The 113,507-nt window shown below is 71.6% G+C and carries 101 protein-coding genes and 2 pseudogenes (2 of these 103 only partly in view); 40 read left to right on the top strand and 63 right to left on the bottom strand.

The window, feature by feature from the left end; genetic code table 11:
- On the bottom strand, positions 1-404 hold the beginning of the coding sequence (locus C1N81_RS26935) for a polyprenyl synthetase family protein (RefSeq protein WP_394433315.1). The gene continues 607 nt to the left of window position 1, outside the view; only the first 404 of its 1,011 coding nucleotides appear in the window; it begins with the start codon at positions 402-404; the stop codon falls past the left edge of the window.
- Between the two features lie 236 nt (positions 405-640).
- Here C1N81_RS26935 and C1N81_RS26930 point away from each other — a divergent pair, with 236 nt between their 5' ends.
- Together C1N81_RS26930 and C1N81_RS26925 are read left to right on the top strand one after the other, a co-directional pair.
- Positions 641-2,155 carry a peptide MFS transporter gene (locus C1N81_RS26930; RefSeq protein WP_394433314.1) on the top strand — a complete coding sequence of 505 codons (1,515 nt, stop codon included), beginning with the start codon at positions 641-643 and terminating at the stop codon, positions 2,153-2,155.
- Between the two features lie 27 nt (positions 2,156-2,182).
- On the top strand, positions 2,183-4,189 hold the full coding sequence (locus C1N81_RS26925; RefSeq protein ID WP_394433312.1) for a CocE/NonD family hydrolase: 2,007 nt from the start codon (positions 2,183-2,185) through the stop codon (positions 4,187-4,189).
- A gap of 18 nt (positions 4,190-4,207) precedes the next feature.
- Here C1N81_RS26925 and C1N81_RS26920 read toward each other — a convergent pair whose 3' ends face one another.
- The 3 genes from C1N81_RS26920 to C1N81_RS26910 form a co-directional block, all read right to left on the bottom strand.
- A complete protein-coding gene (locus C1N81_RS26920; RefSeq protein WP_394433310.1) occupies positions 4,208-5,011 on the bottom strand; it encodes an HAD family hydrolase in 804 nt (267 codons plus the stop codon).
- Between the two features lie 122 nt (positions 5,012-5,133).
- A complete protein-coding gene (locus C1N81_RS26915) occupies positions 5,134-6,330 on the bottom strand; it encodes an FAD-dependent oxidoreductase (RefSeq protein ID WP_394433308.1) in 1,197 nt (398 codons plus the stop codon).
- Positions 6,327-7,592: a carboxylate--amine ligase gene (locus C1N81_RS26910; RefSeq protein WP_394433306.1), complete on the bottom strand. Its 1,266-nt coding sequence runs from the start codon at positions 7,590-7,592 to the stop codon at positions 6,327-6,329. The genes C1N81_RS26915 and C1N81_RS26910 overlap by 4 nt, the downstream gene beginning before the upstream one ends.
- Before the next feature lie 135 nt (positions 7,593-7,727).
- Here C1N81_RS26910 and fahA point away from each other — a divergent pair, with 135 nt between their 5' ends.
- The 7 genes from fahA (at position 7,728) to C1N81_RS26875 (ending at position 16,015) form a co-directional block, all read left to right on the top strand.
- A complete protein-coding gene (gene fahA, locus C1N81_RS26905) occupies positions 7,728-8,978 on the top strand; it encodes a fumarylacetoacetase (RefSeq protein WP_394433304.1) in 1,251 nt (416 codons plus the stop codon).
- Positions 8,979-9,188: 210 nt separating this feature from the next.
- The gene (locus tag C1N81_RS26900) at positions 9,189-9,974 is read left to right on the top strand and encodes a GntR family transcriptional regulator (RefSeq protein WP_394433302.1); all 786 of its coding nucleotides are present in this window, start codon (positions 9,189-9,191) and stop codon (positions 9,972-9,974) included.
- A 45-nt stretch (positions 9,975-10,019) separates the two neighbouring features.
- On the top strand, positions 10,020-10,247 hold the full coding sequence (locus tag C1N81_RS26895) for a 4Fe-4S dicluster domain-containing protein (RefSeq protein WP_394433300.1): 228 nt from the start codon (positions 10,020-10,022) through the stop codon (positions 10,245-10,247).
- 15 nt (positions 10,248-10,262) lie between these two features.
- On the top strand, positions 10,263-11,654 hold the full coding sequence (locus C1N81_RS26890) for an ABC transporter substrate-binding protein (RefSeq protein WP_394433298.1): 1,392 nt from the start codon (positions 10,263-10,265) through the stop codon (positions 11,652-11,654).
- Positions 11,651-12,484, top strand: a complete 834-nt coding sequence (locus C1N81_RS26885) for an ABC transporter permease (RefSeq protein WP_394433296.1) — start codon at positions 11,651-11,653, stop codon at positions 12,482-12,484. The genes C1N81_RS26890 and C1N81_RS26885 overlap by 4 nt, the downstream gene beginning before the upstream one ends.
- A complete protein-coding gene (locus tag C1N81_RS26880) occupies positions 12,465-13,286 on the top strand; it encodes an ABC transporter ATP-binding protein (RefSeq protein WP_394433294.1) in 822 nt (273 codons plus the stop codon). The genes C1N81_RS26885 and C1N81_RS26880 overlap by 20 nt, the downstream gene beginning before the upstream one ends.
- 23 nt (positions 13,287-13,309) lie before the next feature.
- Entirely contained in the window at positions 13,310-16,015 is a 2,706-nt protein-coding gene (locus tag C1N81_RS26875) for a fumarate reductase/succinate dehydrogenase flavoprotein subunit (protein ID WP_394438255.1), read from the top strand.
- Positions 16,016-16,273: 258 nt separating this feature from the next.
- On the opposite strand, the gene recQ is transcribed toward C1N81_RS26875, so the two are convergent.
- The 15 genes from recQ to C1N81_RS26800 all read right to left on the bottom strand — a co-directional run bounded on the left by recQ (position 16,274) and on the right by C1N81_RS26800 (position 34,480).
- Entirely contained in the window at positions 16,274-18,235 is a 1,962-nt protein-coding gene (gene recQ, locus C1N81_RS26870) for a DNA helicase RecQ (protein WP_394433292.1), read from the bottom strand.
- A gap of 146 nt (positions 18,236-18,381) precedes the next feature.
- A complete protein-coding gene (nuoN, locus tag C1N81_RS26865) occupies positions 18,382-20,031 on the bottom strand; it encodes an NADH-quinone oxidoreductase subunit NuoN (RefSeq protein WP_394433290.1) in 1,650 nt (549 codons plus the stop codon).
- A complete protein-coding gene (locus C1N81_RS26860) occupies positions 20,028-21,623 on the bottom strand; it encodes an NADH-quinone oxidoreductase subunit M (protein WP_394433288.1) in 1,596 nt (531 codons plus the stop codon). Before C1N81_RS26860 ends, nuoN begins: the two co-directional genes overlap by 4 nt.
- 5 nt (positions 21,624-21,628) lie before the next feature.
- Positions 21,629-23,581 (bottom strand): NADH-quinone oxidoreductase subunit L, encoded by a 1,953-nt coding sequence (gene nuoL / locus C1N81_RS26855; protein WP_394433286.1) that lies wholly within the window; start codon positions 23,579-23,581, stop codon positions 21,629-21,631.
- Between the two features lie 15 nt (positions 23,582-23,596).
- Complete coding sequence (gene nuoK / locus C1N81_RS26850) at positions 23,597-23,896, bottom strand: NADH-quinone oxidoreductase subunit NuoK (protein WP_111663767.1); 300 nt, start codon at positions 23,894-23,896, stop codon at positions 23,597-23,599.
- Positions 23,893-24,702, bottom strand: coding sequence for an NADH-quinone oxidoreductase subunit J (locus C1N81_RS26845; RefSeq protein WP_394433284.1), 810 nt, complete (start codon positions 24,700-24,702; stop codon positions 23,893-23,895). Before C1N81_RS26845 ends, nuoK begins: the two co-directional genes overlap by 4 nt.
- On the bottom strand, positions 24,702-25,355 hold the full coding sequence (gene nuoI, locus C1N81_RS26840; protein WP_394433282.1) for an NADH-quinone oxidoreductase subunit NuoI: 654 nt from the start codon (positions 25,353-25,355) through the stop codon (positions 24,702-24,704). The genes C1N81_RS26845 and nuoI overlap by 1 nt, the downstream gene beginning before the upstream one ends.
- The gene (nuoH, locus tag C1N81_RS26835; protein ID WP_394438253.1) at positions 25,348-26,757 is read right to left on the bottom strand and encodes an NADH-quinone oxidoreductase subunit NuoH; all 1,410 of its coding nucleotides are present in this window, start codon (positions 26,755-26,757) and stop codon (positions 25,348-25,350) included. The genes nuoI and nuoH overlap by 8 nt, the downstream gene beginning before the upstream one ends.
- 5 nt (positions 26,758-26,762) lie before the next feature.
- Positions 26,763-29,264, bottom strand: coding sequence for an NADH-quinone oxidoreductase subunit G (locus C1N81_RS26830; protein ID WP_394433280.1), 2,502 nt, complete (start codon positions 29,262-29,264; stop codon positions 26,763-26,765).
- A complete protein-coding gene (gene nuoF, locus C1N81_RS26825) occupies positions 29,261-30,619 on the bottom strand; it encodes an NADH-quinone oxidoreductase subunit NuoF (protein WP_394433278.1) in 1,359 nt (452 codons plus the stop codon). The genes C1N81_RS26830 and nuoF overlap by 4 nt, the downstream gene beginning before the upstream one ends.
- Positions 30,619-31,479, bottom strand: coding sequence for an NADH-quinone oxidoreductase subunit NuoE (gene nuoE, locus C1N81_RS26820; RefSeq protein WP_394433276.1), 861 nt, complete (start codon positions 31,477-31,479; stop codon positions 30,619-30,621). The genes nuoF and nuoE overlap by 1 nt, the downstream gene beginning before the upstream one ends.
- A complete protein-coding gene (locus C1N81_RS26815; RefSeq protein ID WP_394433274.1) occupies positions 31,476-32,798 on the bottom strand; it encodes an NADH-quinone oxidoreductase subunit D in 1,323 nt (440 codons plus the stop codon). Before C1N81_RS26815 ends, nuoE begins: the two co-directional genes overlap by 4 nt.
- Entirely contained in the window at positions 32,795-33,535 is a 741-nt protein-coding gene (locus tag C1N81_RS26810) for an NADH-quinone oxidoreductase subunit C (RefSeq protein WP_394433272.1), read from the bottom strand. Before C1N81_RS26810 ends, C1N81_RS26815 begins: the two co-directional genes overlap by 4 nt.
- Entirely contained in the window at positions 33,532-34,086 is a 555-nt protein-coding gene (locus C1N81_RS26805) for a NuoB/complex I 20 kDa subunit family protein (protein WP_006133126.1), read from the bottom strand. Before C1N81_RS26805 ends, C1N81_RS26810 begins: the two co-directional genes overlap by 4 nt.
- A gap of 34 nt (positions 34,087-34,120) precedes the next feature.
- Entirely contained in the window at positions 34,121-34,480 is a 360-nt protein-coding gene (locus tag C1N81_RS26800) for an NADH-quinone oxidoreductase subunit A (protein ID WP_007383963.1), read from the bottom strand.
- Between the two features lie 684 nt (positions 34,481-35,164).
- On the opposite strand from C1N81_RS26800, the gene C1N81_RS26795 reads away from it, so the two are divergent.
- Positions 35,165-36,010: a C40 family peptidase gene (locus tag C1N81_RS26795; RefSeq protein ID WP_394433269.1), complete on the top strand. Its 846-nt coding sequence runs from the start codon at positions 35,165-35,167 to the stop codon at positions 36,008-36,010.
- Positions 36,011-36,083: 73 nt separating this feature from the next.
- On the opposite strand, the pseudogene C1N81_RS26790 reads toward C1N81_RS26795, so the two are convergent.
- Positions 36,084-36,409 (bottom strand): annotated as a pseudogene (locus C1N81_RS26790) (putative quinol monooxygenase).
- A gap of 50 nt (positions 36,410-36,459) precedes the next feature.
- A complete protein-coding gene (locus C1N81_RS26785; protein ID WP_394433267.1) occupies positions 36,460-37,764 on the bottom strand; it encodes a geranylgeranyl reductase family protein in 1,305 nt (434 codons plus the stop codon).
- 95 nt (positions 37,765-37,859) lie between these two features.
- Between C1N81_RS26785 and C1N81_RS26780 the strand changes: the two genes are divergently transcribed.
- On the top strand, positions 37,860-38,363 hold the full coding sequence (locus C1N81_RS26780) for a GNAT family N-acetyltransferase (protein ID WP_394433265.1): 504 nt from the start codon (positions 37,860-37,862) through the stop codon (positions 38,361-38,363).
- 162 nt (positions 38,364-38,525) lie between these two features.
- Positions 38,526-38,846, top strand: a complete 321-nt coding sequence (locus tag C1N81_RS26775; RefSeq protein WP_394438251.1) for a PASTA domain-containing protein — start codon at positions 38,526-38,528, stop codon at positions 38,844-38,846.
- On the opposite strand, the gene C1N81_RS26770 is transcribed toward C1N81_RS26775, so the two are convergent.
- The 7 genes from C1N81_RS26770 to C1N81_RS26740 all read right to left on the bottom strand — a co-directional run bounded on the left by C1N81_RS26770 (position 38,830) and on the right by C1N81_RS26740 (position 48,035).
- Positions 38,830-41,283, bottom strand: coding sequence for a zinc-ribbon domain-containing protein (locus C1N81_RS26770; protein WP_394438249.1), 2,454 nt, complete (start codon positions 41,281-41,283; stop codon positions 38,830-38,832). The two genes, C1N81_RS26775 and C1N81_RS26770, sit on opposite strands and share 17 nt — an antisense overlap.
- A gap of 160 nt (positions 41,284-41,443) precedes the next feature.
- Positions 41,444-42,133 carry a demethylmenaquinone methyltransferase gene (locus C1N81_RS26765; RefSeq protein ID WP_394433263.1) on the bottom strand — a complete coding sequence of 230 codons (690 nt, stop codon included), beginning with the start codon at positions 42,131-42,133 and terminating at the stop codon, positions 41,444-41,446.
- Between the two features lie 482 nt (positions 42,134-42,615).
- Positions 42,616-43,212 (bottom strand): imidazolonepropionase-like domain-containing protein, encoded by a 597-nt coding sequence (locus C1N81_RS26760; RefSeq protein WP_394433262.1) that lies wholly within the window; start codon positions 43,210-43,212, stop codon positions 42,616-42,618.
- Positions 43,213-43,228: 16 nt separating this feature from the next.
- Positions 43,229-44,428, bottom strand: a complete 1,200-nt coding sequence (mqnC, locus tag C1N81_RS26755; RefSeq protein WP_394433260.1) for a cyclic dehypoxanthinyl futalosine synthase — start codon at positions 44,426-44,428, stop codon at positions 43,229-43,231.
- A 68-nt stretch (positions 44,429-44,496) separates the two neighbouring features.
- On the bottom strand, positions 44,497-45,201 hold the full coding sequence (locus tag C1N81_RS26750; protein WP_394433258.1) for a prepilin peptidase: 705 nt from the start codon (positions 45,199-45,201) through the stop codon (positions 44,497-44,499).
- A 5-nt stretch (positions 45,202-45,206) separates the two neighbouring features.
- Positions 45,207-46,913: a serine/threonine-protein kinase gene (locus tag C1N81_RS26745; RefSeq protein ID WP_394433256.1), complete on the bottom strand. Its 1,707-nt coding sequence runs from the start codon at positions 46,911-46,913 to the stop codon at positions 45,207-45,209.
- A gap of 249 nt (positions 46,914-47,162) precedes the next feature.
- Positions 47,163-48,035, bottom strand: a complete 873-nt coding sequence (locus C1N81_RS26740; protein ID WP_394433254.1) for a menaquinone biosynthetic enzyme MqnA/MqnD family protein — start codon at positions 48,033-48,035, stop codon at positions 47,163-47,165.
- 399 nt (positions 48,036-48,434) lie between these two features.
- Between C1N81_RS26740 and C1N81_RS26735 the strand changes: the two genes are divergently transcribed.
- Positions 48,435-48,638, top strand: a complete 204-nt coding sequence (locus C1N81_RS26735) for a cold-shock protein (RefSeq protein ID WP_003948780.1) — start codon at positions 48,435-48,437, stop codon at positions 48,636-48,638.
- A gap of 158 nt (positions 48,639-48,796) precedes the next feature.
- Here the strand turns inward: C1N81_RS26735 and C1N81_RS26730 are convergent, their stop codons facing one another.
- Positions 48,797-49,261: a DUF2000 family protein gene (locus tag C1N81_RS26730; RefSeq protein ID WP_394433252.1), complete on the bottom strand. Its 465-nt coding sequence runs from the start codon at positions 49,259-49,261 to the stop codon at positions 48,797-48,799.
- Positions 49,262-49,310: 49 nt separating this feature from the next.
- On the opposite strand from C1N81_RS26730, the gene C1N81_RS26725 reads away from it, so the two are divergent.
- Both C1N81_RS26725 and C1N81_RS26720 read left to right on the top strand, forming a co-directional pair.
- Positions 49,311-50,153, top strand: a complete 843-nt coding sequence (locus C1N81_RS26725; protein WP_394433250.1) for a helix-turn-helix domain-containing protein — start codon at positions 49,311-49,313, stop codon at positions 50,151-50,153.
- Between the two features lie 282 nt (positions 50,154-50,435).
- Positions 50,436-50,675 (top strand): MmyB family transcriptional regulator, encoded by a 240-nt coding sequence (locus C1N81_RS26720; protein WP_394433248.1) that lies wholly within the window; start codon positions 50,436-50,438, stop codon positions 50,673-50,675.
- A gap of 6 nt (positions 50,676-50,681) precedes the next feature.
- On the opposite strand, the gene C1N81_RS26715 is transcribed toward C1N81_RS26720, so the two are convergent.
- Entirely contained in the window at positions 50,682-51,977 is a 1,296-nt protein-coding gene (locus C1N81_RS26715) for an acetyl-CoA C-acetyltransferase (protein WP_394433246.1), read from the bottom strand.
- 69 nt (positions 51,978-52,046) lie between these two features.
- Between C1N81_RS26715 and C1N81_RS26710 the strand changes: the two genes are divergently transcribed.
- Positions 52,047-53,393 carry a 3-oxoacyl-ACP reductase gene (locus C1N81_RS26710; RefSeq protein WP_394433244.1) on the top strand — a complete coding sequence of 449 codons (1,347 nt, stop codon included), beginning with the start codon at positions 52,047-52,049 and terminating at the stop codon, positions 53,391-53,393.
- Positions 53,394-53,464: 71 nt separating this feature from the next.
- On the top strand, positions 53,465-54,349 hold the full coding sequence (locus C1N81_RS26705) for a MaoC family dehydratase (protein WP_394433243.1): 885 nt from the start codon (positions 53,465-53,467) through the stop codon (positions 54,347-54,349).
- Here C1N81_RS26705 and C1N81_RS26700 read toward each other — a convergent pair.
- The 3 genes from C1N81_RS26700 to C1N81_RS26690 all read right to left on the bottom strand — a co-directional run bounded on the left by C1N81_RS26700 (position 54,335) and on the right by C1N81_RS26690 (position 57,134).
- A complete protein-coding gene (locus C1N81_RS26700) occupies positions 54,335-54,952 on the bottom strand; it encodes a TetR/AcrR family transcriptional regulator (RefSeq protein WP_394438247.1) in 618 nt (205 codons plus the stop codon). The two genes, C1N81_RS26705 and C1N81_RS26700, sit on opposite strands and share 15 nt — an antisense overlap.
- A gap of 157 nt (positions 54,953-55,109) precedes the next feature.
- Complete coding sequence (locus C1N81_RS26695; protein ID WP_394433241.1) at positions 55,110-56,459, bottom strand: dicarboxylate/amino acid:cation symporter; 1,350 nt, start codon at positions 56,457-56,459, stop codon at positions 55,110-55,112.
- 381 nt (positions 56,460-56,840) lie between these two features.
- On the bottom strand, positions 56,841-57,134 hold the full coding sequence (locus tag C1N81_RS26690; protein ID WP_394433239.1) for a DUF4229 domain-containing protein: 294 nt from the start codon (positions 57,132-57,134) through the stop codon (positions 56,841-56,843).
- Positions 57,135-57,242: 108 nt separating this feature from the next.
- Between C1N81_RS26690 and C1N81_RS26685 the strand changes: the two genes are divergently transcribed.
- On the top strand, positions 57,243-57,767 hold the full coding sequence (locus C1N81_RS26685; RefSeq protein ID WP_394433237.1) for a GNAT family N-acetyltransferase: 525 nt from the start codon (positions 57,243-57,245) through the stop codon (positions 57,765-57,767).
- A 12-nt stretch (positions 57,768-57,779) separates the two neighbouring features.
- Here the strand turns inward: C1N81_RS26685 and mqnE are convergent, their stop codons facing one another.
- The 3 genes from mqnE to C1N81_RS26670 all read right to left on the bottom strand — a co-directional run bounded on the left by mqnE (position 57,780) and on the right by C1N81_RS26670 (position 60,281).
- Positions 57,780-58,943, bottom strand: coding sequence for an aminofutalosine synthase MqnE (mqnE, locus tag C1N81_RS26680; protein WP_394433235.1), 1,164 nt, complete (start codon positions 58,941-58,943; stop codon positions 57,780-57,782).
- A 97-nt stretch (positions 58,944-59,040) separates the two neighbouring features.
- On the bottom strand, positions 59,041-59,496 hold the full coding sequence (locus C1N81_RS26675; protein ID WP_361073621.1) for an Lrp/AsnC family transcriptional regulator: 456 nt from the start codon (positions 59,494-59,496) through the stop codon (positions 59,041-59,043).
- A gap of 104 nt (positions 59,497-59,600) precedes the next feature.
- The gene (locus C1N81_RS26670; RefSeq protein WP_394433233.1) at positions 59,601-60,281 is read right to left on the bottom strand and encodes a UbiX family flavin prenyltransferase; all 681 of its coding nucleotides are present in this window, start codon (positions 60,279-60,281) and stop codon (positions 59,601-59,603) included.
- A gap of 80 nt (positions 60,282-60,361) precedes the next feature.
- Here C1N81_RS26670 and C1N81_RS26665 point away from each other — a divergent pair, with 80 nt between their 5' ends.
- The gene (locus tag C1N81_RS26665) at positions 60,362-60,979 is read left to right on the top strand and encodes a rhomboid family intramembrane serine protease (protein WP_394433231.1); all 618 of its coding nucleotides are present in this window, start codon (positions 60,362-60,364) and stop codon (positions 60,977-60,979) included.
- Here C1N81_RS26665 and C1N81_RS26660 read toward each other — a convergent pair.
- From C1N81_RS26660 to C1N81_RS26645, 4 genes are all read right to left on the bottom strand, one after another.
- Complete coding sequence (locus C1N81_RS26660; protein ID WP_394433229.1) at positions 60,964-61,557, bottom strand: Uma2 family endonuclease; 594 nt, start codon at positions 61,555-61,557, stop codon at positions 60,964-60,966. The two genes, C1N81_RS26665 and C1N81_RS26660, sit on opposite strands and share 16 nt — an antisense overlap.
- A 119-nt stretch (positions 61,558-61,676) precedes the next feature.
- The gene (gene mqnP / locus C1N81_RS26655; RefSeq protein ID WP_394433227.1) at positions 61,677-62,582 is read right to left on the bottom strand and encodes a menaquinone biosynthesis prenyltransferase MqnP; all 906 of its coding nucleotides are present in this window, start codon (positions 62,580-62,582) and stop codon (positions 61,677-61,679) included.
- Complete coding sequence (locus C1N81_RS26650) at positions 62,582-64,033, bottom strand: menaquinone biosynthesis decarboxylase (RefSeq protein WP_394433225.1); 1,452 nt, start codon at positions 64,031-64,033, stop codon at positions 62,582-62,584. Before C1N81_RS26650 ends, mqnP begins: the two co-directional genes overlap by 1 nt.
- Before the next feature lie 67 nt (positions 64,034-64,100).
- On the bottom strand, positions 64,101-64,502 hold the full coding sequence (locus C1N81_RS26645) for a hypothetical protein (protein WP_394433223.1): 402 nt from the start codon (positions 64,500-64,502) through the stop codon (positions 64,101-64,103).
- A gap of 125 nt (positions 64,503-64,627) precedes the next feature.
- Here C1N81_RS26645 and C1N81_RS26640 point away from each other — a divergent pair, with 125 nt between their 5' ends.
- The gene (locus tag C1N81_RS26640) at positions 64,628-65,023 is read left to right on the top strand and encodes a PLD nuclease N-terminal domain-containing protein (protein ID WP_394433221.1); all 396 of its coding nucleotides are present in this window, start codon (positions 64,628-64,630) and stop codon (positions 65,021-65,023) included.
- 36 nt (positions 65,024-65,059) lie between these two features.
- On the opposite strand, the gene C1N81_RS26635 is transcribed toward C1N81_RS26640, so the two are convergent.
- Positions 65,060-66,928 carry a serine/threonine-protein kinase gene (locus C1N81_RS26635; protein WP_394433219.1) on the bottom strand — a complete coding sequence of 623 codons (1,869 nt, stop codon included), beginning with the start codon at positions 66,926-66,928 and terminating at the stop codon, positions 65,060-65,062.
- A 101-nt stretch (positions 66,929-67,029) separates the two neighbouring features.
- On the opposite strand from C1N81_RS26635, the gene C1N81_RS26630 reads away from it, so the two are divergent.
- On the top strand, positions 67,030-67,623 hold the full coding sequence (locus C1N81_RS26630) for a TetR/AcrR family transcriptional regulator (protein WP_394433217.1): 594 nt from the start codon (positions 67,030-67,032) through the stop codon (positions 67,621-67,623).
- Between the two features lie 18 nt (positions 67,624-67,641).
- Here the strand turns inward: C1N81_RS26630 and C1N81_RS26625 are convergent, their stop codons facing one another.
- The 8 genes from C1N81_RS26625 to hemL form a co-directional block, all read right to left on the bottom strand.
- Positions 67,642-68,160 (bottom strand): SRPBCC family protein, encoded by a 519-nt coding sequence (locus C1N81_RS26625; RefSeq protein ID WP_394433215.1) that lies wholly within the window; start codon positions 68,158-68,160, stop codon positions 67,642-67,644.
- Positions 68,161-68,185: 25 nt separating this feature from the next.
- On the bottom strand, positions 68,186-69,283 hold the full coding sequence (gene ccsB, locus C1N81_RS26620; RefSeq protein WP_394433213.1) for a c-type cytochrome biogenesis protein CcsB: 1,098 nt from the start codon (positions 69,281-69,283) through the stop codon (positions 68,186-68,188).
- Entirely contained in the window at positions 69,280-71,013 is a 1,734-nt protein-coding gene (locus tag C1N81_RS26615; protein WP_394433211.1) for a cytochrome c biogenesis protein ResB, read from the bottom strand. Before C1N81_RS26615 ends, ccsB begins: the two co-directional genes overlap by 4 nt.
- A gap of 3 nt (positions 71,014-71,016) precedes the next feature.
- On the bottom strand, positions 71,017-71,793 hold the full coding sequence (locus C1N81_RS26610; RefSeq protein ID WP_394433209.1) for a cytochrome c biogenesis CcdA family protein: 777 nt from the start codon (positions 71,791-71,793) through the stop codon (positions 71,017-71,019).
- Positions 71,794-71,799: 6 nt separating this feature from the next.
- Positions 71,800-72,420, bottom strand: a complete 621-nt coding sequence (locus C1N81_RS26605; protein ID WP_394433207.1) for a TlpA family protein disulfide reductase — start codon at positions 72,418-72,420, stop codon at positions 71,800-71,802.
- 66 nt (positions 72,421-72,486) lie between these two features.
- Positions 72,487-73,773, bottom strand: coding sequence for a polysaccharide deacetylase family protein (locus tag C1N81_RS26600; protein ID WP_394433206.1), 1,287 nt, complete (start codon positions 73,771-73,773; stop codon positions 72,487-72,489).
- Between the two features lie 230 nt (positions 73,774-74,003).
- Positions 74,004-74,726, bottom strand: coding sequence for a histidine phosphatase family protein (locus C1N81_RS26595; RefSeq protein WP_394433204.1), 723 nt, complete (start codon positions 74,724-74,726; stop codon positions 74,004-74,006).
- Complete coding sequence (gene hemL, locus C1N81_RS26590) at positions 74,723-76,048, bottom strand: glutamate-1-semialdehyde 2,1-aminomutase (protein WP_394433202.1); 1,326 nt, start codon at positions 76,046-76,048, stop codon at positions 74,723-74,725. Before hemL ends, C1N81_RS26595 begins: the two co-directional genes overlap by 4 nt.
- A 250-nt stretch (positions 76,049-76,298) precedes the next feature.
- Between hemL and C1N81_RS26585 the strand changes: the two genes are divergently transcribed.
- From C1N81_RS26585 to C1N81_RS26575, 3 genes are all read left to right on the top strand, one after another.
- A complete protein-coding gene (locus tag C1N81_RS26585) occupies positions 76,299-76,889 on the top strand; it encodes a hypothetical protein (protein WP_394433200.1) in 591 nt (196 codons plus the stop codon).
- 408 nt (positions 76,890-77,297) lie between these two features.
- The gene (locus tag C1N81_RS26580) at positions 77,298-78,605 is read left to right on the top strand and encodes a glycosyltransferase family 4 protein (protein ID WP_394433198.1); all 1,308 of its coding nucleotides are present in this window, start codon (positions 77,298-77,300) and stop codon (positions 78,603-78,605) included.
- The gene (locus C1N81_RS26575) at positions 78,553-80,187 is read left to right on the top strand and encodes a hypothetical protein (RefSeq protein WP_394433196.1); all 1,635 of its coding nucleotides are present in this window, start codon (positions 78,553-78,555) and stop codon (positions 80,185-80,187) included. The genes C1N81_RS26580 and C1N81_RS26575 overlap by 53 nt, the downstream gene beginning before the upstream one ends.
- 11 nt (positions 80,188-80,198) lie before the next feature.
- On the opposite strand, the gene C1N81_RS26570 is transcribed toward C1N81_RS26575, so the two are convergent.
- Both C1N81_RS26570 and C1N81_RS26565 read right to left on the bottom strand, forming a co-directional pair.
- A complete protein-coding gene (locus C1N81_RS26570; RefSeq protein WP_394433194.1) occupies positions 80,199-80,861 on the bottom strand; it encodes an FMN reductase in 663 nt (220 codons plus the stop codon).
- Positions 80,858-81,961 carry an LLM class flavin-dependent oxidoreductase gene (locus C1N81_RS26565; protein ID WP_394433192.1) on the bottom strand — a complete coding sequence of 368 codons (1,104 nt, stop codon included), beginning with the start codon at positions 81,959-81,961 and terminating at the stop codon, positions 80,858-80,860. The genes C1N81_RS26570 and C1N81_RS26565 overlap by 4 nt, the downstream gene beginning before the upstream one ends.
- A gap of 392 nt (positions 81,962-82,353) precedes the next feature.
- On the opposite strand from C1N81_RS26565, the pseudogene C1N81_RS26560 reads away from it, so the two are divergent.
- Positions 82,354-82,479 (top strand): annotated as a pseudogene (locus tag C1N81_RS26560) (AraC family transcriptional regulator); the annotation flags it as partial.
- 9 nt (positions 82,480-82,488) lie between these two features.
- Here the strand turns inward: C1N81_RS26560 and C1N81_RS26555 are convergent.
- Complete coding sequence (locus C1N81_RS26555) at positions 82,489-83,256, bottom strand: SDR family NAD(P)-dependent oxidoreductase (protein ID WP_394433190.1); 768 nt, start codon at positions 83,254-83,256, stop codon at positions 82,489-82,491.
- Positions 83,257-83,321: 65 nt separating this feature from the next.
- Positions 83,322-83,657, bottom strand: a complete 336-nt coding sequence (locus C1N81_RS26550) for a YnfA family protein (protein ID WP_394433188.1) — start codon at positions 83,655-83,657, stop codon at positions 83,322-83,324.
- 212 nt (positions 83,658-83,869) lie between these two features.
- On the opposite strand from C1N81_RS26550, the gene C1N81_RS26545 reads away from it, so the two are divergent.
- Positions 83,870-84,751 carry a hypothetical protein gene (locus C1N81_RS26545; RefSeq protein ID WP_394438245.1) on the top strand — a complete coding sequence of 294 codons (882 nt, stop codon included), beginning with the start codon at positions 83,870-83,872 and terminating at the stop codon, positions 84,749-84,751.
- Positions 84,752-84,794: 43 nt separating this feature from the next.
- Here the strand turns inward: C1N81_RS26545 and C1N81_RS26540 are convergent, their stop codons facing one another.
- On the bottom strand, positions 84,795-85,988 hold the full coding sequence (locus C1N81_RS26540) for an RtcB family protein (RefSeq protein WP_394433186.1): 1,194 nt from the start codon (positions 85,986-85,988) through the stop codon (positions 84,795-84,797).
- Between the two features lie 213 nt (positions 85,989-86,201).
- Here C1N81_RS26540 and C1N81_RS26535 point away from each other — a divergent pair, with 213 nt between their 5' ends.
- The 3 genes from C1N81_RS26535 to C1N81_RS26525 all read left to right on the top strand — a co-directional run bounded on the left by C1N81_RS26535 (position 86,202) and on the right by C1N81_RS26525 (position 89,512).
- Positions 86,202-87,068 carry a DUF3558 domain-containing protein gene (locus C1N81_RS26535; protein ID WP_394433184.1) on the top strand — a complete coding sequence of 289 codons (867 nt, stop codon included), beginning with the start codon at positions 86,202-86,204 and terminating at the stop codon, positions 87,066-87,068.
- 159 nt (positions 87,069-87,227) lie between these two features.
- Positions 87,228-88,085 (top strand): DUF3558 domain-containing protein, encoded by an 858-nt coding sequence (locus C1N81_RS26530; protein ID WP_394433182.1) that lies wholly within the window; start codon positions 87,228-87,230, stop codon positions 88,083-88,085.
- 131 nt (positions 88,086-88,216) lie between these two features.
- Positions 88,217-89,512 carry a DUF2637 domain-containing protein gene (locus C1N81_RS26525; RefSeq protein WP_394433180.1) on the top strand — a complete coding sequence of 432 codons (1,296 nt, stop codon included), beginning with the start codon at positions 88,217-88,219 and terminating at the stop codon, positions 89,510-89,512.
- A 71-nt stretch (positions 89,513-89,583) separates the two neighbouring features.
- Here the strand turns inward: C1N81_RS26525 and lysS are convergent, their stop codons facing one another.
- On the bottom strand, positions 89,584-91,335 hold the full coding sequence (lysS, locus tag C1N81_RS26520) for a lysine--tRNA ligase (RefSeq protein WP_394433178.1): 1,752 nt from the start codon (positions 91,333-91,335) through the stop codon (positions 89,584-89,586).
- Between the two features lie 131 nt (positions 91,336-91,466).
- Between lysS and C1N81_RS26515 the strand changes: the two genes are divergently transcribed.
- Positions 91,467-93,776: a hypothetical protein gene (locus tag C1N81_RS26515; protein ID WP_394433176.1), complete on the top strand. Its 2,310-nt coding sequence runs from the start codon at positions 91,467-91,469 to the stop codon at positions 93,774-93,776.
- A 140-nt stretch (positions 93,777-93,916) separates the two neighbouring features.
- Positions 93,917-95,686, top strand: coding sequence for an arginine--tRNA ligase (gene argS, locus C1N81_RS26510; RefSeq protein ID WP_394433174.1), 1,770 nt, complete (start codon positions 93,917-93,919; stop codon positions 95,684-95,686).
- Between the two features lie 21 nt (positions 95,687-95,707).
- On the opposite strand, the gene C1N81_RS26505 is transcribed toward argS, so the two are convergent.
- Together C1N81_RS26505 and C1N81_RS26500 are read right to left on the bottom strand one after the other, a co-directional pair.
- Entirely contained in the window at positions 95,708-96,910 is a 1,203-nt protein-coding gene (locus C1N81_RS26505) for an aminotransferase-like domain-containing protein (protein ID WP_394433172.1), read from the bottom strand.
- Between the two features lie 119 nt (positions 96,911-97,029).
- Positions 97,030-98,370: a helix-turn-helix domain-containing protein gene (locus C1N81_RS26500; protein WP_394433170.1), complete on the bottom strand. Its 1,341-nt coding sequence runs from the start codon at positions 98,368-98,370 to the stop codon at positions 97,030-97,032.
- Positions 98,371-98,557: 187 nt separating this feature from the next.
- Here C1N81_RS26500 and C1N81_RS26495 point away from each other — a divergent pair, with 187 nt between their 5' ends.
- Together C1N81_RS26495 and C1N81_RS26490 are read left to right on the top strand one after the other, a co-directional pair.
- Positions 98,558-99,331: a DUF4232 domain-containing protein gene (locus tag C1N81_RS26495; RefSeq protein ID WP_394433168.1), complete on the top strand. Its 774-nt coding sequence runs from the start codon at positions 98,558-98,560 to the stop codon at positions 99,329-99,331.
- A 35-nt stretch (positions 99,332-99,366) separates the two neighbouring features.
- Entirely contained in the window at positions 99,367-100,011 is a 645-nt protein-coding gene (locus tag C1N81_RS26490) for a nucleoside/nucleotide kinase family protein (protein ID WP_394433166.1), read from the top strand.
- Positions 100,012-100,023: 12 nt separating this feature from the next.
- Here C1N81_RS26490 and C1N81_RS26485 read toward each other — a convergent pair whose 3' ends face one another.
- On the bottom strand, positions 100,024-101,595 hold the full coding sequence (locus C1N81_RS26485) for a FadD3 family acyl-CoA ligase (RefSeq protein WP_394433164.1): 1,572 nt from the start codon (positions 101,593-101,595) through the stop codon (positions 100,024-100,026).
- 116 nt (positions 101,596-101,711) lie between these two features.
- On the opposite strand from C1N81_RS26485, the gene C1N81_RS26480 reads away from it, so the two are divergent.
- The 3 genes from C1N81_RS26480 to C1N81_RS26470 are packed head-to-tail and all read left to right on the top strand — an operon-like array spanning position 101,712 to position 104,183.
- Entirely contained in the window at positions 101,712-102,899 is a 1,188-nt protein-coding gene (locus C1N81_RS26480) for a lipid-transfer protein (RefSeq protein ID WP_394433162.1), read from the top strand.
- Between the two features lie 58 nt (positions 102,900-102,957).
- Positions 102,958-103,413, top strand: a complete 456-nt coding sequence (locus C1N81_RS26475) for a Zn-ribbon domain-containing OB-fold protein (RefSeq protein WP_394433160.1) — start codon at positions 102,958-102,960, stop codon at positions 103,411-103,413.
- The gene (locus C1N81_RS26470; RefSeq protein WP_394433158.1) at positions 103,410-104,183 is read left to right on the top strand and encodes an enoyl-CoA hydratase/isomerase family protein; all 774 of its coding nucleotides are present in this window, start codon (positions 103,410-103,412) and stop codon (positions 104,181-104,183) included. Before C1N81_RS26475 ends, C1N81_RS26470 begins: the two co-directional genes overlap by 4 nt.
- Positions 104,184-104,197: 14 nt before the next feature.
- Here C1N81_RS26470 and C1N81_RS26465 read toward each other — a convergent pair whose 3' ends face one another.
- Positions 104,198-104,791 (bottom strand): hypothetical protein, encoded by a 594-nt coding sequence (locus C1N81_RS26465; RefSeq protein WP_394433156.1) that lies wholly within the window; start codon positions 104,789-104,791, stop codon positions 104,198-104,200.
- A 100-nt stretch (positions 104,792-104,891) separates the two neighbouring features.
- Between C1N81_RS26465 and C1N81_RS26460 the strand changes: the two genes are divergently transcribed.
- Positions 104,892-105,647: a hypothetical protein gene (locus C1N81_RS26460; RefSeq protein ID WP_394433155.1), complete on the top strand. Its 756-nt coding sequence runs from the start codon at positions 104,892-104,894 to the stop codon at positions 105,645-105,647.
- Positions 105,648-105,654: 7 nt separating this feature from the next.
- Here the strand turns inward: C1N81_RS26460 and C1N81_RS26455 are convergent, their stop codons facing one another.
- The gene (locus C1N81_RS26455; protein WP_394433153.1) at positions 105,655-108,015 is read right to left on the bottom strand and encodes an outer membrane protein assembly factor BamB family protein; all 2,361 of its coding nucleotides are present in this window, start codon (positions 108,013-108,015) and stop codon (positions 105,655-105,657) included.
- Between the two features lie 182 nt (positions 108,016-108,197).
- Positions 108,198-108,944: a VOC family protein gene (locus tag C1N81_RS26450; RefSeq protein WP_394433151.1), complete on the bottom strand. Its 747-nt coding sequence runs from the start codon at positions 108,942-108,944 to the stop codon at positions 108,198-108,200.
- A 138-nt stretch (positions 108,945-109,082) separates the two neighbouring features.
- Here C1N81_RS26450 and C1N81_RS26445 point away from each other — a divergent pair, with 138 nt between their 5' ends.
- Entirely contained in the window at positions 109,083-109,730 is a 648-nt protein-coding gene (locus tag C1N81_RS26445) for a TetR family transcriptional regulator (protein ID WP_394433149.1), read from the top strand.
- Between the two features lie 105 nt (positions 109,731-109,835).
- Here C1N81_RS26445 and C1N81_RS26440 read toward each other — a convergent pair whose 3' ends face one another.
- Positions 109,836-110,345 carry a nitroreductase family deazaflavin-dependent oxidoreductase gene (locus tag C1N81_RS26440; RefSeq protein WP_394433147.1) on the bottom strand — a complete coding sequence of 170 codons (510 nt, stop codon included), beginning with the start codon at positions 110,343-110,345 and terminating at the stop codon, positions 109,836-109,838.
- The gene (locus C1N81_RS26435) at positions 110,342-111,535 is read right to left on the bottom strand and encodes an acyl-CoA dehydrogenase family protein (RefSeq protein ID WP_394433145.1); all 1,194 of its coding nucleotides are present in this window, start codon (positions 111,533-111,535) and stop codon (positions 110,342-110,344) included. Before C1N81_RS26435 ends, C1N81_RS26440 begins: the two co-directional genes overlap by 4 nt.
- A 114-nt stretch (positions 111,536-111,649) precedes the next feature.
- On the opposite strand from C1N81_RS26435, the gene C1N81_RS26430 reads away from it, so the two are divergent.
- Together C1N81_RS26430 and C1N81_RS26425 are read left to right on the top strand one after the other, a co-directional pair.
- Positions 111,650-112,819 (top strand): thiolase C-terminal domain-containing protein, encoded by a 1,170-nt coding sequence (locus tag C1N81_RS26430; protein ID WP_394433143.1) that lies wholly within the window; start codon positions 111,650-111,652, stop codon positions 112,817-112,819.
- Between the two features lie 133 nt (positions 112,820-112,952).
- A protein-coding gene (locus tag C1N81_RS26425) for a pyridoxine/pyridoxamine 5'-phosphate oxidase (RefSeq protein WP_394433141.1) crosses the window boundary here: on the top strand, positions 112,953-113,507 show its 5' portion. 120 nt of this gene lie beyond the right edge of the window; 555 of the gene's 675 nt are visible here — the first part of the coding sequence; the start codon lies at positions 112,953-112,955; its stop codon lies beyond the right edge, outside the window.

Raw genomic sequence — 113,507 nt, 5'->3', positions numbered from 1 at the left:
TCGGCGAGGATGTGCGAGGCGCGGGCGAAGAGGAAGTCACCGGTCAGGACGGCGACGGAGTTGCCCCAGCGCTGGTTGGCGCTCTCCACGCCGCGGCGCACGTCCGCCTCGTCCATCACGTCGTCGTGGTAGAGCGTCGCGAGGTGGGTCAGCTCGACGACGACGGCGGAGGGCACGATGCCCGGCGCGTACGGGTCGCCGAACTGGGCGGCGAGCGTCACGAGCAGCGGCCTGAATCGTTTGCCGCCGGCCCGCACCAGATGCTGGGCGGCCTCGGTGATGAAGGGGACCTCGCTCTTGGTCGCCTCGAGCAGCCCCTCCTCGACAGCCGTCAATCCAGCCTGGACATCGGCTTCGAGAGCCTGGTCCCGCACGCTAAGACCGAAAGTCCCGACGACGGTCACGAGAGGTTCTCCTGTCTGCTGACGATCACGACGCTCACATGGCGAACTCGGTCGATCACTCGCTCGATCATTCGGTCGATCACACGGTTTGTCGATGTGTCGCTGCCATCACTCAAGTCAGCGTATCCGGTCGCGTTTCGATCACAGGGGGCGCCCGCCCGGACAGCCCGGACCAGGCGGCTCCAGGACACCCCCGGTATGTTCTTGATCAGCCCATACGACCGGGAGTACGTATTTTGTCCCGCACCACCGACACCACAGGCCCCGGCTCCGCACCCGGGGCCCAGCCGCCGCCCGCCGACGACACCGCCTTCTTCGGGCAGCCGCGCGGCCTGCTCACGCTGTCCGGCCTGGAGGTCTGGGAGCGGTTCTCGTTCCTCGGCATGCAGGCCATCCTCGTGCTGTTCTTCGCCGACACCGTCGCACACGGCGGCATGGGCATGGACGCCGGAACGGCCGCGTCGGTCTCCGCCGCGTACGGCACCCTCGTCTACCTGGTCTCCGTCGGGGGCGGCTGGCTCGCCGACCGGATCCTCGGCTCGTACCGCGCCGTGCTGTGGGGCGGCATCCTCATCGCCTGCGGCCACTACGCGATGGCGGTGCCGACCGCGGCCATGACCTGGGTCGGCCTCGGCCTGATCAGCGCCGGTACCGGGCTGCTCAAGCCGAACGTGGCCTCCATGGTCGGCAAGCTCTACCGCACCGACGACCAGCGCCGCGACGCCGGCTTCGCGCTGTACTACATGGGGATCAACATCGGCGCCTTCGCCGGACCGCTGGTCACCGGCTGGCTCGGCGACCACAAGGGCTGGCACTGGGGCTTCTCCGCCGCCGCCGTCGGCATGACCCTCGGCCTGATCCAGTACGTGGCCGGACGGCGTCACCTGGCCGGACGCAAGCACACCGCCGAGTACGCGCTCGCGCCCGAGGGGATGCGGCGCGCGGTGCGGATGATCGTCGTCGGCGCGGTCGTGGTGGCCGCGCTCGCCGTGCTGCTCGCCTCCGCCGGCTGGCTGACCATGGACCGGTTCGTGGACTGCCTCACGGTCATCTCCGTAATCGCGCCCGTCGTGTACTTCACGGTGATGTTCCGCAGCCCGCGCGTCACGGCCGAGGAGCGCGGGCGGCTCCGGCCCTACCTGGTGCTCTTCATCGCGTCCGTGGCCTTCAATTTCATCCTCTTCCAGGCCTACTCGACCATGATCCTGCTGGCCTCGACCAACGCCGAGACGTCCCTCCTCGGCTTCCACTTCCCGGCCGGCTGGTACGCCTCCGCGCTCGGCGCCTTCGAGGTCGCCCTCGCGCCCGTGGTCGCCGGGGTGTGGGCGCGGATGGGGCGCCGCCAGCCGCACGCCTCCAACAAGATCGCGTTCGGGGTGATCCTCGGCGGCCTGTCGTTCCTGCTGATGGTCCTGCCGACCGCCGGGCACGGCGGCGACACGTACAAGATGGCCGTCTGGTGGATCGTCGGCTCCTACCTGCTGCTCGGGCTCGGCGACATCCTCGTGGAGACCTCCGGCATGTCGGCCACGACGAAGCTCGCCCCGCAGGCCTTCGCCAGCCAGACCATGTCGCTCTGGTTCCTCTCGCTCGCCCTCGCCAACGGCATCCAGGCCCAGACCGTGAAGCTCTACGGCGAGGTGTCCGACCCCGCCTACTTCGGCGTCAACGGCGCGGTCGCCGTGGCCGTCGGGGTCGCCGTCATCGCCCTGGCGCCGTGGCTGCGCCGCACCATGCACCCCGTTCACTGAGCCCCCCGACGCCAGCGAGGTTCCGTCATGAGTACTCCGAAGATCCAGACGACATTCCCGTTCGGGACGGTGCGTGAGGACATCCGCGTACCCCTGTCGGACGGGACGACGCTTTTCGCGCGCGTCTGGCGGCCGGTCACCGACGAACCCGTGCCGGTCCTGCTCGAATACCTGCCCTACCGGCTCTCCGACTGGACGGCGCCCCGCGACTGGCAGCGCCACCCCTGGTACGCGGGGCACGGCTACGCCTCCGTCCGCGTCGACGTGCGCGGGCACGGCAACTCCGAGGGCCTGCCGGGCGACGAGTACGACGCGCAGGAGCTCAGCGACGGCGTCGAGGTCGTGAACTGGCTGGCCGGGCAGGAATGGTCGTCGGGCAAGGTCGGCATGTTCGGCATCTCCTGGGGCGGGTTCAACTCCCTGCAGATCGCGGCCCTCGCGCCCGAGCCGCTCAAGGCGATCGTCACCGTGTGCAGTACGGACGACCGCTATGACAACGACGTGCACTACATGGGAGGTTCCGTCCTCGCCGTGGACATGCACGCCTGGGCGGCGACCATGCTCGCGTTCGTCTCCCGCCCGCCCGACCCGCAGTTCGTCGGCGACCACTGGCGCCAGATGTGGACCGACCGCCTGGAGGCCGTCGAACCGTTCATCCACACCTGGCTGACCCACCAGACCCGCGACGGCTACTGGCGCCACGGCAGCGTCTGCGAGGACTACTCCGCGATCAAGGCGGGCGTCCTCGCGGTCGGCGGCTGGCACGACCCGTACCGCGACACGGTGCTCCGGCTCGTCGAAGCCCTCCCCGACGATCAAGTGCGCGGGATCATCGGCCCCTGGTCGCACCAGTACCCGGACCGGGGTCTGCCGCCCGGCCCCGCCATCGGCTTCCTCCAGGAGACTTTGCGCTGGTGGGACCACTGGCTCAAGGGCTCGGACACGACCGGCGTCATGTCCGAGCCCAAGCTCCGCTCCTGGATCAGCGACTCCCATCCGCCCGCCACGGTCTACGAGGAGTTGCCCGGCCACTGGGTCGGCGACCCCGCCTGGCCGTCCCCGAACGTCTCCCCCGTCACCTACGCCCTCCAGGGCAACCCCGTCATCGTGCGCTCCCCGCAGCAGACGGGCCTCGACGCGGGCCGCTTCTTCCCCTTCGGCAACGACGCGGACCTGCCGCCCGACCAGCGCGACGAGGACGCGAAGTCGGCCTGCTTCGAGTTCGAGGTGGAGGAGGACGTACGGGTCCTGGGCCGGCCGCGCGTCACCGCCCGGATCACCAGCCAGGTGCCCCGCGGCCAGGTGATCGCCCGCCTCTGCGACGTCGCCCCCGACGGCTCCTCCACCCTGGTCACCCGGGGCGTCCTCAACCTGGGCTCACGCCACGGCCGCGCCGCGTCGGTCCCCTGGCTGCCGGGCACGACGGAGGACGTCACCTTCGACCTCAACGGCATCGGCCACACCTTCCCCGCCGGACACCGCATCCGCCTCGCCGTCTCCTCCGTCTACTGGCCCTGGATCTGGCCCCAGCCCGGCTCGGCCCACGGCTTCACCCTCGACCCGGCGGGCAGCGCCCTCGAACTCCCGGTGCGCGGCCCCGCGCTGGGCGGCGTCATCTCCTTCGGCGACCCCGAACAGTCCGAACCGCTCGGCGTCGTCCACCCGGCCTCCCTGGACGAGCCGCGCCCCGAACGCCTCGCCCTCCGGGACGTCGCCAAGGGCGAATGGCGCCTGGAGGTCGACCCCCGCTACGGCGGCACCCGCGTCTACCCCGACGGCCTCGAATTCACCGAGGACGCCCTGGAGACGTACACCATCCAGGAGGACGACCCGCTCTCCGCCCACACCCGCTCCGACTGGTCGATCCGCCTCCACCGTCCGGAACTCGCCTGGGACGCGACCGTCCAGACCCGCTCCGAAATCGCTTGCACGGAAGACGAGTTCGTCACGACGAGTGAGGTCGTGTGCCGGGACGGGGGTGAGGTGGTGTTCCACCGGACGTGGGAGAAGAGGATTCCGCGCACGGCGGGGTGAGTTCCTCGCGGAGTCCCCTCAGGAGTACAGCCGCTCCAGGACCACGGCAACGCCGTCCTCCTCGTTCGACGCCGTCACCTCGTCGGCCACGGCCTTGAGTTCGGGATGCGCGTTGGCCATGGCCACGCCGCGCGCCGCCCAGCCGAACATCGGGACGTCGTTCGGCATGTCGCCGAAGGCGAGCGTGTCGTCGGGGCCCGCGGCCAGGCTCCGGGCCGCGAGGTTCAGTCCCGTCGCCTTGGTCACGCCTTGCGGCTGGAGCTCGACCGTGCCGGGGCCCGACATAGTGACCGAGGCCAGCGGGCCGACCGCGGCGCGGGCCACGGCCGCCAACTCGTCGTCCCCCAGGTCGGGATGGCGCAGCAGGACCTTGCTGATCGGCTCCGTCCACAGGTCGGTGCGGCGGTCGATCCGGACGGCCGGGAGCGTGGGGTGCGGCATCAGGTACTGCGGCTCGATGAGGGTGAGCCCGTCGACGCCGTCCTGGTCGACCGCCGCGTAGACCTGGCCGACCTCCGCCTCGATCTTCCCGAGCGCCTGCTCGGCCAGCTCCCGGTCGAGCGTCAGCGACCACAACAGCCGCCCGCTCGCCGCGTCGTAGAGCTGGGCGCCCTGCGCGCAGACGGCGAGCCCGGCCCCGCCGAGGTCCTCCAGGAGCGGCCGGACGCGGGGCGCGGGCCGCCCCGTCACCACGATGTGCCGGGCCCCGGCCCGGCCGGCCGCCGCGAGCGCGGCCCGGGTGCGGTCGGAGACCGTGTCGTCGCCGCGCAGCAGCGTTCCGTCCAGGTCAGTGGCGATGAGGGCATATGCGGGAGCGGCCATGATCCGAAGAATACGGACCGGTTGACCCGGCGGGCCGTCGAGTACCGGCCCTGGGGGGTGGGTGTGGTAATGGAGGCCGAAGACGTTCAGTCATCGCCCGGACACGTGCTGTGCGCCTGGCCTCACCCGTGCCCGGCCGCCAGGTGCCGGGCGAGCCGCGGCGACGCGAACGCCGTGCCGCACACGAACCGCATCAGCGGCCCGTACGAGGACCCGGCCAGCATGCCCGTGAAGTAGAGCCCGGGGACGGACGAGACGTACCCGGCGCCGAGGCGCGGCGTCCCCCGGCTGACGGCGATCCGGGCGCGCAGGTCATCGCCGAGGAACGGCAGCGCGGTCAGATCCACCCGGTAGCCCGTCGCCGCGATGACGTGGTCTGCCGTGAGGGTCCGGCGGCGGCCGTCGTGGGTGCGGACGGTCAGGACGGGGGCGCCGCCGGACACCGATGCCTTCTCGACGGCCGTCACGTCCCGCACCGCCACCTTCCCCTCGAAGCGCTCGCGCAGCCACCAGGCGCCGAGGGGGCCGAGGACGCGGCGGGTCAGGAAGTGGCGGAGAGGCGCCGGTAGTTGACGGTACCGATGCGGGTAGTACGTGAGCGCGTACAGGGACCAGGCCCGCCCGAACGGCGTCCACGGCCGGAACCTCGGCTGCTCCCACGGCGGCGAGCCGAACCGCACGGGGTTCCGGCCGCGCGCCACCACCCGCACGTGCGCTCCGGCCTCGGCCGCGAGCGCCGCCGTCTCCAGGGCGGACTGGCCCGCCCCGATCACGAGCAGTTCCTTGCCCGCGAAGGGGGAGAGGTCGTGGTGGTCGGCGCTGTGCGAGAGCTGCCCCGTACGGGCGGGAGCGGCGGCTGTCAGCTCGCGCGGCACGTGCGCGAGGCCGGACAGGCCGGTGGCGACGACCACGGCCCGGGCCGTGAACCGCTCCCCCGAGTCGAGCGTCAGCTCGAACCCCGTGCGGGCGGTGTGCCGGTCCACGGACAGGACCCGTACACGTTCCAGGTCCGGCACCAGTGTGCGCCGGAACCAGTCCCCGTACGCGGCGAACACCTCGGCCGGGATCAGGTCCTCGTCCGTGACCAGGCGCGCGATGCCCACCGCGGCGCAGAAGTCGCCGAGGGTGTGGCCGCGTCGCGGCGCGTCGATGTCCGATGCCGCCGGGACGGACTTGAGGATCGTGCCCTCGGGCATGTGCGCGCGCCAGCTCTCCATCGGCTCGCCGAAGACGCGGACGGGCAGGCCGCGGGCCCGCAGGTGGGCGGCGGTGGAGAGGCCGTAGGGGCCCGCGCCGATGACGGCCACAGGGGGGATCATCGGGCCCCTCCCGGACGGACGAAGCGGTGAGTTCGCCAAAGGTCGCGGAGGTGGCTCGCCCCCGGGCCCGCCGAACGGGCCAGCATCGTCAGGAACGGGCGCGGATCGTCGGCCGCCCACCAGGCCGGCTCCACACCGTTCGCGCGGACAAGGGCCTTGTCACCGCCCCGCCGCCGGTACGCGACCCGGGCCGCCAGGTCGATGTTCTCCACGACGTACCGCCGCCCGAACCTCGGCTCACCCGCGGGGACCTCGCGGCCCGTCATCGACAGATGCAGGGCGCGGACGACATCGATCCCCGCGTCGTCCTCGAACAGCCGGAACTGGGCCCCCGCCCGCGGGTTGAAGTCGAGCAGCTTGTACCGCCCGTCGCGCCGGTCGAGGCGCAGGTCGAGGTCGATGACGCCGGTGTAGCCGAGCTGCTTGACGAAGCGCGTGACAAGGTCCGCGAGCTCCGGGTTCCCGGCCACGTACGCGTACGCCGTCATTCCCGCGTACGGCGGCCACGAGCGGACCTTGACCCCGGTGAACAGGGCGCGGGGCGTGGCGTCCGCGCCGACGTAGGCGTGGACGATCCAGTCCTCGGCGTACTCGCGCGGCACGTACTCCTGGAGGACCACGGCGGGTGTTTCGCCCCAGCCGCGAGCGAGTCTTCGCAGTCCGGCGGGGGTGGGGACCACGGTCGTACCGTTCACCGCCGGGTCGCTGCGGCGCGTGAACGCCTCCCGGTTCTTCACGACGACCGGGAAGCGCGCGGGGTGCCCGGCGAACTCCTCGACCTCCGCGCGGCCGCGCGGGAACACCGCCCCGGGCGTCGGCATCCCGTGCTCCGCACACAGCTCGTACAGCCCTTGCTTGCTGGCGAGTCGGCGCGGCAACGTCCGTTCCACGCGCGGGAGGAGGTACCCCGCGTCGGCGAGCGGCTCCTGATGCTCGGCGACGAGGACGGCCGCCTCCTCGTCCGTGGGGATCAGTACGGTCGGCCGCCCGATGCGGCGCGCGATACGCACCAGGCCGTCCACCAGACACCGGGGCTCCTCCGTCCCGCTCGTCCGCCAGGGGAACGCGCGGCGCAGATGGCGGGAGGCGGCGGCGGGCGTCCACCGGTCCTCGGTGATCGCGTACATGGGCACCCCGAGACGGCCCAGGCTGCGGATGGCGCCCACGCCTCCGTGATGCAGCGGGTAGGCGCCGAACTTGACGATCAGGCCCGGCACATCCCGGTCCAGGTCCGGGGCCGGTGGGGCGGGCTTCGCCGTCATGGGCGTGACGCTAGGCCGGAACCGAACGCTCCGACAACGGGCGATCTGGACATGGCGAACTCTTCGGGCCCTGCCCGAAACCCACGTCTCCCCCGTAACGTGAGCCGCACGCGATGGAAAGTGAGGAAAGCAGGCATGACCGGCATGGCTGGCACGTCCGAGCACACCCCGCTCGACCTCCCCGAGGGCGACCCCTTCGGCCCGCACAACCTCCCCTACGGAGTCTTCTCCGCCGGCCCGGACGGGGCTGCCGGTGGGCGCCGCGTCGGCGTCCGCGTCGGCGACCACGTCCTGGACGCGGGCGCGGCGGCCGCGGCGTTCGGCTTCCCGCACGCCGCGCTCCTGGCGGCGCCGACGCTCAACCCGCTCCTGGCGGCGGGCCGCGCCGTCTGGTCCGAGGTGCGCGCCGCGCTGATCTCCTGGGTGACGGAGCCCGCGCACCGCGCCACCGTCCTGCCCTTCCTGCGCCCCCTCTCCGAGGTCGATCTGCACCTGCCGTTCGAGGTCGCGGACTACGTCGACTTCTACGCCTCCGAGCACCACGCCTCGAACCTCGGCCGCCTCTTCCGCCCCGACGAGGAGCCGCTGAAGCCCAACTGGAAGCATCTGCCGGTGGGTTATCACGGCCGCGCCGGCACGGTCGTCGTCTCGGGGACGGATGTCGTACGCCCGTCCGGCCAGCGCAAGGGCCCGGCCGATCCGGCCCCGGTCTTCGGCCCGTCGGTCCGCCTCGACATCGAGACGGAGGTCGGCTACGTGGTCGGGGTCCCCTCCGCGCGGGGCACCGCCGTGCCGCTGTCCGCCTACCGCGACCACGTCTTCGGCATCTGCCTGCTCAACGACTGGTCGGCGCGTGACATCCAGTCCTGGGAGACGGTGCCGCTCGGCCCGCACCTGGGCAAGTCCTTCGCGACGTCGATCTCCGCGTGGATCACTCCGCTCGACGCGCTGGACGAGGCGCGGGTGCCCGCGCCGCCGCGCACGGTCCCGCTCCTGCCCTACCTGGACGACGCCGGCCCGTCCCTCGCCCCCGCCGGTTACGACCTGCGCATCACGGTCTCCCTGAACGGCCACACCATCTCCGAGCCCCCGTTCTCCGGCATGTACTGGACGGGCGCCCAGATGCTCGCCCACATGACGGTCAACGGGGCTTCGCTGCGCACCGGCGACCTCTACGGCTCCGGCACCATCAGCGGCCCCGGCGAACGGGAGCGCGGCTCCCTCATCGAGATGACCTGGAACGGTCAGCGGCCCCTCGAACTCCCCGACGGCAAACGGGGCTTCCTGGAGGACGGCGACGAGGTGACCCTGACGGCCTGGGCCCCGGGCCCGAACGGCACGAAGGTGGCCCTCGGCGAAGTAACAGGCAGGGTCGTGGCCCCCTAGGGACGCGGGGAACCGCGCGAGCGACCACCACGAACGAGCAACCCGCAAACGCACCGCACCCCCAACGGCGCACAGCGGCGCGGGCGCGGGTGGCACAACAACCCCACCCGCGCCCGAACCCCGCAGCTCACAGCCCCTCCGCCGGGGGCAATTGGTGGCGCAACACAACAGCAACACCACCCGGCCCCGACCACGGCTATCGTCCCTGCCATGCCCGCCGCAGACCGCGTACGAGACTCCACCGGGGCCGGGGCGACCACCGTCGCCGCCCGCCGCCGGCGGCTGCGCGCCGACCAGGCCCGGCAACTCGCCGACCTGCTCCGGCAGCAGATCCTCGCGGGCCGCTTCCCCGACGGCGTCCTGCCGCACGAGGAGAGCATCGGCGCCGACTACCGCGCCTCGCGCAACACCGTCCGGCAGGCGTTCGCGCTGCTGTGCGCGGAGGGGCTCGTGGCACGGCAGCCCGGCGTCGGCACGACCGTCTGCGCCCAGAAGAAGTACCCGCACGGCCTCGACCGGCTGATGGGCCTCGCGGAGACCCTGCACGAACACGGCCGGGTCACCAACGAGGTGCGCAGCGCCAGTACGGTCACCGCACCCGCCCCGGTCGCCGAACGCCTCGGCCTGGCGCCCGGCTCCGAGGTCCTCTACGTGGAGCGGCTGCGCCGCCTCGGCGGCCTGCCGCTCTCCCTCGACCTCACCTACGTGCCGCTCGACATCGGCGTCGAGCTGCTCGCCGCCGACCTGGAGAACACGGACGTCTTCCGGCTCCTGGAGACCATCACCGGGCAGCCGCTCGGCCACGCCGACATCACACTTGAGGCCGTCACCGCCGACGCGCACTCCGCCGGCGTCCTGCAGGCACCGCGCGGCGCCGCCGTGCTGATGCTGGAGCGCCTGACCCATCTGGCCGACGGGCGCCCCGTCGACCTGGAGTTCATCCGCTTCCGCGGCGACCGCATCACGATGAGCGGCCAGCTGCGCCGCGCCCGGTAGCCCTCTCCCGCTCGTACCCCCGCTCGTACCTTCCTGGAGACAGCCATGCCCTTGGCGCCCCAGCGGGCCGACGTGCCCGTGACCATCGACGAGTCGAAGTGCATCGACGGCTGCACGCTCTGCGTCGACATGTGCCCCCTCGACTCCCTCGCCATCCACGAGGACAGCGGCAAGGCCTACATGCACGTCGACGAGTGCTGGTACTGCGGCCCGTGCGCGGCCCGCTGTCCCACCGGAGCCGTCACGGTCAACATGCCCTATCTGCTCCGGTGAGAGGCCCGAACCCCCATGACCCGAACCCGCACGAAACGTCCCGTAGTTGAACGGCGCGCGGTCGTCGCCGCGGCCGCGCTCGCGCTGCTCTCCCCGCTGACCGCCTGCGGCGGCTCCGCGTCGGCGGGCGACGGCAGGACGGTCACCGTGACCGTCGGCTACCAGTCGAAAACCATCAACACGGTCACGGCGGGCACGCTGCTCCGCTCCCTCGGCTCGTTCGAACGCGAGCTGAGGACGCTCGGCGCCAAGGACGGCCGCACCTACAAGGTGAAGTGGGAGGACTACGCGACGGGCGCCCCGATCACCGCCCAGATGACCGCCGGAAAGATCGACATCGGCTCGATGGGGGACTTCCCGCTGCTGCTCAACGCGGCCCGCGGCAAGCAGCTCGGCCGCCCGACCAAGCTCGTCTCGGTCACCGGGTACAACCTGCGCGGCGGCCTCAACACCGTCGTCACCGCGCCGGACTCGCCTCTGGAGGACCTGGCCGACCTGCGCGGCAAGAAGGTCTCCACCAGCATCGGTTCGGCCGCGGACGGCACCCTCGTACGGGCTTTGCGGCGTGCGGGGCTCGATCCCGACAAGGACATCCGCAAGCTCAACCAGCAGCCCGCCGTGGGTGCCTCGGCGCTGTCGGCGGGCAGCGCCGACGCGCTGTCGCAGTTCGTGGCGTGGCCCGGTCTGCTCGCCCACCAGGGCAAGGCGAAGGCGCTGTACGACGGCGCCGAGCTGAACCTGCCCACCTTCCACGGCGTCACCGCCCGCGAGGACTTCGCCGAGGAGCGGCCCGCCGTCCTGGAGGCGTTCCTGCGGGCGCAGAAGAACGCGACGGACTACCTGAACGAGCATCCGGTGCCCGCGGCCGAGAAGGTCGCGCGGGCGACGGGGCTCCCGGCCGAGGTCGTCCTGCTCTACAACGGCGCCCAGGGCATCGCCACCTTCGACCCGTCCCTCAAGCCGCGCCTCGTCGCCGCCCTGAAGAAGGACGTGCCGATCCTGAAGGCGGCGAAACTCGTCGGCGACGTGGACGTGGACTCGTTCGTCGACGACCGCTACGCGCGCCGCGCCCTGGGCTCCGCCCCGTACACCGAGCTGCTCTCCGCCACGGCGCCCCGACCGCGCCCCGAGGTGTGGGAGAAGGGCGCGACCGAGACGCGGACCTTCGGCTCGCCGACGGAGCTGCTGCGCCACGTGTCCACGCACGCGAAGTCCGTACGCGCCGCCTACGTGCCCGACACCCGCACCGGCACCCTCTGGTTCGCCGACCGGGCGGTGTGGGTCGCCGACGGCTCCGCCCTGCTGCCGTTCGTCACGGGCGCGGGGGCGCGGACGTACCTGGCCGCTCATCCCGGTGCCGCCCTGCTCGACTCGTACGCGGACGCCCTGCGGCGGGCCGCGTCATGAGGCGGTACGGACGACCGGCCCGGTACGCGCTGCGCCTCGCCTCCCTGGCCGCCGCGCTCGCCGTATGGCAGCTGCTGACCGCGCGGGACGTCGATCTGTGGCTGCGCTTCTCGCAGTTCCCGACCGTCACCGACGTGGCGCGGGCCTTCGGGGACCGGCTCGGCACCGGCGCCTACTGGCAGGACGTGACGGACAGCCTACGGCGGATCGCGACGGGCTTCGTGCTCGCCGCCCTCGCCGGGGTCGCCGCCGGCACGGCCGTGGCCCGCTCGCGCCTTGCCGAGGATCTGCTCGGGCCGCTGCTCGAAGTGGTCCGGCCGGTCCCGGCGATCGCGCTCGTGCCCGTCGCGATCCTGCTGTTCCCCAGCAATGAGCAGGGCATCGTGTTCATCACCGGCGTCGCCGCCTTCTTCCCCGTCCTCGTCGCCACGCGGCACGCCGTACGGGCGTCGAACCCCGTCTGGGAGGAGGCCGTGCGCACCATGGGCGCGAGCCGCCTGCGGGTCCTGCGCTCCGTGGTCCTGCCGGGCGCGCTGCCCGGCATCCTCGGGGGCCTGTCCGTCGGGGTCGGCGTCTCCTGGATCTGTGTCATCTCGGCGGAGATGATCTCCGGCGAGTACGGCGTCGGCTACCGGACCTGGCAGGACTACACGGTCGTCGACTACCCCGGTGTCTTCGTCGGCATGGCCACCATCGGCGCCCTCGGCTGGGCCACCTCCACCGCCGTCGAACTGGCCGGCCGCCGCCTGACGCACTGGCTGCCCGGCCGCACCTCCAGCGCCTCCGCCCGCGGAAAGGACCCGGTGAGCCATGCGCCGCAGACCGTCTGACCCGGGGGCCGCGCCCGTGGGTACCCCCGCCCCGCCGGAGGCCACCGGCACCCACATCGTCCTGCGGGACGTCTCCCTCGGGCGGCCCGGCGCCGCCGTGCTCGACGGGGTCTCGGTGGAGGTGCCGCCCGGACAGGTGCTGACCGTCGTCGGTCCCTCGGGCTGCGGCAAGTCGACCCTGCTGCGCACCCTCGCCGGGCTCCTCCCGCCCCTCTCGGGGGAGATCACCGTGGACGGCGCCCCGGTGCGCGGGCCCGGTGCCGAACGCGCCCTCGTCTTCCAGGAGGACGCCACCCTCCCCTGGCGCACCCTGCGCGCCAACGTCGAACTCCCCCTCGCCGTCGCGGGAACGGGCCGCGCCGAACGCCGCGCCCGCGCCGCCCACTGGCTGACCCGCGTCGGACTCGACGGCCTCGGACGCCGCCTCCCGCACCAGGTCTCCGGCGGGCAGCGCCAGCGCGTCCAGCTCGCCAGGGCCCTCGCGGGCGCGCCCCGTGCCGTCCTCATGGACGAGCCGTTCGGTGCGCTCGACGCCCGCACCAGGGCCGGGATGCAGGACCTCCTCGTCGACGTGTGGCGGGACACCGGCGCGAGCGTCGTCTTCGTCACCCACGACATCGACGAGGCCCTCTTCCTCGGCGACCGCGTCGCCCTGCTCGACGCGAGCCGCCTCACCGCCGTCCACGACGTGCCGCATCCGCGCGTGCGTGCCGCCGCCGACAGCCCGGCGACGACGGAGCTGCGGGCCGCCGTGCTGGCCGCGCTCGGCGCGCACCCCCTCCAAGAAGCCCCGCTTTCGTGAAAGGCCCCGCCGTGCAGACCACCATGGAGATCCCCGCACTCGCCGACGCCGAGGAGCTGTCCTGCGACGTCCTCGTCATCGGCGGCGGCACCGCGGGCACCATGGCCGCGCTGACCGCCGCCGAGCAGGGCGCGCGGGTGCTGCTCCTGGAGAAGGCGCACGTCCGGCACTCGGGCGCGCTTGCGATGGGCATGGACGGCGTCAACAACGCGGTCATCCCCGGCCGCGCCGAACCCGACGACTACGTCGCGGAGATCACCCGCGCCAACGACGGCATCGTCGACCAGTCCACCGTCCGCCAGACGGCGACCCGCGGCTTCGACATGGTGCGCCGCCTGGAGTCGTACGGCGTGAAGTTCGACAAGGACGAGCACGGCGAGTACGCGGTCCGCCAGGTGCACCGCTCCGGCTCCTACGTGCTGCCCATGCCGGAGGGCAAGGACGTCAAGAAGGTCCTGTACCGGCAGCTGCGGCGGCGCGAGATGCGCGAACGGATCCGCATCGAGAACCGGGTCATGCCGGTCCGCGTCCTCACCGCCGCCGACGGCCGTGCGGTGGGCGCGGCCGGATTCAACACCCGCACCGGCCGGTTCGTCGCCGTCCGCGCGGGCGCCGTCATCCTCGCCACGGGCGCGTGCGGCCGCCTCGGCCTGCCCGCCAGCGGCTACCTCTACGGCACCTACGAGAACCCCACCAACGCCGGTGACGGCTACGCCATGGCCTACCACGCGGGCGCCGCCCTCACCGGCATCGAGTGCTTCCAGATCAACCCGCTGATCAAGGACTACAACGGCCCGGCCTGCGCCTACGTCGCCAACCCCTTCGGCGGCTACCAGGTCAACCGGCACGGCGAACGCTTCGTCGACTCCGACTACTGGTCCGGCCAGATGATGACGGAGTTCGCCGCCGAGGTGGACTCCGACCGCGGCCCCGTCTACCTCAAACTGAGCCACCTCCCCGAGGAGTCCGTCACCGCCCTCGAATCCATCCTGCACACCACCGAACGCCCCACCCGCGCCACCTTCCACGCCGGCCGCGGCCACGACTACCGCACCCACGACATCGAGATGCACATCTCCGAGATCGGCCTGTGCGGCGGCCACTCCGCCTCCGGCGTCCGCGTCGACGCCCACGCCCGGACCACCGTGCCCCGCCTCTACGCCGCCGGTGACCTGGCCTGCGTCCCGCACAACTACATGATCGGCGCCTTCGTCTTCGGCGACCTCGCGGGCCTCGACGCCGCCCAGTACCCCTGCTACGAGGGCGAACTGCCGCCGGACCAGCTGCGCGCGGCGCACGAGCTGATCTACCGCCCGCTGCGCCATCCGGACGGCCCGCCGCAGCCCCAGGTCGAGTACAAGCTGCGCCGCTTCGTGAACGACTACGTGGCGCCGCCCAAGACCGGCGCGCGGCTCTCCCTCGCCGTCGAGCACTTCGACCGTATGCGGGCCGACATCGCCGCCATGGGCGCCCGCACCCCGCACGAGTTGATGCGGTGCGCCGAGGTCTCCTTCATCCGCGACTGCGCCGAGATGGCCGCCCGCTCCTCCCTCGCCCGCACCGAGTCGCGCTGGGGCCTCTACCACGAGCGCACCGACCATCCGGCGCGCGACGACGCCCAGTGGTTCCACCACCTCGACCTCCACAAGTCCCCCGTCGGCGCCATGGAGTTCACGGCGCGCCCCGTCGATCCCTACGTCGTCCCCGTCGACGGCCTCACACCGCCCGGTGGCACCTCCCGCCACCTGGGCGAGGTCCATCCGCTCCCGGTCGCCACGGCGGGCGCCCGCGAGGTGGCCCCGATCGGCTCCGCCGCCCTCACGCGCCCCACGGACCGCACGCCCGGCACCACCACCCCCGTCTCCCACTCGCCCCGCATCCTCGAACTCAACGCCCTCGCCGAACGCGACCCCGAACTCGCCGACCTCACCCCCTACTTGGCAGATCCCGACCCCGCCGTACGGAGGGCGGCGATCGCCACGCTCACCGAGACCGCCCCGGCCGGGACCGGCCCCGCCCTCGCCGCTGCCCTCGGCGACGGGACGCCCGGGGTACGGGCCGCCGCCTGCGCCTCCCTGCGCGAACTCGTCGAAGTCCTGCCCCCGTCCCCCGAGTTGAGTGCCGCCCTCCTCGGCTGCCTCACCCACGACGACCCCCTGGTGCGGGCCACCGCCCTCGACACGCTGCGCGCCCTGCGCCTGGGCAGCGCCGCCGACCATCGCCCCCTCCTGCGCGACCCGGACATCGAGGTCCGCATCGCCGCCGTACGCGCCCTCGTCTCCGTCGACGCCCTGGATGTGCTGGCCTCGGCCGTGGACGACCCGGCGCGCGAGGTACGCATGGCCGTCGCCCGCGGCCTGGCCTCCCCCGGCGCCCTGGCACCCCTCCTCGCCGACCCGGACGCCCTGGTCCGCGCGGCGGCCTTCACCACGCTGGGCCGCGTCGGCTGCCGGCCCCCGTACGAGGCGGCGGCCGTCGCGGGCCTTTCCGACCCGGCCTGGCAGGTGCGCGCGGGCTCGGCCACGGCGCTCGGCGCCGCCACCGGCTCCGCCCCCGCGATCGAGGCACTGGCCGATGCCCTGGCGGACGCCAACGCCGACGTCCGCAAGGCCGCCGTCCTCGCCCTGCGCCGTCACGCCCCCACCGCACCGTCCGCCCGGACGGCCCTGGCGACGGCCGCGAAGGACTCGGACGCGGACGTCAGGGCGTACGCGACCCGCAGCGTCTGAGACGTACGCGGGACGCGGCCCCGAGTCTGAGCTGTACGTGGGACGCGGCCCCGAGTCTGAGCTGTACGTGGGACGCGGCACCGCGTCCGAGCTGTACGTGGGACGCGGCACCGCGTCCGAGCTGTACGTGGGACGCGGCACCGCGTCCGAGCTGTACGTGGGACGCGGCATCGCAGGCCCGGGTCCGGGCCCGGGGCCGGGGCCGGGGCCGGACCTGGTTCCGGCCCCGCACCACGACCATGTCCTCGCGGCCCCCGGTCACCAGTCGACCTCCTCGGGCTCCGGCTCGGGCCCGAAGTCCGGCTCGGGCCCGAAGTCCGCGTCGGGGTCCGGCCCCGCAGCCCCCGCGGCCGGGCCGGGTGCCGGGCCGTCGCCGGCGCCGTCGAGCCCTGCCAGGACCGCGAGGACCCCCTCGCCCCACGTCGCCAGCTTCTTCTCGCCGACCCCGCCGATCGTGCCCAACTGGGCCAGGGACGTGGGCCGTTGCTGCGCGATCTCCTTGAGCGTCGCGTCGTGGAAGATGACGTACGCCGGGACCCCGTTCTCCTTCGCCTGCGTGCCGCGCCACGCGCGCAGCGCCTCGAAGACCGGCATCAGCTCCTGCGGCAGGTCGGCCGCGGGCGACTTGGCCTTGCGCTCGCGCGAGGACGTCCGGGCCGCCGCGGGCCTCGGCGCCTCCTTGCGCAGCCGCACCTCCCGCTGCCGTCCAAGGACGCTCGCGCTCTCCTCGGTGAGCACCAGCGTCCCGTACTCGCCCTCGACCGCGATGAGTCCCTGTGCGAGGAGCTGGCGCACCACGCCCCGCCACTCGGCCTCGCTCAGGTCCGCGCCGATGCCGAAGACGGAGAGCTGGTCGTGGTCGAACTGGATGACCTTCGCGGTGCGCCGGCCGAGCAGGATGTCGATGATCTGACCCGCGCCGAACTTCTGCCTCCGCTCCCGGTCGAGCCGGACCACCGTGGAGAGGATCTTCTGCGCGGCGACCGTGCCGTCCCAGGTCTCGGGCGGGCTGAGGCAGGTGTCGCAGTTCCCGCAGTCCGCCGCCTGCGGGTCCTGGCCGAAGTACTGGAGCAGCTGTGACCTGCGGCACTGGGCCGTCTCGCAGAGCGCCAGCATCGCGTCGAGGTGGGAGGAGGCCCGGCGGCGGAACGCCTCGTCCCCCTCCCCCATGTTGATCAGTTTCCGCTGCTGGACGACGTCCTGGAGCCCGTACGCCATCCATGCCGTGGACGGCAGCCCGTCGCGCCCGGCGCGGCCGGTCTCCTGGTAGTAGCCCTCGACGGACTTCGGCAGGTCGAGGTGGGCGACGAAGCGGACGTCCGGCTTGTCGATGCCCATGCCGAACGCGATGGTCGCGCAGACGACCAGGCCCTCCTCGCGCAGGAACCGGGACTGGTGCGCCTGGCGCGTGCCCGCGTCGAGGCCCGCGTGGTACGGCACGGCCTCGATGCCGTTCTTGCTGAGGAACTCGGCGGTCGCCTCGACCGACTTGCGCGACAGGCAGTAGACGATGCCCGCGTCGCCCTCGTGCTCCTGCTTGAGGAAGGTCAGGAGCTGCTTCTTCGGTTCGGCCTTGCCGACGATCCGGTACTGGATGTTGGGCCGGTCGAAGCTGGCGACGAAGTGCTTGGCGTCGGGCATCCCCAGGCGCTGGGTGATCTCCTGGTGCGTCGCGTGCGTCGCCGTCGCGGTCAGCGCGATGCGCGGCACGTCGGGCCAGCGCTGTCCGAGGACGGAGAGCGCCAGGTAGTCGGGGCGGAAGTCGTGCCCCCACTGGGCCACGCAGTGCGCCTCGTCGATGGCGAAGACGGAGATCTTGCCGCGCGAGAGCAGGTCGAGGGTGGAGTCGAGCCGCAGCCGCTCGGGCGCCAGATAGATGACGTCCAGCTCACCCGCGAGGAACTCGGCCTCGACGGTGCGCCGCTCGTCGAAGTCCTGCGTCGAGTTCATGAACCCGGCGCGCACACCGAGCGCCCGCAGCGCGTCCACCTGGTCCTGCATGAGCGCGATCAGCGGCGAGACGACGACGCCCGTACCTGGTCTGACCAGGGCCGGGATCTGGTAGCAGAGGGATTTGCCGCCGCCGGTCGGCATGAGGACGACGGCGTCCCCGCCACCGACCACGTGCTCGATGACCGCTTCCTGCTCGCCGCGGAACGCGTCGTACCCGAAGACGCGGTGCAGCGTGGCCAGCGCCTCGCTCTCGGTCATCTCGCTCATACCCTCAGTCCCGTCCATCGTGTCGACCACCTCAGCAACCATAGGGGTCCGGGCCGACAGCCCACGAAGTTATCCACAGGCTCGGGACGGCGAAGCGCCCGGCACCCCTCGTGAGGGACGCCGGGCGCTTCGAGAAGCGGCTGTCGCTACCGCACGAAGACCCCCGCCTGGCTCGCCAGGTCCAGGAAGTACTGCGGCGCGAGGCCGAGCACGACGGTGACCGCGACGCCCACCGCGATCGTCGTCATGGTCAGCGGCGACGGCACGGCCACGGTCGGCCCGTCCGCCTTCGGCTCGCTGAAGAACATGACGACGATCACCCGGATGTAGAAGAACGCGGCGATCGCCGACGACACCACACCGACCACGACGAGCGCGCCCGCGCCGCCCTCCGCCGCCGCCTTGAACACGGCGAACTTCCCCGCGAACCCGGAGGTCAGCGGGATGCCTGCGAAGGCGAGCAGGAAGACCGCGAAGACGGCCGCGACCAGCGGGGAGCGGCGGCCGAGCCCCGCCCACTTGGACAGGTGCGTCGCCTCGCCGCCCGCGTCGCGCACCAGCGTCACCACGGCGAAGGCACCGATCGTGACGAAGGAGTACGCGCCCAGGTAGAAGAGGACCGACGAGACGCCGTCCGGGGTGGTCGCGATGACACCCGCGAGGATGAACCCGGCGTGCGCGATCGACGAGTACGCCAGAAGCCGCTTGATGTCGGTCTGCGTGATCGCGACGATCGCGCCGGCCAGCATCGTGACGATGGCGACGGCCCACATGACCGGCCGCCAGTCCCAGCGCAGTCCGGGCAGGACCACGTAGAGCAGGCGCAGGAGCGCGCCGAACGCGGCGACCTTGGTGGCCGCCGCCATGAACCCGGTGACCGGGGTCGGGGCGCCCTGGTAGACGTCCGGCGTCCACATGTGGAAGGGCACGGCGCCGACCTTGAAGAGCAGGCCCATGACGACGAGCGCCATGCCGATGAGCAGCAGCGCGTCATTGCCCATGGTGTCGGCGAGCGCCGGGTCGATGTCGGTCACCGAGCCGTCGGCGACGCTCGCGATGGTGGCGTACGAGACGGAGCCCGCGTAGCCGTACAGGAGCGCGATGCCGAACAGGGTGAAGGCCGAGGCGAAGGCGCCGAGCAGGAAGTACTTGACGGCGGCCTCCTGCGACATGAGCCGCTTGCGGCGGGCCACGGCGCACAGCAGGTACAGCGGGAGGGAGAAGACCTCCAGGGCGATGAAGAGCGTCAGGAGGTCGTTGGCCGCCGGGAAGACCAGCATGCCGCCGATCGCGAAGAGCACCAGCGGGAAGACCTCGGTGGTCGTGAAGCCCGCCTTGACCGCGGCTTTCTCGCTGTCGCTGCCCGGCACGGAGGCGGCCTGCGCGGCGAAGGAGTCGACGCGGTTGCCGTGCGCCTCCGGGTCGAGCCGCCGCTCGGCGAAGGTGAAGACCGCGACGATGCCCGCGAGCAGGATGGTGCCCTGCAGGAAGAGGGCCGGGCCGTCGACGGCGATCGCGCCCATGGCCGCGATGTGCGCCTTGGTGGTGCCGTACCCGCCGGCCGCGAGCGCCACGACGGCCGCGAAGGCGGCGGCGAGCGCGACGACCGACAGGAACACCTGCACGTAGTAACGGGACTTGCGGGGCACGAACGCCTCGACCAGGACCCCCAGGACGGCGGCACCGATGACGATCAAGGTCGGGGACAATTGCCCGTACTCGATCTTCGGTGCGTCGATCTTGGAGATTGGATCGGCGGCAGTTGTCCACAGGCTGTGGACGGCAGATGCGCTCACTTGTGGGCCGCCTCCACTTCCGGCTTCGGGTCCTTCTTCTGGACGTCGGACATGGTGTGCTTGACCGCCGGGTTCACCAGCTCGGTGAGCGGCTTCGGATAGACACCGAGGAAGATCAGTACGGCGATCAGCGGGACGACCACCGCCAGCTCACGCACGCGCAGGTCCGCGATGCCCTCGGTCGACGGCTTCACCGGCCCGGTCATCGTGCGCTGGTAGAGCACCAGCGTGTAGAGCGCGGCCAGGACGATGCCGACGGTGGCGATGATGCCGATGACCGGGTAGCGCGAGAACGTGCCGACCAGGACGAGGAACTCGCTCACGAACGGGGCGAGCCCCGGCAGCGAGAGCGTCGCGAGGCCGCCGATCAGGAACGTGCCCGCGAGGACCGGGGCGACCTTCTGCACGCCGCCGTAGTCCGCGATGAGCCGCGAGCCGCGCCGCGAGATCAGGAACCCGGCGACGAGCATCAGCGCCGCCGTCGAGATGCCGTGGTTGACCATGTAGAGCGTCGCGCCGGACTGGCCCTGGCTGGTCATCGCGAAGATGCCCATGATGATGAAGCCGAAGTGCGAGATCGACGCGTACGCGACCAGGCGCTTGATGTCGCGCTGGCCGACCGCGAGCAGGGCCCCGTAGACGATGCTGATCAGGGCGAGCACCAGGATGACCGGCGTCGCCCACTTGCTCGCCTCCGGGAAGAGCTGGAGGCAGAAGCGGAGCATCGCGAACGTGCCGACCTTGTCGACCACCGCCGTGATCAGCACGGCGACCGGGGCCGTGGCCTCGCCCATCGCGTTCGGCAGCCAGGTGTGCAGCGGCCACAGCGGGGCCTTCACCGCGAAGGCGAAGAAGAAGCCGAGGAAGAGCCAGCGTTCGGTGGTGGTCGCCATGTCGAGCGAACCGTTCGCCCGCGCCTCGGCGATCTCCTGGAGCGAGAAGTTCCCCGCGACCACGTAGAGGCCGATGACGGCCGCCAGCATGATCAGGCCGCCGACCAGGTTGTAGAGGAGGAACTTGACCGCCGCGTACGAGCGCTGGGTCGCCGCCTCCTTCTCGCCGTGCGGGCCCGCGCGGTCGCCGAAGCCGCCGATGAGGAAGTACATCGGGATGAGCATGGCTTCGAAGAAGATGTAGAAGAGAAAGACGTCCGTGGCCTCGAAGGAGATGATCACCATCGCCTCGACCAGGAGGATCAGGGCGAAGAAGCCCTGCGTCGGACGCCACCGGCCCGCGGCGACGCTGCGGGACTCGGCCCCCGTCTCCTGCGGGTCCGCGTCGTGCCACCCGGCGAGGATCACGAACGGGATGAGCAGCGCGGTCAGGGCGACCAGCGCCACCCCGATGCCGTCCACGCCCAGTTCGTAGCGGACGCCGATGTCGGCGATCCACGCGTGCGATTCGGTCAGTTGGTAGCGGCCGCCGTCCGGGTCGAACCGGACCGCGACGAACGCCGCGAGGACGAGCGTCCCGAGGGAGACGAGCAGGGCGAGCCACTTGGCCGCGGTGCGCTGTTTCGCCGGCACGGCGGCCGTGGCGATCGCGCCCACGGCCGGGAGCACCGCCGTCGCTGTCAGCAGAGGAAAGGACATCGGTATCAGACCGCCCTCATCAGCAGGGTCACGGCGGTGATGACCGCCGCACCGCCGAACATCGAGACGGCGTACGAGCGCACGTAGCCGTTCTGGAGCTTGCGCAGCCGGCCCGAGAGGCCGCCCACCGACGCCGCCGTCCCGTTGACCACCCCGTCGACCAGGGTGTGGTCGACGTAGACGAGCGAGCGCGTGAGGTGCTCGCCGCCGCGGACGAGGACGACGTGGTTGAAGTCGTCCTGGAGCAGGTCCCGGCGGGCCGCCCGGGTGAGCAGCGAGCCGCGCGGGGCGACCACCGGCACCTCCTTGCGCCCGTACTGGAGCCAGGCGACGCCGACGCCGATGACGAGGCACACCATGGTGGCGCCCGTGACGACGCCCGCGCTGATCGGCGCGTGCCCGTGGGAGTGCCCGGTGACCGGCTCCAGCCAGTGCAGGAAGCGGTCGCCGATGGAGAAGAAGCCGCCCGCGAAGACCGAGCCGACGGCCAGCAGGATCATCGGGATCGTCATGGACGAGGGCGACTCGTGCGGATGCGGCTCGTCGTGCGCGCCGCGCGTCTCGGCGGCGGGCTCGGCGCCGGGCTGCTCCGGCGAGGCGGTGGCGCGGTTCTTCCAGCGCTCCTCACCGAAGAACGTCATGATCATCACGCGGGTCATGTAGAACGCGGTGATGGCCGCGCCCAGCAGGGCGACGGAGCCGAGGATCCAGCCCTCCGTGCCGCCCTTGGCGAAGGCCGCCTCGATGATCTTGTCCTTGGAGAAGAAGCCGGACAGGCCCGGGAAGCCGATGATGGCGAGGTAGCCGAGGCCGAACGTCACGAAGGTGACCGGCATGTACTTCCTGAGGCCGCCGTACTTGCGCATGTCGACCTCGTCGTTCATGCCGTGCATGACCGAACCGGCGCCGAGGAAGAGCCCGGCCTTGAAGAAGCCGTGCGTCACCAGGTGCATGATCGCGAAGACGTAGCCGATCGGGCCGAGGCCCGCGGCGAGGATCATGTAGCCGATCTGCGACATCGTCGAGCCCGCGAGGGCCTTCTTGATGTCGTCCTTGGCGCAACCGACGATCGCACCGAAGAGGAGCGTGACCGCGCCGACGATGGTGACGACCAACTGCGCGTCCGGCGCCGCGTTGAACAGCGCCCCGGAGCGGACGATCAGGTACACGCCCGCGGTCACCATGGTCGCGGCGTGGATGAGGGCCGAGACCGGGGTCGGGCCCTCCATCGCGTCCCCGAGCCAGGACTGGAGCGGGACCTGCGCCGACTTGCCGCACGCGGCGAGCAGCAGCATCAGGCCGATCGCGGTCAGCTTGCCCTCGGAGGTGTCACCGACGCTGCCGAGCACAGGGCCGAAGGCGAACGTCCCGAAGGTGGTGAACATCAGCATGATGGCGATCGAAAGGCCCATGTCGCCGACGCGGTTGACCAGGAACGCCTTCTTCGCGGCGGTGGCCGCGCTCGGCTTGTGCTGCCAGAAGCCGATGAGGAGGTACGAGGCGAGGCCCACGCCCTCCCAGCCGACGTACAGGAGCAGGTAGTTGTCGGCGATGACGAGGAGGAGCATCGCCGCGACGAACAGGTTCAGGTAGCCGAAGAAGCGGCGGCGCCGCTCGTCGTGCTCCATGTAGCCGATCGAGTACAGGTGGATCAGCGTGCCGACGCCGGAGATCAGCAGGACGAACGTCATGGACAGCTGGTCGAGCTGGAAGGCGACGTCGGCCTGGAACCCCTCGACGGGGATCCAGCTGAACAGGTGCTGGTGGAGGGTGCGGTCCTCCGCGCCCTTGCCGAGCATGTCGGTGAAGAGCACGGCGGCGATCACGAAGGAGACGGCCGCGAGCAGGGTGCCGAGCAGGTGGCCCACCCGGTCCAGGGCCCGGCCGCCGCACAGCAGGACGGCCGCTCCGAGCAGGGGCGCCGCTACGAGCAGCGCGATCAGGTTCTCTGCGTTCATGTGGTTCGCGGCCCCTTACAGCTTCATCAGGCTGGCGTCGTCGACCGAGGCCGAGTGGCGGGAACGGAACAGCGACACGATGATCGCGAGGCCGACCACGACCTCCGCGGCGGCGACGACCATCGTGAAGAACGCGATGATCTGGCCGTCGAGGTTGCCGTGCATCCGGGAGAACGCGACGAACGCGAGGTTGCACGCGTTCAGCATCAGCTCGATGCACATGAACACGACGATCGCGTTCCGCCTGATGAGCACGCCGGTGGCGCCGATCGTGAACAACAGGCAGGCGAGATAGAGGTAGTTGACCGGGTTCACTTCGTCGCCTCCTCTGAACGCTCGAGGCGGTCGGCCGAGCGCTGCTCCAGGGCCTTGAGGTCGCTGAGCGCCTCGCCCGAGACGTCACGGATCTGGCCGCGGTCGCGCAGCGTCCCCATGACGGTCAGCTCGGACGGGGTGCCGTCGGGCAGCAGGCCCGCGATGTCCACCGCGTTGTGCCGGGCGTAGACGCCGGGGGCGGGCAGCGGCGGCAGGTGCTTGCCGTCGCGGATGCGCTGCTCGGACAGCTCCCGCTGGGTCTTGGCCCGCTCGGTGCGCTCGCGGTGCGTGAGCACCATGGCGCCGACCGCGGCGGTGATCAGGAGGGCGCCGGTGATCTCGAAGGCGAAGACGTACTTGGTGAAGATGACCGTGGCGAGGCCCTCCACATTGCCGCCCGCGTTCGCCTTGCCCACGCCGTTGAAGTGCGTGAGCGAGGCGTTGGCGATGCCCGCGATCAAGAGGACGCCGAAGCCGAGCCCGCACAGGGCGGCCAGCCAGCGCTGCCCCTTGACGGTCTCCTTGAGGGAGTCCGCGGCGGTGACACCGACGAGCATGACGACGAAGAGGAACAGCATCATGATCGCGCCGGTGTAGACGACGATCTGCACGATGCCCAGGAAGTACGCCCCGTTGGCCAGGTAGAAGACCGCGAGGATGATCATGGTTCCGGCGAGGCACAGGGCGCTGTGCACGGCCTTCTTCATCAGGATCGTGCACAGCGCGCCGATGACGGCGACCGTGCCGAGGACCCAGAACTGGAAGGCCTCGCCGGTGGAGGTCGAATAAGCGGCGAGCTGCGTCATCACCGGATCACCTGCTCCGACGCGGGCTCGTCCTCACCGAACGTACTGGCCGCCTCCTGGGGCGTCTCGCCCTTGCTGACGGCGACCTGGCGCTCGGTGCCGGGCGCCGCCTCGGTGACCAGACCCCGGTAGTAGTCCTGCTCGTCCGTGCCGGGGAAGATCGAGTGCGGCGAGTCGACCATGCCCTCCTCCAGACCGGCGAGCAGTTGCTCCTTGGTGTAGATGAGGTTGGCGCGGCTGCTGTCGGCCAGCTCGAACTCGTTCGTCATCGTCAGCGCGCGCGTGGGGCACGCCTCGATGCACAGGCCGCACAGGATGCAGCGGGCGTAGTTGATCTGGTAGACGCGGCCGTAGCGCTCGCCCGGGGAGTAGCGCTCCTCCTCGGTGTTGTCCGCGCCCTCCACATAGATGGCGTCCGCCGGGCAGGCCCAGGCGCACAGCTCGCAGCCGACGCACTTCTCCAGGCCGTCCGGATGGCGGTTGAGCTGGTGCCTGCCGTGGAAGCGGGGAGCGGTGGTCTTCTTCTGCTCCGGGTACTGCTCGGTCAGCCGCTTCTTGAACATGGCCTTGAAGGTCACGCCGAAGCCGGCGACGGGGTTCATGAACCCGGGCGCGGTGTCCTTCTCGTTCTCGTTCGCATGCTCGTCAGCCATCGGACGCCTCCTTTCCGTCACGAGATCCGCCGAGTGATTCGTCACTCGCAGTATCGGGCCCACCACTGACAATCAACTCGCGCTCACGGCGCGGGCGTCGACGCGGTACGGGTGGGAGGGTCTGTCCGGGCAGCGGCGGCACCGGGAACCCGCCCGCCATCGGGTCGAACGCGACCGGCTCCTCGGCCTCCGCGCTCCGCTTCGCGCCCCGGTCGCGGAAGATGTCGACCACGAACGAGAGCAGCAGGATCACGAGGATGGCGCCGCCGATGTAGAGGGCGATGTCGGCGAAGTCGTAGTTCTCGTTGTGCAGGGTCCGCACGGTGGCGACGAGCATCAGCCACACCACGGAGACCGGGATGAGGACCTTCCAGCCGAGCTTCATCAGCTGGTCGTAGCGGACGCGGGGCAGCGTGCCGCGCAGCCAGATGAAGAAGAACAGCAGCAACTGCACCTTGACGACGAACCAGAGGAGCGGCCACCAGCCGTGGTTCGCGCCCTCCCAGAACGTGGAGACCGGCCAGGGTGCGCGCCAGCCGCCCAGGAAGAGCGTCACGGACACCGCGGAGACCGTCACCATGTTCACGTACTCGGCGAGCATGAACATCGCGAACTTGATCGACGAGTACTCGGTGTTGAAGCCGCCGACGAGGTCGCCCTCGGACTCCGGCATGTCGAACGGGGCGCGGTTCGTCTCGCCGACCATCGTCACGATGTAGATCAGGAACGAGACCGGCAGGAGCACGATGTACCAGCGGTCGTGCTGCTGGGCGACGATCTCCGAGGTCGACATCGAGCCCGAGTACAGGAACACCGAGGCGAACGCGGCGCCCATCGCGATCTCGTAGGAGATCATCTGCGCGCAGGAGCGCAAGCCCCCGAGGAGCGGGTACGTCGATCCGGAGGACCAGCCCGCGAGGACGATGCCGTAGATGCCGACCGAGGCGACCGCGAGGATGTAGAGCATCGCGATCGGCAGGTCGGTGAGCTGCATCGCCGTACGGTGGCCGAAGATCGAGACCTCGTTGCCCGACGGGCCGAACGGGATCACGGCGATCGCCATGAACGCGGGGATCGCGGCGACGACCGGCGCGAGGACGTAGACGACCTTGTCCGCGCGCTTGACGATGACGTCTTCCTTGAGCATCAGCTTGATGCCGTCGGCGAGCGACTGGAGCATGCCCCAGGGGCCGTGCCGGTTCGGGCCGATGCGCAGCTGCATCCAGGCGACGACCTTGCGCTCCCACACGATGGAGAACAGCACGGTCACCATCAGGAAGGCGAAGCAGAACACCGCCTTGACGACGACCAGCCACCAGGGGTCGGTGCCGAACATGGACAGGTCCTCGGCGGCCAGCGGGCTCGATGCCGCGGGGCTCAGTGCCATGGGGCTCAGTGCCATGACGCTCATGACTGCACCTCCGGGGCCGCGGCGGGCGCCGGGCCGATCTTCACCAGGTCGCCGGGGAAGGCACCGGTGTCCGAAGCGACGCCCGCGCCCGCGGAGTTGAGCGGAAGCCACACCACGCGGTCGGGCATCAGCGTGACCTGGAGCGGCAGCGCGACCGCGCCCGCGGGCCCGGTGACGGCGAGCGCGTCGCCGTCCTTGACCCCGAGTTCGGCGGCGGTGGCGGCGGACACGCGCGCGTGGGCGGCGTGCCGGGTACCCGCGAGGGCCTCGTCGCCGTCCTGGAGGCGGCCCTGGTCGAGCAGGAGCCGGTGCCCGGCGAGCACGGCCTCCCCGGCTGCCGGGCGCGGCACCGGGGCGCCGGTCTCCAGCGGCTCGCTCGCGTGCGGCCCGTCCCAGTTGCCGAGCCGGTCCAGCTCGCGGCGTGCGGCGCGCAGGTCGGGCAGGCCCAGGTGGACGTCCATGGCGTCGGCCAGCATCTGGAGCACGCGCCCGTCCGTCGGAGCGACGCGGCGCGTCATCTGGTCGGGCTTGAGCGCGGCCTCGAACATCCGGGCGCGGCCCTCCCAGTTGAGGAAGGTGCCCGCCTTCTCGGCGACCGCGGCCACCGGGAGGACGACGTCCGCGTGCTCGGTGACCTCGCTCGGCCGCTGCTCCAGGGAGACCAGGAACCCGACCTCGTGAAGCGCTTCACGCGCGCGTGCCGGGTTCGGCAGGTCCGCGATCTCGACCCCGGCGACGACCAGGGCCCGGACCTCGCCGGTGGCGGCGGCCTCGACGATCTGCCCGGTGTCCCGGCCGAAGCGGTGCGGCAGCGCCGCCACGCCCCAGACGGCGGCGACCTCGTCCCGCGCGCGCGGGTCGGTCGCCGGACGGCCGCCCGGAAGGAGGGACGGCAGCGCGCCCGCCTCGACGGCGCCGCGCTCACCGGCCCGGCGCGGAATCCACACCAGCTCGGCGCCGGTCGCGGAAGCGGCCCGTACGGCGGCCGTCAGGCCACCAGGAACGGCCGCGAGCCGCTCACCGACGACAAGGACGGCGCCTTCTGCGCGCAGCGCCTCGGCGGCGGCTGCACCGGCCGCGCCCTCCAGACCGACCCCGGAGGCGAGCGCGTCCAGCCAGTCGGTCTCGGTGCCGGGAGCGGCGGGCAGCAGCGTGCCGCCGGCCTTCTCCAGACCCCGCGTCGCGTGCGTGGCGAGGGAGAACACCTTCTGGCCGTGCTTGCGCCACGCCTTGCGAAGCTTGAGGAAGACGCCGGGCGCCTCCTCCTCCGACTCGAAGCCGACGAGCAGCACCGCGGGCGCCTTCTCCAGCTTCGTGTACGTGACCCCGCTGCCGTCCAGATCACGGCCGCGACCGGCGACACGCGCCGCCAGGAAGTCCGCTTCCTCGCTGCTGTGCACGCGCGCGCGGAAGTCGATGTCGTTCGTGCCGAGGGCGACCCGGGCGAACTTGCTGTACGCGTACGCGTCCTCGACCGTGAGGCGGCCCCCGGTCAGGACACCGGCGCGGCCGTGCGCCTCGCCGAGCCCGCGCGCGGCGACCTCCAGGGCCTCCGGCCAGGACGCGGCCCGCAGCTCACCGGAGTCGGCGTCCCGCACGAGCGGCGTCGTCAGCCGGTCGGGCCGCTGCGCGTACCGGAAGCCGAAGCGGCCCTTGTCGCAGATCCACTCCTCATTGACCTCGGGATCGTTGGCCGCAAGGCGGCGCATGACCTTGCCGCGCCGGTGGTCGGTGCGGGTCGCACAGCCACTGGAGCAGTGCTCGCACACCGACGGCGACGAGACGAGGTCGAAGGGCCGGGAGCGGAATCGGTACGCCGCCGAGGTCAGCGCGCCGACCGGGCAGATCTGGATGGTGTTCCCGGAGAAGTACGACTCGAACGGGTCGCCCTCGCCCGTGCCGACCTGCTGGAGCGCACCGCGCTCGATCAGCTCGATCATCGGGTCGCCCGCGATCTGGTTCGAGAACCGGGTGCAGCGCGCGCAGAGCACGCACCGCTCGCGGTCGAGCAGCACCTGCGTGGAGATCGGCACCGGCTTCTCGTAGGTCCGCTTCTTGCCCTCGAAGCGCGAGTCCGACTGGCCGTGCGACATCGCCTGGTTCTGCAGCGGGCACTCGCCGCCCTTGTCGCAGACCGGGCAGTCCAGCGGGTGGTTGATGAGCAGCAGCTCCATCACACCGTGCTGCGCCTTCTCGGCGACGGGCGAGGAGAGCTGGCTCTTGACCACCATGCCGTCGGTGCAGGTGATGGTGCAGGACGCCATCGGCTTGCGCTGGCCCTCCACCTCCACGATGCACTGGCGGCAAGCGCCGGCCGGGTCGAGGAGCGGGTGGTCGCAGAATCTCGGGATCTCGATGCCGAGGAGTTCGGCGGCGCGGATCACCAGGGTGCCCTTGGGCACGCTGATCTCGATGCCGTCGATCGTCAGCGAGACGAGATCCTCGGGCGGAACGGCCGCCTCGCCGCCCCCGGAGGGAGCGCTGGTCGTGACGGTCATGCGTTCACCTCCGTGCGGTGCTGGTCGGCCCAGACGGTGGAGCGGGCCGGGTCGAAGGGGCAGCCCTTGCCCGTGATGTGCTGCTCGTACTCGTCGCGGAAGTACTTGAGCGACGAGAAGATCGGCGAGGCGGCGCCGTCGCCGAGGGCGCAGAACGACTTGCCGTTGATGTTGTCGGCGATGTCGTTCAGCTTGTCGAGGTCGCTCAGGGAGCCCTTGCCGGCCTCGATGTCGCGGAGCAACTGCACGAGCCAGTACGTGCCTTCGCGGCAGGGTGTGCACTTGCCGCAGGACTCGTGGGCGTAGAACTCGGTCCACCTCGTGACCGCGCGCACGACGCAGGTCGTCTCGTCGAAGCACTGGAGCGCCTTGGTGCCGAGCATCGATCCGGCGGCGCCGACGCCCTCGTAGTCGAGGGGGACGTCGAGGTGCTCGTCGGTGAACATCGGGGTGGAACTGCCGCCCGGCGTCCAGAACTTGAGTCGATGGCCGGGTCGGATGCCGCCGCTCATGTCGAGGAGCTGGCGCAGCGTGATGCCGAGCGGGGCCTCGTACTGGCCGGGCGAGGCGACGTGGCCGCTGAGCGAGTAGAGCGTGAAGCCGGGCGACTTCTCGCTGCCCATCGACTTGAACCAGTCCTTACCGCGGTTCAGGATCGCGGGAACCGAGGCGATGGACTCGACGTTGTTCACCACAGTGGGGCACGCGTACAGGCCCGCGACGGCAGGGAAGGGGGGACGCAGTCGCGGCTGACCACGCCGGCCTTCGAGCGAGTCCAGGAGTGCGGTCTCCTCACCGCAGATGTACGCGCCCGCGCCCGCGTGCACGGTGAGTTCGAGGTTGAGGCCGGACCCCAGGACGTTCTGCCCGAGGTACCCGGCCTCGTACGCCTCGCGGACGGCCTCGTGCAGGCGCCGCAGTACGGGGACGACTTCGCCGCGCAGGTAGATGAAGGCGTGCTCGGAGCGGATCGCGTAGCAGGCGATCACGATGCCCTCGATGAGGCTGTGCGGGTTGGCGAAGAGGAGCGGGATGTCCTTGCAGGTCCCGGGCTCCGACTCGTCGGCGTTGACCACCAGGTAGTGCGGCTTGCCGTCGCCCTGCGGGATGAACTGCCACTTCATGCCCGTCGGGAAGCCCGCGCCGCCGCGGCCGCGCAGGCCCGCGTCCTTCACGTAGGCGATCAGGTCGTCCGGCTCCATGGCGAGGGCCCTGCGCAGTCCCTCGTAGCCGTCATGGCGCCGGTAGACGTCCAGGGACCAGGACTTGTCCTCGTCCCAGAACGCGGAGAGGACCGGTGCGAGCACCTTCTCCGGGCTGGTGTCGTTGTTCTCGACTTCGGCTGCCAAGGTCATCACTCCCCCTCCTCGGCGGCGGGGCCCGCCGGGTGGGCCGGGTCGGAGGCCGATGTGTCCTGCGGCGCGTCGTGCGAGCTGAGGTGCTCGGAAGGCGACGGGTCGTGGGGCGTGTCGCCCTCGGTGGGCTCGGCGCGCGGGTGGACCACGCGCGCGGGCTCCGCCTCGCCCTTGGCGAGACGAAGGCCGATCAGGGACGCGGGGCCCGCGCTGCCGCTCGCCTCGACGGCGCCCTCGCGCTGGTCGGGGAAGCCGGCCAGGATGCGCGCCGTCTCCTTGAAGGTGCAGAGCGGGGCGCCGCGGGTCGGGGAGACCGGCGCTCCCGCGCGCAGGTCGTCGACGAGCCGTTTGGCGGAGTCGGGCGTCTGGTTGTCGAAGAACTCCCAGTTCACCATCACCACGGGCGCGTAGTCACAGGCCGCGTTGCACTCGATGTGCTCAAGGGTGATCTTGCCGTCGTCCGTGGTGCCGCCGTTACCGACGGACAGGTGCTCCTGGAGCGACTCGAAGATCGCGTCGCCGCCCATGACGGCGCACAGGGTGTTGGTGCAGACACCGACCTGGTAGTCGCCGCTGGGGGCGCGCCGGTACATCGTGTAGAAGGTCGCGACGGCCGTGACCTCGGCGGTGGTCAGGCCGAGCACGTCGGCACAGAACTGCATGCCGGTGCGCGTGACATGGCCCTCCTCCGACTGGACGAGGTGGAGCAGCGGGAGGAGCGCCGAGCGCGAGCCGGGGTAGCGAGCGATGATCTCCTTCGCGTCGCTCTCCAGGCGGGCTCGGACGTCGTCCGGGTAGGCGGGCGCGGGCAGCTGTGGCATGCCCAGACTCACGCCCTGCTCCGAAGAACTGGTGGTCACCGGTCGACGCCTCCCATCACGGGGTCGATGGAGGCGACGGCGACGATGACGTCGGCGACCTGGCCGCCCTCGCACATCGCGGCCATCGCCTGAAGGTTGGTGAAGGACGGGTCGCGGAAGTGGACCCGGTAGGGGCGGGTGCCGCCGTCGGAGACGACGTGCACGCCCAGCTCGCCCTTGGGCGACTCCACGGCGGTGTACGCCTGTCCCGGCGGGACCCGGAACCCCTCGGTCACCAGCTTGAAGTGGTGGATGAGGGCCTCCATGGAGGTGCCCATGATGTTCTTGATGTGGTCGAGCGAGTTGCCGAGTCCGTCCGGGCCGAGGGCCAGCTGGGCGGGCCAGGCGATCTTCTTGTCGCCGACCATGACCGGGCCCGGGGCGAGCCGGTCGAGGCACTGCTCGACGATGCGCAGCGACTGGCGCATCTCCTCCAGGCGGACCAGGAAGCGTCCGTAGGAGTCGCAGGTGTCGGCGGTCGGGATCTCGAAGTCGTACGTCTCGTAGCCGCAGTACGGGTCCGTCTTGCGCAGGTCGTGCGGGAGGCCCGCGGAGCGCAGGATCGGTCCTGTGGCGCCGAGCGCCATGCAGCCCGCGAGGTCGAGGTAGCCGACGTCCTGCATACGGGCCTTGAAGATGGGGTTCCCGGTGGCGAGCTTGTCGTACTCCGGGAGGTTCTTCTTCATCTTCTTCACGAACTCGCGCAGCTGGTCGACCGCGCCGGGCGGCAGGTCCTGGGCGAGTCCGCCGGGCCGGACGTACGCGTGGTTCATGCGCAGCCCGGTGATCAGCTCGTAGAGGTCGAGAATGAGTTCACGATCACGAAAGCCGTAGATCATGATCGTGGTGGCGCCGAGCTCCATGCCGCCCGTGGCGATGCAGACCAGGTGGGACGACATCCGGTTCAGCTCCATGAGGAGCACGCGGATGATGTTCGCCCGGTCGGGGATCTCGTCCTCGATACCGAGGAGCTTCTCGACGCCGAGGCAGTACGCCGTCTCGTTGAAGAACGGCGTCAGGTAGTCCATGCGCGTCACGAACGTGGTGCCCTGCGTCCACGTGCGGTATTCGAGGTTCTTCTCGATGCCCGTGTGCAGGTAGCCGATGCCGCAGCGGGCCTCGGTCACCGTCTCGCCGTCGATCTCCAGGATGAGGCGCAGCACGCCGTGCGTGGACGGGTGCTGGGGACCCATGTTGACGATGATGCGCTCGTCGTCGGACTTGACCGCCGACTCGACGACCTCGTCCCAGTCGCCGCCGGTGACCGTGTAGACGGTCCCTTCGGTTGTCGCGCGCGAAGTTGCGTGGGGAGTGGTCACGAGTACGACCTCCGCTGGTCCGGAGCCGGGATCTGGGCGCCCTTGTACTCGACGGGGATGCCGCCGAGCGGGTAGTCCTTGCGCTGCGGGAAGCCCTGCCAGTCGTCCGGCATCATGATCCGGGTCAGCGCGGGGTGGCCGTCGAAGACGATGCCGAAGAAGTCGTACGCCTCGCGCTCGTGCCAGTCGTTGGTCGGGTACACGCCGACCAGGGACGGGACGTGCGGGTCCGTGTCCGGCATCGAGACCTCGAGGCGGATCAGCCGGCCGTGGGTCAGCGAGCGCAGGTGGTAGACGGCGTGCAGCTCGCGGCCCTTGTCGCCGGTGTAGTGGACGCCGCTCACCCCCGTGCACAGCTCGAAGCGGAGCGCCGGGTCGTCGCGCAGGGTCTGTGCGACGCGCGGCAGGTGCTCGCGCTCGATGTGGAAGGTCAGCTCGCCGCGGTCGACGACCGTCCTGTCAATGGCGTTCTCGGGGACGAGTCCCTGCTCCTCCAGGGCGCCCTCCAGCTCGTCGGCGACCTCGTCGAACCAACCGCCGTACGGGCGGGCCGACTCGCCAGGGAGCCGGACAGAGCGGACAAGTCCGCCATAACCGGAGGTGTCGCCGCCGTTGTTGGCGCCGAACATGCCGCGCTGGACGCGGATCTCCTCGCCCTGGTCGCCGCGCTGCCCCGGGAGGTTCGCGGCACCGAGGTCCTTCTCGGGGTTGGCCCCGTCGTTCTGCGCGTCACTCACCGCAGCAGCCCCTTCATCTCGATCGTCGGGAGCGCCTTGAGCGCCGCTTCCTCCGCCTCGCGGGCCGCCTCCTCGGCGTTCACGCCGAGCTTGGAGGACTGGATCTTCTGATGGAGCTTGAGAATCGCGTCCATCAGCATCTCGGGCCGGGGCGGACAGCCGGGCAGATAGATGTCGACCGGGACGACGTGGTCGACGCCCTGCACGATCGCGTAGTTGTTGAACATGCCGCCGGACGAGGCGCAGACGCCCATGGAGATGACCCACTTGGGGTTCGGCATCTGGTCGTAGACCTGGCGCAGGACGGGCGCCATCTTCTGGCTCACCCGGCCCGCGACGATCATCAGGTCCGCCTGGCGTGGCGATCCGCGGAAGACCTCCATGCCGAACCGCGCCAGGTCGTAGCGGCCCGCGCCTGTCGTCATCATCTCGATGGCGCAGCACGCGAGGCCGAACGTGGCGGGAAAGACGGACGACTTGCGCACCCAGCCCGCGGCCTGCTCGACGGTGGTCAGCAGGAATCCGCTCGGCAGCTTTTCTTCGAGTCCCATTGGTCTGTGGCTCCCGGTCTCCCCTGTGCGGGGCTCAGTCCCATTCCAGGCCGCCGCGCCGCCACACGTACGCGTACGCGACGAAGACGGTGAGCACGAAGAGCAGCATCTCCACGAGCCCGAAAACCCCCAGGGCGTCGAAGGTGACGGCCCAGGGGTAGAGGAAGACGATCTCGATGTCGAAGACGATGAAGAGCATCGCCGTCAGGTAGTACTTGATGGGGAAGCGCCCGCCACCGGCCGGCGTCGGGGTCGGCTCGATCCCGCACTCATAGGCTTCAAGCTTGGCCCGGTTGTACCGCTTTGGACCGATAAGCGTGGCCATGACCACGGAGAAGATCGCAAAGCCTGCCCCGAGGGCTCCCAGTACGAGGATGGGCGCATACGCGTTCACCGCTCCTCGCTCCTCTCAGTCGGCACTGACTGCTGGCGTCGCTTGAGCTCGCGGTTCCGCTCCCACCACGCAAACGGTTGAAGATCGCTTACATGTGAAGCAGGTCACAAGCCCAACTTGCCCCGCATCCTATGCCTGCCACTCTGTGATCTGCGACACGGGGTACGCCAACTACTTTGTGATCTCCACCACCTGACGAACGATCATGAAGTCGGATGAGCGGTGATCTTCACACTCGAAGCGCCTGAGTGATCACCAGTGGTGACATCTTGGCTTGTCATGGCTGGTGAGAGGCGTGTTGCACTATCAAGAAGCGAACCGCGCAGGCAAATTGGCGCTGGACACGGGTGGCTGATAGTGGCCGTCGTTCACACATCAGGGTGAGAGGTGTGGACGGAACTGGACACGAGGCCGACCCCTAGGGGTCGATTGTGACCTGCGTCACGCGCCTGACGGGGCGACGGAAACCGGGCTTGGCCAACGGTGTCAACAGGTGGTAGGCGTCGGGCAATTCGGACGAATAGCGGAAAGACCGTGATCACAGCCTCGATCAAGGCTGTCCGTATTGCCCGTTACGGCGTCAATAAGGCCCGCAGCGGGCCGGTTTCATGCCGCAGCTTCACAACTGTGGCGCACCACACGTTTCTTGATGGGAACCGTGAAGCCCTGATAGCGGTTGTACTCATGTCCCACACCGCTCACATACCCAGCCACCGGAAGCCCCGTCGCAGCGCCTCCAAGATGGCCCTGCGCGCCGGAGTCACCGGTGGCGTGCTCAGCACCCTCGCCGTGGCTGGTGCGTCCGGTGCGGCGAACGCTGCCGAGCCGGTCACCCAGACCCTCGAGCTGCCCACGCTCACCACCGACCTGTCCTCCCAGGTCGCCCAGTCCGCGGACGCCACCCAGCAGGCCGCGGCCAACTACCAGCTCCAGGCCGAGCGCGACGAGGCCTTCGCGAACGCCGCGAAGCAGGCCAAGAAGGACCAGGCCGCCGCCGAGAAGAAGGCGGAGGCCAAGAAGAAGGCCGAGGCCGAGGCCGCCGCCAAGGAGAAGGCCGAGCGCGAGGCCGCCCAGCAGGCCGCCTCCCGCTCCAGCGAGCGCACCACGCTCGCCGCCACCGCCTCCACCGGTTCCGGCGCCTCGACGGCCTCCACGACCGCGGCCGCCCCGGCCAGCGGCTCCGTCGGCGCCGTCATCAGCTTCCTGCAGGCGCAGGTCGGCGACGCGTACGTGATGGGCGGCACGGGCCCCAACTCGTGGGACTGCTCGGGCCTCGTGCAGGCCGCCTTCAAGCAGGCCGGCGTCGACCTGCCGCGCACCTCGCAGGAGCAGTCGACCTTCGGCACCTCGGTCTCGCTGTCCAACCTCGCGGTCGGCGACATCCTCTACTGGGGCGGCGCGGGCTCGGCGTACCACGTGGGCGTCTACATCGGGAACGGCCAGTACCTGGACGCCGCGAACCCCTCCAAGGGCGTCGTGATCCAGGACCTGTCCGGCTACCCGGCGAGCGGCGCGGTCCGCGCGCTCTGAGCCACCCGCACACGCGAAGGCCGCCGCACCCGAACCGGGTACGGCGGCCTTCGCGTGTGTACGGCGCGCTCGTTCAGCTCTGCGGGGAGAGCTCGCCCATCGCGCCCCAGCCCTCGTTCGGGATGTCGGCGTTGATGATCTCGGGCGTGGCGGCGATGAGCGGGCCATGGCGGCGAGTCCGGCCTTGAAGTGGTCGGAGGCGACGTGCACGGCGCCCGCGTCACCGTCCCGGAAGCCCTCCAGGAGGACGAACTGGTTCGGGTCGTCGACACTGCGCGACCAGTCGAAGAAGAGGTTGCCCTCCTCGGCACGGGTCGCCTCGGTGAACGCGCGGGTCTTCTCCAGCCAGGAGTCGGCGTGCTCGGGGCGGGCGGTGAACTTCACAGCGATGAAAATCATGGCTCCACCCTCCCCCGACCACCCCAAATCGGCCAAGTCGGGGCGCGGCCTCAGGCCTTCGGCGCGACCTTGCTCAGGCCGTTGATGATGCGGTCCATGGCGTCACCGCCGGTCGGGTCCGTCAGGTTCGCGAGCATCTTCAGCGTGAACTTCATCAGGATCGGGTGGGTGAGCCCGCGCTGCGTCGCGATCTTCATGATCTTCGGGTTGCCGATGACCTTCACGAAGGCGCGGCCCAGCGTGTAGTACCCGCCGTAGGTCTCCTTGAGGATCTTCGGGTAGCTGTGCAGCGCCAGTTCGCGCTGGGCGGGGGTCGCGCGCGCGTGGGCCTGCACGATGACGTCGGCGGCGATCTGCCCCGACTCCATGGCGTAGGCGATGCCCTCGCCGTTGAACGGGTTGACCAGACCGCCCGCGTCACCGACCAGGAGCAGGCCCTTGGTGTAGTGCGGCTGGCGGTTGAAGGCCATCGGCAGGGCGGCGCCGCGGATCGTCGTCGTCATGTTGTCCGGGGTGAAGCCCCAGTCCTCCGGCATCGAGGCGCACCACGCCTTGAGGACCTCGCGCCAGTCCAGCTCCTTGAACGCCTTGGAGGAGTTGAGGATGCCGAGCCCCACGTTCGACGTGCCGTCGCCCATGCCGAAGACCCAGCCGTAGCCGGGCAGGAGCCGGTCCTCGCCGGGGCCGCGCCGGTCCCACAGCTCCAGCCAGGACTCCAGGTAGTCGTCGTCGTGGCGGGGCGACGTGAAGTACGTGCGCACCGCGACGCCCATCGGCCGGTCCTCGCGCCGGTGCAGGCCCATGGCGAGGGACAGGCGCGTGGAGTTGCCGTCGGCGGCGACGACGAGCGGGGCGTGGAACGTCGTCTCGGTCTTCTCCTCGCCGAGCTTGGCGTGCACGCCGGTGATGCGGCCGGTGCGGTCGTCGATGATCGGCGCCCCGACGTTGCAGCGCTCGTAGAGCCGCGCGCCCGCCTTCTGCGCCTGCCGGGCGAGCTGCTCGTCGAAGTCGTCGCGCTTGCGGACGAGACCGTAGTCCGGGTAGCTGGCGAGCTCGGGCCAGTCGAGCTGGAGGCGGACGCCGCCGCCGATGATGCGCAGGCCCTTGTTGCGCAGCCAGCCCGCTTCCTCGGAGATGTCGATGCCCATGGACACGAGCTGCTTGGTGGCGCGGGGCGTCAGGCCGTCGCCGCACACCTTCTCGCGCGGGAACGCCGTCTTCTCCAGGAGCAGGACGTCCAGGCCGGCCTTGGCGAGGTAGTAGGCGGTCGTCGACCCGGCAGGACCGGCCCCGACGACGATCACATCTGCGCTGTGCTCGGCGTTGTCGACGAGTCGCTTGGGCTGCTCGGTCACGGCGGGTTCTCCCCGGGCTCGAAAACAGTGTGCCGTCCGGCACGGACATGGGCAGTCTATTCAGCGGCATCGATCACCCAGCGAAGGGTCAGCCCATGAGTCGAGTCCTGCCCGCCGTGGACCTGCGCGTCCCCACCCACGAGGACGCCTTCGCCTGGCACCGGGTGTTCGACCACCCCGACGTCATGGAGTTCCACGGCGGCCGGACGGCCGAGCTGTCCGTGTACGAGGAGCTGACCGCCCGCCAGCGCCGCCACGACGCCGAGCGCGGGTACTGCCTGTGGACGATGACCGACGAGTCCCGGCAGGTCATCGGCTTCACCGGCGCCCAGCCCTGGGACCGCCCGTGGGGCCCGACCGGCGAGATCGAGATCGGCTGGCGGCTCGGCCGCGCCTACTGGGGCCAGGGCTACGCGACCGCCGCCGCGCGCGCGACCCTCGACCGCGTACGGGCGTCGGGTGTCACCAGCGTCGTCGCGATGGTCGACGCGCTGAACGAGCGGTCGATCGCGGTGACCCGGCGGCTCGGCATGGAGCGCACGGAGACGTTCGTGACGCCGTCCGGGCGCCAGGGGCACTGCTTCCGCCTGGAGTTGTAGCGGCGGCCGCCCGCGCCGGGGCGTATCGCGCGGCGCCCGGCGGGGCTACCCTTCCGGTACCTCCTGGGGGTGACGTCTGTGCACATACCACCCGAGAACCCCGGACTCCCCGAGTTCCCGGAGTACCCGCCGGAAGTCCGGGTCCCGAAGTTCGTCGGCCTGATGGCGGTCGACGCGCGGGGCCTGGCCGTGGCGCACGGGGTCCGGCTCACCGCCCCCGACCGGCCCGACTTCGCGCTGACGACCGTCGACTACGTCGTCCGCCAGTACCCGCTGCCCGGCGTCGAGGTCCCCCGCGACGCGGCCGTCACCGTCTGGTTCGACCTCGGCGAGGGCGGGCCGGGCGGCGGCGCGGGCGTGCGCGTGCCCCGCGAGCCGGGGCCGCGGGGCGGTGGGATGCGCCGTGAACTGGACGAGCCGGTCGAGCCTGCCGACCCTGCCGAACCGGCCGAGTGCGCCGGGCCGTTCACTCGATGTCCGTGAGCCGCCAGGAGTCGAGCCCGACCTGGTAGGTCCCGGCAAGCTCGGTCCAGAGATCCTCCTTGCCGGTCAGGAAGATCGTGTACTCGGTGCCGTCCGGGGCGATGTACGACTGGTCGATGCCGTGCACGGTCTGCCCGGCCTCGTTCTCGTACGTGTACTCCCAGACGGCGCCCTCCTCGCCCTGGAAGGTGTTCGTCTCCAGGAGGACGCGCCGGTAGTTCGTCTTCTTCGGGTCCTCCTTGAGGTGCTTCTCCATCGCGAGGAGGTTCTCGCTCGAGGTGTAGTCCGCGGACGGGATGACGCCGACGACGTACTTCTCCATGCCGGTGCTGCCCGCGTACGTGATCTGGCTGCCGTTCTGGACGCCCACCCGGTTCCAGGCCGCCGGGACGGCGAAGGAGAAGCCCTTCTCGTCGAAGACCTGGTGGTAGCCGGCCGGGACGACGGGCAGATCGGTGGGGGCGGCGTCCGAGACACGTACGGACGGGGCCGGGTCCGGAGCCGCCGAGGTCTCACCCGGGGCCGGTGAATTGGCGGGGCTCTGCTGCCCCTGGTCCTGGTTCTGGTCCTGGCCCTGGTCCTGCCCCTGACTCTGACTCTGGCTCTGGGTCGCGACCGGCTCGCCGCCCTTGCCGGCCTGCTGGTCGTCGCCGCCATGGTCCATGAGCAGCAGCACACCGGCCGCGGCGCCGCCGCCGATGACGAGGGCGCCTGCGATGGTCCCCACCCAGACGCCGACGCGCTTCTTGTCCTGGGCGGGGGCGACGGGCGGGGCGAATGGGTAGGGCGCCGGGTGGTGGGGCCCGGAGGCGACGACGGTCGGCGTGTACGGGGTCGGCGCCTCGCTGTCCGGCGCCGGGTCGGCGGACGGCACCGGGTCGGCGGGTGGCGCCGTCCGGCCTGTCGTCGGGGCCTGGTCCGGCATCGCGGGCAGCGGGGCCCGGCCCGGCATCGCCGGGAGCGGAGCCGCGACGATGCCCGTCGCGACGCCCGCCATCTGCATCAGATACGGCGCCAGGAACGTGGCCGCGCCGATCCACAGCAGACCGAACAGCAGCGCGTCCGCGACACTCACACCCAGGTCGACGCGGCCCGAGCCGCTGCCGAAGAAGTCGAGGTCGCCCGCGAACTCCGCGCCCGCGCCGCCGACCCCGGCGAGCAGCAGGAACAGGCCGAAGAAGAGGCCCGCCGAAAGGAACTGCTCGCGGCGGTCGAGGGAGCGCCGGGCCGTCAGGACACCCACGACCAGGGCGCAGACCAGCCCGATGGCGAGGGCGTACACCAGGGCGCCGGAGCCGAGTTCGTCGCCGAGCCGGGACAGCCCGAAGGACTCCTTCTCGTAGCCGCCGCCACCCCACGACGACGAGCCGCGGCCCTCGAACTCCAGCGGAGCGCCCCAGCTCAGGCCGAGCACGGCGAGCGCGAGGTTGGGGAGGAGCACCAGGAAGACGCCGAGCGCCGCCGCGTCCGAGCCGTCGAAGTCGGAGGACTCGGCGAGGTCGGACGGGTTCGAGGCGCCGTCGCCGCCGAAGAGCGCGAGCCCGATCCAGCCGAGCACCGCGGCGATCAGCAGCACCAGGCCCATGGCACGGACGGCCGTCCCGAACGCCCGCACCGACATGCGCACGCCCGGCCGGGCCGCGGCGATCCGGTACGTCAGGTCGTCGCCGTACAGGACTCCCCCGGCGACCGCGAGGCTGAGGAGCAGCGTCCACAACGTGGTCAGGAACGGCCCCGTGTGCAGCGACGCCTCCTCGATGTCCACCTGCCCGACGAGCGCCAGGACGAGCGTCGCCCCCGTCACGAGGAGCGCGACCCGCACGGCCGCCTCCAGACCCGCGCTCGCGCCGCCCGGCGCGCCGGGCACGGTCCGCGCGTACAGGCGCGTCCGCAGCATCCGTACGCCGAGGACGAGGGCCACGATCCAGACCACCGTCACCAGGAGCGGGATGACGGAGAGGGAGGCGCTGCCGGAGGAGCCGGAGTCGTAGCCGCCGTACAACGAGCCGCCGGAACCGCTGGAGCTGCCGGAACCGCCGGTGACCTCCAGGCTGCCGCCGAGCCCCTGGAGCAGCACGGCGAGGGCGATCCGCATCCGGTCGGCGAAGCCGATGACGACGTCGTCGGAGTCCTGCCCGTACGAGGGGACGGCCAGCGCGAACGCGGCGATCAGCAGCAGCCCGACCGGCCACAGCGCGGCCTGCGCGGCCCCGGCCCAGTCGCCGCGCAGGGCGCGCCCGAGGAACTGCCCGACGGCCGAGGGCTGAGCGGGGCCCGGGGCGTAGGCGGGTGGGGGCGGTGCGGCGGGAGCGGGCGGTGTTCTCGGGGGCGGAGGCGAGGGCGGGGTTTCGGCGGAGGTCCGCTCCCGTCCGCATCTCATGCAGAAACGGGCCTCTTCAGGAGCCTCGGCTCCACAGTGCGGGCAGAACGACGGCATCGGGCGCTCCGTGACGGTGATCCGGGGACGGCGCGGATGACGCACCGTCACCCGGCCGTCACCACGTATGCAACGGACACATCTTTCCGGCCGCCCGGTTCCCGTCAACTGAGTTATGGCGCACAGTACTTACTACTCTCGCTGCCGCCCGGCGCGGGACCTACTTGATCCCGCGGTGCAAGGCCACGATGCCGCCGGTGAGGTCCCGCCAGGCGACCTTCTTCCAGCCCGCGCCCTGGAGGCGGGCGGCCAGCTCCGGCTGGGTGGGCCAGGCGCGGATCGACTCGGCGAGGTACACGTACGCGTCCGGGTTCGAGGAGACGGCGCGGGCCACCGGGGGGAGCGCGCGCATCAGGTACTCGGTGTAGACCGTGCGGAACGGGGCCCACGTCGGGTGGCTGAACTCGCAGATGACGACGCGGCCGCCGGGCTTCGTGACCCGGTACAGCTCGCGCAGCGCCTGGTCGGTGTCCTGGATGTTGCGCAGCCCGAAGGAGATCGTCACCGCGTCGAACGTGTCGTCCTTGAACGGCAGCTTCGTGCCGTCGCCCGCCGTGAACGGCATCCAGGGGTGGCGCTTCTTGCCGACGCGCAGCATCCCGAGGGAGAAGTCGCAGGGCACGACGTACGCGCCCGCCTTCACGAACGGCTGCGAGGACGTCGCCGTCCCTGCCGCCAAGTCGAGGATCTTCTGCGCCGGGCGCGCGTCGACCGCCTTGGCGACCGCCTTGCGCCACACCCGGTCCTGCCCCAGGGACAGCACGTCGTTGGTGAGGTCGTAGTTCTCCGCCACGTCGTCGAACATCGAGGCGACTTCGTGCGGCTGCTTGTCCAGGGATGCGCGGGTCACTCGCCCATTGTGGCAGTAATGGGTCTGTCGCCGGGCGACGGGGATCCGGCTCGGGCTGCCGCCCTGCTACGGGGATGCGGCCCGGCGGTGATCGTGTGCCGGGGAGCGCTCCGGCCGACGCGCGCGTCTGCCCAGCCATGCTTTCGTCGCGGGCACACGCCCGGTGGCCTCTTCTCGCGCAGTTCCCCGCGCCCCTGAGATGCGCACTGCGTGCGCCATCTCAGCACCTCATGGGGCTGCGGCGAAGCCGCAAGCCCCAGGGGCGCGGGGAACGGCGCGAGAAACCACGACACGACCCGCACCCGAAAACCGACCGGCGGTAGGCCGCACGAAGTGCGCCTTCCAGGGGCGCGGGGAACTGCGCGACCAGCCACGACGCGACCCGCACCCGAAGACCGACCGGAGGCAGGCCGCACGAAGTGCGCCTTCCAGGGGCGCGGGGAACTGCGCGACCAACCACGACGCGAGTCGCAGACGGAACTTCAGCGACCGCGGTACACCAACCGCCCACCCACGACCGTGGCCACACACGTGGACGCACCCCGCGCGACAAGATCGGCCCGGTCCGCGACGTCGAACACCGCGAACCGCGCCGCCCCGCCCACCACAAGCCCGGGCAGCAGCACCATCGGGCGCGGGGACAGGGAGACGGGCCCGGGCAGCCCCTCGGGGCGCGCACCGAAGACGAGCCCCGAGCGCTGCGCGACCTCGAGCACCGGCCTGGCCCGCAACTGCCCGGCCAGGGCAACCGTCCCGTGCGCGAACAACCGCTGAACGCCCCGCCGGGCACTCGCCCCGAGCCGCGAAGGATCCGCCCGGAAGATCTCCCGCGCCCGCTCCCCGCCGATCGGCACCGTCCCGTACGTGTCGGCCTCGCGCGGATCGGGGTGGTAGGTGTGCTCCAGGATCTCGGGCCCGTACGGGTTGAGGAGTCCGGGCGTGAGGATGCCGGGCCAGCGCCGCTCCCGTACGTCCGGGTGGGCGGCGGCCAGCTCCTCGTACGGGCCGAGCGCTTTGACGTGCTCCCCGTCGACGAGGACGGCGGCGGCGTCGGCGGCGGTGACGTGCAGGGTCAGCACAGAGAGAACCGGGCTCCTAGTTGGTCGCGACGAGCTTCAGCTCGGGGTGCGCCGTGCCGCCGTCGATCGCGGTGGAGGAGATGTGGGACATGACGCGCTCGTCGACGGGGTCGTTCGCCGGGTCGTCGTGCACGACGAGGTGCTCGTACGTGGTGGCCCGCTGCGCGGGGACGCGGCCCGCCTTGCGGATCAGCTCGATGATCTCCATGCGGTTGGAGCGGTGCTTGGCACCGGCCGAGGAGACGACGTTCTCCTCCAGCATGATCGAGCCGAGGTCGTCGGCGCCGTAGTGCAGGGAGAGCTGGCCGACCTCCTTGCCGGTGGTCAGCCAGGAGCCCTGGATGTGCTGGACGTTGTCGAGGAAGATCCGGGCGATCGCGATCATGCGCAGGTACTCGAACAGCGTGGCCTGCGTACGGCCCTTGAGGTGGTTGTTCTCGGGCTGGTACGTGTACGGGATGAACGCGCGGAAGCCGCCCGTCCGGTCCTGTACGTCGCGGATCATGCGGATGTGCTCGATGCGCTCGGCGTTCGTCTCGCCGGTGCCCATCAGCATCGTCGAGGTGGATTCGACGCCCAGATTGTGGGCCGTCTCCATGATCTCCAGCCAGCGCTCGCCGGACTCCTTCAGCGGCGCGATGGCCTTGCGGGGACGCTCGGGGAGCAGCTCGGCGCCGGCGCCCGCGAACGAGTCGAGCCCGGCGGCGTGGATGCGCTGGATCGCCTCCTCGACGGAGACCTTGGAGATCCGCGCCATGTGCTCGACCTCGGACGCGCCGAGGCTGTGGATGACGAGCTGCGGGAACTCCTTCTTGATCGCGGAGAAGTGCTCCTCGTAGTACTCGACGCCGTAGTCCGGGTGGTGGCCGCCCTGGAACATGATCTGGGTGCCGCCGAGTTCGATCGTCTCCGCGCAGCGGCGCAGGATGTCGTCGAGCTCCCGGGTCCAGCCCTTCTTGGTGTCCTTCGGGGCCGCGTAGAAGGCACAGAACTTGCACGCCGTCACGCAGACGTTCGTGTAGTTGATGTTCCGCTCGATGATGTACGTGGCGATGTGCTCGATGCCCGCGTACTTGCGGCGGCGGATCGCGTCGGCGGCGGCGCCCAGCGCGTGCAGCGGAGCGTCGCGGTAGAGGTCGACGGCCTCTTCGGGGGTGATCCGACCACCGGCGGCGGCACGGTCGAGGACGGACTGAAGCGCGGCCTTCTCGGTCACCGGGCGTGCCCCTTTCGGCGGGTTGAACACGGTTTGAACAAAATCAGGGCGGACCGTCTCAGCGTACGTCAGGCCGCCAGAGCGCCCAGCAGAACCCCCGCGCAGGCTCCCGCGATCATGAACGGGCCGAACGGCAGCAGGGTTTTCCGGCCCGCCCGCCGGAAGACGACGAGGACGCCCGCGAACAGGCCGTTGAGGCACACCCCGGCGAACGCGCCGATGAACAGCACGCCCCACCCGTACCAGCCGAGCGCCGCCCCGAGCCCGACCGCCAGCTTCACGTCCCCGAACCCCATGCCCGGCGGATAGATGAGGAGCAGGACCAGGTAGCCGCCGCCCATCCCCGCCGCGCCGAGGAGCGCGCCGCGCCAGGTGCCGCCCGGTTCGGGCAGCAATGCGGCGGCCCCGAGTGCGGCGAGGGCGAGGGCGGCGAGCGGCAGGGTCAGCACGTCCGGCAGCCGGTGCACGGCGAAGTCGACCGTGGCGAGCAGCACGCCGAGCGGCGCGAGCAGCAGCCAGGCGGCGAGTTCGGGCCGGGTGCCGGTGGCGGCGGCGAGCAGGGCGCAGACCAGCGCCGTGCAGGCGGCGAGCGTCACCGTGCTCGGCCCGTACCGCGCGGTGCCCATCCAGCCCCGGATCGGCCGGCCCCCGGGGTCCTCGGCCCGCCACGGCTCCTCGGGCTCCACGGAGAGGCGGTAGGCGGGGCGCGGCAGCAGCGCCCCGGCTCCGGCGCCCCAGAGGGCGGCGAGGGTGATGAGCGCGGCGTCCGCCATACCGGTCAGCCCTTCGGGACGCGGGCGAGGTCCGCGGTGGGGTTGCCCGCCTGCGGGTAGCGCGACGTGTACTTCAGGGCGTCGCCGTCGCGCGTCAGGCGCACGGTGTGGGCGCCCTCGGCGCAGGTGCCGGGGTTGTCCGGGGCGGCCTCGCCCGCGGCGACCAGTTCCTTCCCGTCGACCGACGTCAGGGTCAGTACGTCGACGCACTGGATGCCCAGCGGATCGGTCGAGGTCACCTTGCCGACCTCCTCGCCCACGGCGGCCTCCGCCAGATCCACCCGGAACGTGCCGAAGGGCATACCCGCCTGCACCGCCGGGCCGTTCCACGCGCCGAGGTAGAACTCCGGCACGGGCCCCTTCCCGGAAGGACGCGGCGATCCCGAGGGCGGGGCGGAGTCCATCGGCGGGACCGACGCGGACGTCGAAGGCGCCGAACCGGCCTCCTTGTTCCCCCCGTCCGGGAGCATGTTGCTGACGAGAACGCCGCCGACCGTGACCGCCGCGAGCGCCCCGGCCACCGCCAGCGCCACCGAACAGCTCAGCCTGCGGCCGCGGCCGTCGGCCGACGTGGGGGACGACGACGCCGAGACGGAGACGGAGAAACGGCCCGGGGTCGCGTCCTCCGTCTTCGCCGGCGCATCCGGGGCGTCCGGCGTCTCGGGGATCCCCGGCGGTGACTTCGGGCGCGGGGGCGGCGGCGGCACCGGCGCGTATCCCGGGTCCGGCGGTCCGAAGACGCCCGCCGGGGCCGGGCCCCCCGTCACCGACGGGCTGGTGAAGCCGACCGGGCCCGACGGCGGCGCCGGTGTCGGGACCCCTTCCAGGTCCAGGAGCTGCACCGCACTGCGCGACACCTGCTCGACGAGGGCCCCGGGCAGCCAGCCCGCCGCGACAAGGCGGGCCGCCCCCTCGGGCGCGAGGCGCCGCGCGATCTCCTCCGGTGCGGGGCGCTCCGCCGGGTTCTTCGCCAGGCAGGCCGCGGCCACGTCCCGCACCTCGCCGGTCAGCGCGCCGAGTTCGGGTTCCTCGTGCACGACCTTGTAGAGCAGCGCCGCAGACGAGTCACCGGGGAACGGGGCCTCGCCCTGCGCCGCGTACACGAGCACCGCGCCGAGCGAGAAGACGTCCGCCGCGCCCGTCACGCCCTTGCCGAGGATCTGCTCGGGCGCCATGTAACCGGGCGAGCCGATGGAGACACCGGTGCCGGTCAGCGAGGCCGTGCCCTCGGTCGCCCGCGCGATACCGAAGTCGATCAGCCGTGGCCCGTCCACCGTCAGCAGCACGTTCGACGGCTTCACGTCCCTGTGGACGAGGCCCAGGGCGTGCACCGCCGTCAGCGCCTCCGCGAGACCCGCGCCCAGCACCCGTACGGAATGCTCCGGCAGCGGCCTGCCGTCACCCGCCGCCCGCGCGAGCGAGGGACCCGCGACATATCCCGTCGCCACCCACGGCACCTGCGCGTCCGGATCGGCGTCCAGGACCGGCGCCGTCCACGCCCCGCCGACCCGCCGCGCCGCGTCCACCTCGCGCCGGAACCGCGCCCGGAACTCCTCGTCCAGCGCGAAGTGCGGGTGCACCGCCTTCACCGCGACGGTCCGCCCGCCCGCGCTGCGGCCCAGGTACACCCGGCCCATTCCGCCGTGCCCGAGCCTGCCGAGAAGACGGTAGGGACCGATCGTCGTCGGATCGTCGGCCGCGAGCGGTTGCATCCGGACCCTCCCCCGTACTCATCCGTACTCATCCGTACTCATCCGTACTCTTGCGGCGCTTTGCGGCGCTTCTGTTGCAGCAGCGTAGCCGCGTCGCGGGAAAGCCGTGTGTTCACGTGGATTTCATACCGGCATCCTTGAATTCCGGCCCGGTGTTCACGCGTCTCGGACGTCGCGGACCTTCTCGGAATTCCGCCCCGTGGAGGCGGCGGAATTCCGTACACATCACCGCACACATCACCGCACACATCACCGCGAGAGCAGTTCAACCGTCACGTCGGAAGGAAATCCCGTCGTCGGGCCGACCCGGCGCGCGAACTCCGTGACCCCCTCCAGCTGCTCCGCGCCGAACCGGAAGTCGAGCGTCGTGAAGTACTCCTCCAGCACCCGCTCGTCGAACACCTCCCAGCGCGCCGCCTGCTCCGCGACCTTCGTGACCTCCTCCAGGGACACGTCCCGCGACCGCAGGAACGCCTCGTGCACCTGGTGCGTGATCACCGGCTCCCGCGCCGCGTACTCCTTGCGCGCCGCCCACACCGCGAAGACGAACGGCAGCCCCGTCCACTCCTTCCACATCGCGCCCAGGTCGTGCACCCGCAGCCCGAGCCGCGGCGCGTCGTGCAGGTTCGCGCGGAGCGCCGCGTCGCCGATCAGCACCGCCGCCTCCGCGTCCTGCATCATCAGGCCGAGGTCCGGCGGGCACGTGTAGTACTCCGGCTGGACGCCGACCCGCTCCGCGAGCAGCAGCTGCGCGAGCCGGACGGACGTACGGGACGTCGATCCGAGCGCCACACGCCGCCCGTCCAGCTCCTCGAGCGGCACCTGCGACACGATCACGCACGACATCACCGGGCCGTCGCAGCCGACCGCCAGATCGGGGAAGGCGACCAGCTGGTCCGCCGCCTTCAGGAATTCGACGAGGGTGATCGGGCCGATGTCCAGATCACCCTGGACCAGGCGCTCGCTGAGCTTCTCCGGGGTGTCTTTCGTCAGCTCGAAGTCGAGGAGCGATCCCGTCCGCGCGAGGCCCCAGTACAAGGGCATGCAGTTCAGGAACTGGATGTGGCCGACGCGTGGGCGCGTGCGCCGCGCGGGCTGAGGAGTCTCGGGAGAATTGTCCACATCGGCGAGGCTAGACCCCATGAGGTACGGTGCAGGCTCCGGGCCTCTTCGGTGCGTACGGGACGACGTACGGGATGTCGAGTGCGGGACGCCGTACGGACGCCGTACGGACGCCGTACCAGACACCGGCCGCCCGGCCCGCTCAGGACGCCACTCCGAGCCGCCGTCAAGCCGCCGCTCCGGCCGTGTCAAACCTCCGGGTGAAGTGATCTTGCCCTCTATTGCTTTCGGCTGCCTACGTGCTAGGCTCGCCGCAAGTTGCAGTTTGGTTTCCCTTGCAGTACAGAGCCTGCGGAGCATGTAACCGCAGGCTCTCGTCGTATTCAGACTTTTGCAGTTGTTCGCAAGCGCATTTGCAGGTTCTGGAGCAGGGCGACCCTTTGGCCCATAGGAGGGCTTATGGCTACCGGAACCGTGAAGTGGTTCAACGCTGAAAAGGGCTTCGGCTTCATCGCCCAGGAAGGCGGCGGCCCGGACGTCTTCGTCCACTACTCGGCGATCAACGCGAACGGCTTCCGCTCCCTCGAGGAGAACCAGGCCGTGACCTTTGACGTCACGCAGGGTCCGAAGGGCCCGCAGGCGGAGAACGTCACCCCCGCCTAATTCCTCTGTGATCGCCGCACGGCAGGCGCCGTGACCCGATCCGGAACCTAGCGCAGTACCCAAGGAGCCCCGCTCCCCCGTCCCGGCCTCGCCGGTGGGGTGAGACGGGGCTCCTGCCTTGTCGTGTCCTGTCTTGCGCTTCGTGCCCTGGGTTTTGTTCAGCCGTGCATGCGTGCGCCCTTGAGCACCTTGTCCACCGCGTTGCGCGGGCCGTACACCGCGATGCCCACCAGATCCAGGTCCGCCGCTGCCACCGCTCGCACCGCCGCCCTGTTGTCCCGGTCGTTGCCCGTCGCGAACAGGTCCGCCGTGAACACCGCACGCGGCAGCGCCCGTCGCAGCGCCCGCTCGTGCGCCGCCGTCAGCACCTCCTTGCCGCCCTCGAAGACCAGCACCGGCTGCCGGAACATCGGCAGATACGCCGTGTCGTCCGCGTCGGCGTACGGCTCCCCCACCACCTCCGGGACCTGCGTGCCCAGACCGCTCACGAGGAACGCCGTCACGTTGAGCCGCTGCCACGTCTCCAAGTCGTCCCGGAGCAGGACGGCGATCTTCGTGTCGAAGCGGACGGGGGGCTGCTGCCCGGCGAAGGTGTCGGTCACGGTCTCGGTCTGTGTGCTCATGCCTTGAGACTGCCGGTCGCCGCGTCGCCCCGTCTTGTACGTTTTTTGCATGGCCGCCGCGACAGGGTCCCGCCCCGAGGAGATCACCGCGTGGCGCCCCGAGGTCGCGGGCGTCACCGAGGTCTTCCACGCCCACTTCACCCGGCACGCCTATCCGATGCACGTCCACGACACCTGGACCCTGCTCATCGTCGACGAAGGCGCTGTCCGCTACGACCTGGAGCGGCATCAGCACGGTACGCCGCTCGGGACCGTGTCCCTGCTGCCCCCGCAGGTACCGCACAACGGGTCCGCGGCGACCCCGCTCGGCTTCCGGAAACGGGTCATCTACCTCGACGCGGGGTGCGGGCCGCTCGACTCCTCGTTCATCGGGCCCGCCGTCGACACGCCCGACCTCGCGGATCCGCTGCTGCGGCACCGGATCAGCCGGCTGCACGCCTCGCTGGCGCGGCGCGGGGACGAGCTGGAGGCCGCGTCGCGGCTCGAACTCGTCGGGGAGCGGTTGCGGGGGCGATTGCGGCCTCGGCTCGCGGAGGCGGCCCGGCCCGGGGCGGATCGGCGGGTGGCGGTGGCGTTGCGGGAGTTGCTTGACGCGCGGCTCGTGGAGGGGGTTGAGCTGGGGGAGGCGGCGGCGCTCGTGCATGCGCATCCCGCGCATCTTGTGCGGTCGTTCGGGGCGGCGTACGGGATCGCTCCGCATCAGTACTTGATGGCTCGGCGGGTTGATCTGGCGCGGGGGTTGTTGCTGGACGGGGTGCCGGCGGGGGAGGTGGCCGCCCGCTGCGGCTTCTACGACCAGTCACACCTGACCCGCCACTTCAAACGCGTGGTCGGCACGTCACCGGGGCGGTATGCGCGGGGGGTACGCGGAAGGGGGCCCGGCCCGGCCTGACGAAGCGGGGCTCGTGCCGTGGCCCGCTGTGTCGTGGGGCGGGGCCGGTGATCGACGCCCTCAGCCGCGCCCTGCGCCTGCGGGGCGACGCGCGTGAACGGCTGTACGAGCTGGCCGAGTTGGCGTCGGGCCGGCTCACCGTGCCGCATCCGACGGGCGACGACACGGTGCGTGAGTCGGTGCTGCAGATGCTGGAGGCGCTGCGGCCCATGCCCGCGTACGTGGTCAGCCGCCACAGCTACATGCTGGCCGCCAACCCTGCGGGGCGCCTTCTGCTGGTATGTGGGCGAACTGCTGCTCAAGTCAGCCCAGTTCGCCCGCATGTGGGACCGGTACGACGTGTGCGAGCGCAGTGGCGGCGTCAAGGCCTTCGACCATCCGAAGGTCAGCGGGATGACGCTCACCTACGAGGTCATGCAGCTCGCCCGGACGGGCGGCCAGCGCCTGGTCGTCTACCAGGCACCGGCCGGTTCCCCGGACGAGGAGGCGCTGTCGCGGCTCGATCCCGCCGCCCGCGCCTGAGAGCGGCTACGCGCGTTCCAGGATCGCCGTCACGCCCTGGCCGCCCGCCGCGCAGAGGGAGATCAGGCCGCGGGCCGGGCCGTCGGTCTCCGACAGCAGTTTGGCGAGCGTGGCGACGATCCTCGCGCCCGTCGCCGCGAAGGGGTGGCCGGTCGCAAGCGACGACCCCGCCACGTTCAGGCGCTCCCGGTCGACGGGCGCGAGGCCCTGCTTCTCCCAGGCGGCGAGCGTCGCGAGGACCTGGGACGCGAACGCCTCGTGCACCTCGACCAGGTCGAAGTCCTCGATGCCGAGCCCGGCCCGTTCCAGCATCCGCGGCACCGCGTACGCGGGCGCCATGAGCAGTCCGTCGCCGCCTCCCCCGGTCACGTCGCCGCCGACGAAGTCGACCGCCGCCGTCTCGTAGGCGGTCAGGTAGGCCAGGGGTTCGAGGTCGCGGGCGCGCGCCCACTCCTCGCTCGCGAGCAGCACCACCGCCGCGCCGTCCGTCAGCGGTGTCGAATTGCCCGCCGTCATCGTCGGGTTCGGGTCCTTCACGCCGAAGACCGGCTTCAAGGTGGCGAGTTTCTCCACCGTCGAACCGGGGCGCAGGTTCTGGTCGCGCTCCAGGCCGCGGTAGGGGACCACCAGGTCGGTCAGGAAACCGCGGTCGTACGCCGCCGCGAGGCGCTGGTGGCTGGCGGCGGCGAGCGCGTCCTGGTCCTCGCGGGCGATGCCCCATTCCCGGGCCGTGACCGCCGCGTGCTCGCCCATGGACAGGCCGGTACGGGGCTCCGCGTTGCGCGGGATGTCCGGCACGAGGTGGCCGGGGCGGATGCGGGACAGCGCCTGGAGGCGGGCGCCCGTCGACTTGGCGCGGCGGGCGGCGAGGAGGATCTTGCGCAGGCTGTCGTTGACGCCGAGCGGGGCGTCGCTGGCCGTGTCGGAGCCGCCTGCGACGGCGCTGTCCGTCTGGCCGAGCGCGATCTTGTTGGCGGCGGCGATCACCGCCTGGAGGCCCGTGCCGCATGCCTGCTGGATGTCGTAGGCGGGGGTGCGCGGGTCGAGCATGGAGCCGAGCACGGTCTCGCGCGCGAGGTTGAAGTCGCGGCTGTGCTTGAGCACGGCCCCGGCCACGAACTCGCCGACGGCGCCCGGTTCGTGGAGGTGGAAGCGGCCCGCGAGGCCGTCCAGGGCCACCGTCAGCATCTCCTGGTTGGAGGCGGTCGCGTACGGGCCGTCGGAGCGCGCGAAGGGGATGCGGCTGCCGCCGATGACGGCGACTCGGCGGGGCGGTGCCGGGGTTTTGGCGGGGCGTACCATCTCGACAACTCCTGACTACTGAGTAACCTTACTCCGAAGTAAATTTACGACCGCGCAGGGAGTTGGACAATGGCCGATCGCTATCTGAACTTCACCGGCACGGCCCCCGGCCGCTTCCTGACCCGCCGCACGGGCCTGCCGCAGCCCGCGCGCCTGCGCCGCTGGTCCGCACAACAGCCGGAGTTCAGCGGGCCTTTGCTGCACTTCACCGCCGGTCCCTCCGCGTACCGGGGCGAGTTGTCGGCGCTGCTCGGCCGTACCGGGCTCGACGTGCGCGGTTCGCTCTCCGGGCGGGATCTCGCGGCGGCCCGTCCCGTCGGTGCCGTCGTCGACGCCACCGCCGTCGCGGACCTGGACACGCTCGCCGAGGTGCACGCCGCGCTCCATCCCGTCGTCCGCTCCCTCGCCACGAGCGGGCGCGTGATCGTGCTCGGCGCGCCGCCCTCCGCCGACGACCACCACCAGGCGGCCGTGCAGCAGGGGCTCGAAGGGTTCGTCCGCTCCCTCGGCAAGGAGATCGGCAAGGGCCGCACCGTGAACCTGGTGCGGGTCGGCGGGCCGGTCGGCGCGGCCGAGTCCACGCTGCGGTTCCTGCTCTCGCCCCGGTCCGCGTATGTGAGCGGCCAGGTGATCGAGGTCGGGGGGACGGGCGGGGAGCCGGTTCTCCCCGCGGACTGGGCCGCCCCCCTCGCCGGGCGGACCGCGCTCGTCACCGGCGCCGCGCGCGGCATCGGCGAGGCCGTCGCCGAGACCCTCGTACGGGACGGGGCCCAGGTCGTCCTCCTGGACGTGCCGTCCGCCGAGGCCGACCTCGTGAAGGTCGCCGAGCGCCTTGCCGGGCGCGCCCTTGCGCTGGACATCACGGCCGAGGACGCCGGTGAGCGCATCGCCGAGTTCACCGGTGACGGCGGGCTCGACATCCTCGTCCACAACGCGGGCATCACCCGGGACCGGCGGCTCGCCAACATGGCCGCCGAGCGGTGGAGTTCGGTCCTCGACGTCAACCTCGCCAGCGTGCTGCGGACCACGGACTCCCTGCTCAAGGCGGGTGCGGTGCGGCGCGGCGGCAGCATCGTCGCCACGGCCTCCATCGCGGGCATCGCGGGCAACACCGGGCAGACCAACTACGCGGCCAGCAAGGCCGGCGTCATCGGCCTCGTCCGCTCCCTCGCGCCCCGCGCCCTCGCCGAGCACGGCGTCACGGTGAACGCCGTGGCCCCCGGCTTCATCGAGACGAAGATGACGGCCGCGGTCCCGCTGTTCATCCGCGAGGCCGGGCGCCGCATGAACTCGCTCGGGCAGGGCGGGCTCCCCGTCGACGTCGCCGAGACGACCGCCTGGTTCGCGTCCCCGGCGTCCGGCGCGGTGAACGGGCAGGTCGTCCGGGTGTGCGGGCAGAGCCTGCTGGGGGCGTGAGCGCCCAGGGCCGCCCGTCGCCGCCGAACCCCCTTCACGACAGGACCCGACAGGACCCGCCAGGAGCCGACATGACCGCCGCACCCCGCACCCTCACTCTCAGCTCCCTCCCGTCCCTCGTCCCCCTCATGGCCCGCGGCGCGCTCCTGTCCCCCCTGAAGCGGCCCAGGACCGACGCCGAGGTGCCCGGCACCCGGCTCGTCCTCCCCGGGCTCCCGATCGCGCAGGCGCACCTCGCCGCGTACGAGCGCGTCTGCGCCTTCCCCACCGGGCGGGCCGAGCTGCCGGTCACGTATCCGCACGTCCTCGCGTTCCCGGCGGCGATGCGGCTGATGTCGGAGCGGGCGTTCCCGCTGCCGCTGCTCGGGCTCGTGCACACGTCGATCGACATCACGCAGCGGCGCGGCCTGTCCGCCGGGGAGACGTACGAGCTGACCGTGTACGGGGAGGGGCTGCGGCCGCACCGGCGCGGCACTGAGGCCGTCATGCGGACCGAGCTGCGCTCCGGCGGGGAGCTCGTCTGGGAGTCGACCAGTACGTATCTGGCACGGCACAGGACGGGCGGGGGCGGCGGCCGGGACAGCGCCGGACCCGGCCCGGAGCACCCCGAACCGCCCGCGCTCGAACCGCTTCCCGCGCACCGCGAGTGGGCGCTCTCCGGTGATCTCGGGCGGCGGTACGGAGCCGCCTCCGGGGACCGCAACCCCATCCACCTGCACCCGCTCACCGCCCGCCTCTTCGGCTTCCCGCGCGCCATCGCCCACGGCATGTGGACCGTCGCCCGGTGCCTCGCCGAGTTCGGGGCGGGCGGGGCCGTCCACGTACAGGCGCACTTCAAGGCGCCCGTGCTGCTGCCCGGCACGGTGACGTACGCCGCCAAGGGGGCCGCCTTCGAGCTGCGGGCGGCGAAGGACAGCCGGGTGCACGTCGGTGGGGAGGTGTCAGCGCTGGGCTGACCAGCGGCGCCCGTCCATCAAATTGCCGAGGCCCGACCAGGCGAAGTTCATCATCGTCGTGGCGGCCTCCTTCGCGGAGACGGACGGGGTGGTGTTGGCCCAGCCCGCGAGCGCCTCCGCCGCGCCGACCAGGGCCTGCGCGAGCCCGGCGACCTCGCGTTCGGCCGGGCCCGGCTCCTCGTGCGCCTCGCGGGCGGCCTTCGCGATCAGGGACGTCACGAACACGACGATCTCCTCGCGCATCGCCCCGACCTCCGCGACGAACGGGTCGCCGCCGGAGCGCGCCTGGCTGTGCAGCACCGCCCAGCCCTCGGGGCGCTCGGCGGTGTGCGCGAAGAACGCGGTGAGGCCGTCCCAGAGCTGCTGGTCGGCGGGGACGTCCGTGCGCACGCCCGCCCGCACCGCCGCGACGAGCGCCGCCGCCTCGCGCCGGATGCAGGCGGTGAACAGGTCCTCCTTGGAGTTCAGGTACAGGTACACCAGCGGCTTGGAGACCCCGGCGAGTTCGGCGATGTCGTCCATCGACGCCGCCCGGTAGCCCCGCTCGCCGAACACCCGGACCGCCGCGTCCAGCATCTGCCGCTCGCGCTCGGCCCGCGGCATCCGCTTCTGCCCCGCCCCGGCCCGCACGTCCCCGCCCACCCCTGCCGCCTTCCACCGCACCCTGCCGATCCTGCTTCTCCACAGGTCAGCCTACGACCGTGCCCCGCCCCCGGAGTCCGGGAGCGGGGCACGGGCCGGTGTACGAACCGGGGGACGGTCAGGCGGCGACCGAGACCGGCGCCTTCTCCGGCGCCGACTGCTGCGGCTCGTCCACCGGGGAGGAGGTGGCGTTGTCGTACGCGTCGTGGTCGAGGATCTTCTCGCGGGCCGAGACGATCACCGGGACGAGCGCCTGGCCCGCGACGTTCGTGGCCGTGCGCATCATGTCCAGGATCGGGTCGATCGCGAGGAGCAGGCCGACGCCCTCCATCGGGAGGCCGAGCGTGGACAGCGTCAGGGTCAGCATGACCGTGGCGCCGGTGAGACCGGCCGTGGCGGCCGAGCCGACCACCGAGACGAAGGCGATGAGCAGGTAGTCACCGACGGAGAGGTCGATGTCGAAGATCTGCGCGACGAAGATCGCGGCGATCGCCGGGTAGATCGCGGCGCAGCCGTCCATCTTGGTCGTGGCGCCGAACGGCACGGAGAAGGAGGCGTACTCCTTCGGGACACCGAGGCGCTCGGTGACCTTCTGGGTCAGCGGCATGGTGCCGACCGAGGAGCGGGAGACGAAGGCCAGCTGGATGGCGGGCCAGGCGCCCTTGAAGAACTGGACCGGGTTCAGCTTGGCGACGGTCGCGAGCAGCAGCGGGTAGACGCCGAAGAGGACCAGGGCGCAGCCCACGTAGATGTCGGCGGTGAACGTCGCGTACTTGCTGATCAGGTCCCAGCCGTAGGTGGCGATCGCGTAGCCGATGAGGCCGATGGTGCCGATCGGCGCCAGCTTGATGACCCACCACAGGGCCTTCTGGAGCAGCTCCAGGACCGACTCGGAGAGGGTGAGGATCGGCTTGGCCTTCTCGCCGATCTGGAGGATCGCGATACCGGCGACGACGGCCATGAAGACGATCTGCAGAACGTTCAGCTCGGTGAACGGCGTGATGACGTCGGTCGGGACGATGCCCGTCAGGAAGTCGATCCAGGAGCCCGCGTGGTCCGGCTTGGCGCCGTCCTTCGGGGTGAGTCCGGTGCCCGCGCCCGGGTTGGTGACCAGGCCGATGACGAGGCCGATGGCGACCGCGATCAGCGACGTGATCATGAACCAGAGCAGGGTGCGGGTCGCGAGCCGCGCCGCGTTGTTGACCTTGCGGAGGTTGGTGATGGACACCAGGATCGCGAAGAAGACGAGCGGGGCGACCGCCAGCTTCAGCAGCTGGATGAAGATGTGGCCGACCTTGTCGAGGGTCGTGACCAGCCACGATATGTCCTGGCTGCGGGCGAGCCAGCCGAGCAGCACACCGAGGACGAGGCCGCCCAGGATCTGCGCCCAGAACGGGATCTTCGGTATGCGGGAGCCGGACTTCGGCTCGGCCGGCGTGGCGTCGGCGGGGGTGGTGTTCGCGGACACGGAAGCACTCCAGTGATAACGCGCGGGGACAAGGCGGGGACGTACGTACGTACGGGAGCGGCGACCGTGAGATGAGGGATCAGGTCAGCGGCGCTCGCTGCGTCGGGGTCGGTCGCGTCAGGCGCGACACGCCGCGGACACGCAGCGGCAGAGATCGACGTGCAGGCGCGCCACGAGCGGAACGCTCAGGGCTGTGCGGTGCGCGGCTGCTGTCTTCATGACAAGCACGTTAACACCAGTGCTTTGAGAACATCAAAGGGCTTCTTTGGGGAATAGAGGGCACCCGTGGATTGAAAAGCCGCAAATGCCTTGAAAACACAGGCGCCCCCGCCACCTGTGCGGTGGCGGGGGCGTCTGCTGTGCTACGCGATGTGAGCCGAATTACGCGTTGTGGGCGCGGGCGGCGTCGTCCGCCTCGTCCTCCATGGAGCGGTTGGCCTCCATGTTCGCCTTGGCGCGGTCCACGCGGGCGACGATCTTCTCGGAGGCCCGGTCGCGCTCGCCGCGCAGCAGCACGAAGCTGAGGGGCGCGGAGATGACCAGGGCGAGCAGTGCGACCCACAGGTAGTTGGAGCCGCCCAGGCCGCGCGGAACGATGCCGGTGGCGACGAGACCCCAGACGACGAGGAAGCAGCCCGCGAAGATTCCGAGGCGCATCAGCGTGTAGCGGAGCATCTCAATCCACTCTTCCGTTGCGATCCGTTGCGAAATGGTCCCCCCAGTGAAGCACGCGCCCGGGGCATCCTGTTGAGCGGTCCCGCCTGTAATGGTTACTGTCCAGTCATGACGCTTACTTTCACGCTGGATCCCGCCGTGGACCAAGCGCTGCGCGACGAGGTGCTGACCCTGTGGACCGACGTGTCGAACGCCGGTGGAGCCGTCGGCTTCGTCCCGCCCGTCACCCGCGACGCCGTCCGGCCCGAGCTGGAGCGGCGCCTCACCGAGATCGCCGGGGGCCGCACCCGCCTCCTCGTCGGCCGCGACGAGCACGGCACCGTGGCGGCCACGGCGTTCCTCGCGTACAACCCGCACCGCCTGATGAAGCACCATCTCTGGCTCTACGTGGTGATGGTCCGCCCCGCCCTGCAAGGCCAGGGGCAGGGCCGCGCCCTCATGACGGCGGCCGAGGAAACGGCCCGCACCTTCGACGGGATCGAGGCGCTGCGCCTGACCTGCCGGGGCGGCACGGGCGCGGACCGCTTCTACGCGGCGTGCGGCTACAAGGAGGTCGGCCGGATCCCGGGCGCCATCCGGGTCGCCCCGGGGGACGACCGGGACGACGTCCACATGATGCTGCCGCTGTACTGAACCCGGGCAGCCTCAGACGCGCATCGGCTGCGGCTCGTCGCGGCGGGCCGGGTCCGGGCCGTCGTACTCGCGGATGATCTCGTACCGCGTGTTGCGCTCGACCGGCTTGAACCCGGCGTCACGGATGAGGTCGAGCAGGTCCTCGCGGGTCAGCTTGGACGGCGTGCCGTAGTTGTCCGCGTCGTGCGTGATCTTGTACTCGACGACCGAGCCGTCCATGTCGTCCGCGCCGTGCTGCAGCGCGAGCTGCGTGGTGTGCAGGCCGTGCATGACCCAGAAGCACTTCACGTGCGGCACGTTGTCGAACAGCAGGCGGGAGACCGCGAAGGTCTTCAGCGCCTCCGCGCCCGTCGCCATCGTGGTGCGCTCCTGGAGACGGTTCCTGACCTTGCCGTCCTTCATGTCGACGAAATCGTGCTGGTAGCGCAGCGGGATGAAGACCTGGAAGCCGCCGGTCTCGTCCTGCAGCTCGCGCAGCCGGAGCACGTGGTCGACGCGGTGGCGGGGCTCCTCGATGTGCCCGTAGAGCATCGTCGAGGGCGTCTTGAGGCCCTTCTCGTGCGCCAGGCGGTGGATGCGCGACCAGTCCTCCCAGTGGGTGTCGTGGTCGACGATGTGCTGCCGGATCTCCCAGTCGAAGATCTCCGCGCCGCCGCCGGTCAGCGACTCCAGGCCCGCCTCGATCAGCTCGTCGAGGATCTCGGAGGCGGTGAGCCCCGAGATCTTCTCGAAGTGGTGGATCTCGGTGGCCGTGAACGCCTTCAGGCCGACGTTCGGCAGCGCCTCCTTGAGGGCCTTCAGGGAGCGCGGGTAGTAGCGCCACGGCAGGTTCGGGTGCAGGCCGTTGACGATGTGCAGCTCGGTGAGGTTCTCCGACTCCATCGCCTTGGCGAGCCCCACCGCCTCCTCGATGCGCATCGTGTACGCGTCCTTCTCGCCCGGCTTGCGCTGGAACGAGCAGTAGGCGCACGAGGCGGTGCACACATTGGTCATGTTGAGGTGCCGGTTGACGTTGAAGTGCACCACGTCGCCGTTCTTGCGCGTGCGCACCTCGTGGGCCAGACCGCCGAGCCAGGCCAGGTCGTCCGACTCGTACAGCGCGATGCCGTCCTCGCGGGACAGCCGCTCACCGTCCCTGACCTTCTGCTCCAGCTCGCGCTTGAGCCCTGCGTCCATGCCCGTACCTCTCCTCACCAACGACCCTTCGACCCTTGTGACCGCCTTTGGCCCCGAGTCCGCTCCACCGTACGCCCAGCCTCCGACAGCGCCGCGCTCACACCTCTTCGGGCAGCTCCCCGACCCGGTTCTCCCACTTCGTGGAGAGCACGATGGTGGTCCGGGTGCGGGAGACGCCCTTGGTGCCGCTGAGGCGGCGGATCGTCTTCTCCAGGCCGTCCACATCACCGACGCGCACCTTGAGCATGTACGAGTCGTCGCCCGCGATGAACCAGCAGTCCTCGATCTCGTGCAGGTCCTTGAGGCGGTGGGCCACGTCCTCGTGGTCGGCGGCGTCCGAGAGCGAGATGCCGATGAGGGCGGTCACGCCGAGGCCGAGCGAGGCGGAGTCGACGGTCGCCCGGTAGCCGGTGATCACACCCGCCGCCTCCAGGCGGTTGATGCGGTCCGTGACGCTCGGCCCCGACAGGCCGACGAGACGGCCCAACTCCGCATACGAGGCGCGGCCGTTCTCGCGCAGGGCCTGGATGAGCTGCCTGTCCACGGCGTCCATAAATCCAAAGCCTTTCATTGTTCAGCGTTGACGCGAGCTTACGTACAGGAACCAAGGCGTACGGGGATAACGCCTGCAATAACTGAAGCCGAGAGGGTGCGCCGCTACGACTGACGCGAGCCTCCCCCCAGCTCACCCTCCCAGCGGCGGTACAGCGTGTGCGGCACCCCTGCCGCGTCGAGCGCCCGGCCCGCGACGAAGTCCACCAGATCCTGGATGTGCGTCGCGCCCGCGTAGAACGCCGGGGACGCCGGCAGCACGATCGCGCCCGCCTCGTCGAGCGTCACGAGGTGCTTGAGAGTCTGCCCGTTCAGCGGCGTCTCCCGGACCGCGACGACCAGCCTGCGGCCCTCCTTGAGCGTCACGCTCGCCGCGCGCTGCAACAGGTCCTTCGACAGGCCGAGCGCCACACCGGCGACGCACGCCGTCGAGGCAGGCACGATGATCATGCCCTTGACCTGGTACGAGCCCGAGGACGGGCCCGCAGCGAGATCACCGGCCGGCCAGTACCGCACGGCGCCGGTGTCGAGGCCGCCGAACGTGTCCGGCTTGCCGTCCGCGCCCCGCGCCAGCCACTGCGCGAGGTCCTCGCGCCAGTGCGCGTCCCGGAACGCGATGCCCGTCTCGTCGAGCAGGGTGAGCCGCGAGGCGCGCGAGACGACCAGATCCACGGCCTCGCCCGCATCAATGAGCGCACGCAGCACAGCGGCGGCGTACGGGGTTCCGGATGCGCCGGACACCCCGACCACCCAGGGCCTGCGGCTCGGTGCGTTAACGTGCTCCACACCACGAGCCTATCCGGCGCCCCTTCAGGGGAACTTGAGCAGGGGCCGTGGGCGTTCCTTCACCGGGGGGTGGGGCCGAGATGACGGACAGCACCAGCCGTACGGGTGGCGGTGTACGCGGCACGGGCACGGGCCGTGCGCTGGCCGCCGGCAAGTTCATGGTCGGGTGGGTCGCCCTGCTGTGGCTCATCGAGATCGTCGACACGGCGTCGGGGCACGCCCTCGACCGCTTCGGCATCCAGCCGCGCGACCCCGCCGAGCTGGTCGACGTCGTCCCGGCGTCCTTCATCCACTTCGGCTTCGACCACGTCGCGGCGAACTCGATACCGCTGCTCGTCCTCGGCTTCGTCGCCGCGCTCTCCGGGATGCGCCGCTTCCTCCTCGCCAGCGCCCTGATCGTCGTCGCGGACGGGCTCGGGGTGTGGCTGGTCGCCCCCGCCCACTCGAACACGGCGGGCGCGTCGGGGCTGATCTTCGGGCTGTTCGGCTTCGTCGTGCTCAGCGGCTTCGTCGAGCGCAGGCCGCTCGGCATCGTCGTCGGCGTCCTCATAGCCGCGTACTGGGGCACGACGATCCTGGCGGGCCTCTCCCCGACCAACGAGGGCGTGAGCTGGCAGGGCCATCTGATCGGCCTGATGGCGGGCGTGGCGGCGGCGTTCGTCGTGCGCCGCCCACCACAGCGTCAGCTCCGGGCCTGACCCGCCTCTCCCGCCTGCGGCGCCCCGGGGTCGACGGGGAACCGCTCGGTGGCGACCCTCAGCTTCCCGAGGGGCGAATCGACCATGACCTCGGCCCCGTACGGGAGGGTGTCGCGGCCCCGGTAGCCGTCCGGCCCGGGGTTCCACATGGTCACGCAGTGGCCCTTGAGCGGGTCGAAGATCAAGTAGTGGGCGATGCCCCGGGAGGCGTACCAGCGGGCCTTGATCTCGTAGTCCCGTTTGACGCTGCCCTTCGCGACGACCTCGACCACGAGCTCCACGAGGTCCGGTGCGTAGGCGCTCTCGTTCTTCGCCACGTCCGGCGCGGGGATGACCGCCAGGTCCGGGCAGAACTCGTTCTCGTCATCGAAGACGAACGCGATGTCACTGGTGAAGTCCCACTCGGGCCCCAGCTGGGCTTCCAGGGCGTTCCAGACCAGGCGAATGGTCTTCCCATGGTGCGGCTTGACCGGACCCATCATGATGTTGCCCTCGACGATCTCCATGCGATAGCCGGGGAACATGTCCTCGAACCGGCTGAGCTGCGAGTGCAGGCGGTCGCTGTCCGCGATGGTCACGGTGGCCTCCCTGAGTCCTGCTCCCGATGGTAGGCCGCACCCTACGGAAGCGTGCGGCCGCAGGTGATCCGTTCGCTACGGCTTCACCCTTGAGGCGTCGGTCGCGAACCGCCGGGGCCTCACACCGTGAGGCCGCGCACCAGCAGGTCGAGGAGGGCGCACACGAAGAGCGCGATGCCGATGAAGCCGTTGACCTGGAAGAACGCTCGGTTCAGGCGGGACAGGTCGTGCGGCTTCACGATCGTGTGCTCGTAGAGGAACGCGCCCGCGACGATCACGAGCCCGACCCAGAAGAAGATGCCGGCACCCGTGGTGAGCGCGTACCAGACGAACAGGGCCGTGACCACGGCGTGGCAGACGCGGGCGCCCCGGATGGCCGCCGGGATGCCGAAGCGGGCCGGGACCGACATGACGCCGACCTCACGGTCCGTCTCCACGTCCTGGCACGCGTAGATCAGGTCGAAGCCGCCGATCCAGATGCCGACCGCGAGACCGAGGATCACCGCGTCCCACGACCAGGAGCCGGTGATCGCGATCCACGCGCCGATCGGGCCGATCGCCTGCGCGAGCCCGAGGATGGCCTGCGGGAAGTTCGTGAACCGCTTGCCGTACGGGTAGACGATCATCGGGACGACGGCGAGGGGCGCGAGCGCCAGGCAGAGCGGGTTCAGGAGCGCGGCCGAGGCGAGGAAGATCACCAGCGCGATCAGGGCGCCGGTCCACGCCGACTTCACCGACACCGCGCCCGTGACGAGTTCACGGTGCTTGGTGCGCGGGTTGCGGGCGTCGATCTCGCGGTCGATGATCCGGTTCGCCGCCATCGCGAACGTCCGCAGGCCCACCATGCAGATGGTGACCAGGAGCAGCCGGCCCCAGTGGATGTTCTTGTCCCACTCGAACATCGCGGTCAGCGCCGCGATATAGGCGAAGGGCAGGGCGAACACCGAGTGCTCGATCATCACCAGGCGCAGGAACGCCTTGGTGCGCCCCGGCTGCTGCGGCAGGATTCCTTCAGCGGCGCTCACTAGAGTCCGTACTCCTTCCAGCGGCGGTCCACCAGGGCCGCCGTTCGGGGGTCCGAGACGACCATCTCGGGCCAGCCCCCGTCGCGTGTGTACCCCTCCTCGGGCCACTTCTTCGTCGCGTCGATACCCGCCTTGCCGCCCCAGAACTGCTGGTAGGAGGCGTGGTCGAGGTGGTCGACCGGACCTTCGACGACGGTGAGGTCGCGCGCGTAGTCGGTGTTGCCGAGCGCGCGCCACGAGACCTCGTGCAGGTCGTGGACGTCGCAGTCGGAGTCGACGACGACGATCAGCTTGGTCAGCGACATCATGTGCGCGCCCCAGATGGCATGCATGACCTTCTGGGCGTGCTTGGGGTACTTCTTGTCGATCGAGACGATCGCGCAGTTGTGGAAGCCGCCGGACTCCGGCAGGTGGTAGTCGACGATGTCGGGGACGATGACCTTGAGGAGCGGCAGGAAGAACCGCTCCGTGGCGCGGCCGAGCGGCCCGTCCTCGGTCGGCGGGCGGCCGACGACGATCGACTGGAGCAGCGGGCGCCTGCGCATGGTGACGCAGTCGATCGTCAGCGCGGGGAACGGTTCCTGCGGGGTGTAGAACCCCGTGTGGTCGCCGAACGGGCCCTCGGGCAGCATCTCGCCCGGCTCCAGCCAGCCCTCCAGGACGACCTCGGCGTTGGCAGGCACCTGGAGCGGGACCGTCTTGCAGTCGACCATCTCCACGCGCTTGCCCTGGAGGAACCCGGCCAGCATGTACTCGTCCATGTCGCCCGGCAGCGGCGCCGTGGAGGCGTACGTGACGGCGGGCGGGCAGCCGAAGGCGATGGCGACGGGCAGCTTCTCGCCCTTGCGGGCGGCCACCTGGTAGTGGTTGCGGCTGTCCTTGTGGATCTGCCAGTGCATGCCGATGGTGCGCTTGTCGTGGCGCTGGAGGCGGTACAGGCCCAGGTTGCGCACGCCGGACTCGGGGTCCTTGGTGTGGGTCAGGCCCAGGTTGAAGAAGGAGCCGCCGTCCTCGGGCCAGGTGAAGAGGGCGGGCAGCTTCTCCAGGTCGACGTCGTCCCCGCGCAGGACGACCTCCTGCACGGGTGCGTCCTTGACCTTGCGCGGCGGTACGTGGGTCATCGCGCCGAGCTTGCCGAACGCCTCCCGGACGCCGACGAAGCCGTGCGGCAGCTCGGGCTTGAGCAGGCCGCCGATCTTGTCGCTGATCTCGCTGTACGCCTTCAGGCCCAGCGCCTTCAGGAGCCGCCGGTCGGTGCCGTACACGTTCATCGCGAGGGGCATCGCCGAGCCCTTCACGTTCTCAAACAGCAGGGCCGGGCCGCCGGACTTCTGCACGCGGTCGACGATCTCACCGACCTCCAGGTACGGATCGACCTCAGCCTTGATGCGCTTGAGGTCACCCTCGCGCTCCAGCGCCCGGAGCAGGGAGCGAAGATCGTCATAAGCCATGCCATCCAGTTTGTCATCCCTGATGGCGGATCTTGCCGGGGGCCGGGCACCCGCGGGCCGGGGCGGGTCAGCGCTCGGCGCGGGCCAGCTCCGCGGCGTGGGCGCGCAGGGCGAGGGCGACGGCCCCGGCGGTGCACAGCGAGGCGCCGACGGCCGCGAGCGGGGCGCCGATCAGCAGGGCGGTCATGGGGGCGGGCCAGTCCCGCTCCTCCGCGCACAGGGCGGCCTTGCGCCGGACCACCTCGTCGCTCGCGCCGCCGGTGTCGTACACACCGGCCCGGTCCGCGACCGCGGGCCCGGAACAGTCGACGCTCCAGACCTTGGTCTCGTACGGCGCGAACATCTGGTAGGCGGCGTACCCCCAGCAGATGCCGGCCGCGACGAGCAGGCCGATGCCCCATGCCTTCTGCCGTTCGGCCCGGATCCGGAACCGGTCCTCGATCACCGCCGGATGCTGCGCCCCCGTCATGAATCCCCCTGTCCCGCCCCACGGTCGCCCACGGGGAGTTCTCCCGCCACGTCCGCCAGACGCTACCCTGAGCCCGCTTTCACGCACCCAGCACTTTCGCCACATCCCCGGGGGGACCGCGTCTCATGCTCAGGTATCTGCCCTTTCTTCTGGTCCTGGCGCTGTGGATCTACGCCTTCATCGACTGTCTGAACACCCCGGAGGAGGAGGTGCGCGGGCTGCCGAAGGTGGTGTGGGTCATCATCATCCTGCTCTTCGGCGAGGTCCTGGTCGGGCCGATCGCCTGGCTGGTCGCGGGCAAGCGGCGCCATGCCCCGGCCGGGGGTTCGACGCCGTCGCAGTGGCACCGCAACCACCGCACCCGGTTCGTCGCGCCGGACGACAACCCGGACTTCCTGAACTCCCTGAAGGAGGAGAACAAGAAGGACGAGGCGCTCCTCAAGGACTGGGAGGCGGACCTGCGCCGCCGCGAGGAGGAGCTGAAGCGCCGCGAGAAGGAAAAGGAACAGGGCGAGGGCTGACGCCCCGGCCCGCGTCCTCCTCGCCCTCGCCCTCGGTCAGAGTCTGGTCCAGTGCTGGGACGACGCGTCGTCGCAGGAGGCCGTCGTCACGCCGCCCGCGAAACCGCCCGGGGTGAGGCAGCCGCCGGTCTTCGTGCTGAGGAGCGATCCGCCGGAGCCCCAGTTCCATACGATGCCGAGGCCCGAGCAGCCCGCCACGGTCACGTTCTGCCCGTCGTAGGCGTTGGTCAGGCACATGTCGGTCGCCGCATTGTGGAGCATGAAGCTGCCGCCATTGCTGAGCAGCTTCCAGGTCGCGTCGGCGGCCGAGCAGCTGCCCATGCCGACGCTGGGCCCCGAGGTGCGGACCATGCAGGTGCCGGTGGAGGCGTTGCGCAGCTGGTAGGAGCCCGAGGTGGGCGGCGCGGAGCCGCCCGAACCGGAGCCGCCGTCGGAGCCGGACCCGGCACCGCCCTGCGAGCCGCCGGTGCCGCCCGTGCCGCTGGTGCCGCCAGGAGCGGCGGTTCCGGACCCGGCCGAGGCGCCACCGCCCTGTCCCCCGGCGGCCGGTGCCTCCGCCGCCTTCGACTGCCGGGCGTGTGCCGCCTGGTCGGGCGCTGCCGACCGCGCGGCCTCCTCCGCGTCCGCCGCCTTGTCCGCCTCGTTCGCCTTGTCAGCCTTCTCCGTTTTCCTGGGCTTCTTCGAAGCGCGGGCCGAGGTGCCGCTCGGGCTCGCCGCCGACGGGGCGGGGGCGCTGACCCGCGGGGCCGGTGAGCCGCCCGCCGCGTGATCGTCCCCGGCGTCGTACGGCAGGTTCCGGATCGCGAGCGTCGTCCCGGCGATCACCACGACGACGGGGACGACGGCCAGCAGCACCCTGGTCCGCCGCCGCAGGGGCCGCCGGGGCGCCCGCTCACCCTCACCGGAGCCACCGGAGCCACCGGAGTCCGCGCCGGACCCGCCGCCCCCGGAGGGCGTGCGCGCCGCGAACGCCCTCCGCTCGGCCAGCGCGCCCCGCACCAGGGCGGGCCACACCGGCGAGCCGGAAGTGGCCCGGTCGGCGGTGAGTTCGAGGAGTTCGGCGGCGGTCGGCCGCCCCTCCGGGTCCTTGTCCAGGCAGGTCGCGACGAGTTCGGCGAGGCCGTGGTCGCGTACGCGGACCGCTTCGAGGTCGGGCCGGTCGTGCACGATGCGGTAGAGCGGGCTGCCCTCGCCGTCGCCGTACGGCCATTGCCCGCAGGCCGCGAAGGCGATGAGCAGGCCGAGCGCGAACACGTCGGACGCGCCGGTCAGCCGCTGTTTCCCGGAGGCCTGTTCCGGAGACATGTACGCGGGCGTGCCGACGACGAGCCCGGTCCGGGTGAGCCGGCTCTGTTCGGCGGCGCGGGCGATCCCGAAGTCGATGAGGGTGACGCCGGTGGCGGTGAGCATGACGTTGGACGGTTTGAGGTCCCGGTGCACCATGTCCAGCGCGTGGACGGCGGCGAGCCCGGCGGCCGCCTCCCGCAGGAGCGACCACAGACCGGGCCCGTCGAGCGGTCCCCCGTGCCGCTCGACGGCCTCGGCCAGGGTGATCCCCGGCACGTACTCCGTGGCGAACCACGGCGGGTCGCCGTCCCGGTCGCCCGCGAGGAGCGGGGCCGTCGCCCCGGCGGGCAGCCGCGCGATGTTGTCGAGCTCGTGCCCGAAGCGGCGGACGAACCCCTGGTCCTCGGCGACGACCGACGCCAGCATCTGCTTGACCGCGGCCCAACGGCCGTGCACGACACCCAGGTAGACCCGGCCCATACCGCCGGCCCCGAGCCGCCCCACCAGGGGAAACCCCCCGATCACGCGGGGGTCCCGGTCGTGCAGCGGCTCGGCCCCGCTGCCCGTCAGGTCATGGGGACCCGACTGCGGCGCGGGCGGATTCGCTTCGTCGGACACACCGGCCAGTGTGGCGCAGACCACGGCGGAACTGGAGTGGCTTTCTAGAAAATCCCTATAGAAATCACGATCGGAACCCCGTGTTCTACCCTGACGTCACCATGAGCCCCAAGCAACAGCGCGGCGCGGAGACCGCCGACCGCCTCCTCGACTCCGCCCTGCGCCTCTACGCCGAGGCGGGCGAGCAGTCCATCACCGTCAGCGCTCTGACGAAGGCGAGCGGGGTCAGCCTCGGCAGCCTCTACCACCACTTCGGCAGCGTCGACGGGCTCATGGACGCGCTCCTGATGCGCTGGCTCGGCCGCCTCCTCGACGAGCTGGGTGCCGCCATGCGCACCGCCCGCACCGCCCGCACCGGCATCCGCGCGCTCGTCCGGGCCTATCTGCGGTTCGTCGGGGAGCACCCGGACGCGGCCCGGCTGCTGCACTCCTCGCGCGCCGACCAGCTGTCCATGGCGCAGGCCAGGCAGGTGCGGGACGCGCAGGAGGCCCGGCTCTCGCCGCTGACCGTGTGGATCCGGCGGCACATCGAGTCGGGCGAGATCGCGCCGCTGCCGGACGCGCTGATCGAGTCGCTGGTCCTGGGCCCCGTCGTCGGGGTCGCGCGCCGTCATCTCGCGGGGGTCGGTGACGTCGATCTCGCTCAGGCGGCGCGGGTCCTGCCGGACCGGATCTGGCGCTCGCTCACGCCCTGAGGCCGGTCGGGACGGGGGTCACGAGCGGACCGCGTACCGGTCCCGGAGGGACTGCCAGCGCTCCGGGGTCCACGCCCGCCACGCCTCGGGCGTCATCGGGGGGCCGTCGAGCGCGTCGAGCAGGCACAGGAAGTGGTCGTGCCAGTCGGCCAGGCAGTCCAGGCGCAGGGCGTCGTCACCGTCGAACTCGTTGGTGAAGCGCAGGGTGGTGCCCGGCTCCAGGTGGCAGCGGATACGGCCGTGCACGCCGCCGAGGGTGTACTCGACGACGCGCTCGACATCCCAGGCGGTGATCCGGCCCTGATGCGCGCCGCCCCCGTTGAGCCAGCGCAGCGTGACGGCGCCGCCGAGCCGGGGCTCCAGTACGTCGGCCGCCGCCAGCCACCCTTCGAGCCCTTCCGGGGTGGCGACCGCCCGCCACACCTGTTCGACGGGGTGCGACAGGCGCAGGGTGAAGAACAGGGTGTGGACGGTGCCGTCGGTGCGGCTGATACCGGCAGGGACGGCGTTCTCGGGGCTCTCCGCGGACTCGGTCATGAGTCCAGCTTGCCGGGATGGCCCCTCAGACGCCCGCGTACGAGTGCTTGCCGGTGACGAAGATGTTCACGCCGTAGTAGTTGAACAGCCAGCAGCCGAAGGCGACCAGCGCCAGGTAGGCGGCCTTGCGGCCCTTCCAGCCGGCGGTCGCGCGGGCGTGCAGGTACGCGGCGTACGCCACCCACGTGATGAAGGACCAGGTCTCCTTGGGGTCCCAGCCCCAGTAGCGGCCCCACGCGTCACCGGCCCAGATCGCGCCCGCGATGATCGTGAACGTCCACAGCGGGAAGACCGCCGCGTTGATCCGGTAGGAGAACTTGTCCAGGGACTGCGAGGCGGGCAGCCGCTCCATGACCGAGGTCGCGAACTTGCCCGGCTGACCGCCGTTCGCGAGCTTGTTCTCGTAGGAGTCCTTGAACAGGTACAGGATCGTGCCGACCGCGCCGACGTAGAACACCGCGCCGCAGAAGATCGCCGTGGAGACGTGGATGTACAGCCAGTACGAGTGCAGCGCGGGAACCAGCTGGTCGCTGGCGGTGTACAGGACGGTGACGGCCAGGCCCAGGTCGAGCAGGACCGTGGTGACCAGCGGCAGACCCAGCCAGCGGACGTTCTTCCTCAGCGCGAGGAGCGTCAGGTACACGCCGACGGCGACGGTGGAGAAGGTGATGTTGAACTCGTACATGTTGCCCCACGGCGCGCGCTGCACCGACAGGGCCCGGGTGACGACCCCGGCCAGCTCGACGAGGAACGCCAGCGCGGTGAGCGAGATGGCGATGCGCCCGTAGAGGTCGCCCTGCTCGTCGCCGCCGGAGGCGCCGGGCCCGTCGGGCACGTCGCGCGAGCCCGCGGCGGCCCGGGTGACGACCTGCGGCCGCTCCAGGACCGCGGTCGCGCCGTTCTTCTGCTTGACCTGGACCTGCACCGCGGCGGCGGCGGTGGTGTCGGCGGCCTGCGCCTCGCCGGTCAGCGCCGCGGCGGTACGGCCGACCTTGCTGCGGCTGCCGAAGATCCACTCGGCCATGTTGGCGAAGAACGCCAGCAGATACACGGCCATGGACGAGTAGATGAGGACGTTACTCGTGTGCGCCAGGGATTCGTTGGTTGCGGCGGCGAGAGTCACTTCTCAGCCCCTTCGGCGGGAACAGCGGCGGATGATGCGGGGGTGTCCTGGGTCCCGGTGGTCGCCGGGGCGTCGGGGGCGCTCGGCGCCTGGGTGTGCAGCCGGCCGACCAGGTCGCCCAGCTCCTCGGGGAGTTTCGCGGACTCGCTGCGGCCGAGGCCCGCCATCTCGACGACGGTGACCCCGTCGGGGCCCTCGACGGCGCGGACCCAGACCCGGCGGCGCTGGATGAACAGGGAGCCGGCCAGACCGAAGATGGCGACGATGGCGCCACCGAGCGCCCAGCCCTGCGCGGGCTGGTGGGAGATCTGGAAGGTCACCCACTCCTTGATGTCCTTGTCGAAGGTGATGGAGCCCGCCCCGTTCGGCAGCTTCATCGTCTCCCCCGGCAGCAGACGGGTCTTCAGCGCCTCGCCCTTGGAGTCCTTGAACTCCTTCATGTGGGAGGTGTCGAGCTGGTACACGTTCTGCGGCAGTCCGGCGTCCACGCCGAGGTCGCCGTGCATCGCGTTGAGCGCGAGGACGGGGAAGTCGAGGGCTGGGAACTGGGAGAACATCGTGCCCTTGCCCGCGCCCGCGAAGGTCGGCACGAACCAGGCGCTGAAGCCGAGCTGCTCCTTCTTCCCCTTGGCGTCGCGGTAGCCGTCCATCACCTTGATGGCGCCCTGCGAGGAGATGTTGGAGTCGATCGGCAGCATCGGCACGGCCTGCTGCGAGACGACCTTGCCCTTGCCGTCGCGGACGGTGACGTTCACGGCGTAGCCGTGACCGTTGAGGAAGATCTTGGTGCCGTCGATCTCCAGCGGGTGGTTGGACTCGATGGCGGTCTTCCGCACCTTGCCGTCGGCGCCCTGGCTGTAGCTGACGTTCGCCCGGAAGGTGCGCGGGGTGCCCTTCTCGGGGCCGGTGCGCGCGTAGGTCGCGGTGAACTTGTCGAGGGTGAAGTTGAACGGCGAGAGGTCGCGGTCACTGTCGAACAGGTTGCCGGACTTGAAGTCGTCGTACTGCGGCAGCACGTTGGAGAAGCCGTCGCCCTCGACGACGAGCTTGCCGCCCTCGAACTTGAACAGCTGGCCCCAGGCGAACGCGACCAGCATGACGATCAGCGCCATGTGGAACGCCAGGTTGCCGACCTCGCGCAGATAGCCCTTCTCGGCGGCGACGGCGGTTCCGGCGACGTGCGAGCGGAAGCGGCGCTTCTTCAGGAGCGCGAGCGCGGCGGCGCGCACCTGCTCCGGGTCGCTCCCGGTGCGCCAGGTCGCGTACGCGGGCAGCCGGTCCAGGCGCCTCGGCGCACCCGGCGGGCGGCCGCGCAGCTGGCCGACGAACTGCCAGGTGCGGGGCACGATGCAGCCGATGAGCGAGATGAACAGCAGGATGTAGATCGCGGAGAACCACACCGAGCTGTAGACGTGGAAGAGGCCGAGCTTCTCGTAGAGCGGCCCGAGCGTGGTGTGGGCCTTCTGGAAGTCGCTGACCTTCAGCGGGTCGGTGCCGGACTGCGGGATCAGCGAGCCGGGGATGGCGCCGAGCGACAGCAGGAACAGCAGGATCAGCGCGACCCGCATCGAGGTGAGCTGGCGCCAGAACCAGCGGACCCAGCCGACGACACCCAGCTTGGGAAGGTTCGGGGCCCGGTCCTCGAGCGGCGCGGTGGACAGCTGGGAGCCGGCCTCCTGCTCGGTGCTCTCCGCACTCGCCGTGCTCTCAGGGGTTCGCGTCTTGCTCATAGTTCAGATTCCCACCTGGAAGCCGGTGGACCAGGTCCGCATCTGCCCGACGAGGCTGTCCCAAGCGCCGGTGAGCAGGAGGATTCCGGTCAGGATCATCATGATGCCGCCGATGCGCAGCACCCATGTGTAGTGCTTCTTGACCCAGCCGAAGGCGCCGAGTGCCTTGCGGAAGGCGATCGCGGCGAGGACGAAGGGGACGCCGAGGCCGAGGCAGTAGGCGACGGTCAGTATGGCCCCGCGTCCGGCGCTGCCCTGGTCCTGGGAGAGGAACAGCACCGAGCCGAGGGTCGGGCCGATGCACGGGGTCCAGCCGATGCCGAACAGGGCGCCGAGCAGCGGGGCGCCCAGCAGACCGGCGGCGGGCTTCTTGTGGATGCGGAACTCGCGCTGCGTCATCCACGGCATCAGCCCCATGAAGAACACGCCCATGAGGATCATGCAGCCGCCGAGCACCTTGTTCAGGACGCCCTGATACTCCTGCAGCGTCTGCCCGAAGTAGCCGAACAGCGCTCCGCCCGAGACGAAGACGGCGGTGAAGCCGAGGACGAACAGGCCGGCCCCGGCCGCCATCCGGCCCCGCCGCTGCTCCATCAGGTCGGTGCCGGTCACACCGGTGACGTAGGAGAGGTAGCCGGGCACGAGCGGGAGCACGCAGGGGGAGAAGAAGGAGACCAGGCCGCCGAGGAGAGCCACGGGGATGGCGAGGAGCAGCGCGCCGCTCAGAATCGTGCTGTTCTGGCTGTCATACGCGGCGAGGGTGACGAGCGTGGGGGACACCGTCGCTCACTTCTCCGCGACGACCGGGTCGAGCATCTTGCGCAGGCTCTCCTCGCTCAGCGGCTTCAGGGAGCGCGCGGCGATCTTGCCGTCCCGGTCCACGACGATGGTGGACGGGATGGCCTGCGGGTTGAGCGTGCCCTTCTCGAAGGTGAGGAGCAGCTTGCCCGTCGGGTCGTAGTAGCTGGGGTACGTGACGTCGAAGCTCTTCTCGAACTCCTTGGCCGGGCTGGTGCTGGTGTCCCGCGTGTTGATGCCGAGGAACTGCACGCCCTGCTTCTCGGTGTCCTCGGCGACCTTGACGAAGTTGGGCGCTTCGGCGCGGCAGGGCGGGCACCAGGAGCCCCAGACGTTGAGGACGACGACCTTGCCCTTGTAGTCGGCGAGCTTGAGGGCCTTGCCCTCCAGGTCCTCGCCCTTCAGGTCGGGGGCGTCGTGCCGCTCGCCCTTCTTGACGGTGGAGATGCCGCCGGAGCTGGTCACGAAGTTGGTGTTGTTGCCGCCACCGGAGGTGCCGCCGGAGCCGCACGCGGTCAGCGCGAGGGCCGCGACGGCGGCGCCTACGGTCAGTCTGGCGGCGCGGCGCGAGGTCGCGGGGGTGCGCGGGGTGCGGCGGGCGGCACTCATGTGAAAAGTTTCGCATGTCTGTTTAGGGGATCTTCCGCACCCCCCTCATGGACGGAAAAGCCCATTTCAGGCGGTGTTTTCCGACGGATTCGCAGTCCCCTTGCCGGCAGCCTCCGCGAGGAACGTCCGCCAGCCTTCGGCGGGCTGCTGCCCGACGTCGAGCGTGCGGAGTTTCGCGAGTACCGCCGGGTCCTGCGCGTCCATCCAGTCGACATACTGCCGGAAGGAGACGAGGCGTACGTCGCTGTGCTTGTCGGCAGTCGCGGCGATGTGCTTGAGCGCTTCCTCGACGGCGTCCATGTAGATGCCGCCGTTCCACTCCTCGAAGTGGTTGCCTATGAAGAACGGCGCGCGGTTCGTCTCGTAGGCCCGCTCGAAGCCGGATATGTAGGCCTGGGCGGCCTGCTTGCGCCAGCCCGGGTAGTTGTGGGCGGGCGCCTTGGTGGAGTTCAGGGACTGGTTGGCCAGCATGTTGTAGTCCATCGACAGGACCTCGAAGCTGTGCCCGGGGAACGGGACGGCCTGGAGCGGCAGGTCCCAGACGCCGTTCTTCTTGTCGGGCCAGCGCTGGCGGCCGCCGGGCGAGGAGGCGTCGTAGCGCCAGCCGAGCTCGCGGGCGGTGGGCAGCAGGTTGTCCTGGCCGAGCAGGCAGGGCGTGCGGCCGCCGACCAGCTCCTTGTCGTAGTCGAACGGGAGCGGGGGCTCGTCGCGCCAGCCCGTGTTGGTCCGCCACTGCTTGACGAAGGACGTGGCCTGGTCGATCTCGCTGCGCCACTGCTGCGGCGTCCAGTTCGCCACGGTGCCGGAGCCGGTGCAGAAGTGGCCGTTGAAGTGGGTGCCGATCTCGTGCCCGTCGAGCCAGGCCTGGCGGACGTGGGTGAGCGTCGCCTTGATGTGCTCGTCGGTGAGGTAACCGATGTCGGAGGCGCCGACCGGATTGTTCGGCCCGTGGTAGAGCCGCTTCTTCGACTCGGGCAGCAGGTACAGGCCCGACAGGAAGAACGTCATGTGCGCGCCGTGGTCCTTGGCGAGCTTGAGGAAGCGCGGGAAGAGCCCGTTGCCCACCTCGCCCGCGCCGTCCCAGGAGAAGACCACGAACTGCGGCGGCTTCTGCCCCGGTGCGAGCCGCTCGGGCGCGGCGGGCTGGTGCGGCTGCTTCCCGGTGTACGCGGTCGAGCCGTCCCCGATCGGCTTCGCGGCCGGGCGCTTCGGCCCCTGCGTGGTTCCGGAGTGGCCGCCGGGCGAGACGGTCGGGGCCTTGCCCGAGCCGCCGGATCCGCACCCGGCGAGCGCCACCGCGGTCGCTGCCCCGGCCCCCAGACCGAGAAGTCCCCTACGGCTGACATCGCGCATAACGTCCTCATTCGTCGCACTGTGCACCCATTCATGGCGGGCACACAGTTAGAGGGCTCGACGAAGACGCGGGTTCCGACAAGTCGTAGGTATTTGCGGGGTTTTGTGAGGATATGGCGAAGGCCGCCGCCATCCGACGGCGGCCCGTGCCGCGCAGGTCAGGGCTCTCGTGCCGCGCAGGTCCGGGCTCCCGTGCCGCACAGGTCAGAGCCGAACCACCCAGCCCGCTCTCAGGCGCCGAACGCCTTGCCGCCGCCCTGAGGGGGCTTGGCGCCCTTCTTGCCGCCGGCCAGCAGATGGGCCGGGACGAGGTCGCGCGCGGGCTCGGTGTAACCGACCGACACGATCTTGTCACCCTGGTACGTGAACGTGGTCAGCGAGGCCAGCGTGCACTGCCGCTTGCGCGGGTCGTGCCACAGGCGCCGCTTCTCGACGAAGCTGCGCACCGTCCAGATCGGCAACTGGTGGCTGACGCAGACCGCCTCGTGGCCGCGGGCCGCGTCCTTGGCGGCGTCGAGCGCGCCCATCATCCGCACGACCTGCTCGACGTAGGGCTCGCCCCACGACGGCTTGAACGGGTTGACCAGGTGCTTCCAGTTGTCCGGGTTGCGCAGGGCGCCGTCCCCGACGCCGAACGTCTTGCCCTGGAACACGTTGCCCGCCTCGATGAGGCGCTCGTCGCTGCCCAGGTCGAGGCCGTGCGCCTTGGCGATCGGCGTCGCCGTCTCCTGCGCCCGCTCCAGCGGGGAGGCGATCACGTGCGTGATGTCACGGGAGGACAGGTGCTCGGCGACCCGGTCGGCCATCTGGCGGCCCAGCTCGGAGAGGTGGTAGTCGGGCAGCCGCCCGTACAGGATCCCCTCGGGGTTCTCCACCTCGCCGTGGCGCATGAGGTGGACGACGGTGATGTCGTCGTCGCTCTTCGGAGCCGTGTTCTTCGTGCTGTCGCTCATGCCGTGGCCTCCGCGGCCGCGCGGGCGGCAGCCGGGAGCGCGGCGGCGATGCGCTCGACCGCCCGCTCGTCATGGGCGGTCGAGACGAACCAGGACTCGAACGCCGAGGGCGGCAGGTAGACGCCCTGCTCCAGCATCGAGTGGAAGAAGGCGGTGAAGCGGAAGGACTCCTGGGCCTTGGCGCCCTCGTAGTCCCGGACCTCGTTCTCGGTGAAGAAGACGGAGAACATGTTGGAGGCGTTCTGCACGCGGTGCGCGACGCCCTCCTTGGTGAACGCCTCGGTGACGAGCGCCCGCAGCTGCTCGCTGACCCCGTCGACCTTCGCGTACGCGGCGTCGTCGAGGAGCCGCAGCTGGGCGACGCCCGCGGCGGTGGCGACCGGGTTCCCCGACAGCGTGCCCGCCTGGTAGACCGGGCCCGCCGGCGCGAGGTGGGCCATGACGTCGGCGCGGCCGCCGAACGCGGCGGCGGGGAAGCCGCCGCCCATCACCTTGCCGAACGTCATCAGGTCCGGCACGACGCCGTCGACGCCGAACCAGCCGGCCTTCGACGTACGGAAGCCGGTCATGACCTCGTCGGAGATGTAGAGCGCGCCGTTCTCCTGGCAGACCGCCTTGAGCCCGGCGTTGAAGCCGTCGAGCGGCGGGACGACGCCCATGTTGCCCGGCGACGCCTCGGTGATCACGCAGGCGATCTCGCCGGGGTGCGCGGCGAACGCCTCGCGCACGGCCTCCAGGTCGTTGTACGGCAGCACGATCGTGTCGACGGCCTGGGCGCCGGTCACGCCCGGGGTGTCCGGCAGGGCGAACGTGGCGACGCCGGACCCGGCGGCGGCGAGCAGCGCGTCCACGTGCCCGTGGTAGCACCCGGCGAACTTGATCACCTTGGCGCGGCCGGTGAAGCCGCGGGCGAGGCGGATCGCGGACATGGTCGCCTCGGTGCCCGAGGAGACGAGCCGCACCTGCTCGACCGGCGCGATCCGCTCGACGATCGCCTCGGCCAGCTCGACCTCGCCCGCACCCGGCGTGCCGAAGGAGGTGCCGCGGGCGACGGCCTCCTGGACGGCCGCGATGACCTCGGGGTGGGCGTGGCCGAGGATCATCGGCCCCCACGAGCACACGAGGTCCACGTACTCGCGGCCGTCGGCGTCCGTCAGATACGGACCGGTACCGGACACCATGAAACGGGGCGTACCGCCCACGGCTCGGAACGCGCGCACGGGCGAGTTCACGCCACCGGGCGTGACCACGGCCGCACGGTCGAAGAGCCCCTGCGAAACGGGTGCCTCATAGGGATAGGGGGTGTTGTTCGCCTCTGCCATGCCTCTCAGCGTACGGCCCGCTTCCCCGGCCCCCCGCGCGCGGCTCCCGGGCGCCCTAGACTCGGGCTGTCGGGGCGCTGTACCGCTTCTGTACGGCGGACGGGGCCGGCCGCTCGCGCAGTTGTTTCCCTCGGACGTTTCGGCGGGTGACCGTGGGGGAGGTCACTGACACGATGATCGGGTTGCGCGTCGGCGGTCGCGCGGCCTAGAAAAGGGCCTTGCGCCCTGAGAACAGCAGTCGGGTGGAGATATGCATCGCGGTGGCGGCGGACTGGGCGAGGGGACCGACGACCTGGGCCCCCGGCGTGCCCGGCGCGGGAGGCACCGGCGCGAGGGCCACGACGAGACGGTGGCACGGGTCCAGAGAGCGACAGGCGGCGGGGACAGCGGGAATGGTGGCCGGGTGGGGGTGACGTACAAGTACTTCGGCGCGCCCGACGGCGCGACGGCGGCCCGCGTTCCGATCTCCATGCGTCCCGAGGAGCTCGGCGGTGACGAGCTGGGCATGGGCGGCATGTTCACGAAGATCAAGCCGGAGACGATGGCCGCGATGGTCCTCACCGGCATCGAGGGCATACCCCTGCACAAGGTGCCGCCCCTCGAACTGGTCGTGCTGCACCCGGACTACGCGGTGGTGAAGCTGCCGATGACGGTCGTCGACCCGTTGCGCGGAGTGGGCGAGGAGGCCGTCGGCGCGGCGGCGTTCATCTGGTCGACGGTCCCGGACCGCGGCGGGCCGCGGGACGCGTTCAACGTGTACCAGCTGCTCCACGAATGGCAGGACTTCAGCCACCGGCTGCACGACGCGGGCCATCAGGCGTACTGCCTGGTGTGGCCCTGAGCAGGCAGTACTGCCTGGTGTGGCCCTGACCGAGCAGTACTGCCCGGTCAGGCCCTGACAGCACCGATCACCGCACCGGCGGCCCCGCCTCGATCCGGCGCAGCACCGCCTCGTACGAGTCGACCGTGCCTGCTTGTCCTGCACGACGTGGTCCCGGAGGAACAGGCCGTCCCAGCCGCCTGTTCGGCGGCGACCGCGGTCCGGGCGACCGTGTGGGAACGCCCCGTACACCCGGGCGTGGCGCCGCCCCGCCGACGGCCCGTCCCCTGATCGGGCGACCGCCAATGGGCTTTTTACCCGGGCCTGCCCCGGTCTCGACGAGCGGCTTACCCGGGCCGAGCAGACTGGGCCGGTACATCAAGGGGTGTGCGGGTCCGTACCGGGTGCCCGCTCGGGAAGGCACTACCTATGAAGATCGTGTTCCTGCTGCACAACGCCTACGCGGTCGGCGGCACCGTACGCACCACGCTCAACCTCGCCGCCGCGCTCACCGAGCACGGCGGGCACGAGGTGGAGATCGTGTCGATGTCGCGGCACCGGGAGAGCCCGAGGTTCGCCGTCGACCCGCGGATCACCCTCGTACCGCTGGTGGACACCCGGGCCGACGGCGCGGACACCCGGCAGGCCGCGTACGCGGAGCCCTCGCGGGACTTCCCCGCCGCCGAGAAGCGGTACAAGCAGTACTCGCTCCTGCACGACCAGCGGGTCCGCGGCTACCTGGAGGAGCGGTGCGACGCGGACGTCGTCATCGGCACCCGGCCCGGCATCAACGTCTACCTCGCCAAGTGGGGCCCGCGGCGGGCGCTGCGGATCGGGCAGGAGCACCTGCGCCACGACGCGCACTCCAAGAAGCTGCGCACCGAACTCGCCCGCCACTACCGGCGGCTCGACGCGCTCGTGACGATGACGGAGGCGGACGCGGCCGTGTACCGGGCGCGGGTGCCGCTGCCCGGGGTGCGGGTGCTGTCCGTGCCGAACATCGTGCCGCCCGCGTCGGTCCCGGCATCGGACGGCTCGTCGAAGGTCGTCGCGGCGGCGGGGCGGCTCGCCCCCGGCAAACGCTACGACCTGCTCCTGGAGGCGTTCGCCGAGGTGGCCGCGCGGGTGCCGGAGTGGGAGCTGCGGATCTACGGCGGCGGCGCGCAGGAACCGCGTCTGCGGGCGCTCATCGAGCGGCTCGGCCTGGCCGGGCGGGCCCGGCTGATGGGCACGGTGTCGCCGATCGAGCCGGAGTTCGCGAAGGCGGCGCTCGTGGTGAGCGCCTCCGACGCCGAGTCGTTCGGGATGACGCTGGTCGAGGCGATGCGCTGCGCGGTGCCCGTGATCAGCACGGACGCGCCGCTCGGCCCCGCCGAGATCATCACCGACGGCGTCGACGGACGGCTCGTCCCGGTCGGCAGCGCCGACGCGCTCGCCGAGGCGATGACCGAGCTGATCGGGGACGCGGCGACCCGCGAGAGGATGGGCGCGGCGGCGCTCGCCTCGGCACACCGGTTCGATCCTGAGCCCATTGTGGCGCGATATCACACCCTTTTCGCGGAACTCAGGGCCTCCCGATTCCGTCGAGCAGGACGACGGTTCCGTGCCCGGGCCACCAACTGGGCGCGCAGGAAGGTCCGCTCGCTGCGTGCCACGTGGCCGGGCGGCCGAGGGGGGACTTCGCATGACGGCCGACGCAGCCGCGCCCATGGCACCGCGCAGCCCGGACGTTCCTGAGGTGCGGACGCGGGGCACCCTGAGCGTCCGGCCCGCCGCGCCACCGGGGACGTCCGCCGCCGCACCGGGCGGGCGCCGGGGGGCGGCGCTGCGGTCCGTGCGGGGCGGCGACTGGCTGGCGGTCGTCGCCGTCCTGTACCTCCTGGCGCAACTCGCGTTCGTCGTGTTCCGGCTGGGGCACGGGCTCGGCTGGGACGAGTCCGTGTACGTGTCGCAGTACGACCCCCGCAACCCGACGGTCTTCTTCAGCGCCCCGCGCTCGCGCGGCACCAGCCTGCTCACGGCGCCGCTGATCGCGGTGACCGACTCCCCCGTCGCCCTCCGCATCGCCCTCGCGGTGCTGTCGTCGGCCGCGCTGTACGCCGCGTTCCGCGTGTGGCGGCCGCTGGTCGGGGCGCGGACGACGGCGTTCGCGGCGCTGCTCTTCGCCGGGCTGTGGACCGCCGTCCTCTCCGGCGCGATGGCCATGCCGAACCTATGGGTGGCGTTCGGCTCGGTCGGCGCCGTCGGCTGGTTCCTGCGCGCCGACGGCAGCGGCACGGGCATGGGTACGGGTACGGGTACAAGTACGGGTACCAGCATTGGCACCGGCCAAGGTACCGGCCAAGGCACCAGCAAGGGCCGGTACTGGTGGCTCGCGGGCTGCGTCGCCGTGGTCGCCCTGTTCCGGGCGCCGGACGCGGCCTGGCTGGTGCTGCCCCTCGGCGTCGCCGCGCTGCTGATGCGCGGGCGGCGACGCACCCTGCCGTACCTGGCGGCGGGCCTCGTCGCGGGTCTCGTCCAGTGGGTCGTGGAGGCGTACGTGCGCTGGGGCGGCGTGCCCGAGCGGCTGCGCGTGTCCAGCGCCACCGAGGGCGACATGGGCCTGCACTGGAACGTCGGCACGGCCTGGCACGCGGTCAACGGCCCGCTGCTGTGCCGCCCCTGCACCGCGGGCAGCCCGGCCCACCCCGAACTCGCCCTGTGGTGGCTCGCCCTGCCGCTGCTCGTGGTGGCGGCCGTGGTCGTCGCGCTGCGCGGGCGCCGTCCCGCGCCGATCCTCGTCCCGGTCGCCTGCGCCGCCGCGCTCTCGGTCCCCTACCTCCTGCTCATCGGCTACTCGGCGCCGCGCTTCCTGCTGCCCACGTACGCGCTGCTCTCGCTGCCGGTGGCGGTGCTGCTGCGCCGGATCCGGCGCCGCCGGGCCCTCGCGGTCACGGCCGTCGCCCTGGTCGTGCTCCAGCTGGGCTCACAGCTCGCCGTGCTGCACCACGAGGCCGGCTCGGCGGCGCGCACGAACGCCCGCTACGTCGCCGCCGCCGACGGCCTGCGCGCGCTCGGCCTCACACCGCCGTGCCTGGTGACGGGCCCGCGCGCGCTGCCCGTCGGCTACGCGGCCGGCTGCGCGTCGGCGCAGACGCACGGCAACAACGCGTCCATGACCCGCGCGGAGCTGCTGCGCCGCGCCGCCGAGGTGCCGACGGCCGTCCTCACCGCGCGCGGGCACCGGCCCCCGAAGTACGCCAGGGACTGGACCCCGTACGAGCTGCCGCACACCCGCGGCTGGACGGCGTGGAAGGCACCGGCGCGGGACCGGCCCTGAGGAGCTGGGACCTATTCGGCCCGCAGCGCCGCGAGCCGCTCCTCGAACGGGGTCACCTCGAACCCGTCCGCCGGGTCCACCGACGTGATCGCCCCCGTCAGCGAACGGGGCGCGATCGCGGCGGCGGTGTCCACGTCCGGCGCCGCGTCGGCGGCGGCCGGGCCCATGAACCGGGCCAGTTCCGCGCCCGCCCGCTGGATGCGCCGCTCCAGGCCCTCCTCGCCCCAGTCCTCCGACGCCGCGAACACGGCGGTCGGCAGGACGAGCGCGCGCAGGTAGGTGAAGAGCGGCCGCAGCGCGTGCTCGGTGACCAGCGAGTGCCGGGCCGTGCCGCCGGTCGCGGCGATCAGGACCGGCTTGCCGGTCAGCGCGTCCTTGTCGATCACGTCGAAGAACGACTTGAACAGGCCGCTGTACGACGCCGCGAACACCGGGGTGACCGCGATCAGGCCGTCCGCCGCGGCCACCGCGTCGAGCGCGGCGGCCAGGCGGGCGGGCGGGAATCCCGTCACGAAATGCTGGGCGATCTCCGTGGCGAGGTCGCGCAACTCGACGACCTCGACCTCGGCCTCGGCGCCGCCGGCCTGCCGCACGGTCGCGGCCGCCAGCCGGTCGGCGAGCAACCGGGTGGAGGAGGGCGAGCTGAGCCCCGCCGAGACGACGACGAGCTTCACTTCGTGCTCCCTTCGGCGACGGTGGCCTCCGTGCGGGCGGCGACGCGGGCCGCGTGGGTGGGTGCGTCCGGGACGTTCGCCGGGCGCAGGTTGGCGAACTCCTTGCGCAGCACCGGCACGACCTCCTCGCCGAGCAGGTCGAGCTGTTCGAGGACGGTCTTCAGCGGCAGGCCCGCGTGGTCCATCAGGAACAGCTGGCGCTGGTAGTCGCCGACGACGTCCCGGAAGGACAGGGTCCGCTCGATGACCTCCTGCGGCGAGCCGACGGTCAGCGGCGTCTGCGAGGTGAACTCCTCGAGGGACGGGCCGTGGCCGTAGACCGGCGCGTTGTCGAAGTACGGGCGGAACTCGCGCACCGCGTCCTGCGAGTTCTTCCGCATGAACACCTGGCCGCCGAGGCCGACGATGGCCTGCTCCGGGGTGCCGTGCCCGTAGTGGGCGTAGCGCTGGCGGTACAGGTTCACCATCTGCTTGGTGTGGCTGGCGGGCCAGAAGATGTTGTTGTGGAAGAAGCCGTCGCCGTAGTACGCGGCCTGCTCGGCGATCTCGGGCGAGCGGATCGAGCCGTGCCAGACGAACGGCGCGACGCCGTCCAGCGGGCGCGGGGTCGAGGTGAAGGACTGGAGCGGCGTACGGAACTTGCCCTTCCAGGTGACGACGTCCTCGTCCCACAGGCGGCGCAGGAGCGCGTAGTTCTCGACGGCGAGGTCGATGCCGTCCCGGATGTCCTTGCCGAACCAGGGGTAGACCGGGCCCGTGTTGCCGCGGCCCATCATCACGTCGACGCGGCCCTCCGCGACGTGCTGGAGCATCGCGAAGTCCTCGGCGATCTTCACCGGGTCGTTCGTGGTGATCAGCGTGGTGGAGGTGGAGAGGATCAGGTTCTCCGTGCGCGCGGCGATGTAGCCGAGCATGGTCGTCGGCGAGGACGGCACGAACGGCGGGTTGTGGTGCTCCCCGGTCGCGAAGACGTCCAGACCGACCTCCTCGGCCTTCTGCGCGATGGCGAGCATCGCCTTGATGCGCTCGTGCTCGCTCGGCGCGCGTCCGGTGGTCGGGTCGACCGTGACGTCGCCGACGGTGAAGATTCCGAACTGCATGATGCTCACCCTTCCCGGGTTTTTGTTGACTGTTCAACTATACCCCGGAACGGATGTGCCGTCTGACCTATTCCCGGCCCTGGTGGTCTTCGTTCACTGCTGGTGCGGGTGGCGTCCGGTCGCCGCGAGCAGCGCCGCGAGCAGCGACGCGAGCAGCCGTCGAACGGGGAGGTATCGGCCCCCGCCGCAGCGGGCTTCTCTCGGAACCTCGTACGGCCGGCCCGTGGCCCGTGCCTGGTGTTCCCGGCGACGGACATGGCGGCGATCGTCGGGGTCGGCCCCAAGTGGTGCGTCCTGCGCTACCGCTTCCACGAGGGGGTGCTGGAGACGCCGCTGCGCACGCGGATTACGGCGGAGGCGGCGGGTCCGACTGGGCCGCACACGCGGATTCCGGCGGAGGCGGCGGGGTCGACTGGGCCGCGCTCGCCGCCGACCTCGGCTACGCGGACCAGGCACACCTGGTCCGCGACTTCACTGCGACGGTGGGCGTCCCGCCGACGGCGTACCCGACCTCGTAGAGCCGGTTCCTACTGCTCGCGGTGGACCTTCGAGTTGGACGCCTGGGCGCGCGGCCGGACCACGAGGAGGTCGATGTTGACGTGACTGGGGCGGGTGACCGCCCAGGTGATCGTGTCCGCGACGTCGTCGGCGGTGAGCGGCTCGGCGACGCCCGCGTACACCTTCGCCGCCTTCTCCTGGTCCCCGCCGAACCGGGTCAGCGCGAACTCCTCCGTCTTCACCATGCCGGGCGCCACCTCGATGACCCGGACCGGCGTGCCGACGATCTCCAGGCGCAGCGTCTCCGCGAGGACGTGCTCGGCGTGCTTGGCCGCCACGTAGCCGGCGCCGCCCTCGTAGGTGCTGAACCCGGCGGTCGAGGAGAGGACGACGACCGTGCCGTCTCCGGACGCGGTGAGCGCGGGGAGCAGGGCCTGCGTGATGTTGAGGGTGCCGATGACGTTCGTCTCGTACATCTGCCGCCACTGCTCCGGGTCGCCGGTGGCCACGGGGTCCGCGCCGAGCGCGCCGCCCGCGTTGTTCACCAGGACGCCGACCGTCTTGAACGCGGTGGCGAACTCGTCGACCGCCGCCCGGTCGGTGATGTCCATGGCGTACGCGGTGGCCTGCTGCCCGGCGCCGTTGATCTCCTCGGCCAGCGCCTCGATACGGTCCTTGCGGCGGGCCGTCAGCACCACCCGGTACCCGGCCGCGGCCAGCTGCCGCGCGGTGGCGGCGCCGATACCGCTGCTCGCGCCGGTGACGACGGCGATACGGGAAGACGCGGCGGGGGCCATGAGCTACTCCTCGAACGACTGGGCGACGGGACTGCCGCCCAGCGTACGTGGCGAAGATCGCCGGGTCAGTCGCTCCTCGGCGCGTACATGATCACCGCCATTCCGGCCAGGCAGATCAGGGCGCCGACCACGTCCCACCGGGTCGGCCGGTACCCGTCCGCGACCATGCCCCACGCGATCGAGCCCGCCACGAAGACCCCGCCGTACGCGGCCAGGATCCGCCCGAACTCGGCGTCCGGCTGCAACGTGGCCACGAACCCGTAGAGCCCGAGCGCGATCACCCCGCCCCCGATCCACGCCCACCCCCGCTGCTCCCGCACCCCCTGCCACACCAGCCACGCACCCCCGATCTCGAAGAGCGCGGCAAGCACGAACAACAACACGGAACGAGCGACGATCATGCGGGCCAGGGTGCCATGCGGGCCGGAGACCGGGGGCGCGCACCGTGCTCCGGCGCTCCCCCCTCGAACGGGTGACGCCGATCGATTGCGTGCGCGGCAGGGGAACGGGCTGGCTAGGTTCGCGCCAGAAGGACCGCACACAGTGCGACCCCCGGCACGGGATTGCCCTCCCGGCCGGGGGCCTGACCATCAAGGAAGAAGAGAGCTTCCCCATGGCTGCACGCGAGCCTAGCGCTCACCAGTTCACATTCGACGAGGCGCTCGACCTCGAACCATCCGGCGCGTCGGCGCCCGGGTTCATGGACCTGGAGGTGCCCGAGTATGCGTACATGTTCGGGTTCTTGCAGATGGACGGACACCTGGCGGCGGGAACCGGTCAGAAGGGCCGACTCACGGCCGAGATCAACGTAAGGGACATCGAAATCCTGCGTCAGTTCCAGCAGTTGACGCCCTACCACAGCAGCATCACGGAGCGAGTTCGCGCGACCAACTTCGCCGCTTCACACCACTCGGCGACCTGGACGCTTTGCGCCTTGGAGGCACGCACGACGCTCAACGGGCTGGGGCTGCCCTACGGTCGCAAGTCGAAGCAGGTCACGCCCCCACGCGTCCCGTTCTCACGGCGCGACTACCTGCGAGGGGTCATCGACGCGGACGGCTCCGTCGGCTACACGAGTCGCGGCTTCCCCTTCGTCTCGCTCACCACGCATAGCACCGCCATCGCCGCCTACCTCTGCTTCTACGCGAAGAAGATCACCGAGGTCCAGCGCCTTCCGAAACGCAACACCCGCGACGGCATCTACAACATCCTGTTCGCGATGGAGGCGGGCCAGAAGCTCGGCGCCCACCTCTACTACCCCGGCTGTCTGGCCCTGCATCGCAAACAAACGGCCGCCGATTCCCTGGCCGCCTGGACCCGTCCTGCCGACATGAGGGCCGCGCACACGGCACGTCGCTGGAAGGAATGGGAAGACCGGGTACTCCTGCGGCACAACGACGCGGTCTCCGCCGCCGAGGAGCTGGGCCGCACACAGAAGAGCTGCCATCTACGCCTGTGGAGTCTGCGCAGCGGCAAGATCCCGATGCCGGAGTGACGCTCGGGGCCCGAGTCGGCGACGACTCGGGCTCCTCACGGACTCAGCCCTTCACGCAGACGACCTGCTTCAGCTTGGCCACGACCTCCACCAGGTCCCGCTGCTGGTCGATGACCTGCTCGATCGGCTTGTACGCGCCCGGGATCTCGTCCACGACGCCGGAGTCCTTGCGGCACTCCACACCCCGCGTCTGCTCCTCCAGGTCCCGCGTCGAGAAGCGCCGCTTCGCCGCGTTCCGGCTCATCTTGCGGCCGGCGCCGTGCGAGGCGGAGTTGAAGGACGCCGCGTTGCCGAGGCCCTTCACGATGTACGAACCCGTGCCCATCGAGCCCGGGATGATCCCGTACTCGCCCGAGCCCGCGCGGATCGCTCCCTTACGGGTGACCAGCAGGTCCATCCCGTCGTAGCGCTCCTCGCTCACGTAGTTGTGGTGCGCGCTGATCTCCGGCTCGAAGGTCACCTTCGCCTTCTTGAACTCCCGCCGGACCACGTCCTTGAAGAGCGCCATCATGATCGACCGGTTGTACTTCGCGTACTCCTGCGCCCAGAACAGGTCGTTGCGGTACGCCGCCATCTGCGGGGTCTCCGAGATGAAGACGGCCAGGTCGCGGTCGACCAGGTTCTGGTTGTGCGGCAGCTTCTGCGCGACGCCGATGTGGTGGTCGGCCAGCTCCTTGCCGACGTTGCGGGATCCGGAGTGCAGCATGAGCCAGACCACCCCCTCAGAATCGAACGTAACTTCGAGGAAGTGGTTGCCCCCGCCAAGCGTCCCTATCTGCTTGCGCGCCCGCCCCTCCCGGAACTTCACCGCATCGGCGACGCCCCCGAACCGCCCCCAGAAGTCGTCCCAGCCCGCTGTCCCGAAGCCGTGCAGGCGGGTCGGGTCGACCGGGTCGTCGTGCATGCCGCGGCCGACCGGGATGGCCTGTTCGATCTTGGAGCGGAGGCGGGAGAGGTCGCCGGGGAGGTCGTTCGCGGTGAGGGAGGTCTTCACCGCGCTCATGCCGCAGCCGATGTCGACCCCGACCGCCGCCGGGCACACGGCCCCCCGCATCGCGATCACCGAGCCGACCGTGGCGCCCTTGCCGTAGTGGACGTCGGGCATGACGGCCAGGCCCTTGATCCAGGGCAGGGTCGCGACATTGCGGAGCTGCTGCATCGCCGCGTCCTCGACGGACGCCGGGTCCGCCCACATCCGGATGGGGACCTTCACCCCCGGTACCTCTACGTACGACATGAAATCCCCCGAAAGGTGATGAAGCCTGCTGAACTCCACCGAATTTGGCTGAAGTTCTTTGAAGTTCGGAAACGCAGATACCGGAGCCAAGGTCTACGAAACGGTCGCCGGACCGGCGTCCACGGCAGTGCGTGCGATAGACATTGTCATCATCGGCCGCCTCGTCGCGGCAACCGATTAACCAGGCGCAACCCGCCGAGAGGAGCCCTTACGGTGCAGCGGAAGTCGTACGCGTACGTGCCGGGCGTCGCCGTACTCCTGACGGCACTGCTCGCCGGGTGCTCAGGGGGCTCCGGCTCCGACGACAGCGCGGGCGACTCCAAGCCGGGCGGCCTGAGCGCCACCGCGTCGTCGGCCAAGCCCGGCAAGTACCGGACGCTGCCCGAGCCGTGCGCCCAGCCCGACCAGGGGATGCTGGACGCGATGCTGCCCGGCATCAAGGAGCTGCCGGACGAGCAGACGCGGGAGAAGGCGTACGAGGGCACGGCGACGGCCACGTACGACACGGCCCGCCGGGCCGGGTGCGGCTGGAAGGACCAGTCGGCGACGGGCGGCACGCACCGGCTCACGCTCGACTTCGAGCGGGTCGTCTCCTACGACGCCGCGGTCAGCGACGACGCGCGCGCCGAGGACGTGTTCGCGGCGAAGGTGGCGAAGGCGGGGGTGCCCGCGGCGGCGCCGACCGGTTCCGTCACGCCGTCGAACAGCACGGGCGCGAGCGCGAGCAATGGCGACGGGGGCGACGACGGCGACGGTGACGGGAAGTCCTCGCCCGGTGCGGAGACCGGCTCCGGCTCCGGCGGCGACACCGCCTCGCCCTCCTCCCCCGCCTCCGCCGCCGAGCTCCAGCCGCGCATGCTCGAAGGGCTCGGCGACGAGGCCTTCATCGACGACGAGCTGTCGGGCCCGCTGGCGTCCCGGAGCCGGACGGTGACTGTGGTGTTCCGCACGTCGAACGCCTTGGTGACCGTCCAGTACGTGGCCCAGCCGGCGACCCCCGGAGAGGCCCCCGACAGCAAGGAATCGCAGGACAGGGCGCAGGAACTGGCCCAGAAGCTGGTCGGGAAATTCGACGAGTAGGGCGGCCGCGGGGAGCGCCGGGGCTCCGGTGAAGTCGAGGCGTGCGGGGTGGCCACGGCGTACGGTGGCCCATCGGACCCGGGTTCGTGGCGGCGCTGTGAAGAAAGCCGCCGTGTTTCCGGGACCGTGCTCCAGCCGGCGTCCCCATGTAGAGGAACCATGCACCGTCCGACCAAGCGACTCACCCGCATACTCACCTGCGCAGCCGCCGTGCCGGCGGTTCTCCTCGCGGCAGGCTGCTCCTCCGACTCCGGTTCCGACTCCGGAGGCAAGGCGGACAAGGCGGCCGACGCGTCCTCGGCGACGTCCTCCGCCTCGACGGCCGGGGACGCGGCGAAGAAGGTCGCCCCGGTGACGTACAAGGCGCTGCCGCAGGCCTGCTCGGCGCTGTCGAAGAAGACGCTCGGTGAGCTGGTCCCGAAGGGCGACAGCAAGGCGGGCGCGTCGGACGACGAGTCGACGCGGGCCAACTGCTCCTGGTCGAGCCTGGACAACAACGGCGTCAAGGGCTCCCAGTTCCGCTGGCTTAATGTCTCGATGGTCCGTTTTGAGTCGGATCTGAACCGGGGCAGCGGCGACAAGCTGGCCACGGAGTACTACTCGAAGCAGGTCAAGGACGCGCAGGCGACCGAGGGCGCGAAGGGCGTGAAGACCGCGCCGGTGGCGGGCGCGGGCGACGAGGCGACGCTGGTGCGCTTCGACAGCACGTACAAGGAAAAGAAGAAGAAGGACGTCACGTCCCGGCAGCAGACGGTCGTCTCGCGCGTGGACAACGTCGTGGTGACCGTCCACTACAACGGTTCGGGTCTCGCCGGTGAGAAGACGCCGGCCGCGGACGGCCTGGTGAAGGACGCGGAGAAGGCGGCCAAGGAGGTCGTCGCCTCGGTGGTGGACTCGAAGGCGAAGGCCGGGTCCTCGTCGTCGCCGTCGGCTTCTTCCTCGTCCTCCTCGTCGGCGAAGCCGAAGGCGTCCGCCTCGGCCTCCGCCTCGAAGAAGGCCGACGACAAGGACAACTAGGCGTCGTTGTAAGCGGTTTGAGGAGCCCGGCCCCTTTTGGGCGCCGGGCTCCGGGCGTACCGGCCCACGGCAGGCCGCACACGTGTGCCAGTCTGTTGGGCGCAACAAGCCGAACTGGGAGGGGAACTGGAGTGGCCGCGCCACTGAAGCTGACACGGACGCACCGGATACTCATCGGTCTGGTGGTGGCCGGTGCGGTCGTCATCGCGGGGATCGGTTTCGCCGGTTCCTACGCGGCCGTCCGCGAGCTGGCCCTGGAGAAGGGGTTCGGGAACTTCGCCTACGTCTTCCCGATCGGCATCGACGCGGGCATCTGTGTGCTGCTCGCTCTCGACCTCCTGCTGACCTGGATCCGGATCCCGTTCCCGCTCCTGCGGCAGACGGCGTGGCTGCTGACCGCCGCGACGATCGCGTTCAACGGTGCCGCCGCCTGGCCGGACCCGCTCGGCACCGGCATGCACGCCGTCATCCCCATCCTGTTCGTCGTCGCGGTCGAGGCGGCGCGGCACGCGATCGGGCGGATCGCGGACATCACCGCCGACAAGCACATGGAGGGCGTGCGCATCACGCGCTGGCTGCTCTCCCCGCTGCCCACGTTCCTGCTGTGGCGCCGGATGAAGCTGTGGGAGCTGCGCTCCTACGACGCCGTGATCAAGCTGGAGCAGGAGCGCCTCGTCTACCAGGCGCGGCTGCGCTCCCGCTTCGGCCGGGCGTGGCGGCGCAAGGCCCCGGTGGAGTCGCTGATGCCGTTGCGTCTCGCGCGGTACGGGGTGCCGCTGGCCGAGACCGCACCGGCCGGGCTCGCCGCCGCCGGGATCGAGCCGCAGCTGCTGCCTCCGGCGCCGGTCGCGGCGCGGGGCGGCCGGGAGTCCGTGCCCGAGCTGGAGCCGTCGGCGGCGTCGGCGGGCGCGGCGGCGGGTGCCGAGGGGGCGGGTGCCGAGGTGGCGGGTGCCGAGGTGGCCTCCGCGGAAGCGCCGAGCCAGTGGTTCGCGGCGCCGCGCGAGGTGGCGTACCAGGGTGATTACGACCCGGACTTCGAGCCGCCCACGTTCGTGCCCGAGCAGGAGCACCAGGACTGGTACGAGGAGCAGCCGCAGCAGATCCCGGTGCCGCGGCCCCGTGCGGCGGAGCCGCAGCCCGCGCAGCCCGCGCCCGAGCCGGAGTTCCCGGTGCCGAACGGGGCCGGCGGGACGCGTCCGCTCGGCGACGGCGCGCAGGACGCGGTGGCCGCCGCGCCCACCGAGGAGGACCTGTACCGGGTCTACCGGCAGGGCATACAGGGTGAGGGGGTTCCGTCGCCGGGGACGTTCGCCGCGGACGTCGAGGACTCGTTCGGCATCCGGCTCCAGCCGCGTGACGTGAACCGGTACGCGGAGCAGTTCGAGGCCCGTTACAGCGCGGAGCTGATGGAGGACCACATCGCCTGAGCCCCGGCACGGGCGTACGAGGAAGGGGCGGCACCGGAGAGATCCGGTGCCGCCCCTTCCCGTTCGCCGGGTTACGCCCCGAGCAGCGTCCGCACCCGCTCGGCGCCGACCGCGAGCAGCAGCGTGGGCAGGCGCGGGCCGGTGTCGCGGCCCACGAGCAGGTGGTAGAGCAGCGCGAAGAAGGTGCGCTGGGCGACCTTGATCTCGGCGGGCAGTTCCTTGGCGGTGGCGTCGGCGGGGAAGCCCGCCTGCACCTTCGGGACGCCGTAGACGAGGTGGGTCAGGCCGTCGAGCGACCAGTGCGAGTCCAGGCCGTCCAGGAGCAGGGCGAGGGACTTGCGGCTCTCCTCGTCGAGCGCGGCGAGCGCCTCCGTGTCCGGCTCGGAGCGGACGATGGTGCGGGACTCGGCGGGCACGTACTTGGAGATCCAGGTCTCGGCCTTGTCGAGCCGGGGCCGGACCACGGACAGGTCCGTGACCGGGTTCTCCGGGTCGAGTTCGGCGAGGATGCGCAGCGTCTGCCGCTCGTCCCCGGCCGTCACGTCGGCGACGGAGGCCAGCGTGCGGTAGGGCAGGGGGCGTTCGGTGCGCGGCAGTTCACCGGCTGCGGTGCCGACGGCGCGGCTGTACGCGGCCGCGTCGGCGGGCAGCACGGAGCCGTCCGCCACCTTTCCGGCGAGCTTGTCCCACTCGTCGTAGAGGCGCTGGATCTCCTGGTCGAAGGCGATCTTGAAGGACTGGTTGGGGCGGCGGCGGGCGTAGAGCCAGCGCAGGATCTGCGGCTCCATGATCTCCAGGGCGTCACCGGGGGTCGGGACGCCGCCCTTGCTGGACGACATCTTCGCCATGCCGCTGATGCCGACGAACGCGTACATCGGGCCGATCGGCTGTTCGCCCCCGAAGATCGACACGATCTGGCCGCCGACCTGGAACGACGAGCCCGGCGAGGAGTGGTCGACGCCGGACGGCTCGAAGATCACGCCCTCGTACGCCCAGCGCATCGGCCAGTCGACCTTCCACACGAGCTTGCCGCGGTTGAACTCGCTCAGCCGGACGATCTCGGTGTAGCCGTCGAGGGTGCAGGTGTAGGCCAGCTCGGTGCTCTCGTCGTCGTACGAGGTGACCGTGGTGAGGTCCTTGCCGCACTGGCCGCAGAACGGCTTGTACGGGTAGTAGCCGCCCGCGCCGCCGCTGCCGTCGTCCTCGGACGCGGCGCCGGAGCCCTCGGCGGCCTCGACCTCGGCCTCGTCCTTCGGCTTCTGCTGCTGCTTGGCCGGGGCCTTCTTGGTGCGGTACTGGGCGAGGATCGCGTCGATGTCGCCGCGGTGCTTCATGGCGTGCAGGATCTGCTCGCGGTAGGCGCCGGACGTGTACTGCGCGGTCTGGCTGATCCCGTCGAACTCGACGCCCATCTCGCCGAGCGCCTCGACCATGGCGGCCTTGAAGTGCTCGGCCCAGTTCGGGTACGCGGAGCCGGCCGGGGCCGGGACCGAGGTCAGCGGCTTGCCGATGTGCTCGGCCCAGGAGGTGTCCGTGCCGGGCACGCCGTTCGGGACCTTGCGGTAGCGGTCGTAGTCGTCCCAGGAGATCAGGTGCCGCACCTCGTGGCCGCGGCGGCGGATCTCGTCGGCGACCAGGTGCGGGGTCATGACCTCGCGCAGGTTGCCCAGGTGGATCGGGCCCGACGGGGAGAGGCCGGAGGCGACGACGACCGGTTTGCCCGGGGCACGACGCTCGGACTCGGCGATCACTTCGTCCGCGTAGCGCGACACCCAGTCGGCCTGCTGGGCGCTCGGAGCGCTGCTGTCAGCCACGGTCGGCACGTCCTTCTCTCCTTGTTCCGTACGTCCTCCGTCGTGGAGGCCCGCCGTCCATTGTCACCCCCGGCGGTTCCTGCCAAAAAACGGTTAAGGCAGCCGTACAACCCCGGGGGCCCCACGGGTGTCCTCACTGCGTGATCACAGACAGATTCCGCGCGGGGCTGCGCCTGGGGGCCGCCGGGCTCTCCATAGCCCTGCCGTCGGCTTGCCTCGTCCTCGCGGCGCCTGCCGCCGAAGCCGCCGTGACCTGCGGCGACACCACGTTCAAGAGGACGTTCTACAGCAACACCACCTTCTCCGGGACACCGAGGAAGACGGACTGCGACACCACCATCGACCAGAAGTGGACCGGCGCGCCGCTCTCCGGGATGGCCGCGAACAACTTCTCGGTGCGTTTCTCGCTCACCCGTGACTTCGGTTCGGGCGGCTGCTTCCTCTACCGGCTCGCCGGTACGGACGGTCTGCGGCTCTACGTGGACAACGTCCGCAAGGTGAACAAGTGGGCGAACACCGGTGACAGCGGCAACAGCGTCCCGGGCACGTTCTGCGTCGGCTCGGGCAAGCACACCGTCCGTGTCGACCACGCGAACTGGTCCGGGCTCTCCCGGGTCAAGTTCACCTGGCCCCCCTCGTCGGACAGCAAGGCACCGCTGGCCCCGACCGGCATCACCACCTCGTACTCCACGTCGACCGGCAAGGCGTCCGCCCGCTGGACGAAGAACCGCGAGCTGGACATCGCCCGCTACCGGGTCTCGGTGGAGACCCCCGGGTCGGGGGTGTCGGGGTGGAACACCACCGGCACCACCGCCTCGTACACGCTGCCGAAGGACGGGCGGAAGTACCGGTTCTGCGTCCAGGCCGTCGACAAGTGGACGAACTACGGCAAGAGCGCCTGCGGCCCGTACGTCACGCCGCCGGACAAGACGGCCCCGCCGGTCCCCGACGTGCGCGCCTCCGACGTCACGGTCTCGAAGGAGCTCGGCAAGCCGCGCGTCAGCGTGTGGCTGGGCCAGGTGCAGCCGGTCGACGGTCCGCTCTTCACGCTGTGGCGCGCCACGGCCGCGGCGGGCCCGTTCACCCAGGTCGCCACCTTGGACCTGCGCAAGATGCCGCATGAGCAGTACCTGTACGACAGGACGCCCAGCGAGGCGAAGACGTACTACTACGCGGCCTCTGCGACCGACGCCGCGGGCAACACCTCGAAGCGCACCACGCCCGTCAAGGTGAGCGTTCCGGACACGACGGCGCCGTTCGCGGTATCGGCTCTCACGGCCACGGCCGACACCGACACGAACGTGCTGACGTGGGACACCTCGTCCGACGGCGCCGTGCGCTGGCAGGTCTACGGCACGGACACAGACGCGGCCCCGGCGCTGCTCGGCACCGCGACGGCCGTCGAGTACCGGGACACCACGGCGAAGCCGGGCGTGCGGCGCACGTACACGGTGTACGCGTTCGACGCGGCGGGGAACCGGTCGAGGCCGGCGACCGTCACGGCGACGCGCCAGGTCGCCCCCGCGATGCCGGTGTCGCTGCGGCCCGACGCGCAGGGCCGCCCCGAGCTGCACATCAGGGTCGCGGCGGACAACGACCACAGCGGCGGCTTCAAGGTCTGGTCGGGCTCCAGCGCGTCCACGGTGCGCACCAACCCGCGCGCCTGCGCCCCGCAGGAGATCTTCCGGACCTCGCTGTACGTCGAGTACTCCTGCACGCTCACCGACTTCGGCGGCTCGTCTGACAGCTACGTCACGGTCGTCGCCGTCGCCGGGAACGGTGCGATGTCGAGCTACGCGAAGGCGGTGCGCTACGACGACACCGTCGCGCCGCCGACCCCCGCCGCGTTCACCGCGACCCCCGAGGCGTGGGGCACGACCCTGCGCTGGCAGGCCCCCGCCGTCGCCGACCTGGGCTCCTACTGGCTGCGCGCCGGCCGCCCCGAGACGGCCGATGGCGTGCGGACCTGCGCGGGCGGGGACTGGGCGGACCTCGAGAGCGACGCCACGTCCTACCAGGACACCGAGGGCCTGCCGGACGGCGAGGAGCGCTGCTGGGAGCTGTACGCCGTGGACGGCTCGAACAACTACAGCGAGCCGGTCACGGTCTACGCGGCCGAGCAGGACACCCGCCCCGCCGAGGCGACCGCGCCGGGCTCCCCGCTGACCCGCCTGTTCGCCGCGGAGAACGCCGGTGACACGGTCCTGAACTGGGACATGCTCGACGGCGCCACCGGCTACCGGGTCTACCGCTGGGACCGGGCGGCGGGCGCCTACGAGCGGATCGCCGAGGGCCCGATGCAGAACCCGTACGCGGAGGAGTTCCGGCACTTCCGTGACGAGGACGCCCCGTCCGGCACCGCCGCCTACTACCGCGTGAGCGCGGTGTTCGCGGACGGCACCGAGTCGGCCCCGGCCCTCGCGGCGGTGGCGCTGGCGCCCGCGTCCTGACGTGGTGGACCGCGGGGGCGGGCGGAATCCATGCGACCGCCCGTTCGCCCCCGTGGGAGACTGGACGCGGTTCAGGACTCAGTACACCTGACCCCTGAGCCCGGTCTCCTGACACCTACGAGCGGAACGGCATCAACTCCATGGCCTCGGTCACGTCCCTCACGTCCTCCGTCCACCAGCGTCTCGCCGACGCCCTCAGCGCCGCCCTCCCCGGGGCCGGTGCGGGCGCGGACCCGCTGCTGCGACGTAGCGACCGGGCCGACTACCAGGCCAACGGGATCCTGGCCCTCGCCAAGAAGGCGAAGGCGAACCCGCGGGAGCTGGCCACCCAGGTCGTGGAGAAGATCGTCAACGGTGACCTCCTGGCCGACGTCGAGGTCTCCGGGCCCGGCTTCCTGAACGTGACGGTCACCGACCGCGCGATCACCGAGACCCTCGCCGCCCGCGCCGCCGACGGCGACCGGCTCGGCGTGCCCCTGAAGGAGAACCCGGGCACGACGGTCATCGACTACGCGCAGCCGAACGTGGCGAAGGAGATGCACGTCGGGCACCTGCGCTCGGCGGTCATCGGCGACGCGCTGCGCGGGATGCTCGACTTCACGGGCGAGAAGACGATCGGCCGCCACCACATCGGCGACTGGGGCACCCAGTTCGGCATGCTCATCCAGTACCTGATCGAGCACCCGGGCGAGCTGGCCCCGGCCGACGAGGTCGACGGCCAGCAGGCCATGTCGAACCTGAACCGGATCTACAAGGCGTCGCGCGCGGTCTTCGACTCCGACGAGCAGTTCAAGGAGCGGGCCCGCAAGCGGGTCGTCGCGCTCCAGAGCGGCGACAAGGAGACGCTCGACCTGTGGCAGCGGTTCGTCGACGAGTCGAAGGTCTACTTCTACTCGGTCTTCGAGAAGCTCGACATGGAGATCCGCGACGACGAGATCGTCGGCGAGTCGGCGTACAACGACATGATGCCGGAGACGGCGCGGCTCCTGGAGGAGTCCGGTGTCGCGGTGCGCTCCGAGGGCGCGCTCGTCGTGTTCTTCGACGAGATCCGCGGCAAGGACGGCGAGCGGGTGCCGCTGATCGTGCAGAAGGCGGACGGCGGCTTCGGCTACGCGGCCTCCGACCTCTCGGCGATCCGCAACCGCGTCAAGGACCTGGCCGCGACGACGCTGCTCTACGTCGTGGACGTCCGGCAGTCGCTGCACTTCAAGATGGTCTTCGAGGCGGCCCGCCGGATGGGCTGGCTCGGCGACGACGTCACCGCGCACAACATGGGCTACGGCACCGTTCTCGGCGCGGACGGCAAGCCGTTCAAGACCCGTGCGGGCGAGACCGTCCGCCTGGAGGACCTCCTCGACGAGGCCGCCGAGCGGGCCACGGCCGTGGTGCGGGAGAAGGCCGAGAGGATCGGCCTGTCCGAGGAGGAGATCGTCGAGAACGGACGCTTCGTCGGGATCGGCGCCGTGAAGTACGCGGACCTGTCGACGTCGGCGAACCGGGACTACAAGTTCGACCTGGACCAGATGGTGTCGCTGAACGGCGACACGAGCGTGTACCTGCAGTACGCGTACGCCCGGATCAAGTCGATCCTGCGCAAGTCCGAGGGCGACACCCCGGCCGCCCACCCGGAGCTGACGCTCGCCCCGGCCGAGCGCGCCCTCGGCCTGCACCTGGACGCGTTCGGCGACCTCGTCTACGAGGCGTCGGCCGAGTACGCGCCGCACAAGCTGGCCGCGTACCTGTACCAGCTGGCGTCGCTGTTCACGACGTTCTACGACCAGTGCCCGGTGATCAAGCCGCGCCCGGAGCAGGAGGTCGTGGAGAACCGGCTGTTCCTGTGCGACCTGACGGCCCGGACGCTGCACCAGGGCATGGCCCTGCTCGGCATCCGGACCCCCGAGCGCCTCTGAGCAGCTAGCGCTGCGGAGCGTCTAGCCCTTCAGGGCGCGGCCGAGCCGCCGCAGTCCCTCCGCGATCTCCTCCGGTTCCTGCGTCACGAAGCAGAGCCGGAGGGTCGTGGAGTCGGCGCCCGCGATGTGGAACGGGTCGCCGGGCACGTACGCCACCTCGTACGCGACCGCCTTGCTCAGCAGGGCGGTCGAGTCGTATCCGCCGGTGCCCGGCAGCCGGGCCCACAGGAACATGCCGCCCTCCGGCCGGGTCCACGTCGACCCCTCCGGCAGCGCGTCCGCGATGCCCGCGAGCATCGCGTCGCGGCGTGCGGCGTACACGGCGGCGACCTTCGCGACGTGCGCGTCCAGGTCGCGCTCCGCGAGGTAGCGGGCGGCGGCGAGCTGGTTGACGGTCGGGGTGTGCAGGTCGGCGGCCTGTTTGGCGACGGCGCAGGCGCGGCGCAGCACGGCCGGTGCGCGCAGCCAGCCCAGACGCAGGCCCGGCGCCATGACCTTGGAGAACGAGCCGAGCAGGACGGTGCGGTCGCGGGCGTCCTCGTACGTGGCGATCCAGGGCACCCGCGCGCCCTCGAAGCGGAGTTCGCCGTACGGGTCGTCCTCGACGATCCACAGTCCGCGCCGCGCGGCGACCCGCGCGACGGCGGCGCGGCGTCCGGCGGGCAGGGTGCGCCCGGTCGGGTTCTGGAACGTGGGCACCGTGTAGAGGAGCTTCGGCCGGTGCTCGGCGGCGAGCGCGTCGAGGGCGTCGGGGTCGATGCCGTCGGCGTCGCAGGGGACGGGGACGATGTGGGCGCCCGCGAAGCCGAAGGTCTGGAGGGCGGCCAGGTAACAGGGGTTCTCGACGAGGACGGTGTCGCCGGGTTCGATCAGGGCGGTCGCGAGGAGGGACAGCGCCTGCTGGGAGCCGGTGGTGATCAGCAGGTCGTCGGCGGTGGTGGGCAGCGAGCGCGCGGTGGTGCGGGCGGCGAGCGCCTCGCGCAGCGCGGGTTCGCCCTCGGTGGTGGAGTACTGGAGCGCGCGCCGCGGGTCGGCGGCGAGGACGTGCGCGAACGCGGCCGCGATGCCGTCCGCGTCGAAGAGTTCGGGCGCCGGGAGGCCGCCGGCGAAGTTGATGACCTCGGGGCGGGCGGTGACCGCCAGGATGTCCCGGATCGGGGAGCCGCCGACGGTGGCGACGCGGGCGGCCAACTCGGCGGGGGGCACGGGCGTGGTGACGGTCATGGGCGCGGGTCCTTCCGGGCGGGCGGCGGTTGTCCGGAACCCTAGAGAGGTAGATGCCCTGTGCACCTGCCGTTTCGGGATACGGACGCGGACCGGTCGCCCGCTACGGGCGTCCGGGCTCAACCGGCGCTCTGCTCCTCCCTCTTGATCCACTCGTTGGTGCCGAGCGGGTAGTCGTAGCCGGGGCGGCCGGTGTCGGCGCTGGTGCGGAACGGGGTGCCTGCGTTGTCGATGTGGACGGTGCCGCGGCGGCTGCCGCTGGACCACTCCAGGCTGAGGTCCCAGCGGACGTCGCGGGTCGAGGTGTGCGCGGTGATGTAGAAGACCTCGGGGTCGGACTCGCTGACCTTGTACGGGAAGTCGCGCTGCCCGTTCTTGCCGCGCGCGTCCGGGCTTCCCGCGTCCAGGTTCACGTCGAACGACTTGGTCCCGACGCCGCCGCCGCAGCCGACGCCCATCGAGTAGTCGTTCCAGGCCAGCGGGGCGTTGCTGCTGACGACGCGGACGTGCAGCGCCTCCAGGACGACGGTGTCCCGGCCGGTGCCCTGCACGGTCAGCGCCACCCGCTGTTCTCCCGACGAGACCGCGCCGTACGCCGCCGCCCAGCGGGTCGCATCCTGCTCGGAGGCTGGCGGGCCGACCTGCGCCGGTTCGCTGTCGACGAGGAAGTGCTGGCTGCACGGGCTCTCGTAGACGTAGGGGCGGGTGGCGACGGTGAACGGCGTGCCGGTGGCTCCGCCGTCGGCTCCGCCGGTGGTGCGGGAAGGGGCGGCGGGCGGGGCGCCCGTGTGCGCGGAGGCGGAGACGGAGGCGGACGGATCGGCGGGCGCCGAGGCCGACGTGGAGCGCGACGGGGACGTGGACGGCCCCTTCGACGGGCTCCGGTCGTCGGAGCCCCGCTCCCCGGCGGCCGTGGCCCCGACGGCCCGCGTCGCCCCGCCGTCCCCGTCGCCCCCGTCGCCTCCGGGCCGCAGGTTCACGGTGAGCGCGACGGCCCCGAGCACAGCGGCGACGGCGATCCCGGCGATGAGCGCGGTGCGTCCGCGGCGGGACCGGGGGCGGGACTCGGCGGCGCCGGGAAGACCGGCGGGGAGATCGACGGGAAGACCGACGGGAAGATCGACGGGGTCGGACGCCTCACCGGACGGCGCTGTGGGCGCCTCCGTCACCGCCTCGGCCGGTACCGGGCTCGCCTTCCGCCCCCGCCCCGCGTCCGCCAGGATCCACCCGCGATGCAGCTCGACCAGTTCCTGCGGGGACGCCTTGCACAGCCGGGCGAGGCGCTCCACCGGGGCGTAGTCCGTCGGTACGGCCGTGCCGTTGCAGTAGCGGTGCAGCGTCGACGTGCTCATGTGCAGGCGTTTGGCCAGCGTGCCGTAGCTGAGCCCCGAGCGGTCCTTCAGCCCCCGCAGCAGTGTCGCGAAGGCGTCCGCGCTGTCCGCCGGCAGATCCCCTGACACCCGTTCCTCCGTTCCCCCGCGTCCCGCCCAGGCGTTCCAGGCAGTCCGCATTTCCCCAGGTCAGAGCCTGTTCCAGCGTTCCAGTGTCCCGTATCGCCGGTGGATCGTGGCGGCCGGGACGGATCGCCGCACAAGCTCTGGTCATCCAAGCACCACACCCACCGCAGCACCGAAGGGGACCGCCAGCATGTCCAGCATCCGTACCTCCCGTACCCGTCGAGTCCGTCGTGCCCGTCTCGCCACCGCCGCCGCGACCGTCGCGTTCGCGGCGTTCGCACTGACCGCGTGCAACGACGGCGCGGGCGTCGAGGACGAGGGCGCGCCGGCCGGTTCGAGCACGTCCTCGACCCCGGGCGGCACCGCCTCCCCCCTCACGGACGCGAAGCCGGCCGCTTCCGGTTCGAAGCCCACGGCGTCGGCACCGGCCACCTCGGCGCCGGCCGCCTCGGACCCCACGCGGCGCCCGGCGGCGAAGCCGACCCCCGACGCCGCCGCCCCGAAGCCGGCCGCGTCCCGGCCCGCCTCCACCAAGCGCGCGGTCTGCGACGGCTCCAACACCCGCACCACCGCGGCCCCGGTCAACCGCCCCGTGAACCACATGCTCCTCACGGTCACCAACACCGGCTCCACCGGCTGCGACCTCTACTACTACCCGGCGGTCCGGTTCGGCGAGGCGCAGTCCGTGCCGCCGGTCATCGAGGACTCGCAGCCGCAGGCCGTGGTCTCCCTGGAGCCGGGCCAGTCCGGCTACGCGGGCGTCACCCTCTCCGCGACCGACGACAGCGGCGCCAACGGCTACTGGGCGAAGTCCCTCGCGGTCCACTTCGCGGGCCCGAAGGGCCTCTCCGACTACGACGGAAAGTCCGCGCGGCCCGCGCTCCCCGCGAAGGGCGTCTGGGTGGACGACACCCTGAAGGTCACGTACTGGCAGACGGAGATGGACGCCGCGCTGATGTGGTGACGCCGCTGCCGCGAGGGGCTGAAAAACTGCCCCTCATGCACTACGTAGACGAACTGGCGGCCCGCGCCCGTGTCCTGGCGGTGACAGGCTCCCGCCGTGTGCTCGGCATCGCGGGGCCGCCCGGCGCGGGCAAGTCCACGCTGGCGGAGGCGGTCGTGGAGGCCCTGGGCGGTCTCGCGGTCCTGGTCCCGAGGGACGGCTTCCACCTGGCCGACGCGGAGTTGGACCGGCTCGGCCGCGCCGATCGCAAGGGCGCGCCGGACACGTTCGACGCGTACGGCTACGCGGCGCTGCTCGCCCGTCTGCGCACTCCGCGCGCCGGGGAGACGGTCTACGCCCCGTCCTTCGAGCGCGAGCTGGAACAGCCCTTGGCGGGCGCCCTGCCGGTGGCGCCCGAGACCCCGTTGGTCGTGACGGAGGGCAACTACCTCCTCCTGGACGAGGCGCCCTGGTCCACGGCGGTGCGTCCGTCGCTGGACGAGGTGTGGTGGGTGGCGGTGGACGAGGCCCTGCGCGTGGAGCGCCTGATCGCCCGCCACGTCGCGTTCGGCAAGTCCCCGTCGGACGCCCGCGCCTGGGTCCTCCGCTCGGACGAGACGAACGCCCGCCGTGTGGCCTCCGGCCAGGGGCGGGCGGACGTGGTCGTGGACCTGGACAAGGGGACGGTGGTCACCCGGTGACCGTGCCCCTGGTCAGCTTCTCCGCAGCCGCCCCTTCACCACCTTCCCGCTCGCGTTGCGCGGCAGTTCGGTGACGAACGCGACCTCCCTCGGCACCTTGTAGTTGGCCATCTCGCGGCGGGCCCAGGCGATGAGGTCGTCGCCGGTGAGGACGGCGTCGCGGCGGCGGACGACGTACGCCTTGCCGACCTCGCCGAGCCGCCCGTCCGGTATGCCGACGACCGCCACGTCGGCCACGTCGGGGTGCAGGCCGAGGAGTTGCTCGATCTCGGCGGGATAGGCGTTGAAGCCGCCGACGATGAACATGTCCTTGATCCGGTCGGTGATGCGGAGGTACCCGTCGGCGTCGAGGACGCCGACGTCGCCCGTGCGCAGCCAGCCGTCCGCCGTGATCGCCTCGGCCGTCGCCGCCGGGTCCTCGAAGTACTCGCGCATGACGTTGAAGCCGCGGACCAGCACCTCGCCCGGCTGCCCCGGCCCCGCCGACTCGATCCGGACCTCGGTGCCGGGGATGGCCCGCCCCGAGGTGGCCGCGATCCGCTCGGCCGGGTCGCCGCGCCGGCACATGCTGACGATGCCGCCGGCCTCGGAGAGCCCGTACGCGGTGAGCACGGTGTCGATGTGCAGCTCCCCGCGCAACCGCTCGACCAGGCGCAACGGCACGACCGCCGCCCCGGTGACGACGAGCCGCAGGGCCGACAGGTCGTGGGCGTCGCGGCCCGGGTGGTCGAGCAGCGACTGGTGGAGGGTGGGCGGCCCCGGGAGGACGGAGATGCGTTCGGCGGCGATGTTGGCGAGGACGGTGTCCACGTCGAAGACGGGCTGCGGGACCATCGTCGCCCCGCGCATCAGGCAGGCGATGATCCCGGCCTTGTAGCCGAAGGTGTGGAAGAAGGGGTTCACGATGAGATAGCGGTCGCCTTCGCGCAGGCCGGCGAGGTCGGACCAGATCGCGTAGCCGCGCAGCGTCTGCGCGTGCGTGATGACGGCGCCCTTGGGCCGCCCGGTGGTGCCCGAGGTGAAGATGATGTCGGAGGCGGAGGAGGGCGCGACGCGGGCGGAGCGTTCCCGCACCTCGGCGGCCGTCACCTTGTCCCCGGCGGCGAGGAACTCCTTCCAGCTCCGGTATCCGGGCACGTCGGGCGCGGTGTCGCCGAGCACCACCACCTGTTCGAGGTCCGGGAGCGCGGCCCCGGCCTGGTGGGCGCGGCGCAGCGAGGCGACGTACGACGTGCCGAGGAACGTTCCCGTGACGAAGAGCAGCCGGGCCCTCGACCCGGCCAGGACGTCGGCGGCCTCGGCGCCCTTGAACCGGGTGTTGAGGGGCACGAGGACGGCGCCGGAGGTGACGGCGCCGAGTGCGGAGACGATCCAGTCGAGGGTGTTCGGCGCCCAGATCGCGACGCGGTCGCCCGGTTCGATCCCGGCGGCGACGCAGGCGGCGGCGGACCGCTCGACGCGCTCGCCGAGGTCCGCGTACGTGATCCGGACGCGCCCGTCGACGACGGCCTCGCGCCCGCCGTACCGCGCCGCCGCGTCCCGTACGAGCTCGGGGATCGTCCTCCACCCGCCGTCGGTCTCCATCGCCCGCCGCCTTCCCGCACCACCCACGAACGCCGTAGCTGACTATCCGTCAGGTTAGCTGTAGCCTGACGCGCTGTCAGCAGACCGGGACCGGGCACAGGCAGAGGCGGGTACCCATGGCGCACACGACATCCGGCATTCCCAGCACCCTCGCGTCCGGCATCAAGGACGCGACGGCCGTCGTCGGCATCGGCCAGACCGCTTTCGCGAAGCATCTCCCCGAGTCGGAGAAGACGCTGGCGTGCCGTGCGATCCTCGCCGCTCTCGACGACGCGGGCATCGAGCCGTCCGAGGTCGACGGTCTCGCCTCGTACACGATGGAGGAGACGGACGAGGTCGAGATCGCGAAGGCGATCGGCGCGGGCGACGTCACGCACTTCAGCAAGGTCGGCTACGGCGGCGGCGGTTCCTGCGCGACCCTGACCCATCTCGCCTCGGCGATCGTCACCGGCCAGGCGAGCGTCGGCGTCGCGTGGCGCTCGCGCAAGCGGGGCAGCGGCCCCCGCCCGTGGAAGAACACCACGGTCCAACTCCCCACGCCCGCCCAGTGGACCCGCCCCTTCGGCCTGCTCCGCCCCGCCGACGAGATAGGCATGCTGGCCCGCCGCTACATGCACGAGTACGGGGCCACCCGCGACCACCTCTTCAACGTCGCCCTCGCCTGCCGCAACCGCGCCAACCAGAACCCCGCCGCGATGATGTACGAGCGCCCCCTCACCCGGGACATGTACATGAACGCCCGCTGGATCAGCGAGCCGCTCTGCCTCTACGACAACTGCCTGGAGACGGACGGGGCGCTGGCCTGCGTCGTGGTCTCCGCCGAACGGGCCCGCGACTGCCGTCAGAAGCCGGTCTACATCCACTCCGCCGCGCAAGGGTTGCCCGCCCAGCACCACGGCATGGTCAATTACTGGAACGACGACCCGCTCACCGGACCCGCCTGGACCGCCGCCCGCCACCTGTGGAAACAGGCGGACCTCACCCCCGAGGACGTCGACGTGGCCCAGATCTACGACGCGTTCACCCCGCTCATCCCGCTCTCCCTGGAGGGCTACGGCTTCTGCGGTCGCGGCGAGGGCGGCGCGTTCACCGCGGGCGGCGCCCTGGAGACGGGCGGCCGCCTCCCCCTCAACACGGCCGGCGGCGGCCTCTCGGAGGCCTACGTCCACGGCTTCAACCTGATCAACGAGGGCGTCAGACAACTCCGCGGCACCAGCACGGCCCAGGTCCCGAACGCCCGGACCTGCCTGGTGACAGCGGGCGAAGGGGTCCCCACGTCGGCGGTGTTGCTACGAGCCCCGTAGGGGCGCGGGGAACTGCGCGACCAGCCACGACGAATCCGCACCCGGCAGAGGACGGCACATGGCAGACGCGACGCGATCAGCCCTACTGACCCCCACCATGGACGACGACGGCGCCCCCTTCTGGGCCTACACAGCACGGCACGAACTAAGAATCCAGGCCTGCGCCAACCCCTCGTGCAAAGAGCTGCGCTTCCCCCCACGCCCCTGCTGCCCCACCTGCCATTCCTTCGACACCGAGTGGCACCGAATGAGCGGCCGGGGAAAGATCTGGTCCTACGTGATCCCGCACCCCCCGCTGCTCCCGGCGTACGCCGCCCAGGCCCCGTACAACGCGATCATCGTCGAACTGGCGGAAGCCCCCCGCATCCGCCTCGTCGGCAACCTGGTGGCCTCGCCGGACGCCCGCCTCGACTCGGTCGCCCCGGACCGCATCCGCATCGGCGCCCGCGTCCAGGTCGTCTTCACGGAGACCGACGGGATCACGCTCCCCCGCTGGGTCCTGGAACGCCCATGACCCTGCGCACGGAGAAGCACCAGGAGACAGGCGTGGCGGTGGTCACCCTGGACAGACCGGACCGCCTGAACGCGATCGACACGGCCCTGGCCACCGCACTACGAGCCGCCTGGCAGGGCTTCCGCTTCGACGACGACGTACGGGCCGTCGTCCTCACCGGCGCCGGGACCCGCGCGTTCTGCACGGGCATCGACCGCGACACGAACGTCCCGCAGCCGGGCTCCCCCTACTCCATGGACGACCCGCTCCTCTCCATCGGCCCCAAGGCGAACGACCTGTGGAAACCGGTGATCGCGGCGGTGACGGGCATGGCCTGCGGCGGGGCGTTCTACCTGCTCGGCGAGGCGGAGTTCGTGATCGCCGACGAGAGCGCCACATTCTTCGACCCGCACACCACGTACGGCATGGTCAGCGCGTACGAGTCGATGCACCTGGCCCAGCGGATGCCGCCCGGCGAGGTGGCCCGGCTCGCGCTCATGGGGAGCGCCGAGCGGATGTCCGCGCGGCGGGCGTACGAGACGGGCCTGGTCTCCGAGGTCACCGCGCCGGGCGCCGCCCTTGAGGCGGCGCTGCGGTGCGCCCGGACGATCGCCGGGTATCCGGCGGCGGCGGTGCAGGGGACGGTGCGGGCGGTGTGGGCGGCCACGGAGACCGCCCGCACCCACGCCTTCGCCCAGGCCCCGCACCTGATCGCGCTCGGCAACCTGCCGCCGGTGGAGCAGGAGCTACTGTTCCGCGCCCGCGGGCCCGGGAACCACCGGCTCCGATAGGGCTGCGTGCGGGGCTACGTGAACGCCTTGGGATCGACATCGCAGTGGTCGACGGCGCTGATCGACCCCCCTTGCCCGTCGTCGAAAGGTACCTTCACGGTCGCCTTGCCGTCGCCGCGGACCTTGACCTTCGCCCTCCCGGCGTCCACCTGGGTGTCCTGCGCGTCGCGGAAGATCACGAACACCTCGAACGTGTGAGTGCGGCTGTTCGGATTGGTGACCTCGACCGTGGCGTACGGCTGCCGCGCGGTCGCGCAGCGGACGAGCCGTGTCGTGCCCTCCTCCAGGGAGTCGTCGCCGCCGGACGCCGACGACGACGGCGTGGACCGATACCCCGGCCGCCGGGTGTAACCGCTGCCGCCCGATGCCGACGACGACCCCGATGAGTCGTCCCCGTAGGAGTAGTCGTCGTCATCGTACGTCGAGCCGGACGAGCCCGAAGAACCCCCGGAGCTGGACGAACTCGACGAACTGTCGTGATTCTGCGACGAGCTGCTGCACCCGCCGCCCCCGCCACCACTGTGCCCGTGCGAACCCCCGTGCCCCCGGCCGGTGGAGAAGCCCGTCAGGGCCAGCACCACCAGCGTCGCGACAGCTGTCAGCTTCATTCCCCGTTTCATCACGCGGGGAATCTACCCCCAGGAGCCTGCCGCGTGGCACCCCGCACGTGCCCGGCGTAGCGTCGGTGGGAGACCGAGGAGGCTGCTGATGATGCGCAACGTCGTCGGATCGGTTCTCGCCCTAGTCGGAGCGGCGCTGGCCGTCTGGAGCCCTTTCCGTGCCTGGAACGACGGGCGGCAGGGCCGCGCCTACCGGCTCCAGGAGCTGTTCGCGGGCGGCGGTGTCACGAGCGCCCGCGCCGAACTGTTCGGCTCGCTCTTCCTGCCGTTCGTGATCCTCGCGCTGGTCGCGCTCCTCGGCCTGGTGCTGCGCTCGCGGCTGGTCGTCGCGTTCGCCGGGGTCGTCGTGCTGGGGCTCACGGTGCTGTGGATGGTGCGCGTGGCCCAGGCCGAGGACCAGCTGGTCCTCACGGCGAACGGGAACGGGCTCGGTGACGGGGTCGCCGCCGCGCTCGGCGGTGGCGTGCTGCTGCTGCTCGGCGCGCTGGTGATGAGCGGCCGCCACCCGCACCACGGCCGCCACAGCCACGACGCCCCCGCCCAGGAGTACGAGGCCGGGGACGGCTACGAGGCTCCGCCGGCCTGGCATGACCAGCCGACGACGGCCCAGCCGCCCGTCACCTGGGGAAACGGCGTGCGCACCGCCTCCGGGACGTGGGGCCCCGCCGACCAGGACCGCGACGAACTCGACCGCACACAGAACCTGCCCCCTGTCACACCCACCACCGGCCCCAGCCCCGGCACGAGCACCGGCACCGGCACCGGCGACGAGGACCTGACCACGACGCAGCCCCAGCCCCGCGTCCGGCCCCCGCAGGGCGGCAGCACCCGGGGCGGCGGCTGAGGGGCGGCTAGCGGCTCGTCCCGGTCCCCTTCTCCGCGTCGAGCGCGTACACGCAGCGGTCCTTGCTGCACGCGTACACGACGCCGTCCCGCACGACCGGTGTCCCGGTGATCTCGCCACCGGTGGCGAGCTTCCACCGGAGCCGTCCGTCGTCGGCCTTCAGCGTGTAGAGCAGGTGGTCCGTCGAGCCGAAGTGGACGCGGCCGTCGGCGACGACCGGGGAGCCGACGATCTCGCCGCCCGCCTGGAACCGCCACTTCGGCGTCCCGGCGACGGCGTCCAGGGTGTAGAGGCCCTGCCCGCTGCCGACGTGGACGTGGCCGTGGGCGACGAGCACGGGGTCGATGGCCGTGGGCCGCGATTCCGTCGCGATGCGCCAGCGGTCGCGGCCGTCGGTGGCGTCGAGGGCGTAGACGGTGCCGAGGTGGTCGGCGAGGTAGACGCCGCCGCCGGTGACTGCGGGCCCGGGGGCGAAGGCGGGCGGCGACAGGAACACCGCGGGCGCCTCGAAGTGCCAGCGGACGTGCCCGGAGCCGACCTCGATGGCGAGGACGCGGGTGCCGGCGGAGACGTAGACGTAGCCGTCGGGGGCCGGGGTGAGGCGGACGGGGACGCCGCCGCAGGACGCCGCGTCGCCGATCGGGTACGACCAGCGCTCCTCGCCCGTGCGCGCTTCGAGGGCGCGCAGCCGGGCGTTCTGCCACACGTAGACCGTGCCGTCGTGGACGACGGGCCCGGCCTCGGGCGTCTCGAAGTCGGTCTGGCAGCCGGTGATCTCCCACAGCTTGTCGCCGGTGACGGCCTCGCGGGCCTGGACGCCGCCGCCGCGGGTGCCGGTGACGACGGTGCCCCGGTCGGCCTGGAGCGCGTAGACCCAGGCGTCGGTCTGCAGGCGCCACAGGTCGCCGCCCTCGCGGGCGTCGAGCGCCCAGAGGGTGGGGCCGTCGGAGGCGTGGATGCGGCCGTCGGCGACGGCCAGGGACCAGGCGACGTCGCGGGTCTTGAAGCGGCGCCGGCCGGTGGACACGTCGAGCGCGTGGACCTCGAAGGAGGTGACGTAGACGAGGTCACCGGCGACCTTCGGCGTCCCCCACACATCGTTCGACATGCGGAAACGCCAGGGGCGCCAGGCCGAGCCCTCCGCCTGGGCGGGCGGCGGCACGGCCGGGTCCTGCGTCCCGTTGACGGCGGGCGCGGCGGGTTTGGCGCGGGTCCAGGACGCGACGAGCCCGGACTCGGCCGGGGGCGCCTTCACGGCGGCGGCGCGGGCGTCGGCGACGCGCGGGCCGGGACCGATCGGCACCTGGGCCCCGGCGAGGCGGACCGGGCCGTCGGCGACGCCGGTCCCCGCGAAGGCCGGGGCGGGCTGCGCCAGGCCGTCGCTGGAGACGGGGCCGGGCGGCTGCGCGGGCATGGCGGGCACCCGGGCGCCGTGGCCCGGGGTGCGGCTCGGCTGGGGCTTGGCGATGGTGCGGACGCCGCGCCGCGCCTCGATCAGCGCGACGGAGCGCTCGGGCAGCCACGCCGACGCGGTACCGCTGTCGTCGCTGCCGGGCCCGAACAGGTGCGGGGCGAGCTGGGCCTGGAGGTCGGCGGGCGAGGGCCGCCGGGAGGCGTCCATCTGCATGCACGACTCGATGAGCGGCCGCAGCTCGGCGGGCAGCCCCTCCAGGTCGGGGCCTTCGCGCAGCAGCATGAAGACCGTCTCGACGGGGTTCGCGCCGTGGAAGGGCGCGTGCCCGGTGGCGGCGAAGACGAGGGTGGAGCCGAGCGAGAACACGTCGCTGGCGCCGGTGACGCTGCGGGAGTCCTTGGCCTGCTCGGGCGACATGTACGCGGGTGTGCCCACGGCCACGTTCGTCATGGTCAGGCGGGTGTTGGAGACGCCGGACGCGATGCCGAAGTCGATGACGCGCGGCCCGTCCTCGACGACGAGGACGTTGGACGGCTTGAGGTCGCGGTGGACGAGGCCCGCGCCGTGGATGGACTGGAGCGCCTCGGCGACGCCCGCCGCGAGCCAGCGCACGGCCTGGGCGGGCAGCGGCCCGCACTCATTCACTATCTCTTCGAGCGAGGGCGCGGGCACGTAGGCGGTGGCGAGCCACGGCACGGCGGCGCGCGGGTCGGCGTCGACGACGGCGGCCGTGTAGAAACCGGACACCGCGCGGGCCGCCTCGACCTCGCGGGTGAAGCGCACCCGGAACAGCTGGTCCTCGGCCAGTTCCGTGCGCACCGTCTTGATGGCCACGCGCCGGCCGGACGCCGAGCGTGCCAGATAGACCAGACCCATGCCGCCCGCACCGAGCCGTCCCAGCACCTCGAACGGACCGATCCTTCTCGGATCGTGCTGCGTCAGCTGATCCATCACTTGCCTGCCACCTCCCCGAGCGATGCCGGAACCCCCGGGTTTCCAGGTCCATCGCACATACGGCCCCCGTCAGCGTCTCACCACCGCAGCCCTACGGCGGCACGCACCCTGATTCTTCCTGCCGAAGGCCCCGGTGGCGAACCTGGGGGCAAATCGGGGTGTCCCGGCCGCGCGGAAGCGCTTCAGAACGGCCCGAGGAGCACGAAGTCCGTCCCCTGGTCGTCGGCGAGGACGGCGATGGGCCCGTACGGGGTCGGATGCGGCGCCACCCGGACGTGGCCGCCGAGCCGGACCGCCTCGGCGCAGCTGCCCGCGAGGTCGGCCGAGCCGAAGTACACCAGGAACCGTGCGGGCCACTCCGGGACCCGCCGCCGCCCGGCCCCGGGCGTCGCGCGCCCCGCCCCCGCCAGGGTCGCGGCCCGCCATGTGCGCAGGTCGGCGCCGCCGACGGGGGTGGCCTCGTAGCCGAGGGCGGCCGCGTAGAAGGCGTCGCTGAGGGCCGCCTCCGGGGTCCACAGCTCGGCCCGGCAGACGGCGCCCGGCGCCCCGGCCCGCTCGAATCCCTGGTGGCTGCCCGCCTGCCACAGCCCGAACACGGCGCCGTCGGGGCCCGCGGCGAGCGCGACGGTGGCGACGGTCCCGGCCGACGCGGGGCCCGACAGGAGGTATCCGCCGGCCGCGACGGTCCGCTCGGCTGCGGCGTAGGCGTCCCGCACCGCGAAGTGCACGGTCCAGCCGCGCCCGCCCGGGGCGAGGGCGGCGACGGCCAGGTCCTGGCTGTACGCCGCCGTGTAGTAGCCGCGCTCGGCGCCCGCGCCCTCGTCGAAGGTCCACCCGAAGAGGTCCCCGTAGAACCGCTTGCCCGCCTCGACGTCGGGCAGCCGGACGTCGGCCCAGCACGGGGCGCCTTCGGGGTGGTCCGGGTACATGACAGCACGCTAGCGAGGGGGCCCGTGGGCCCGTACTTGAGTTTCGAACCTCTGGCCATTTCCCGCCCCCTCAGGGGCCCCAACCCCATTTGCAGTCGGCCAGATCGCGCTCCGATCACCCCTCGGTAAGCTGACGGCATGACAGGACAAGTGCGTACCGTCGACGGCCGTGTGGCCGGACGGCGTGGTCAGGCAACACGTCAGAAGCTGCTCGACTGCCTCGGCGAGATGCTCAGCTCCTCGCCCTACCGGGACGTCAAAGTCATCGATGTGGCCCGGAAGGCAGGCACGTCCCCGGCGACGTTCTACCAGTACTTCCCGGACGTCGAGGGCGCCGTCCTGGAGATCGCCGAGCAAATGGCCACCGAGGGTGCCGGATTGACCGACCTGGTCGCCGACCGCTCGTGGGTCGGCAAGGCGGGCTGGGCGACCGCCCAGGAGCTGGTCGACGGCTTCCTGGAGTTCTGGCGCCGCAACGACGCGATCCTGCGCGTCGTCGACCTCGGCGCGGCCGAGGGCGACAAGCGCTTCTACAAGCTCCGTATGAAGATCCTCAACTCGGTCAACAACTCCCTTGCGGACGCGGTGAAGGAGTTGCAGGGCAAGGGCAAGGTCGACAAGGACGTGAGCCCGGCAGCGGTGGCCGGTTCGCTTGTCGCGATGCTCGCCGCCGTCGCCTCGCACCAGAAGGGCTTCCAGTCCTGGGGTGTGAAGCAGGCCGAACTGCGCCCGAACCTGGCGCTGTTGGTGTACCTGGGCGTGACGGGCAAGAAGCCCACGAGGTAACGCCCGCGCCACCCCCTTTTCCTCCCTTTCCCGGTCCTGTCGTGCGGCGGCGGTTCACGTGCGGTACGTGAACCGCCGCCGTTGCCCTTGGTCAGGCCCCCTTGGTCAGACCCCCTTGGTCAGGCCCTCGGACCCGGCCCGTCGCTCCAGCCGGAACAGCCGGATCTCCCGCTCCACCCGTGCCTGGTAGGCCGCGTACGGCGGCCAGAACTCCAGCGCGGCGGCCCACGCCTCCTCCCGCTCCCGGGAGTCGAGCAGCCGGGCCGTCACCGCGACGTCCGCGCCCCGCCAGCTGATCTCGGCGTCGGGATGCGCCAGCAGATTGGCGGTCCAGGCCGGATGCCCGGGACGCCCGAAGTTCGACCCGATCAGCAGCCAGGTCCCGCCGTCCTCGGGCATGCAGGCCAGCGGAGTACGCCGTACGATCCCGCTCCGCGCGCCCCGCACACTGAGCACGGTGCCCGGCAGCATCTCTGCGCTGAGCAGCACTTTCCCCCGGGTGAGGCGGTGCACGGCGCGGTCGAGCGCGGGGACGATATGCGGGGCGACGCGGCCGAAGACGCGGGTCGAGGACACCTTCTGGACGAACCGGACCCCGGCAGGCGCGGCCCTCACACGCCCACCCCCACCGGGCCCGCGAACAGCTCGGCGGCCTGCGCGGCCCGCGCCCGCAGCAGGTGCGCGGGCCCGAAGAGCAGCTCGTCCCCGGTGGCCCGCTTGAGATACAGGTGCGCGTCGTGCTCCCAGGTGAAGCCGATGCCGCCGTGCAGCTGGACGGCCTCGGCGGCGGCGGTCCGCAGCGCTTCGAGCCCCTGCGCCAGCGCGAGCCCGCCGACCCGCTCCCCGCTCCCGGCGCCCACGGCCCAGGCGGCGTAGTACGCGGCGGACCGCGCCGCCTGCACCTGTACGTACACGTCGGCGAGCCGGTGCTTGACCGCCTGGAACGAGCCGATGGGCCGCCCGAACTGCTCGCGCTCCTTGACGTACTCGACGGTCCGCTCCAGGGCCCGGTCCGCGGCGCCGACGGCCTCGGCGGCGAGCAGGGTGGCGACCCCGTCCCCGACGGCGGCGAGCGCCCCGGCGACCCCGCCGTCCTCACCGCCCAGCAACTCGGCGTCGACGTGCCGCAGTTCGACCCTGGCCCGCGGCCGCGTCTCGTCGAGCGAGGTCTGCCGCGTCCGTAGGAGGCCGGAGGCGTCGCCGGGGACGAGAAACAGCAGCGTGCGGGACCGGGCGAAGCCGCCGGTGTGCGCGGCGACGAGGAGCAGCCCGGCGCTGTGCCCGTCGAGCACCTGCTCGGCCTGCCCGTACAGCCGCCAGCTGGTGCCCCGCCGGGTGGCCTGGATGCCGCCCGCGCGACCGCCGCCCGCCCAGTCCCCCGCGTTGTCGGCGACGAGCCCGAGCGCGGTGGCGAGCCCGGTGCCGGGCACGGCGAGCGCGGCGGTCAGGCCGCCGTCGGCGATGCGCGGGAGCAGCGCGACCCGCTGCTCCTCGGTGCCGAGGGCGGTGATCAGCGGGGCGGCGAGGCCGCTGGTGGCGAGCAGCGGGGTCGGTGCGAGGACCCGGCCCAGCTCCTCCTCGACCAGGGCCAGCTCGGTGAGGGAGGCCCCGGCCCCGCCCTGCCGCTCCGGCAGCGCGAGCCCGGGGAGCCCGAGCCCGGCCCCGAGGGTGCCCCAGAGGGCGAGGTCGTGCCCGCAGGGGGTGCGGACAGCGGTTTTCACGTCGTCCGGGGTGCAGCGTGCGGTGGTGAGTTCGCGCAGGGTGCGACGGATCTCCTGCTGCTCCTCGGTGAAGCCGGCGTCCATGCGAGCCCCTCTCTGACGGCCCGTCATATTAAGGGCGCGAGCGCGGGATGCCCAGAGCCGGAACCATGAATCGCTGGGCGCCGCCACCCCCGTATCTGATGTACCGTCAGTTCTATGACCGGTGCCCCTCGCAAGGCCGCCATCACGGGCGTCGCCCTCTCCGACTGCGGCCGGGTGGACGAGGCCACCCCCTACACCCTGCACGCCCAGGCCGCGCGCCGCGCCCTCGCCGACGCGGGGATCGCCCTGGACGCCGTCGACGGGTTCGCGAGCGCGGGGCTCGGCACGCTCGCCCCGGTCGAGGTGGCCGAATACCTGGGGCTCCGCCCCCGCTGGGTCGACTCGACGTCGGTCGGCGGCGCCACCTGGGAGGTCATGGCGGCGCACGCGGCGGACGCGATCGCCGCCGGGCACGCCCGCGCCGTGCTGCTCGTCTACGGTTCGACGGCCCGGGCGGACGTCAAGGCGGGGCGGCGCACGGCGAACCTGTCGTTCGGGGCGCGCGGCCCGCTCCAGTTCGAGGTCCCGTACGGCCACACGCTCATCGCGAAGTACGCGATGGCGGCCCGGCGCCACATGCACGAGTACGGCACGACGCTCGAACAGCTGGCGCACGTGGCGGTCCAGGCGCGGCAGAACGCGTCCCGGAACCCCGACGCGATGTTCCGCGACCCCGTCACCGTCGACGACGTCCTGTCGGGCCCGATGATCGCGGACCCGTTCACCAAGCTGCACTGCTGCCTTCGCTCCGACGGCGGCGCGGCGGTACTGATGGTGGCGGAGGACCTCGTACCGGACTGCGCCAAGCCACCGGCCTGGATCCTGGGAACCGGCGAACACGTCTCGCACACCACGATGTCGCAGTGGGAGGACTTCACCGTCTCCCCGGCGGCCGTCAGCGGCCGGCTCGCCTTCGAACGGGCCGGTGTCACCCCGGCCGAGATCGACATAGCCGAGATCTACGACGCGTTCACGTACATGACGCTCGTGACGCTCGAAGACCTCGGCTTCTGCGCCAAGGGCGAGGGCGGCGCCTTCGTGGAGGGGGGCCGCCTGCGCCACGACGGCGCACTGCCGACCAACACCGACGGCGGCGGCCTCTCCGCCCAGCACCCCGGAATGCGCGGCCTCTTCCTGCTGGTGGAGGCGGTACGGCAACTGCGCGGCGAGGCGGGCGGCCACCAGGTGCGGCGCCCGGACGGCAGCGCCCCCGCACTGGCGGTGGCCTCCGGCACCGGCGGCTGGTTCTGCTCGGCGGGCACGGTGATTCTGGGCCGGGACTGACGGCGGACCCGTCGGCGCCACCGTCACCCGCCCCGCCCGGCTCACCCGCCGTACGGACGGCACCTGGACGACACCCGGCACGGCGGCGTCCCTGCCCGCGCCTGGACGCGGCCCCGCCAGCCACAATCGACGCATGGAACCGACACCGGACCCGCACCCGCGCCTGGAGCCCCTCCTGAGGTCCCTCCGCGTCTGGGACACGGAGCTGCCCGCCTTCGACCCGACGGCCACCCCCGGGGCACCGCTCCCGCTGTTCGCGGAGTGGTTCGCGGCGGCCGTCGCCGCGGGCCAGACCGAACCGCACACACCGACCCTGGCCACCACGGACGCCGACGGCCACCCCGACGCCCGTACGGTGATGCTGCACGGCGCCGACGCCCGCACCGTCCACTTCGCCTCGCACAACAGCAGCGCCAAGGGCCGCCAGCTCGCCGCGCACCCGTACGCCGCGCTGCACTTCTACTGGCCGGCGCAGGGCCGCCAGGTCCGGCTGCGCGGCCCGGTCCGCACCGCCCCCGCCGAGACCGCGCACGCGGACCTGCACGCCCGCTCGACCGGCGCCCTGGCCTCGGCCCTGACCGGCCACCAGAGCGAGCACCTGCCCTCCGTCGACGTCCTGGTACGCGCGTCGGAGGAGGCGTGGGACCGGGCGCGGCGGGAACCGGACGCGCCGGTGCCGTCGTGGACG

It is taken from the genome of Streptomyces sp. SGAir0957, assembly GCF_043523415.1.
This window is presented reverse-complemented; position numbering and strand designations above follow the sequence as displayed.

Bases quoted from the DNA above. Each gene is read 5' to 3' on its own strand.
- C1N81_RS26550 (WP_394433188.1), bottom strand. From the start codon at position 83,657: ATGATCGTCGCTCGTTCCGTGTTGTTGTTCGTGCTTGCCGCGCTCTTC.
- C1N81_RS26915 (WP_394433308.1), bottom strand. From the start codon at position 6,330: ATGATCCCCCCTGTGGCCGTCATCGGCGCGGGCCCCTACGGCCTCTCC.
- C1N81_RS26450 (WP_394433151.1), bottom strand. From the start codon at position 108,944: ATGTACCCGGACCACCCCGAAGGCGCCCCGTGCTGGGCCGACGTCCGG.
- C1N81_RS26575 (WP_394433196.1), top strand. From the start codon at position 78,553: ATGACGGCCGACGCAGCCGCGCCCATGGCACCGCGCAGCCCGGACGTT.
- C1N81_RS26595 (WP_394433204.1), bottom strand. From the start codon at position 74,726: ATGAGCGACAGCACGAAGAACACGGCTCCGAAGAGCGACGACGACATC.
- C1N81_RS26585 (WP_394433200.1), top strand. From the start codon at position 76,299: ATGCATCGCGGTGGCGGCGGACTGGGCGAGGGGACCGACGACCTGGGC.
- C1N81_RS26715 (WP_394433246.1), bottom strand. From the start codon at position 51,977: ATGGTACGCCCCGCCAAAACCCCGGCACCGCCCCGCCGAGTCGCCGTC.
- C1N81_RS26460 (WP_394433155.1), top strand. From the start codon at position 104,892: ATGATGCGCAACGTCGTCGGATCGGTTCTCGCCCTAGTCGGAGCGGCG.
- C1N81_RS26465 (WP_394433156.1), bottom strand. From the start codon at position 104,791: ATGAAGCTGACAGCTGTCGCGACGCTGGTGGTGCTGGCCCTGACGGGC.
- C1N81_RS26555 (WP_394433190.1), bottom strand. From the start codon at position 83,256: ATGGCCCCCGCCGCGTCTTCCCGTATCGCCGTCGTCACCGGCGCGAGC.
- fahA (WP_394433304.1), top strand. From the start codon at position 7,728: ATGACCGGCATGGCTGGCACGTCCGAGCACACCCCGCTCGACCTCCCC.
- nuoF (WP_394433278.1), bottom strand. From the start codon at position 30,619: ATGACCTTGGCAGCCGAAGTCGAGAACAACGACACCAGCCCGGAGAAG.
- C1N81_RS26890 (WP_394433298.1), top strand. From the start codon at position 10,263: ATGACCCGAACCCGCACGAAACGTCCCGTAGTTGAACGGCGCGCGGTC.
- C1N81_RS26445 (WP_394433149.1), top strand. From the start codon at position 109,083: ATGACAGGACAAGTGCGTACCGTCGACGGCCGTGTGGCCGGACGGCGT.
- C1N81_RS26475 (WP_394433160.1), top strand. From the start codon at position 102,958: ATGGCAGACGCGACGCGATCAGCCCTACTGACCCCCACCATGGACGAC.
- C1N81_RS26430 (WP_394433143.1), top strand. From the start codon at position 111,650: ATGACCGGTGCCCCTCGCAAGGCCGCCATCACGGGCGTCGCCCTCTCC.
- C1N81_RS26735 (WP_003948780.1), top strand. From the start codon at position 48,435: ATGGCTACCGGAACCGTGAAGTGGTTCAACGCTGAAAAGGGCTTCGGC.
- C1N81_RS26830 (WP_394433280.1), bottom strand. From the start codon at position 29,264: ATGACCGTCACGACCAGCGCTCCCTCCGGGGGCGGCGAGGCGGCCGTT.
- C1N81_RS26665 (WP_394433231.1), top strand. From the start codon at position 60,362: ATGACGGACAGCACCAGCCGTACGGGTGGCGGTGTACGCGGCACGGGC.
- C1N81_RS26495 (WP_394433168.1), top strand. From the start codon at position 98,558: ATGTCCAGCATCCGTACCTCCCGTACCCGTCGAGTCCGTCGTGCCCGT.
- mqnE (WP_394433235.1), bottom strand. From the start codon at position 58,943: ATGGACGCAGGGCTCAAGCGCGAGCTGGAGCAGAAGGTCAGGGACGGT.
- C1N81_RS26480 (WP_394433162.1), top strand. From the start codon at position 101,712: ATGGCGCACACGACATCCGGCATTCCCAGCACCCTCGCGTCCGGCATC.
- C1N81_RS26900 (WP_394433302.1), top strand. From the start codon at position 9,189: ATGCCCGCCGCAGACCGCGTACGAGACTCCACCGGGGCCGGGGCGACC.
- C1N81_RS26845 (WP_394433284.1), bottom strand. From the start codon at position 24,702: ATGACGCAGCTCGCCGCTTATTCGACCTCCACCGGCGAGGCCTTCCAG.
- C1N81_RS26685 (WP_394433237.1), top strand. From the start codon at position 57,243: ATGACGCTTACTTTCACGCTGGATCCCGCCGTGGACCAAGCGCTGCGC.
- C1N81_RS26580 (WP_394433198.1), top strand. From the start codon at position 77,298: ATGAAGATCGTGTTCCTGCTGCACAACGCCTACGCGGTCGGCGGCACC.
- C1N81_RS26625 (WP_394433215.1), bottom strand. From the start codon at position 68,160: ATGACCGAGTCCGCGGAGAGCCCCGAGAACGCCGTCCCTGCCGGTATC.
- C1N81_RS26875 (WP_394438255.1), top strand. From the start codon at position 13,310: ATGGAGATCCCCGCACTCGCCGACGCCGAGGAGCTGTCCTGCGACGTC.
- C1N81_RS26630 (WP_394433217.1), top strand. From the start codon at position 67,030: ATGAGCCCCAAGCAACAGCGCGGCGCGGAGACCGCCGACCGCCTCCTC.
- C1N81_RS26925 (WP_394433312.1), top strand. From the start codon at position 2,183: ATGAGTACTCCGAAGATCCAGACGACATTCCCGTTCGGGACGGTGCGT.
- C1N81_RS26640 (WP_394433221.1), top strand. From the start codon at position 64,628: ATGCTCAGGTATCTGCCCTTTCTTCTGGTCCTGGCGCTGTGGATCTAC.
- C1N81_RS26745 (WP_394433256.1), bottom strand. From the start codon at position 46,913: ATGCAACCGCTCGCGGCCGACGATCCGACGACGATCGGTCCCTACCGT.
- argS (WP_394433174.1), top strand. From the start codon at position 93,917: ATGGCCTCGGTCACGTCCCTCACGTCCTCCGTCCACCAGCGTCTCGCC.
- nuoI (WP_394433282.1), bottom strand. From the start codon at position 25,355: ATGGCTGACGAGCATGCGAACGAGAACGAGAAGGACACCGCGCCCGGG.
- recQ (WP_394433292.1), bottom strand. From the start codon at position 18,235: ATGAGCGAGATGACCGAGAGCGAGGCGCTGGCCACGCTGCACCGCGTC.
- C1N81_RS26690 (WP_394433239.1), bottom strand. From the start codon at position 57,134: ATGCTCCGCTACACGCTGATGCGCCTCGGAATCTTCGCGGGCTGCTTC.
- C1N81_RS26605 (WP_394433207.1), bottom strand. From the start codon at position 72,420: ATGAGTGCCGCCCGCCGCACCCCGCGCACCCCCGCGACCTCGCGCCGC.
- C1N81_RS26540 (WP_394433186.1), bottom strand. From the start codon at position 85,988: ATGTCGTACGTAGAGGTACCGGGGGTGAAGGTCCCCATCCGGATGTGG.
- C1N81_RS26435 (WP_394433145.1), bottom strand. From the start codon at position 111,535: ATGGACGCCGGCTTCACCGAGGAGCAGCAGGAGATCCGTCGCACCCTG.
- C1N81_RS26505 (WP_394433172.1), bottom strand. From the start codon at position 96,910: ATGACCGTCACCACGCCCGTGCCCCCCGCCGAGTTGGCCGCCCGCGTC.
- C1N81_RS26750 (WP_394433258.1), bottom strand. From the start codon at position 45,201: ATGGCGGACGCCGCGCTCATCACCCTCGCCGCCCTCTGGGGCGCCGGA.
- hemL (WP_394433202.1), bottom strand. From the start codon at position 76,048: ATGGCAGAGGCGAACAACACCCCCTATCCCTATGAGGCACCCGTTTCG.
- C1N81_RS26490 (WP_394433166.1), top strand. From the start codon at position 99,367: ATGCACTACGTAGACGAACTGGCGGCCCGCGCCCGTGTCCTGGCGGTG.
- C1N81_RS26600 (WP_394433206.1), bottom strand. From the start codon at position 73,773: ATGCGCGATGTCAGCCGTAGGGGACTTCTCGGTCTGGGGGCCGGGGCA.
- C1N81_RS26705 (WP_394433243.1), top strand. From the start codon at position 53,465: ATGACCGCCGCACCCCGCACCCTCACTCTCAGCTCCCTCCCGTCCCTC.
- C1N81_RS26545 (WP_394438245.1), top strand. From the start codon at position 83,870: ATGGCTGCACGCGAGCCTAGCGCTCACCAGTTCACATTCGACGAGGCG.
- C1N81_RS26645 (WP_394433223.1), bottom strand. From the start codon at position 64,502: ATGACGGGGGCGCAGCATCCGGCGGTGATCGAGGACCGGTTCCGGATC.
- C1N81_RS26650 (WP_394433225.1), bottom strand. From the start codon at position 64,033: ATGGCTTATGACGATCTTCGCTCCCTGCTCCGGGCGCTGGAGCGCGAG.
- C1N81_RS26885 (WP_394433296.1), top strand. From the start codon at position 11,651: ATGAGGCGGTACGGACGACCGGCCCGGTACGCGCTGCGCCTCGCCTCC.
- C1N81_RS26485 (WP_394433164.1), bottom strand. From the start codon at position 101,595: ATGGAGACCGACGGCGGGTGGAGGACGATCCCCGAGCTCGTACGGGAC.
- C1N81_RS26795 (WP_394433269.1), top strand. From the start codon at position 35,165: ATGTCCCACACCGCTCACATACCCAGCCACCGGAAGCCCCGTCGCAGC.
- C1N81_RS26615 (WP_394433211.1), bottom strand. From the start codon at position 71,013: ATGAGCAAGACGCGAACCCCTGAGAGCACGGCGAGTGCGGAGAGCACC.
- C1N81_RS26770 (WP_394438249.1), bottom strand. From the start codon at position 41,283: ATGCCGTCGTTCTGCCCGCACTGTGGAGCCGAGGCTCCTGAAGAGGCC.
- C1N81_RS26565 (WP_394433192.1), bottom strand. From the start codon at position 81,961: ATGCAGTTCGGAATCTTCACCGTCGGCGACGTCACGGTCGACCCGACC.
- C1N81_RS26675 (WP_361073621.1), bottom strand. From the start codon at position 59,496: ATGGACGCCGTGGACAGGCAGCTCATCCAGGCCCTGCGCGAGAACGGC.
- C1N81_RS26730 (WP_394433252.1), bottom strand. From the start codon at position 49,261: ATGAGCACACAGACCGAGACCGTGACCGACACCTTCGCCGGGCAGCAG.
- C1N81_RS26725 (WP_394433250.1), top strand. From the start codon at position 49,311: ATGGCCGCCGCGACAGGGTCCCGCCCCGAGGAGATCACCGCGTGGCGC.
- C1N81_RS26860 (WP_394433288.1), bottom strand. From the start codon at position 21,623: ATGTCCTTTCCTCTGCTGACAGCGACGGCGGTGCTCCCGGCCGTGGGC.
- nuoL (WP_394433286.1), bottom strand. From the start codon at position 23,581: ATGAACGCAGAGAACCTGATCGCGCTGCTCGTAGCGGCGCCCCTGCTC.
- C1N81_RS26470 (WP_394433158.1), top strand. From the start codon at position 103,410: ATGACCCTGCGCACGGAGAAGCACCAGGAGACAGGCGTGGCGGTGGTC.
- C1N81_RS26775 (WP_394438251.1), top strand. From the start codon at position 38,526: ATGGCGGTCGACGCGCGGGGCCTGGCCGTGGCGCACGGGGTCCGGCTC.
- nuoH (WP_394438253.1), bottom strand. From the start codon at position 26,757: ATGGCACTGAGCCCCATGGCACTGAGCCCCGCGGCATCGAGCCCGCTG.
- C1N81_RS26780 (WP_394433265.1), top strand. From the start codon at position 37,860: ATGAGTCGAGTCCTGCCCGCCGTGGACCTGCGCGTCCCCACCCACGAG.
- C1N81_RS26805 (WP_006133126.1), bottom strand. From the start codon at position 34,086: ATGGGACTCGAAGAAAAGCTGCCGAGCGGATTCCTGCTGACCACCGTC.
- C1N81_RS26700 (WP_394438247.1), bottom strand. From the start codon at position 54,952: ATGCCGCGGGCCGAGCGCGAGCGGCAGATGCTGGACGCGGCGGTCCGG.
- C1N81_RS26880 (WP_394433294.1), top strand. From the start codon at position 12,465: ATGCGCCGCAGACCGTCTGACCCGGGGGCCGCGCCCGTGGGTACCCCC.
- C1N81_RS26920 (WP_394433310.1), bottom strand. From the start codon at position 5,011: ATGGCCGCTCCCGCATATGCCCTCATCGCCACTGACCTGGACGGAACG.
- C1N81_RS26710 (WP_394433244.1), top strand. From the start codon at position 52,047: ATGGCCGATCGCTATCTGAACTTCACCGGCACGGCCCCCGGCCGCTTC.
- C1N81_RS26910 (WP_394433306.1), bottom strand. From the start codon at position 7,592: ATGACGGCGAAGCCCGCCCCACCGGCCCCGGACCTGGACCGGGATGTG.
- C1N81_RS26895 (WP_394433300.1), top strand. From the start codon at position 10,020: ATGCCCTTGGCGCCCCAGCGGGCCGACGTGCCCGTGACCATCGACGAG.
- C1N81_RS26530 (WP_394433182.1), top strand. From the start codon at position 87,228: ATGCACCGTCCGACCAAGCGACTCACCCGCATACTCACCTGCGCAGCC.